The sequence below is a fragment of the Streptomyces sp. NPDC006012 genome (assembly GCF_042871185.1).
Taxonomy (GTDB): Bacteria; Actinomycetota; Actinomycetes; order Streptomycetales; family Streptomycetaceae; genus Streptomyces.
Window position 1 is genome coordinate 1 of the sequence record NZ_JBIAIE010000025.1, and the last position, 109,344, is coordinate 109,344.

The following is a 109,344-nucleotide window of genomic DNA, read 5'->3' on the forward strand; positions in this document are numbered from 1 at the left end:
CCCGGTTACATTCCGAACCCGGAAGCTAAGCCTTACAGCGCCGATGGTACTGCAGGGGGGACCCTGTGGGAGAGTAGGACGCCGCCGAACTAATTGTGAGAGAGACCCCCAATTCTGGTCGTAAGACCTGGAATTGGGGGTCTCTTTTTTGTGTGCCGGAGTGGCGAGGAGGGCCTGAGAGCGGCGAGGACGGACGCCGAAGACGGGTTCCGAATATGGGATGAGTAGGCCGGTGGTCCGGTACTACCGTGGCCTTCATGAGTGTCCAGGTCGGCGATGACTATCTGATCCGGGCCATACGGTCCGATGAATGGGCGACTGTGCGGGCGTTGCGCCTTGAGGCGCTGCGCGATCCCATTGCGCGGCTCGCCTTTCTGGAGACGTACGAGCAGACCGTCGGTCGGCCTGACGTCTTCTGGCAGGAGCGGGCGGCTCAGTCTGCCGAGGGGGCGAGCGGCGCGCGGCAGTTCGTCGCCGTGGCGCCGGACGGGGTGTGGGCCGGCACCCTCACCGTGCTGATGGAAGAGGCCGGCACCACGGACTGGGCCGGAGATGCCGTGGACCGCCTGCAGGGGCATGTCGTCGGGGTGTTCGTGCGGCCTCAGCATCGTGGACGCGGCCTGGTCGAGTCGCTGTTCGCGGTCGGTGTGGACTGGGCGTGGGAGCGCGGAGCCGAACGGGTGCGGCTGTTCGTGCACGAGGACAACGAGCGGGCCCGGGGCGCCTACCGGAAGGCCGGGTTCGTACCCAGCGGGGTCACCACGGAGATGGCCGAGGGCGAAGGGCGGGAGCTGGAGCTGGTCGTCGAGCGTGGGCGAGGGTGACTGGCCGGCTCGGCCTAGACCGGGAGTTCGTGGTGGGGCCAGCGGGCGCGGCCCTGTTCGCGGGAGCGGAGGAGGGCCAGCGTCGGCAGGCCCTGGGCAGTCCCGGTGGCCAGGAGGTCCGGGAGCTGGGGGAGCGGCGCCACGGCCGCGACGTCGTCGAGGACGAGAGTCAGTGGTGGGTCGAGCCGACCGGAGGATGACCGTTCGGCCATGCGCCGGCCGTGCTCGACCACGCTTGAGACGAGGGCCGTCAGGAGCGGCATCGCGCCCGGATCGGTCCTGGGGTCCTCGATGGATTCACCGACCACATAGAGCGTGCCCCCTTCGTTGACGAAGGAATCCAAGGCGAGTGCATCAGTTCTGTTCGGGGTGCACGCCTCGCGGATGTTGACGGTGGAGAGGGCGGCGAGCGCACGGCTCGTCAGTTCCTGGGCCATGTCGCGGCGTTCGGCGTGGGCGGTGAGGGCCGCTTCGAGTTCGCCCGCGGCGCCGGGGGCTGCCTTGGGGTTGGTGCGCAGGATGCGTACCGCGTCCTGGATCTGGGTGCCCTGGGTCCAGCGGTGGACGTGCCGGATGGTGCGGCCGTCGATGGCCGCAGCGTGCAGATAGCTGCGCAGAAGCGTCTCGGCCGCGTCCGCCAGGGCCTGGTCGAGTTTGGCGGCGGGCCTGACGGGGGCGAGCAGGGCGGCGGCCCGTTGCACGGCCGTCTGCTTGTCCTCGCAGCCCGTGGTGGGCGGCCAGTGCAGGCGGGCCGGTGTGTCGCAGCGGTGGGCGGGGTCGTAGAGATGGGTGGGGCCGAGCTTGGCTCTGGCGTCCTTCGTCTCCGACCAGAGGGCCGGGTTGGACGTGACCACGAGAACCGGGCCTTCCGCCTCGCGTACGGTCTGGGCGGCGGTGGCCTGGCGGACCGCGGGTTCGGCGTAGAGCACCGTGCCTTCGGTGCGGGGCTGTTGAAACCCGGTGGTTGCCGTGTTCTCGGCCTCAAGAGGGACTGCGGGTGCGGGGGCGTCCTGGGGGGTCGGTTCGCTGCGGGGTACGGGGACCTCGTGCCGGGTGTCGGGGGCCGGGACGGGCAGTGGTTCCGGTGCCCGTCCCGGCGTGGCGGGCACGGGGGGTGCGGCGGCGGTATGCGTGGTGTGGCGGCGCTGGGCACGGCCCGCCCGCCAGCGGGCCGTGGTGCCGATCACGAAGACGGTGAGGACGAACAGCACCATCAACTGGCCGATGAACAGTCCCCAGAACAGCCCGTACCCGGACAGCTGCTCGGCTGGTGTGCGGGGCCAGGCGGCGGCGAGGTCGCGTGGATGGGCGATGAGCTGCCGCATCGCCAGCGGGGTGCGGGTGAAGCTGACGTCGGCCGGCCAGGAGCCGCGGGCGAACAGGCCCGCCAGGCCCGTGGCCGACCACACCAGCACGGTCATACCGAGGAGGAACGCGAGTATGCCCATCAGCAGGCCGTCGGAGATGCCTCCCTGGCCGTCCCGGCGGCGGTCCGGCTCGTCGCGTCTCATCTCAGTCTCATCTCATGCCACCGTCGATTCGGACGACCCGTCGAGGTCGCCGAGGTGCTGTTCCACGAAGGCCGCCGCCCGCTGCTCCGCCTCCAGTTCGGCGGCGCGCAGCACCTCGTCGTCGGTGAGGTCGCTGGACGACTCGGTCATGGCGCGGTCGGTGAAGACCAGGGGGCGTTCCGTCTCCGTGACCAGGTGTTTGACGACCTGGACGTTGCCGTTGACGTCCCAGACCGCGATGCCCGGGGTGAGGGTCGGGATGATTTCGACGGCCCAGCGGGGCAGGCCGAGGACGCGGCCGGTGGCCCGGGCCTCGTCGGCTTTCTGGGCGTAGATGGTGCGGGTCGAGGCCATCTTCAGGATCGCCGCGGCTTCCTTCGCTGCGGCGCCGTCCACGACGTCGGAGAGGTGGTGGACGACCGCGACGAAGGACAGGCCGAGGCGTCGCCCGAACTTGAGCAGCCGTTGGAAGAGCTGCGCCACGAACGGGCTGTTGATGATGTGCCAGGCCTCCTCGACGAGGAAGATGCGTTTCTTGCGGTCGGGGCGGATCCAGGTGTGCTCCAGCCACACGCCGACGATCGCCATGAGGATCGGCATGGCGATGGAGTTGCGGTCGATGTGGGAGAGGTCGAAGACGATCAGTGGGGCGTCCAGGTCGATGCCGACCGTGGTGGGGCCGTCGAACATGCCGCGCAGGTCGCCGTCGACCAGTCGGTCGATGACCAGGGCCACGTCCAGGCCCCAGGCCCGTACGTCGTCTATGTCGACGTTCATCGCCTCCGCCGACTCCGGTTCGGGGTGGCGGAGCTGTTCCACGATGTCGGACAGGACCGGCTGGCGTTCGACGATCGTCTCGTTGACGTAGGCGTGGGCGACCTTGAGGGCGAAGCCGGAGCGTTCGTCCAGGCCGTGTCCCATCGCGACCTCGATGATCGTGCGGAGCAGGGCGAGCTGGCCGGTCGTGGTGATCGACGGGTCGAGCGGGTTGAGCCGGATACCGTGGTCCAGGGCGGCCATCGGGTCCAGCCGGATCGGCGTTATGCCCAGCTCCTGGGCGATGAGGTTCCATTCGCCGACGCCGTCCTCGCCCTGTGCGTCCAGGACGACGACTTGGCGGTCGCGGAACCGGAGCTGGCGCAGGACGTACGTCTTCTCCAGCGCGGACTTGCCGTTGCCGGACTCGCCGAGGACCAGCCAGTGCGGGGCGGGGAGCTGCTGGCCGTAGAGCTGGAAGGGGTCGTAGATGTAGCCCTTGCCGGAGTACACCTCGCGGCCGATGATGACGCCGGAGTCGCCGAGTCCGGGGGCGGCGGTCGGGAGGTAGACCGCCTGGGCCTGGCCCGTGGACGTGCGCACCGGGAGTCGGGTCGTCTCGACCTTCCCGAACAGGAAGGCCGTGAAGGCGTCCGTGATGACGGACATCGGGTCCCGCATCAGTGCATCAGCCCCTACCTTCGGATTCCGGTGGCGAACGGGAGGGTGTTCACGAAGGCCCGGTGGTGCTCGCGGTCGCACCACTCCAGCTTCAGGTACGACTTGCCGGCCGAGGCCCTTATGGTCCGTTTGTCGCGGGCGAGGGCTTCGGGGGAGCGGGCGGAGACGGTGATGTAGCCGACCAGGTTGACGCCGGCCGCGCCGCTGGCCAGGTCCTCGCCGCGCTGGTCGAGGCGGTTGTGGGCGGCGATGTCGCGCGGGTCGACGGTGCGGTTCATCTTGGCGGCGCGGCTGGCCTCGGCCTCGTCGTTGGTCTTCTCGGTCAGCATCCGCTCGATGGCGATCTCGGTGGGTTCGAGGTCCATGGTGACGGCGACGGTGCGGATGACGTCGGGGGTGTGGACGAGCAGTGGCGCCAGGAAGTTGACGCCGACCGGGGTCATCGGCCACTCCTTGACCCAGGCGGTGGCGTGGCACCAGGGTTCGCGGGTCGCCGATTCGCGGGTCTTGGCCTTGAGGTGGGTGGGCTCCATGGCGTCCAGTTCGGCCGGCCAGGCGTTGCGTTTCGTCATCGCCTGGATGTGGTCGATCGGGTGGTCCGGGTCGTACATGGAGTGGATGAGGGAGGCGAGGCGGCCCTGGCCGAGTGGCTGGCGGACCCGGATGTCGGCCTCTTGGAGCCGGGAGCAGATGTCGGTCAGCTCGCGGGCCATGACGACGGCGAGTCCGGCGTCCCGGTCGAGGCGGCGGCCGGCCTGGGGGCGGGCGGCGCGGGCCATGGCGTGTGCCTCGGCGGCCAGTTCGCGGGAGTAGTGCATGCAGGCGACGAGGTAGGCGCGGTGCTGCTCGCTGCTGGTGGAGACCATGGACTGGAGCTGCTCGTAGGAGCGGGCCAGCCAGGGGAGTGCCTTCTCGTCGCCGCGCTGGGAGACGTCCTTGGCGTGGGCGTCCGGGTCGGCGGGCAGGGTGCGGGCGAGCATCTGCAGCCGGGTGACGAAGCCGTCGCCGTTGGCCACGTGCTTGAGCAGTGTGCCGAAGCGGTCGACGAGGGCTTCCTGGTCCTCTGAGTCGCGCAGTCCGACGCCGGGGCCCTCGATCTCGATGGCGGCGGTGACGGTCTTGCGGTCGGCGTGCAGGAGTACGGCGATCTCGTCGGGCCCGAAGGGTGCGGCGAGCCAGCTGATGCGTCCGATGCCGGGGGGCGGGCCCACCTCGACCTCGCGGCCGTCGAGGCGGGTGCCGGCCTCCATGGCCGCGGAGCGGTAGGCGGTGCCCCGGCGCAGGGAGCGCTTGTAGCTGCGGTTGATCTCGAACCACTTGTAGAAGGTGCGGCGTTTGTACGGCACGTACACGGCCGCGAGCGCGAGCAGGGGGAAGCCCATCAGCAGCACGATCCGCAGGGACAGGACGGGGACCAGGAGTCCGCACATCATGCCCAGGAACGCGCCGAAGATGATGAGCGCGATCTCGCCGGTCTCCCGGTTGCGGCCGATGGCCGCGTTCGGCCGGGCGCGGCCGATGAGATACGTACGGCGGGGCGTGACCGGATGGGACAGGTGGGACTCGGTCGTCAACGCCCTTCACCTCCCGTGCGGTTGTTGCTGTTGCGGGTGTTGCCGGCGTGGGGGGACTTCGCCGGGCTGGGGGAGCGCGGCGCGGGTGCGGCGGAGGGGACAGATCCGCCGCCACCGTTCGGGGTGCGCGTGCTGTGCGCGGCGACTCCGCCGGAGACCGGGTTGGCCGGGCGGGCGGCGGCGCCGGACTGGCCGCCGCCCGCGTTGCTGTCGGCGCGGGCGCTGTGGGTCCTGATGCCCTGGGCGACCAGGTTCGCGGGGGAGCTGATGACGGCGGCGGCCTTGCCCTCGGCGCCTTGCATGATGCGGTTGTTGCGGGAGGCGGCGATCTCGTCGCCGAAGCCGGGGACGAAGCGGTAGATCATCGCGCTGGCGAAGATGGCGAGCAGGATGATGGCGAGTCCGGAGACGACGGCGGAGAACGCGTCCGGGCCGCCGTCCGAGGAGAGGGCGCCGGCCAGGCCGAGCACGATGACGATGACCGGTTTGACGAGGATGACCGCGATCATGACGCCGGCCCAGCGGCGTACGTGGCCCCACAGGTTCTTGTCGACCAGTCCGGCGTAGACGACGGTGCCGAGGAGGGCGCCGACGTAGAGCAGGGCGGCGCGGATGACCAGTTCCAGCCAGAGGATGCCGGCGGCGAGGATGGAGACGAGAGAGACGACGATCAGCATGATCGGGCCGCCGCCGATGTCGTTGCCCTTGTCCAGGGCGCCGGAGAAGGTGCCGAAGAAGGTGTCGGTCTGGTCGCCGGTGGTCTTGGCCAGGACGTCCGTCACGCCGTCGGCGGCCGAGACGATGGTGTAGAGGATCAGCGGGGTGAAGGCGGAGGCCAGCACGGTGAGCCAGAGGAAGCCGACGGCCTCGGACAGGGCGCTGGTGAGCGGGACGCCGCGGACCGCGCGCTTGGCCACGGCCAGGAGCCACAGCAGGAGGGTGAGGATCGTGGACGCGGCGAAGACGACCGCGTACTGCTGGAGGAACTTGGTGTTGGTGAAGTCGACGTTCGCCGTCTCATTCACCGCGTCGCCCAGCTTGTCGATGGTCCAGGAGGCGGCGTCGGCGCAGCCCTTGGCGAGGGAGGCGAGGGGGTCGAGGCTGGAGGTGAGGGGGTTGCTGGAGCCGGATCCGCCGGACTTGTCGCCTTGTTCGCAGTAGTCCTTGGCGGGGCCGCGGATCAGGTCACAGGCGCCGTTCGACGGGCTCGGGTCGGGGCTGGGGGCGGCGACCGCCCGGGCCGACAGCAGCAGCGCGGTGGTCTGTACGGCTCCCAGAACGGCTGTGAGCTTGAGGAAGCGGTGGTTAGCGCGCATACGTGAACCCTCCGTACTCCTCGACCGCCTTCGTCATGTCGTCGGCGGTGGATGCCTTCTGGTCGCGGCCGACCGGGACCGGGCCGTCCTTCTGCTGGAAGTCGGTGACCTTCCAGTCGTCGGCGACCCACTTCAGTTCGTAGGTCGTGGTGTACCAACTCTCGGACACCGGGTTGGTCGAGGCGCCGCCGGACAGGCCGAAGAGGGACGTGTACCAGACTTCGACGGTGGCGGTGTCGGCACCGGACGACGTGACCTTCGTGCCCACCGGGATGATCCGGGAGACGAAGGTCTCGCCGCGTGGGGCGCTGCCGTCCTTGCCGAGGCCGATGTTGGCCAGGAACGACTCATCGGCGTAGGCGCTGTCCAGGCCGGCCTGTCTGCCGGCCGCGATGCCGGGGGCGTAGACGGTGTTGACGATCTCGTGCCGCCGGGCTTTGTCGAACATTTCGGTCGAGCCCAGCGCCACCGCATAGTTGGCCGCCGCGCTCTGTGCTCCCTGTTCGTTGTGGGGGAAGCCCGCGGGGATGCCGGCTGTTTTCGACTGGACCGGGGTGTCGCCTGTCGCCGCGGTCGCGGAGGTGGCCGGTTTGCCGGCGGATTTGTCGGCTGAGTTGTCGGCCGACGAGCCGCCCTTGCCGTCGCCGCGGTTCGCGAAGGCGATGGCGGCGATCAGCAGGACGACGACGCCGACGACCGTGACGAGGCTGCGGGAGGAGGACCGGCCGCCCCGGCGGGCGCCGCTGCCGTAGGGGTCGCGCTCGGGGAGCCGGGTGCGGGTCTGGCCGGTGTCGGCGTAACCGCCGGAGGGATCGTTCTCGTCTCCGGGACTCATACCGCGTACGCCCCCTCGATGTCGTTCAGGAAACCCTTGTTCCGGACCGCGTGGTAATACGACGGTAGCCGTGCCGGCTGCCGTGCGGGCGGGGTGTGGTGAGTCGACATCAGGGGAACGCAACCTCAGCCGGTGGGCACTGCGAGCGGGTGGGGTAGGGGGTACCGGGCACGCCCGGAGCGGACAGAGAGGTGGGGCCGGGGTCGTCCGGTCAGACGGCCATGCCGTACACGATGGTGAACAGGGTGCCGAGTGAGCCGATGATGAAGACTCCCGTCAGGCCGGCGATGATGAGGCCTTTGCCCTGTTCGGCGCTGAAGGTGTCCCGGAGGGCTGTCGCGCCGATGCGCTGCTTGGCTGCGCCCCAGACGGCGATGCCGAGGCAGAGCAGGATGGCGACCGCCATGACCACCTGGATCAACGTCTTCGCCTCGTTGCCCAGGCTGCCGAAGGGGCCCCAGTCCGGAGCGATCCCGCCGATGATGGTGTTGATGTCTCCCTTGTCGGCCGCAAAAAACACGTAAGTCACCGCCCCTGGTGGGTTGTTCCGCTGTCCCCTGCGGTGTGCAGAGGTCAGACCTCATTGTCGCTGACGAAGACGCTGTCGCATGTCGACTTGGCGTCATTGGTTGGCGGGTTCCGTACGTATACCCCGTACGGTCACTCTGTGTATCACGGCAGGTCACGCCGGGCAATGAGGCCTGAGCGGAACCTGTCGTGTGGTTCCCTCGTTGACCCCTCTTACGACCTGGCACGTTTGGTGACGGCTGGTCGGGTGAGACGTCGTCACGATGTTCTCACGCGTGGGGACATGGGAGGGGGCCGGGCGGGACGCGGGCGGGCATGCCGGAGGGCCCCGGCGGATGCCGGGGCCCCGGGGTGCCGCTGGGTTCAGCCGGTGAAGGCCGAGACGCCCTGCGGGGTGCCCACGCCGGTCGGGCCGTCGTACCCGGCCCGGGCGGTGCACAGGTAGCTGGTGGTGCAGGAGCCGTTGCTGCCGCTCGTCACGTCGTTGAGGGCCGAGGTGCCGGCCTTCGCGTACGGGAAGGAGGCGGGGGAACTGCCGCTGGAGGGGGTGCCGGCGAGGGCGTAGACGCCGGCGATGATCGGCGCCGAGGCGCTGGTGCCGCCGAACGTGTACCAGCCGGCGGTGATGCCGTAGGAGTCGTAGACCGAGACGCCGGTCGCCGGGTCGGCCACCGCGGAGACGTCCGAGATCGTGCGCTTGGCGCAGCCGGTGTCGGTCTGCCAGCTCGGTTTGGCGTCGTAGGCGGAGCAGCCGGAGCCGGTGCCCTCGGTACTGCTGGTCTGCCAGACGGTCTCGGTCCAGCCCCGGGTGGTGGAGGACTTCGAGAGGGCGGTGCCGCCGACGGACGTCACGTACCGGGAGGCGGCGGGGTATTCGGCGCCGTAGCCGCTGTCGCCCGCGCTGACGGTGATGGCGACGCCGGGGTGGTTGAAGTACGAGGAGTCGTACGACGTGTCGGCGGCGGATTCGCTGCCGCCGTAGCTGTTCGACACGTACTTCGCGCCCAGGGTGACGGCGCGGTTCACGGCGGTGCCGAGGTTGGCCATGGTCGGGGTGCTGGCCTCGACGAGCAGGATCTTGCAGTTCGGGCAGATGGCGGAGGCCATGTCGAGGTCGAGGGAGATCTCCTCGGCCCAGCCGGCGTCGGCGGACGGGAGCGAGGTCGTCGAGCCGGTCTGGCTGACCTTCTTGAAGCAGCCGTTGGCGGTGGTGCAGGCGGTCAGGCCGTAGTTCGAGCGGTACTTGGCGAGGTCGGCCTCGGCGTTCGGGTCGTCGTACGCGTCGACGATCGCGATGGTCTCGCCCGCGCCGTTGGCGGCGGCGGAGGTCAGGCCGTAGGCCGCCTGGAGGTCGGAGGGGCCGTAGCCGGACGGGGCGGAGGCGTCGACGGCCTGGGGGGTGACGCCGTCCGCCGCTGCCTCGGCCCGCTGGAAGGCGGTGCTGCCGCCGGTGACCCGGAGTGCCTTGCAGGCCATCCGGCCCTTCGCGGGGGTGGCGCAGGCGTTCGTCCAGGTGACCTTCGCCTGCGGTGCGGTGGTCGCGGCGTCGGCGTGGGCGGCGGTGCCTAATCCGGCCAGGACGAGTGCGGCGGTGGCGGCGACCGCGGAGCCCATGCGGTGCCATCTGCCCGGTGCCGCGGCTCTGTTGCCGGGGGTCGTGCGCGGGTGGGTCGTACGCATCGTGCAGCCTCCTGATGCTTCGGTGTGGGGATCGAGCAGGAGCGGTACGTGCGGGTGCGGTGCCGTCGGGTGAGGCGCTGACGGCGGCGGCGGTCCGGTACGACCCTGTCCTTGTTGAGTACGCGACAACAGCGGACGGTCGGAATTCTGACTTCCGCGTTACTGAACCGGGGGTGCGCGTTACTTCCCGATGGCGCCCGGATGGGGCGCGGGTGGTTGCGGCTTTGCGCAACTCACAGGGTGGGTGGGGGAGTTGCGGCGACCGAGGGTCGATCGCCCGTCGTGGGTTCCGGCGTGGCCCGTGCCTCAGGCGGGACTCCAGCGTCGCCTCACCCAGGCGGGTTCCCGGGTCCGCGCCCTCGCGGCCCACCCCGGGTACGCCGCCACCAATCTGCAGAGCCACACGGGGAACCGGTTCGTCCACACGTTCCTGCTGGTCGGCAACCGGTTCTTCGCCCAGGACGACAGGGCCGGCGCCCTCCCGACCCTCTACGCCGCCACCCAGGACCTGCCCGGCGCGAGCTACGTCGGTCCCGGCGGGCTCGCCGAGATGCGGGGAGCGCCGACGCTGGTGGGGCGTTCGAACGCGGCCGGCGATCCGGCCACCGCACAGCGCCTGTGGACGGTGTCGGAGGAGCTGACGGGGGTGGGGTTTCCGCTGCGGGCTGGGGTGTCGGAGGAGTGATCCGGGAGTGATCCGGTGGACGGGTCCGGCGGAGGGAACAGGGGAGTGGGCGGCTCCGGTACGGGGGCGCTGCGTGCGCGTACGGTCCTGAGGCCGGGCCGCGGCCGGGCGGTGAGCGGACGTGGGCCGCGGCTCACAGGAAAAACTGAGCCAAGACAGGTACCGGTTCTCACCTTCGTGGGACAGGGTGGGGCCTGATGAAGCGCGCCCCTGGCACCTCACGCATCTCGGGCACCTCCGGCCCGTCGTCCGTGGCCCTGTTCGGAGCCATGGTGCTGCTTGCTGTCACGTCGGCCTCCGCTGCCGCCGTCGACGCCGGGCCCGGACCCCTCGGCGTGACCGTGACGGCGACCGCGGACGCGGAGCGCGCGCGGGTCGGGGCCCTGTTTCCGGCCGACCGGGTGTCCGGCCTGGCCGGGGGCCATTTCTGCACCGCCGCCGTTGTGCACAGCCCGCAGCGGGACCTGATCGTGACGGCGGCGCACTGTGTGGGCGAGGGCAGGCCCGACCTCGTCTTCGCGCCCGGCTACCGGGACGGCAAGGCGCCGTACGGGCTGTGGAAGGTCGGCAGACGGTACCTGCCGGACCGGTGGGCCCAGGAGCAGGACGAGGACAGCGACGTGGCCTTCGCGGCCGTGGCGCAGCAGGCGGTGGGCGAGGGGAGAGGCAAGGCGGAGGGGGAAGGGAAGGGGACGGGGGAAGGGAAGGGTGCGGGGGAGCGGGTCGAGGATGTCGTGGGGGCGGACCGGCTGGTGACGGGGATGGGGATCGGGGCGACCGCGGTGACCGTCACCGGCTATCCCAATTCCGTCGAGGCGCCGATAAGTTGCTCCAACCGGCCGTCCGCGCAGAGCCGTAACCAGCAGCGCATAGCGTGCCCCGGCTTTACGAGCGGTACGAGCGGCAGCCCCTGGGTCGACGGGGACCACGAGGTCGTCGGCGTCCTCGGCGGGCACGAGGAGGGCGGCTCGACGCCGGACGTCTCCTACAGCGTGGCCCTGGGGACGGAGGTGGCGGAGCTGTACCAGGACGCGGTGCGCGGTCAGTGACGCGGGTCACGGACGCCGTCCCGCGCGGCCCGCGGGCAGCACGGCGCGCTGGTGACCGGTCGGCCGTGCCCCGGACCGGTCGGTCCTGGCGGGGCTTGAGAGTGGGCCAACTGGGGGTATTGGTAGGGGTAGTTCGGTGCACCGCAGGTCGGGGCGGGTGTCGGCCGACAGTGTCTGGTTTGCTGTGACATGACGTCACGGTTGGCGGAAATGGTCATGAACGGCCGCTGTATGGGGGAGTGTTGACCCGTGCGGAAAGTATGGGTGATCGGCGGGGCCGCGGTCGGGCTCGGGCTGAGCTTTGTCATGCTGCTGGTCGTCGGGGTGTACATGGTGGCCGGCAACCTCGCGGGCGGCGTCGGCGCGGGCAGCATCGGGCTGGCCAAGGGCGCCGTGCCCGCCGCCTACCATGCGCTGGTGCAGCGGTGGGGCAACCTGTGCTCCGCCGTCAACCCCGCGCTGCTCGCCGCCCAGCTGTACCAGGAGAGCGGCTGGGACCCGAACGTCGTCAGCGTGGCCGACGCACGCGGTATCGCGCAGTTCATCCCGAGCACCTGGGCCACGCACGGCATCGACGGCAACGGCGACGGCAAGCGCGACATCTGGGATCCGAGCGACGCGATTCCGTCGGCCGCGTCGTACGACTGCGAACTCGCGAAGTACGTCAAGGACGTGCCCGGGAACGTCAGCGACAACATGCTCGCCGCCTACAACGCGGGTGCATACCGGGTCATAGCGGCCGGCGGGGTTCCGGCCATCCGGGAGACCCAGAACTACGTCAAGACGATCCGCACCCTGGAGAAGAGTTTCGCCGCGCCGGTGACCCGGGTCGACCCGTCCCGGCAGGCGGCCGGCGCCATCGCCTACGCGCAGGAGAAGCTCGGCACTCCGTATCTGTGGGGCGGCACCGGCACCGCGGCACAGGGCGGACGGTTCGACTGCTCGGGGCTGACCCAGGCGGCGTACGACAGGGTGGGGATCAAGCTGCCGCGCGTCGCGAACGACCAGTACAACGCCGGTCCGCACCCGGCGCGGGACGAACTGCTCCCGGGCGACCTGGTGTTCTTCTCGAAGGATCCGACCGATTCCCGTGCCATCCACCACGTGGGGATCTACGTGGGCGGCGGTTACATGATCGATGCGCCGAGGACCGGGGCCGTGATCCGGTTCGACCCGATCGACGGGACGGATTATTTCGGCGCCACCAGGGTCACCGCGGATGGCGCGAAAGCACTCCCCACGAACGTGTGAACCGAGCGTGAACCTACCCCCTGAGCTGCGGTGATGAGTCTCTCTTCGATAACGTCTGCGTGATCATTCGGTGGAGTGTGGAACGTATCAACCAGGGCCGTGCGTTCCTGAAGACGTAGTCGGGCGGACCGCGCGTGCGCACATCTACACACCACGGGGGTGGGCAGCGGCGACGCACGTGACGTGCGTCCGCGAGAACGACGAAGGGGCCAGAGCACCATGGCTGTACTTGCCGAATCCGGCTCGAACCCCGACGTCGGCCTGCTCTACGACATCAACGGACTCGCCAAGGACGCGCCCCGGTGGTTCGACCGGATCGTCGAGTTCGTGGGTGAGTACGGGCTGCTGATCGCCATGGTGCTGCTGGTGGTGTGGTGCTGGTGGTCCGTGCGCCGCAGCTCCGGCAGCCAGGACGAGGCCGCCTCGTCGGTCGCCGCCCTGGTGTGGGCGCCGCTCGCGGCCTCTCTCGCGGTCCTGGTGAACGTGCCGATCCGGGGGTTCGTGGAGCGGCCCCGCCCCTTCCTCGATCACCATGGGCTGGACGTCCTGGTCTCCGGCAAGACGGACTACTCGTTCGTGAGCGATCACGCGACGATCACCATGGCGCTCGGGGTCGGGCTGTTCGTGGCCGACCGCAGGTTCGGGATCGCCGGGATCGGGATCGCGCTGCTCGAAGGTTTCAGCAGGATCTACCTGGGGGTGCACTACCCCACCGACGTCGTCGGCGGTTTCGCGCTCGGTACGGCCGTCGTGCTGCTGCTGTCCCCGCCGGCCACAGCCCTGCTCACGCCGGTGACCAAGGCGGTGGCGCGGTCGTTGTGCGCGGGGTGGCTGATCCGGCGCCGCGGGCCGGCGGCCGACCGGGGCGGGGCGGTGGTCCCGGGCGCCCGCAAGCCGGCGCCGTCCGAGGAACGGGACCTCGCGGCCTGACGGACGGGCCGATACGGATACGGCGACTTCGGCGGACGGTGATGGCGGGGACCGCGGTCAGGTGATTGCGGAGCACGTGGCCCCGCAACGCGCAGAGCGCGCCGTCAGGTGACCGCAGCGACCACGGTCGGCTGATCGTGGAGACCACGGTCAGGAGATCGCAGCGACCACGGTCAGGAGATCGTGGTGCGGGTCACCGGGGCCGGAGCCCGGACCGCAGATCCCGCGCCCAGCCGATCACACCGCCTGCGGGTAGCTGAAGAAGCGGTCCGGGTCGTACTGCTTCTTCACCTGGGCCAGCCGGTTCGCGGCATCGCCGTAGTACGCCTTGCGCCAGTCGGTCAGGGTCGGGTCCGTGTAGTTCTGGTAGGCCGCGCCGGAGGCGTACGGCTTCATCGCGTCGTGGGCCCGGTTCAGCCAGGACTGGATCGTGCTGCCCGAGGAGCCCGACGGCCAGGACACGTAGTACTGGGCCAGCATGCGCGAGCGGCGGTGGACGAAGGCTGTCGCGGTGGGGGCGACCCGGTTGACCGCGCCGCCGAGGGCCGTGAAGGCGATGCTGCCCGGGCCGCCGCGCGCGCCCTGGACCTGGTTCAGGAGTGTCTGTATGCCGGCCGAGGAGAGCGAGCGGTCGAAGAAGTCCGAGCGGGCGGCGTACGTGTCGCGGCCCAGGGCGCCCTGCGGGGAGCGGCCGGGGGCGGAGCCGGGCAGATGGCACTGGGCATCGCTGGAGAAGGAGGAGCAGCCCGCGTAGATCTCCATCGCCTGCTCGTAGCCGCGGCGGTGCAGGGACACCCTGGACGCGTCGGCGCCCACCTGGGTGGCGAGGCGGTCCAGGGCGTTCTGGAGTTCGCCGTACGTGCCCAGGGAGAAGGCGGACAGGGACACGGTGAGGGCGCCGTTCGTGGCGCGGTCGAGGTGCAGGGCCGACCAGATCTCGTCGGGCTGGTCGGGGCCCCACTCCTGCCAGGCCCGGAACAGGGCGGCGGCCTTGGACCACGGCCAGGTCAGATAGCCGGAGACGGCCTGGGGCGCGGGGTGGGTGGCGAAGTGCAGTTCGGTGACGACGCCGAAGTTGCCGTTGCCGGCGCCGCGCAGGGCCCAGAAGAGGTCCTTGTTGGTCCGGGCGTCGGCGGTGACCTGCTTGCCGTCGGCCGTGATCAGGGTGGCCGCGGTCAGGCTGTCGCAGGTCAGGCCGTAGGCGCGGGAGACCACTCCGTGGCCGCCGCCGAGGGTCAGGCCGGAGACGCCGACCGTGGGGCACGAACCCGCCGGTATCGTCACCCCCTTGGCGGTCAGGCCGCGGTAGACGTCGATCAGTTTGGCGCCGGCGCCGACGACCGCCTGGCCGCCGCTGACCCGTATCCGGTTCAGTTCGGAGACATCGATGATGAGGCGCCCGTTGCCGGACGACCAGCCCGCGTAGGAGTGGCCGCCGTTGCGTATCGCCACCTTCAGGCCGCGTGCCCTGGCGTAGGCGAGGGACGTCCGGATGTCGTCCGCGTGGGAGACGTAGGCCACCGCGGCGGGCTTCAGCGCGTCGTAGCGGGTGTTGTAGAGGAGGCGGGCCGTGTTCCAGGACGCGTCCCCGGGGCGTATGAGGGGGCCGTCGAGGTCGCGGGCGAAGGCGGTCCAGTCGGCGGGCGGTGTTGCGCTGGTGGTCTTCACCGGGGTGAGGGAGGATGTGGAGCCGAGGGGCGTGGGTGACGCGCTCGTCGTCGAACCGGCTGCCGGGGTCCCGGCACCGGTGCACCCTGCCACCCCTATGGCCGTCGCCACCGCGGCCGCGCTGTGTGAAATGAACGTACGCCGTTCCATGCCCTTGCCCTTCATCGGCTTTCGTGGAACGAGACGGTGTGCCGACTCGCGCAGTTCCACAACCGTCGCAAACGTATGCATGCACGGTACTCGTCCGGTCATGTCCTTGCGTGTGCCACCTTGTACCGATATGGCGTTGGGACCCCGATGTGCCCTCCCCGTAAGCATTCCGTGACCTTACCGGGCTGATGGCAGGGGTTCACCCTCCATTCACTTATGGCCATCGGCGGCTTCACCTGTTCTGCCTAATTTCGGCCGTACCCGGTGCGGAGTGCGGCAAGAGGCGCAAGCGCACCACGACGACCTCGCACGCCGCCGACGGTGGCGGCTCCTCGGAAGGAACTCCCGAAAGTGAAGCTTCAGCGCAAGAACCGGCTGCGCGCCATTTCCCTCGGTGCTGTCGCCGTCTCCGGCGCCCTGGCCCTGACGGCGTGCGGCTCCGACGACACCGCCGGCGGCTCCAGCGGCAACGCGTCCTCCTCGGCATCGGCCAACGCCAGCTCCATCAAGTGTGACGACGCCAAGGGCCAGCTGCTGTCGGACGGCTCGTCGGCGCAGAAGAACGCGATCGACGCCTGGGTCGCCGCGTTCTCGCAGGCGTGCGGCGTGCAGATCAACTACAAGGCGGGCGGCTCCGGCGCCGGTGTCACCTCCTTCAACCAGGGGCAGCTCGCCTTCGCCGGCTCTGACTCCGCGCTGAAGCCCGAAGAGGTCACGGCCTCCAAGAAGGTCTGCTCCGGCGGCCAGGGCATCGACCTGCCGATGGTCGGCGGCCCGATCGCGATCGGCTACAACCTGGACGGCGTGGACAACCTGGTCCTGGACGCCCCGACCATCGCCAAGATCTTCGACGGCAAGATCAAGACGTGGGACGACGCGGCCATCAAGAAGCTGAACCCCAAGGCGAAGCTTCCCAGCCAGAAGATCCAGGCGTTCCACCGCTCGGACGAGTCCGGCACCACCGACAACTTCACCAAGTACCTGAAGGCCGCCGCCCCGGCGGACTGGAAGTACTCCGGTGGCAAGGCGTGGCAGGCCCCGGGTGGCCAGGCCGCCGCCCAGTCCTCGGGTGTGGCCGCCGGTGTCAAGCAGACCCCCGGTTCCATCGGCTACTTCGAGCTGTCCTTCGTCGCCGACGGCATGAAGGCCGTCAGCGTCGACACGGGTGCCAGCGCGCCGGTCACCGCGAGCAGCGAGGCCGCCTCCAAGGCGATCGCCGACGCCAAGGTCGTGGGCACGGGCCAGGACCTGTCGCTCGAACTGAACTACAAGACCAAGGCCGAGGGCGCGTACCCGATCACCCTGGTCACCTACGAGATCGCCTGCGACAAGGGCAACAAGGCGGACTCCCTGCCCGCCACCAAGGCGTTCCTGAACTACATCGCCTCGGAGGACGGCCAGGGCAAGCTCGCGGGCCTCGGCTACGCCCCGATCCCCGCCGAGATCATCTCCAAGGTCCGCACCACCATCGCGGGCCTCAGCTGATCTGAGTGTGCGGCCTGGCCCCGGATCCGCTCCAGGGCCGGGCCGCACCGTCCGGTGCACCGCCGCCATGAGCTGCACAGCGCATACGGCTTCGTCCAGTCGTATCCCGCGTGCGGTTCCGCAGACCGGAGAATCCGATGGACATAGAGACGAAAAACACCACAGACGCCCCTCCCCCCACCCCTCAGCCGGCCTCGGGCGCGCAGCAGCGCGGAGCCCGTGGCGCCACCCGACCCGGTGACCGGATCTTCCTCGGTCTCTCCCGCGGGTCGGGCATCCTGCTGCTGGTGATCATGGCCGCCATCGCGGTCTTCCTCGCCTTCCGGGCGACCCTCGCCATCAGCAAGGACCACGGCAACTTCCTGACCACCTTCGAGTGGAACACCGGGCTCCAGCCGCCGAGCTTCGGCATCGCCGTCCTGGCCTACGGCACGGTGATCTCCTCGATCATCGCCATGCTCCTCGCCGTCCCGGTCGCGGTCGCCATCGCGCTGTTCCTCACCCACTACGCCCCGCGCAGGATGAGGGGCCCGATCGCCTACGTGATCGACCTGCTCGCCGCCGTGCCGTCGATCGTCTACGGCCTGTGGGGCGCGCTGATCCTCGTACCGCACATGAACGGCCTCTTCGGCTGGCTGAACGACTACTTGGGCTGGACCGGCCTCTTCTCCTGGGACGAGGGCGCTCCGCGTTCGATGCTCACGGTCGGCATCCTGCTCGCGATCATGATCCTGCCGATCATCACCAACGTGAGCCGCGAGGTCTTCCGCCAGGTCCCGCAGATGCACGAGGAGGCGGCCCTCGCCCTCGGCGCCACGCGCTGGGAGGTCATCCGCATGGCCGTCATCCCCTTCGGCCGCTCCGGTGTGATCTCCGCCTCGATGCTCGGCCTCGGCCGTGCGCTCGGTGAGACGATCGCCGTCGCGACGGTGCTCTCGCCGGACTTCCTGATCCACGGCAGCCTGCTCAACCCGGGCGGCGGCACCTTCGCCCAGAACATCGCCAGCAAGTTCGGCGAGGCGGACGAGTTCGGCCGTGACGCGCTGATCGCCTCCGGTCTGGTCCTGTTCGTCATCACCCTGCTGGTCAACGGCGCAGCTCGCGTGATCATCGCGCGCCGTGCGGAGTACTCGGGGGCCAACGCATGAGCAACGCAGCCATCGCCGAAAACCGCGCAGGCTCGCTGCGCGGTGCCACCCTGCCGAAGTGGTCGCCGTGGGCGATCGCCGCCGGTTCGATCGTCGTGGCCATCGCCGTCAGCCTGGCCGCCGGCTTCGAGAGCAAGATCCAGTGGGGTCTGCTCTCCGGACTGATCTTCTTGATCGCCACCTACGTCATCGCCATGCGCGTCGAGGGCCGCCGCCAGGCCAAGGACCGCATCGCGACCGGCCTGGTCTGGGTCGCCTTCCTGGTCGCCCTCGTGCCGCTGGTCTCCCTGGTGTGGACGACCATCTCGCGCGGCGTGAAGGTCCTCGACGTCTACTTCCTGAGCCACTCGATGGGCATCGTCGCCGACTCCCAGCCGGGCGGCGGCATCTACCACGCCATCATCGGCAGCCTCGAACAGGTCGGCCTCGCGACGGTCATCGCCGCGCCCGTCGGTGTCCTCACCGCGATCTACCTGGTCGAGTACGGCCGTGGCAAGCTCTCCCGGGCCATCACCTTCTTCGTCGACGTGATGACCGGTATCCCGTCCATCGTGGCGGGCCTGTTCATCCTCAGCCTCATGCTGATCTTCGACATGCAGCCCTTCGGCTTCGCCGGCTCGCTGGCCCTGGCCATCCTGATGATGCCGGTGGTCGTGCGCTCCACCGAGGAGATGCTGAAGCTCGTCCCGAACGAGCTGCGCGAGGCGTCCCTCGCGCTCGGCGTCCCGAAGTGGCGCACCATCCTGAAGGTGGTCCTGCCGACCTCCATCGGCGGCATCACGACCGGCGTCATGCTGGCCATCGCCCGTATCGCGGGTGAGACCGCGCCCGTGCTGCTGCTGGTGTTCGGCAACCGGTTCATCAACAACAACCCGTTCGAGGGTGCGCAGCAGTCGCTGCCGCTGTACATCTACCAGCAGTACGCGCAGAGCGCCGGCGCGAACGCGGCCTACGACCGGGCCTGGGCGGCTTCGCTCACGCTGATCGCCTTCGTGATGATCCTCAACCTCGTGGCCCGCGGCATCGCCCGCTGGAAGGCCCCGAAGTCCGGTCGCTAAGGCGACATCTCCGGCTCCGCCGAGTGGGGCCATACAGCGACCAGATTCCCCCTCGAAAGAAGCAGTGATCTTCATGGCGAAGCGTATCGACGTCAGCGGCCTCAGCGCCTACTACGGCTCGTTCCGGGCCATCGAGGACATCTCGATGACCATCGAGCCCCGCACCGTCACCGCCTTCATCGGTCCCTCCGGCTGCGGCAAGTCCACCTTCCTGCGCACCCTCAACCGGATGCACGAGGTGACGCCGGGCGGCCGGGTCGAGGGCAAGGTCATGCTCGACGACGAGAACCTGTACGGCACCGGGGTCGACCCGGTGGCCGTGCGGCGCGAGGTCGGCATGGTCTTCCAGCGCCCGAACCCGTTCCCGACGATGTCCGTGTACGACAACGTCGCGGCGGGCCTGAAGCTCAACGGCAGCTACAAGAAGAGCGAGCTGAACGACATCGTCGAGAAGTCGCTCAAGGGCGCGAACCTCTGGAACGAGGTGAAGGACCGCCTGAACAAGCCGGGCTCGGGTCTCTCCGGTGGCCAGCAGCAGCGTCTGTGCATCGCCCGCGCCATCGCGGTGGAGCCGAAGGTGCTGCTCATGGACGAGCCCTGCTCGGCCCTCGACCCCATCTCGACCCTCGCGATCGAGGACCTGATCGGTGAGCTGAAGGACCGCTTCACGATCGTCATCGTGACGCACAACATGCAGCAGGCGGCGCGGGTCTCCGACCGTACGGCGTTCTTCAACCTCGCCGCGGTCGGACAGCCGGGCAAGCTGATCGAGATCGACGAGACGGAGCGTATCTTCTCCAACCCGTCGGTGCAGGCGACGGAGGACTACATCTCCGGCCGCTTCGGCTAGGCCGACGCCGGTCACAAACCCCTCGCGGTGCTGCATGGCGGTGCCACCGCGAGGACGAAAAGGGCCCGCCCCCGGCTTCCGGGGGCGGGCCCCTTCGCTGTTCCCGGGCGGTGCCTCCCGGGGTGACGGGTCCTGGCGCCTGGCGGCGCCGGCCGCGTGGGCGGTGCCCCAGGGGCTGCGCCGCGTGGGCCGCGGGGCAAAGGCGGGCAAGGGCTGCGCCGCGTGGGCTGCGGGGGAGGGGCAGGGGCTCCCCTTCGCTGTTCCCGGTGGACTTCGACGTTCCCGGTGGGCGCCTACAGGAAGGCCAGGTCCACGATTCCGAACACCGCCGCCGCGACCAGCGCGGCCGCCGGCATCGTGATGAACCAGCCGAGGACGATGTTCTTGGCGACGCGCCACCGGACCGCGTTGACGCGCTTGGTCGCGCCGACGCCCATGACGGCCGCGGTGATCACATGGGTCGTGGAGATGGGCGCCTTGAACAGGAAGGCCGTGGTGAACATGATCGACGCGCCGGTCGTCTCGGCCGCGAAGCCCTGCGGCGGGTCCAGCTCTATGATCTTGCGGCCCAGGGTGCGCATGATGCGCCAGCCGCCCGCGTAGGTGCCGAGCGACAGCATCAGGGCGGACGCGAGCTGGACCCAGACCGGAATCGGGTCGCCGTAGCTCTGGTGGCCGGAGATCACCAGGGCCATCACCACGACGCCCATGGTCTTCTGGGCGTCCTGGAGGCCGTGGCCGAGCGCCATGCCGGCCGCCGACACGGCCTGCGCTATCCGGAAACCGCGCTTGGCCTTGTGCGGACTGGTCCGGCGGAAGATCCACATGATGGCCGTCATCAGCAGATAGCCGACGAGCAGGCCGACCACCGGTGAGACGAACATCGGGATGATGACCTTGTCGACCACGCCGTCCCAGATCACCGTGGTGCCGCCCGCCAGCGCCGCCCCCACCAGACCGCCGAACAGGGCGTGGGAGGACGAGGACGGCAGCCCCAGGTACCAGGTGACCAGGTTCCACACGATGGCCCCGAGCAGCGCGGCGAAGAGAATGCCCATGCCCGTCGAGCCCCGGGGCGTCTGGATCAGGCCCTCGCTGACGGTCTTGGCGACCCCGCTGCCCAGGAAGGCACCGGCCAGATTCGTCACGGCCGCCATCGCCAGCGCGGCCCGCGGGGTCAGCGCCCGGGTCGAGACCGAGGTGGCGATCGCGTTGGCGGAGTCGTGGAATCCGTTCGTATACGTGAAGAACAGCGCGACCGCGATGGTCACGACCAGGGCAAAGGTGTCCATCGACGCCTCAGGACTCCTTGACGGCGATGGTCTCCACCGTGTTGGCCACGTGCTCGAAGGCGTCCGCCGCCTCTTCCAGCACATCCACGATCTGCTTGAGCTTCAGGACCTCGATCGCGTCGTACTTCCCGTTGAAGAGGTGCGCGAGAAGTCTTCGGTGGATCTGGTCCGCCTGGTTCTCCAGGCGGTTCACCTCGATCCAGTACTCGGTGAGGTTGTCCATGGTGCGCAGGTTCGGCATCGCCTCGGCCGTCAGCTCCGCCGCCCGGGCCAGCACCTCGATCTGCTGCTCGACGCCCTTCGGCAGTTCCTCGACGTTGTAGAGGACGACCAGGTCGACGGCCTCCTCCATGAAGTCCATGATGTCGTCGAGGGACGACGCGAGGGCGTAGATGTCCTCGCGGTCGAAGGGCGTGATGAACGAGGAGTTCAGCTGGTGGAAGATCGCGTGCGTGGCGTCGTCACCGGCGTGTTCCGCGGCCCGCATACGCTCTGCGATCTCCACCCGGGCGGATGTGTCCGCCCCGAGCAGTTCCATCAGGAGTTTCGAGCCCGTGACGATGTTGTCCGCGGATGCGGCGAACATGTCGTAGAAGCTCGTCTCCCTGGGGGTCAGACGAAAACGCACGTGGGTTCCTCAGGATGCAATGGTTGCGGTCAGGCTGATGCTAAGCACATCATCCGGCCACGGCTAGGCCGATCTCAGTGTCGCCCATCAGGCGTGATGATCAGCACGTGGGCACCCGGGGCCCTGTACCCGGCAAAATTCGTTACGATATACCCGTCAGGGGTATTTGTCTGGAGGACGCGATGACGACCACCGAGGCCGGCGCGACGGTGCCCTCCGAGAGCCCGCTCGGGGACGGCGGCGAGCACGCGACGCACCACGGCTACCACAAGCAGAAGGACGAGCACCTCAAGCGGCTGCGCCGGATCGAGGGGCAGATCCGCGGGTTGCAGCGCATGGTCGACGAGGACGTCTACTGCATCGACATACTCACGCAGGTGTCCGCCTCCACCAAGGCCCTGCAGTCCTTCGCGCTTCAGTTGCTGGAGGAGCACCTGCGGCACTGCGTCGCCACGGCGGCCGTCCAGGGCGGCAGCGAGATCGACGCGAAGGTGGAGGAGGCGACGAAGGCGATCGGGCGCCTGCTGCGCACCTGAGCCGGTGTTCCCGGGTGCGGGGCCCGGCCCGGGACCGCCCGGCCGGGGTCCCTCAGAAGGACCCCAGGGTCTCGCGTTCCTCGGCCACCCGCAGGACCTCGTCGATGCTCGCCAGACTGAGCCGGTCCTCGGCGGCCGACGCCGCGATGATCAGGTCGCCGCACAGGTCGATCTCGGCGAGGGCCACGTGGTCCTGAACCGTCGTACCGCCGCCCGGAGCCACCTGCGTCACCTCGTCTCTGCCGTCACCGGCTTCCTAGGGTAGGCAGTGGTCTACCCATCGCGCATGGCACGGACGGGCTAGTTCGCGAGGCCGGGCGGCTGCCGCTAGGACCGGTCTCCGGGCTGGTTCTCCGCGATCCGGCCCGCGTAGATGTCCTGCGGGCGCGGCAGCCGTACGTCGGTGTCGGTGCCGAAGTCGGACAGCAGCGTCGTCGAGGTGACCGCGACGGCCGTTCCCTGCTGTCCGTTGACGAAGCTGAACCGCTGCCGCAGCTTGCGGATCCGGCCCTGGCCGTCGAGGTAGGCGTCGAAGGGGACCTCGGCGGTGGCGAACCCCTTCGCCGCCGCGGCCAGCGCCGCCCGGTTGCCCGCCGAGGCGGCCCGGGCCGCCGCGGCGAGGTCGGCGGTGCCCCGGTAGTGCCGCACCGGGATGCCGTCCACCTCGGTCCGGCCCACGAGCCGCGCCGTGTGCGTGCCGCGCAGCAGTTCGGCGGCGGCGTACGGGTCGGTCGCGCCGCCCGTCACCAGGTTGCCGTCGGAGAGGGTCGCGGTGTCGACCCGCACCCACTTGTCGGCGGGCACCCCGGCGCCCCGGTTCTTCATGTACAGCGCGCCCGGCGCGAGGAGTTCGGTGATCGGCCGGTGCTCGGTGGTCCCCGTCGGGTCCTGCGGCAGCATGACCGTGAGCTGCCCGAGCTGCCGCCGGTAGTCGAAGACGCCGGTGCCGCTGATGGTGACGCGGGTGCCGCCGGTGGCCATCTCCATCGACGTGCCGGCCAGGGAACTGCCCGTGTCGCGCAGGGTGTCGGCGGCGCGGTGCAGGGTGGCCACCGGGTCGGCCGCGCCGTGCGCGTCCTCGGCGGCGGCGCCGCCGACGGCGCACCCCGTGGCACCCGCGCCCGGGGCCACCAGCATGACCATCGCGGCGACCGTGCCGCGCGCCTTCCTGCGCTGTCGCCGATCCATCGCCTGCCTACCCCCGGTACGTCCGTCACGGGCCCCCTGTCGTTCCGGTTAACGACGGGTAGGGGGTGCCGTCACGCGGACCGGCGCGCGGGGAGGAGTGTCCTGGGCAGGGCCGGGCAGGCGAGGCGGGGCAGTTCGCCGGGGTGGGCAGGCAGGCGGTGCGGGCGGTCAGTCCGTCGGGCGCCGGTGGTCGAACTGCTGCACGAGGGTGTCGACGAGGTCCCGGTCGCGGGGCTGGGTGAGGCGGGCGCGGGCCGCGGCGGGGGCCAGCCACAGGATGCGGTCCACTTCCTGGTTCGGCACGAAGCAGCCCGCCGCGGCCTCGGCCGCCCAGTACCGCACCTGTTTCGGACGGCCGCCCGCCAGATAGTGCAGGGTGGGGAGTTCGTCACCAGGGGCGGCGGCATAGCCGGTCTCCTCCGCCACCTCGCGCAACGCGCCGGACAGCGCCTCCTCGCCGCGCTTCAGCTTGCCCTTCGGATGGGACCAGTCGTCGTACTTCGGCCGGTGGACGAGGCAGACCTCCACCTCGCCGTCGATCGGGGAGCGGCGCCACAGGACGCAGCCGGCCGCCTGAACGGTGGTGTCATTCGTGCTGGTCACCGGTTTGTGCCCTCCTGGTCCGGGTGCTCCTGGTCCCTGTGCTCCTTCGGTTTCCGGATCGTTGGCGGCGGCGGCGGTCGGCTCGGCGGGTCAGGGTGCGCTGACCGTCTGCTTCTGCCAGGACTGCTGGAACTCGAACCGCGCGGCCTCCACCTCGTGCCGCTGGTCGGCGTGGAGCACGCCGAGCGCGTACGCCGTCGCGGGTGCGATCCGCGGGGTGCGTGCGGCCTGCGCCGCCGCGCCGGCCGCCTCCGAGGCGTCCCGGTGCCGGTCCAGTGCCCGGCCGGCCGCGAGCAGCCGCGGGTCGGCCGACGGCGTGCCGAGCCCGCCGCCGATCAGCGCCTCGCGGGCGTAGCGGTGCAGCCGCAGCAGCAGCCGTACCTGGTGCCAGGGGCCGTCCTGCGGGTGCGGGGCGGGATCCGGGGACAGCCCGTGCACCAGGGCCTCCGCGTTGTACGGGTGCCCGGCGGTGATCAGGGGCAGCGCGGCGATGGCGTCCATCAGCCGCTCCTCGGCGGCCCCGGCCGGCGGCCGCAGGTCGGCGTCCAGGCCGGCCGGGGTGAGCGGCACCTCGCTGGCCAGTACGGCGACCTTGTCGGCCACCGCGTGGAAGCGGGAGGAGCCGAGCGCCTGGAGGGCCGTGGAGTGGGCCCGGGTCCGGGCCAGGGTGAGCTGGCGGTCGAGCAGCGCGCCCGCCTTGGCCGCGCCGACCGTGAGGTTGCCGCGCTCCTGCGCGGACGGGCCCGGACCGGCGGTGGCACCGGCACCCACCTGCTGGGCCGGGAACGGCGACGAGCCGGACAGCCGGTGCAGCGCGAGCAGCAGCCGCTCCAGACGCGCCTCGTAGGCGTGCTCAAGCCCCAGCGTGCCGGAGAGCCAGGCCAGTTCGGGGCGCATCTCCTCCGACCAGCCGGCGTCGAGGAGCGGGCGGAAGGTGTGCAGGCTGCCGCTGATGCGGCGGGCCGAACGGCGCAGCGCGCGTGCCGCGTCGACGGACTCCTCCGCGCCGCCGGACGTACCGGTCTCCCGGTGCATCCGCAGCGCGCGCAGGAACTCCGTGGCCTGGGCGCGCAGATAGACCGCGAGGGCGTCTCCCGTCACCACCCCGGCCGTGGATTCCGTCGGGTCAAGGTGTTGCTGTGCCACGCCGGCGCCTCCGGGCGTCTATGAGCATCTCCTGGATGTTGCGCAGGGGCTGTCCGTCCGCGTCGGTCGCGTGCCGGGTCCACTCGCCGTCGGGACCCAGATGCCAGGAGGAAGTGGTGTCGGACATGCCGGTTTCGAGCAGCCTGTTGAGGGTCGCCCGGTGGGCCGGGTCGGTGACCCTGACCAGTGCCTCGATCCGGCGGTCGAGGTTGCGGTGCATCATGTCGGCGCTGCCGATCCACACTTCGGGTTCGCCGGCGTTGCCGAAGACGAACACCCGGGAGTGTTCGAGGAAGCGGCCGAGGACGGAACGGACCCGGATGTTCTCCGAGAGACCCGCCACACCCGGCCGGAGCGCGCAGATGCCGCGCACCCAGACGTCCACCGGCACGCCCGCCTGGGACGCGCGGTAGAGGGAGTCGATGACGGCTTCGTCCACCACCGAGTTGACCTTGATGCGGATGAGGGCGGAACGGCCCGCACGGTGGTGCTGGACCTCCTTGTCGATCCGCGATATCAGCCCGTCCCGCAGGGACTTGGGCGCGACCAGCAGCCGGCGGTAGGTCTCGCGGCGTGAGTAGCCGGAGAGCCGGTTGAACAGGTCGGACAGGTCGGCGCCGACCTGCGGGTCCGCGGTCAGCAGTCCCAGGTCCTCGTAGAGCCGGGCCGTCTTGGGGTGGTAGTTGCCCGTGCCGACGTGGCTGTAACGGCGGAGGGTGTCGCCCTCCTGGCGCACCACGAGGGACAGCTTGCAGTGGGTCTTCAGACCGACCAGGCCGTACACGACGTGGCAGCCGGCCTCCTCCAGCTTGCGCGCCCACTTGATGTTGGCGTGCTCGTCGAAGCGGGCCTTGATCTCGACCAGGACGAGGACCTGCTTGCCGGACTCGGCGGCGTCGATGAGCGCGTCGACTATCGGGGAGTCGCCGGAGGTCCGGTACAGGGTCTGCTTGATGGCGAGGACGGCGGGGTCCTCGGCGGCCTGCTGGAGGAATGCCTGCACCGAGGTCGAGAACGAGTCGTACGGGTGGTGCAGCAGAACGTCCCGGCTGCGCAGCGCGGCGAAGATGTCCGGCTCGGAGGCCGATTCGACCTCGGCGAGGTCGCGGTGGGTGCCGGCGACGAACTTGGGGTACTTCAGCTCGGGGCGGTCGAGGCTGTGGATGCGGAAGAGGCCGGTGAGGTCCAGTGGGCCGGGCAGCGGGTAGACCTCGGCCTCGCTGATCTTCAGTTCGCGCACCAGCAGGTCGAGCACCTCGCGGTCGATGGACTCCTCGACCTCCAGCCGCACCGGCGGCCCGAAGCGGCGCCGCATGAGTTCCTTCTCCAGGGCCTGGAGCAGGTTCTCGGCGTCGTCCTCCTCGACCTCCAGGTCCTCGTTGCGGGTCACCCGGAAGGCGTGGTGCTCCAGCACCTCCATGCCCGGGAACAACTCTTCGAGGTGGGCGGCGATGACGTCCTCCAGCGGGACGTACCGGCCGGGAGCGGCCTCCAGGAAGCGGGAGAGCAGCGGCGGCACCTTCACCCGGGCGAAGTGCCGGTGGCCGCTGACCGGGTTGCGCACCACCACGGCCAGGTTCAGGGACAGGCCGGAGATATAGGGGAAGGGGTGGGCCGGGTCGACCGCCAGGGGGGTCAGGACCGGGAAGATCTGGTGCCGGAACAGAGTGAAGAGGCGGGCCTGCTCCTTCTCGGTCAGCTCGCTCCAGCGGACCAGGTGGATGCCCTCCTCCGCGAGGGCGGGTGCGACGTCCTCGTGGTAGCAGGCGGCGTGCCGGGCCATCAGCTCACGGGAGCGGGCCCAGATCATCTCCAGCACTTCGCGGGGCTGGAGGCCGGAGGCGGAGCGGGTGGCGACGCCCGCGGCGATACGGCGTTTCAGTCCGGCGACCCGGACCATGAAGAACTCGTCCAGGTTGCTGGCGAAGATCGCCAGGAAGTTCGCCCGCTCCAGCAGGGGCGTGTTCGGGTCCTCGGCGAGTTCGAGGACCCGCTCGTTGAACGCGAGCCAGCTGCGCTCCCGGTCGAGGAAACGGCCCTGGGGCAACGGGGGCCCGTCCGTCTGCGACTCCTCGTAGGCGTCGAGGTCGGCATCGAGATCGGGTTCCAGGTCCGAGACCGCTGCCGCGGCGACGGGCGAGCGGTGCGCGGCTATGGAGCCCACGGACGGCTGCGGGTGCTGGACCGGTGCCTGGGTGTCTGACTGGCTCATGACCCCATTGTTCCGCGCGACCAGGGAAAAGGGCGCGTCGGAACGTGCGGGGGGTAGTCTCACGGCCCCGTTCCCCGCGGACCTCTCGGGAGGCGGTGAAGGCTCTGGCACGGCGGTCGGCATTGACTGAGGGTCGCAAGTCCGTCTGAATCAATGGTTACGGAGACATGACGTGCGGGATAGCGGGGGGCGGCTCCCCGGCGTCCTGACCGTCCGGTGGAGCGTGTGACGGCGAGGGCGGGCGGGGCCGTACTGCGGACACGGGGCCGACACCGTACCCCGGGTACGGGTGCCGGCCGCCGGGAACCGAGTGCGGGTGTGGCTGCCGGGCGGCTGTCAGGTGCCGGGCCCGAGCACGGGGGTGGCTCTGCTGCGGCCGTGCAGGTGACGGTCCCGTACGTGCCCGCCGCTGCGGCGGAACGTACGGGACCGTCGGTGGGCCGCGGCTCAGGCAGTGCGGCGGCGCAGCACCGCGTAGGCGGCCGTGGTCGCGACGGCGGCCAGGGCCAGCACGAGCGCGCTGGTGGTCAGCTGGAGCGGCCAGTAGTGCGAGACCGGGTGGTACTGGCTGTAGAAGCCGACCGCGCCGAGCTTCTCGGCCGCCGTGCCGCAGTCGGCGGGCGAGAGCGCGTAGCACACGGGCTGGGGGACGTGCCCGCCGTTCGCGGTGACCAGGCCCTGGCCGACCTGGATCGTGGAGTAGTGCTGTCCGTACCCCTGTCCGAGGGCGGTCACCTGGGTGACGGCCGGCCACAGGTGCGGCATCAGCAGCCGCGCCAGGGTCCACACGCCGGCCGTCAGCCCGAGACCGAGCATCAGCGCGGGCAGGGCGCGGCGCACGACCACGCCCGCGAGGGCGCCGGCGGCGAGTCCGGCCAGGGCGAGGGCCACGGTCAGGACACCGTTGGTCTCGAAGGTCCACAGGTCGAACCACGACTTGGCGGAGTCGATACGGCCGCGGCCGGGACCGGGCGCGCGCCGGGTCGGTGCCAAGCACGGTGAGGGAGCCCTCGGTGGCGGTGAGCAGTCCGGCGGTCAGGGACAGCAGGGTGGACTTGCCCGCGCCGTTGGGTCCGACGACGGCGCAGACCCGCCCCGGAGGCAGCCGGAACGCGCAGTCGCGCAGCGCCCAGCCCCCTCGCCGGCCGAAGCGCTTGCCCAGCGCGACCGCCTCTATGGCCGCTGTGGTGTGGGTCGTCATGACGGTGCTCCCTGGAAGTGCTGCTCGGTGCCCGGCCGGCCGGGCCTTTCGCCGTGCGGTGCGGCGGGCTGGTCGGCGGGGTCCTCGGTGTGCCGCTCGGTGTGGTCTTCGGTGTGCGGCTCGGTGGGCCGGGCGGTGCGGTCTGCGGTGTCCTGCTCGGCGGGCCGGCCGACGGCCGGGTCTCCGGTGTGCTGCCTGTCTGCTCCGGCGTGCTGCCCGAAGTGGTCTTCGAGTACGGCGGTGAAGAGTGCGGCGATGTCGTCCCGGTCGAGACCGGCCTGCCGGGCCCGCGCCGCCCACGCCTCCAGCTCGGTGCGCAGGGGGGACTCGGCCGGGGCGGAGCCCAGCGTGCGCCGGACGAAGGTGCCGAGCCCGCGACGCGCCTCGACGAGTCCTTCGCGTTCCAGCTCGCGGTATGCCTTGAGGACCGTGTTGGGGTTGATGGCGGTGGCCTCGACGACCTCACGGGCCGTGGGCAACTGGTCGCCGGGCCGCAGCACGCCCAGCCGGAGGGCCTGCTTGGTCTGCTGGACGATCTGCACGTAGGTGGCCACGCCGCTGTGCCGGGCGGACGGTGCCCAGCGGCGCGGAGCGGAACCTGCTCGGGGAATGGCCGGACGGCCTCGCGGAAAGGGGGCGGTGCCCGGGTTGCCGGTGGATCTGAACCAGGAGTGGGAGCGCCACGTAGTACTGGCATGGCCAAGGACCGGAAACATGGATCAGACTCCACGCGGAGACGACGTGAAGGGACCGTAGGAACCTCAGAGCAGCGACACTTAACCGCAGAGGAGCAGGTGCAGCGGCAGATCGAACAGGCATGGAATTTCCAGCGGCAGGCCATGGCTCAGGAACCGGCTGCCAATTTGGCTCAGGACCCGGTCAATTGGTACGGCCTGGAATCCCAAGGGCAGCAGCCTGCTAGAACCGCAGCGGAGCAGGTGCAGTGGCAGCTCCAACAGGCACAGAATTTCCAGATGCAGGCTCCGGCTCAGAGCCCGGCTTACAGCCAGACGGATTACCTTGCCGCCCAGGCTGAATTTTGGGCAGAAGAGCCCGGCCAGGGGTCGTGGCAGCAGGCGCAGCAGGCTCCGTCCCAGTACCCGCAGACGACGTCAGGATTCGGCATGCAGTCGAATTCACCTGGCGCCTATTTGAACGGAGGATTTTACCAGTCTTCGGTTCGGGGTAGCGTGGTTTCCTCGGTTTCCCCCAGCGGCACGCGATTCCCGCCTTCCCCGATGTCAAGGCACAGCTCGGCGCAGTGGAATGCGCCGCAACCGGCGGTGAGGCAAAGATCCCATAAATAGAAATGACAGAGCCGCCAGGCGTGACGCACCGGTACCCGAAGACACACCGGACGGCTACCCGTACGGGGACGTGCGGGTTTGCGGGTCCTCACACCGTCGTGTGTGTCACGTCTCCGTGCGGTACATCAGGTCGGTCTCGTACGTCGTGAACCCCAGCCGTTCGTAGACCGCCACCGCCGCCGTGTTGTCGGCGTCGACGTACAGCATCGCCGTGGGCAGTCCCTGCGCGGCCAGATGGCGCAGACCGATCGCCGTCAGAGCCCTGCCCAAGCCGCCGCCCTGGGCGCCGGGTGCCACTCCGAGGACGTACACCTCGCCCAACTGCTCCTCCGCGTGCACCTTGGTCCAGTGGAAGCCGGCCAGCTTCCCGGCCCGCTCGGCGAGGAAGAAGCCGGCCGGGTCGAACCAGGGCTCGGCCAGGCGGGCGTCGAGGTCGCGCTGGGTCAGCGAGCCCTGTTCCGGGTGGTGCGCGAAGGCCGCCGCGTTCACCGCGAGCCAGGCCGCGTCGTCCTGCCCCGGGACGAACGTACGCACCGTCACACCCTCCGGCAGCGGTGCCTCGGGCAGTTGCAGCCCGGTCAGCGGCCGGCGCATCTGGCGCAGTTCGCGGAACAGGCTGAGGCCCAGCACCTGGGCGAGGTGCCGGGCGGCGGCGTGCCCGCCGTGCGCCCAGACCCGAAGCCGCTTCCCGGACCCGGCGAGCAGCGCCGAGCCGAGCGCCCGGCCGTGCCCGTGGCCCCGGTGCGAGGGGTGCACCACCAGTTCGGCGGCGGGCGCCTCCACCGGATCGGTGTCCTCCAACTGGGCGTAGCCGACGAGTTCCCCGTCCAGGGTCAGCAGCAGATGCGAGACGCCTCCGCGCGCTCCGCCGCGCAACTGCAGCCGGCCCTGCTCGGACACCGCCTGCTGCCCGTCGATGCGGGCGGCGGCCGCGAGCAGGTCCAGGACGGCCTCGGCCTGGTCCGGGGAGAGCGCGGAATAGGTCTCGATGGAGCGGGAGGGGAAGGCCGGTGTGGCGCCGTCGCTGGTCATGCGTACGAGGGTAAAGGGCGGCCACCGGAAATACAGGGCGGCCACGGGAAAGCGGCGACACGGCCGAACGTAAAGAGGGAGGCAAAGGTAAACCAGGATGTAACCATGAACCCTCTGTCGCGCTACGCGCGTTGACCCTAGGCTGCGGCGCACCGGACCCGCTCGGCACGGTCGAGCCGCAGTCGAGTCGTAGCGGAGTCGTAGTCGAGCCGCAGTCGAACCACAGGGGGGCACATGCCGACCGCATCCCATCCGAGCCGCCGCGGCAGCCGCCGTGCGCGGGCCGTCCTCGCGACCGCCGTAGGTCTCGCCACGGCGGTGGCCCTGGCCGCCGCGCTGCCCGCCCAGGCGCAGGGCGACCGGGGCGGGCACGGCCACCCCGGCGGCCACGGCGGCCCGGGCCGATACCAGGACGTCCAACTCCTCTCCTTCAACGACCTGCACGGCAACCTGGAGCCGCCGTCCGGTTCCTCCGGCCGGGTCACCGAGCAACAGCCGGACGGCACCACGAAGACGGTCGACGCGGGCGGCGTCGAGTACCTGGCCACCCATCTGCGCCAGGCCCGCGCGGGCCACCCGTACTCCGTCACCGCGGCCGGCGGCGACATGGTCGGCGCCTCCCCGCTGATCTCCGGCCTGTTCCACGACGAGCCGACCATCGAGGCGCTCAACGGCCTCGACCTGGACGTCACCTCGGTGGGCAACCACGAGTTCGACGAGGGCCCCGCGGAACTGGCCCGGCTGCAGAACGGCGGCTGCCACCCGACGGACGGCTGCTACGGCAACGAGCAGTTCCAGGGCGCGGACTTCCCCTACCTCGCGGCCAACGTGCTGAACGAGAAGACGGGCAGGCCGATCCTCAAGCCGTACTGGGTCTGGAAGAAGAAGGGGGTCAGGATCGGCTTCATCGGAGTCACCCTGGAGAACACGCCGGGCATCGTCTCCGCGGAGGGCGTCAAGGGCCTCGCGTTCAAGGACGAGGTCGAGACGATCGACAAGTACGCCAGGGAACTCCAGCGCCAGGGCGTCCAGTCGATCGTGGCCCTGGTCCACGAGGGCGGCTTCCCCGCCTCGTCGAGCTACAACTACGACTGCGACGCCCCGGGCGCAGGCGCAGGCATCTCCGGGCCGATCGTCGACATCGCGAAGAACGTCACCCCCGCGGTCGACGCGCTGGTGACCGGCCACACCCACAACGCCTACGTCTGCACGATCGACGACCCGGCGGGCAGGCCGCGGATGGTCACCTCGGCCGCCTCCTACGGCCGCCTGTTCACGGACACCACCCTGACCTACGACCGTCTCACCGGCGACATCGCCCGTACGGCGGTGAAGTCGGCGAACCGCGTGGTCACCCGCACGGTGCCCAGGGCGCCCGACATGACGCGGCTGATCTCGGAGTGGAACACGCTGGCCGCGCCCATCGGCAACCGCGCGATCGGCCACATCTCCGGCGACGTGCCCCCCACCGGCACCGAGTCCCCGATGGGCGACCTGATCGCCGACGCGCAACTCGCCCACGGCCGTGAGCTGGACCCGAAGACCTCGCTCGCGCTGATGAACCCGGGCGGCGTGCGGGCCGGGCTGACGTACGCGGCGTCGGGCGCCGAGGGCGACGGCGTGGTCACCTACGCCGAGGGCTTCACCGTCCAGCCGTTCGCCAACACGGTGAACCTCCAGGACTTCACCGGCGCCCAGCTGATCCAGGTGCTGAAGGAGCAGGTGAGCGGCGCGAACGCGGCGGCGCCGAAGATCCTCCAGCCGTCGGCCGGGCTGACGTACACGCTCGATCTGACCAAGTCGGGCGCGGACCGGGTGGTGACCGACTCGATCCGGCTGAACGGCGCCGCGATCGACCCGGCCGCCACCTACCGGGTCGCGACCAACAGCTTCCTCGCGGGCGGCGGCGACGGCTTCAGCACGCTGGGCCAGGGGACCGGGGACCTGGTGGGCACGGACGATCTGACCGCCCTGGCGGACTATCTGACGGCCAACTCGTCGGCCGGCAGCCCGATCACGCCCCCCGCGGCGGACCGGATCACCATCGTGCGGTGAGCCTCAGGCGGTGGACGGTGACTGGTGAACGGTGAGCAGCCGGTCGGTGTCGGCATCGCTCGGAGGAGTCTTGGCGTGCTCGATGCGGGATGACTTACTTTCGCTCCACCCGCACCGGACAGCCAAGGCAGTGGTCATGATCGGTGTCCGGGTCGATCCCGACGAACCGTAGAGCCATGTCAGCCTCATTCCGGGAGCGGTGTGCTTGAACTTGCACAACTATCGTCTCGTTGCGGCATGAGCCGTCAAGACCGCCTGTGACGAATACACGTGCAAGTTCATGCAAGACCGTTGAGCGGGCCGCGCTCCAGGTCGTTGACTGCTCATCCGATGGAAGCGATGCAGGGGGTTGAACGTGAGCGAAGCGAAGACCTACCCGAGCGATCCGGTGGAACTCCCTTTGCGATGGGGCGTGCGCGGGCGGTGCTCAGGTGTCAGATCACGAAGAACCCGCGTGGGATGACCTTGCGCAACCGGCCTTCCGCCACCAGCACGGCGACAGCGCGGACGGCCGTGGACTGGCTGATGTCGTACTCGGCAGCGATGGCCACCGTGCCGGGGAATCTGTCGCCTGACTTCCACTCGCCCGCGTCAAGGCGTCGGCGCAGGTCGTCGCCCACCTGTGAGGCAAAGGGAATCGAACGATCAAGCTCCATGTAGTCAGAGTGCGGGCTATTCCGCTGGTCCGCTATCGCACTAGTCCACTAGTTAGCCAGTCTCGACAGCGCAACTGAAAACGCCCCCGAGGCGGCCGGGCAAGGGCCGATCCTCAGGGGCTGACCGAACGTGGAGGTTCGGCTGTGCGAAGCGTACTTGGCGTATTCCTGCGCTGGTTCTGTGGTCTGTTGCTTCCCGCCCAAGGCAGTCACCGGGCGGAAGCTGTCGCCTCCGAGCCGGTAGCCGTGCCGTTGGCCGTCCGCCGTACACCCAAGGAATCCGGCCCGCTGAACGGCGCGGAGGTGGCGCTCATCCGCCCCTACCTCGTTGCTTGGGAGCGCGAGGAATAACGGCGTAGGCAGAGGGAACGCCGACGGGCGGCGGTACTCGCGACCATGGGCCAGGACTACGCCGGGGGTGCCGCATGAGCGAGCCGACCCGCTACCAGCAGAAGTCCGTGGAACTGCCGATTGACCCGTGGCTGCTGGAGGGAACGCCAGTCAATGGCTGTGGCGTCTGCATAGCTCTGGCTCGGCAGCGAAAGGAAGCACTGGAGCGGGGGGAGGGCGCAAAGGCGTTCGAGGCGGCAGCGGAAATCCGTCAGCATCCGCATGGCCGCAGGGTCTGACGGTCCCCGCCGCGCCGGCCGTCGCCCTTTCGATCCCGGACCGCCGACGCTGCTGGAGTTCCTTCACTCCCTCTCGGATGTCTGCGGGACATGCGCCGGAAGCCGTGCCGTCTGGTGCCCGGCATGCTGTGGCTTCGCCGGTTGCGCGACATGTTCTTGGTCGTTCCAAGTTGCCTGCCCTGAATGCGCCGATGGCGACCTGGAACCGGCTCAGTGGTGAGACTCCCGTCCCTCCCGTGACTGCGGCGGCGCAGCTTGGTGGGGGGCGGGCGCAGCCCCTTCGGTCGTCTGAGTGCCGGTCGGCGGCCGGAGGTGCGCCCGATGAAAACCGAGCGAAAAGAGTATGGACCGCATGAGCACGAGAAGCACCGTCCGGGCCGCAAGGGCAGTCGTCAAGCGGAACGACAGTCGGACGGTGCAGTCCGGTGAGACCGGACAGGAAGCGCTGAGCGCCCGACACATCATTCGGCACATGTCCGGAGAGGAGAAGGACGAGCTGAAGGAAGTCAGGAAGGGCAGGTGTTGGCGCGCATGACCTCATGCGCTCAGCGACCCAGTGCCCCAAGACCGGCCTCGTTCTCGCGTCTCCCCCCGTGGCGCGCGGACGGGGCCTCCAGTATGCGCCAGCCGGGCAGGCATCCCGCCTCCAAGCCCTCGCGGACCTGGGTAAATGGGTTCCCCGTGCCCCTCGGAGGCACGGTCACATCCCCTCCGGCGGTGGCGTAGGGGCGCCCGGCAGGCGGAGGGTGGCCACCGTGCCGCCGCCCTGCGCCGGGGTCAGGGACACCTCGCCGCCCGCCTGCTGGACCGTGCGGGCCACGATCGACAGGCCGAGGCCGGAACCCGGCAGGGCCCGCGCGCTCTGCGAGCGCCAGAAACGGTCGAAGACGTGCGGCAGTTCCTCGGCGGGGATGCCCGGACCGCGGTCCCGGACGGTGAGCACGCCCCTGTCCAGCGCCACGTCGATCGCGCCGCCCTCCGGACTGAACTTCACCGCGTTGTCGAGGATGTTGACGATCGCCCGCTCCAGCGCGGACGGCTCGGCGCGTACGTACCACGGCGCCAGACCGGCCGTGATGGTCAGCTCGGGGCCGCGCAGCCGGGCGCGGCGCAGCGCCGTGTTCACGGTGTCGTGGAACGCGATCACCTGGACGCGTTCACCGCGCTGGCCCTCCGAGCGGGACAGCTCCTGGAGGTCGCCGATCAGCGACGCCAGTTCGGACATCTGCGCCGTCACGGACGCCATCAGCGCCTTGCGGTCGGCCGGCGGGAGCGGCCGGCCGGTCTCCTCGCTGCGGCTGAGCAGTTCCACGTTCGTACGCAGCGAGGTGAGCGGCGTCCTGAGTTCGTGCCCCGCGTCCGCGATCAGCTGCTGCTGCAACTCGCGGGAGCTGGCCAGCGCGGACGTCATCGAGTTGAACGACCGGGACAGCCGCGCGATCTCGTCGGTGCTGTCCTCGGCCACCGGGATCCGGATGCTCAGGTCCTCGGTCCGGGCGACGTGTTCCACCACCTCGGTGAGCTTGTCGACCGGGCGCAGCCCGGCCCGGGCCACCGCGAGACCCGCGGCGCCGGCCCCGACGACCCCTATCCCCGAGACGAGCAGCAGGACGAGCGCCAGGTCCTTGAGGGTGGCCTCGGTGCCCGCCAGGGAGACGCCCACCATGATCGCCGCGTCGGTGTTGGTCGGGGTGATGGTCACGGGCATGGTCAGCACCCGTACCCGCTTTCCGGCCACGTCCGTGCCGTTGTGGAAGAGGCCCCGGTCGCTGGCCGCGTTCTTGATCAGGTCCTCGTCGGCCGGGGTGACCTTGATCTGGTCCTTCGAGCTCTCGAAGAGGCAGACGGTTCCGTCGGAGGTGACCAGCTGCGAGTAGGTGTTGCGGTAGCCGCTGACGGTGGTCTGCGGCGTCCCCACGCAGTTGCTGAGCGTGTTCCGGATGTCGTCGGGGTGCGGGGGACGGCCGATTAGCATCGCCGTGACGGCCTGCTTCAGGTCGCTGTCGGTCTGCTCGTACAGCTTCCCCTGCACGATGAACCAGCAGGTCACCGAGACGGCCGCGACCCCGAACGCCACCGCCGCCGCCACCAGCAGCGACAGCTGCGAGCGGATCGGCAGGGCCCGGAACCGGCGCAGCAGGCGTTTCACTCGGCCCCGCCCTGGCGCAGTACGTATCCCACGCCGCGGACGGTGTGGACGAGCCGCGGTTCGCCGCCGGCCTCGGTCTTGCGGCGCAGGTACATGACGTACACGTCCAGCGAGTTCGACGACGGCTCGAAGTCGAAGCCCCACACCGCCTTCAGGATCTGCTCACGGGTGAGCACCTGGCGCGGATGGGCCATGAACATCTCCAGCAGTGTGAACTCCGTACGGGTCAGCTCCACCTGCCGGGCACCGCGCGTGACCTCGCGGGTCGCCAGGTCCATGCGCAGGTCGCCGAAGGTGAGGGCTTCGTCGTCCGCCCCGGCGCCCATCACCGCCTCCGCGTACGAGCTGCGCCGCAGCAGCGCCCGGATCCGGGCGAACAGCTCGTCCAGCTCGAACGGCTTGACCAGGTAGTCGTCGGCGCCGGCGTCCAGGCCGGTGACCCGGTCACCGACGGTGTCGCGGGCGGTCAGCATCAGTATCGGTGTGGTGTCGCCGGTGCCGCGGATGCGGCGGGCGGCCGTGAGACCGTCCATGCGGGGCATCTGGACGTCCAGGACGACGAGGTCGGGCCGGTACGCGGTCGCCTTCTGCAGGGCGTCCGCGCCGTCGACCGCGACCTCGGTGTCGTATCCCTCGAAGGCCAGGCTGCGCTGCAGCGCTTCGCGTACGGCGGGCTCGTCGTCGACGATCAGGATGCGCTGCGGGTCACGGTCGCCATCGGCAGAGCTCATCGTCGGTTCCTCGGGGTGCTGTGGGGTGGGGCCGGCTGTCCTTCAGCCTCGCATGTTTCCGGGCCGGCGGGCAGGCACGGGCCACCGTGCCGGGGCGGGGTCAGCCGTGCACGGCGGAGAGCCGCCGCAGCGGGACCTTGTGCCGGTGCGGGCGGGCGGCGGGCAGCCGCAGGCCCATCAGTTCGGGGGTGGCGACCACGGTGGCCGGGGCGGGCGGCCGGGGCGCGTTGAGTTCGTACGCGACCTCAAGGGCCACGGTGGTGCGGGCCGGGCCGGAGTCCGTCGTCGGGTGCGAGACCTGCGCGATCGTCCTGATCATGGCGTGCTCCTTGCTTCTGGTGCTCTCCTGAGCTTCTGGTGCTGTCTTGCGTGTGCTTGCTCTCTTGGCTGTGCTTGCTCTTTTGGCTGTGTCGTGTGCTGGGTCGTCGTGCTTCGCCCCGGCCGGTCTCGCCGGTCTCCGCGTGCTCAGTCGGTGGCGCCGGAGCGCAGCTTGGACAGGTCGGACTTGACGGTGTCGATGGGGATCGCGAAGCCGAGGCCGACGCTGCCCGCGTCCGTCGCCGTGGAGTCGGCGGCCGAGTACATCGCGGAGTTGATGCCGACGACGTTGCCGCCGGCGTCGATCAGCGCGCCGCCGGAGTTGCCCGGGTTGAGGGACGCGTCGGTCTGGAGGGCCTTGTAGGTGGTGGTCGAGGAGCCCGTGTCGCCGTTGAACTGCCGGCCGCCGAACTGGAAGGGCCACTCGCCGCCCCGGCCCTGGCCCGGGCCTTGGCCCGGCCCCTGGTTCTGGTCCGTGGAGACGGTGACGTCACGGTTCAGGGCGGAGACGATGCCGCTGGTGACGGTGCCGGTCAGGCCCTCGGGGGAGCCGATCGCCACCACTGTGTCGCCGACCTGGACCGCGGAGGAGTTGCCGAGGGCGGCGGGCTTCAGCCCGGACGCGCCCTGGAGTTTGATCAGGGCGAGGTCCTTGGAGCTGTCGGTGCCGACGACGTCGGCCGTGTACTCCTTGCCGTCGCTGCTGCGGACCTTGACCGACGAGGCTCCGGCGATGACGTGGTTGTTGGTGACGATCTCGCCGCTTGCGGAGATGACCACGCCGGAGCCGGTGGACGAACCGCCCGGGAGCGACGCGTTCACCTCGACCACGCTCGGGCCGGCCGCGGCCGCGATGGCGGCGACGTCGCCCCGCTTGCCGGCCGGCACCACGTTGGTGGTGGGGCCGCCGGCCGTGGTGGTGTCCTTGCCGGTCAGCTCCTGGAAGGCGTAGGCCGTTCCGCCGCCCACGGCCGCGGCCACGATCGCCACGGCGGCCAGCAGCCCGACGGGGCCGCGGGCGCGCTTCTTGTGCGCGGTGGGTGCGGTGGGCGCGGTGTGCGGGGTGGATCCGTCGCCGTACGAGACGGCCGGGAGAGGGGTGGTTCCGACGCCGTACCCGGCATCACCACTCTGACCGGTGTCGGCGCCGAATGCGACGGTCGGGAGGGGGGTGGTTCCGCCACTGTACCTGGCGTCACCACTCTGACCGGTGTCGGTGTCGAACGCGTTGCCCGGCGTCGCGGTCTGCCCGTCCGGCCGCACCGTGCTGCCCGGCCACACGGTGGTGCCCGGCTCGACGGGGAGCGGCTCGGTGGGCTGAGGGGCCGACGGAGGCGGCCACGCCGGGTTCACCGCGGAGGAGCGGGGGGCGGAGGCGGCAGGCTGCTGCTGGGGGTACGTGCCCTGGGGGGAGTCGTCCGAGGAGTCGTCCTGGGGGTTCTCGTACGCGCCGCTGCGGCGGAAGCTCTCGGTCATGTCTAGAGCTTGTCCCGCGACCATGAGAGCTTCCTGAGTGCTCCCTGAGAAGCCCGGCAGAACCTCGTTCGCCCGATATGAAGGCGGTTCTCCCAGCTCGGCCGCGCCCTCTCAGAAATCTCTCAGAGGCGCCTGAAAAAGCTCATGCGCAGCCGCAGGAGCGGCGCAGCACCAGCCGGGACGGGAAGGTCTTCAACCGCTCCCGGCGCGAGCCCGCCACCCGCAGGCTGTCGTCGAGGACCAGGTCCACGGCGGCCCGCGCCATCGCCGACCGGTCCGAGGCGACCGTCGTCAGCGGCGGGTCGGCCAGCGCCGCTTCCTTGATGTCGTCGAAGCCGGCCACCGCCAGCTCGCCCGGCACGTCCAGGCGCAGCTCGCGCGCGGCCCGCAGCACGCCGATCGCCTGGTCGTCGGTGGAGCAGAAGATCGCGGGCGGCCGGTCGGGGCCGGAGAGGATCTCCAGCGCGATCCGGTAGGCGTCGTAGCGGTTGTACGGCGCCTCGAAGAGGCGGCCCTCGGTCGGGATGCCGGCCTCGTCCAGGGCCCGCCGCCAGCCTTCGACGTGGTCGGAGACCGGGTCGCCGACCGCGGGTGTCTCGGCGGTGCCGCCCATGCAGGCGACGTACTCGTAGCCGTGCTCCAGCAGGTGGCGCACCGCGAGCTGGGCGCCGCCCAGGTCGTCGCAGACGACGGCGACGTCGTCGATCGCCTCGGGCCGCTCGTGCAGCAGCACCACCCGGGCGTCCCAGGCGTCGATCTCGGCGGCGGCGAGGTCGTTGAGCGCGTGGGAGACGAGGATCAGCCCCGAGACCCGCATCCCGAGGAACGCCCGCAGGTAGTGGACCTCGCGCTCGCCGACGTAGTCGGAGTTGCCGACGAGGACCATCTTGCCGCGCTCGGACGCGGCCTGTTCGACCGCGTGGGCCATCTCCCCGAAGAAGGGCTGGCGTGCGTCCGGCACGATCAGACCTATCAGGTCGGTGCGCCGTGAGGCCATGGCCTGGGCGACCCGGTCGGGGCGGTACCCCAGTTCCTTGATCGCCGCGAGGACACGCTCGCGCGTTGCCGGGGCGACCGGCCGGGGTCCGTTGTTGATCACGTAGCTGACCACGGCGGTCGAGGTCCCCGCCAGCCGCGCCACGTCGTCCCGAGTCACCTTGGCCACGCGCGGAGTCTACGCGGAGAGATCCACTCTGGGCAGGGACCGTCGGGCCTCCCTGTGCGGAAGCAATGCCCTCAGGCGCCGCGGCTATGCCTCGGCCCGGACCTCGATCCCGTCGAGGACGGTCGATGCGTCCGCATCCTCCGGCTTTGGCCGGGCCGCCTTGGCCTTGGCCTCGTCCGGGGCGCGCTCGCCCTTCTCAGGTGTAACGAATCGATAACCGACGTTCCGGACGGTTCCGATCAGCGACTCGTGCTCCGGGCCGAGCTTGGCGCGCAGCCGCCGTACGTGCACGTCGACGGTCCGGGTGCCGCCGAAGTAGTCGTAGCCCCAGACCTCCTGGAGCAGCTGGGCCCGGGTGAAGACGCGGCCCGGGTGCTGCGCGAGGTACTTCAGCAGCTCGAACTCCTTGAAGGTCAGGTCGAGGACCCGGCCCTTGAGCTTGGCGGCGTAGGTCGCCTCGTCGACCGACAGGTCGCCGTTGCGGATCTCCATCGGGGAGTCGTCGTTGACGAGTTGCTGGCGGCCCATGGCCAGCCGGAGCCGGGCCTCGACCTCGGCGGGTCCGGCCGTGTCCAGCAGGACGTCGTCGATGCCCCAGTCGGCGGTGACGGCGGCGAGGCCGCCCTCGGTGACGACGAGGACGAGCGGACAGCCGGGCCCGGTGGAGCGCAGCAGCTGGCACAGGCTGCGGACCTGGGGGAGGTCGCGTCGCCCGTCGACCAGGATGACGTCGGCACCGGGGGTGTCGACGAGGGCGGGTCCCTCCGCCGGGGCCACGCGCACGTTGTGCAGCAGCAGGCCGAGAGCGGGGAGCACCTCCGCCGACGGCTGGAGGGCGTTGGTCAGGAGCAGCAGAGAACTCATACGTCTGGTTCCTCCTCGGTCCTTGCGAGGACGTGGGCGGTACGGATCTGCTCTGCGATCCCGGGGGCCCCGTACACCTGCGGTTTCCCGCCTCGTATACAACGCTTCCGAAAGCACAAAAGGACCCGGGGGCGTCGATGCCCGAGTCCTCTGCCAGCAGAATAGCCGACATGAGCAACGGCCCGGCAGGTCATGTGGCGCGATCCACCGTCCGTCCGCACTCCGAAACGAGCAGACGCCCATCTATACGGACGTTTCTGCACACGGTTGACGGCGTTGCGATCGATTCCGTATACAACCCGGGAACGGTCGTATACGACTCCTCGCCGCCACCCTCCCGTGACCTGGTGTTCGTCGTCGCACACGGCTTCACCGGCGACGTGGACCGGCCGCACGTGCGCCGGGTGGCGGCGGCTCTGACCCGCCACGGCGCGGTCGTCACCTTCTCCTTCCGCGGCCACGGGGCGTCCGGCGGCCGGTCCACGGTCGGCGACCGGGAGGTACTGGACCTGGCGGCCGCGGTGGCGTGGGCCCGCGGCTTCGGGCACCCGCGCGTGATCACGGTCGGCTTCTCCATGGGCGGCTCGGTGGTGCTGCGGCACGCGGCGCTGCACCCGGGCGCCGACGCCGTGGTCTCGGTGAGCGCCCCGGCCCGCTGGTACTACCGGGGCACCGCGCCCATGCGCCGCGTGCACTGGCTGGTGACCCGTCCCGCGGGCCGGCTGGTCGGCCGCTACGGCTTCGGCACCCGTATCCACCACCGCGACTGGGACCCGGTCCCGCTGTCCCCGGTGCGGGCGGCGGCCCGGATCGCGCCGACCCCGCTGCTGATCGTGCACGGTGACCAGGACGGCTACTTCCCGCTCGACCACCCCCGGACGCTGGCCGCCGCCGCCGGTGACCACGGCGAACTGTGGCTGGAACCCGGCATGGGCCACGCCGAGCACGCGGCGGACGACACCCTGCTGGCCCGCATCGGGGACTGGGCCACCTCCCGGGCGGGCTAGCCTGGCGTGTCGAGAATGACGCATGGATGTACGCATGGATGACCGGCGTACCGGCATACCGGCGTACGCACGGACTTGAGGACGAGATGGCAAAGGTCACGGTGCGCTATTGGGCCGCCGCGAAGGCCGCGGCCGGGGTCGCCGAGGAGACCTTCGACGCGGGCACCCTCGCGCAGGCGCTGGACGCGGTGCGCGAGCGACACCCCGGCGAACTGACGCGCGTCCTGCAGCGATGCTCGTTCCTCGTCGACGGTGATCCCGTGGGCACCCGCGGGCATGAGACGGTACGGCTGGCCGAGGGCGGCACGGTCGAGGTGCTCCCGCCGTTCGCAGGAGGGTGAGCGATGACCAATCAGCCGTACGACGGCGGGTCCTACGACGGGTACAACCCCTACAGGCAGCCGCCGCCCCAGGGCCACCAATCGCCTCAAGGCCGGCAACAGGCTCCCCATCAGGCGCAGCCGCAGCCTCAGCACCAGCCGCAGGCGTGGCCGGGGCAGCCGGGCCATGGCCAGGCCGGGTACGGCCCCGGCGGGTACGCACAGCCCGGATACGAGCAGCCCGGATCCGGGCAGTCGTATCCGGACCGGCCCTTCCCCGACCAGTCCCTCCCCGACCAGTCCTATCCGGACCAGCCGGGGTACGAACAGTCGGGGTACGACCGCTCCGGGTTCGACGCGCACCAGACCCAGCAGTGGCAGGGGCAGACCTGGGAGACGCAGGTCCATGAGCCGCTCCCGTCGGCGGCGGCCGCCGAGGAGACCGCGTACCTGCCGACGTACGGCCACCCCGTAGGCCCCGCCCCCGCCGCGCCCCAGGCACACCCGGCACCGCAGGCCCAGCAGCCCACCCCGGCCGCGGCTCCGATCCCGGACGCGGCCCCGGACGCCGCGGCCGGTTCCAGGTACGGCCCCGCCACCGTCTCCGGCAACGCCCGCGTCACCGACGCCCAGCGGGCCCGCATGGAGGGCCGCTCCCCGATCATCGAGCCCGGCATGCAGCCCGCGGCGCTCACCGCGCTGCTCGGCCTGCTGATCGCGGGTGCGGCGGCGATCGGCTCGTACGCCCTGGTCGTACCCCTGGTCGTCCTCCAGGCCGTGACCGCGGCGGGCTGGTTCCGGCTGAACGGCATGTGGCCCGCCCGGCAGGGCATCGCCCTCGCCTTCGCCGGGGCGCTCACCGCGGACCTGGCGCTGCTGGCGGCGGGCCGCGAGCACGCGCCCGCGGCCATCCTCGGCCCGCTGGGCGTGTGGGTCCTGCTCGCCCTGGTGCTGCAACTGCGCTCGCACGCCGATCCGGACGAGCGGATGTACGGGCTGATGGCGACGGTCGTCGCCACCGCCCTCTCGGTCGTCGCGACGGGCTACCTGGGCGCCGACCCGCACGCCGTCTCGGTCGGCGCCGTCGCGGTCGCCGTGGCGGTCCTCGCCCGCGCGCTCCCGCTGCCCACCCCGGTCTCCGTGGTCGTCGCGCTGCTCGCCGCGACGGGCGCGGGCATCGCGGTCGGCGGGATGACCGGGCTCGGCGCGAAGGGCGCCCTGGTCGGTCTCGCGGCGGCCGGCTGCGCGCTGGTCGGGCACCGGGCCGCCAGCTACGACTATCCGTCCCGCTTCGTGCACTTCACGGCGGGCGTCGCGCTCCCGCTGTCGGCCGCGGCGCCCGCGGTGTGGGTCCTGGGCCAGGCCCTTGGCTGACCGGCGGGGCCCGGACGATTGCCTACGTCACAGGTGATCGACAAAAATTCGGGGCCCGCCCCACCCGGCGTTACGGTGGCTGCGTCGGTACTGCCTAGGTGGGGGAGCGCATGCGCGCGCTGCGAATACTTCTGATCGTCGTTGTGATCTTCGGTGTGCTGTTCGTGATCGTCGACCGCGTCGCGGTCTACTTCGCGGAGAGCGAGGCGGCCGACAAGTTCAAGACCACCGAGAACCTGTCCGCCACCCCGGACGTGTCCATCAACGGCTTTCCCTTCCTCACCCAGGTGGCCGGCGGCTCGCTGGACGACGTGCAGGTCGGGATCAAGGACTACCAGGCGCCCACCGGCACGAGCGGCCAGACGGTCGTCATCCACGACCTGAAGGCGGACATGAAGGACGTCGGGTTCTCCGGCTCCTTCAGCTCCGCCACCGCGAGGACCGCCGAGGGCACCGCGACCATCTCCTACGACGAGCTGCTGAAGGCCGCCAAGTCCGGCACCGCGCAGGTCGCGCCCGGCGTCACCGCCCGGGTCGTCGGCCTCTCGGACGGCGGCAACGGCAAGATCAAGGTCGAGGTGGAGGCCACCGTCCTCGGCAAGCAGCTGCCCGACCCGGTCGCGGTGCTCAGCACGGTCACCGTCGAGAACGACTCGGTGCAGGTGCACGCCGACTCGGTGCCCAAGTTCGGCAGCGTCGACATCGCCGACGACAGCGTCCGGCAGATCACCGACTTCCAGCAGGCCGTCGACCAGCTGCCCGCCGGTATCAAGCTGGACAAGGTGCAGGCGGCGCCCGACGGAGTCGAGATCACTGTGCGGGGTTCGAACGTCAAGCTGGCCGGGTAGGACGGGACACGCGCCGCGAGACGGCCGGCTCCGGTGCGGCCGGAGGACGTCCGGAGACAGTCCGACAGACGAGACGAGCGCGTCCGAACCTCAGATGCCCCGCGTGCCGCGCACGGTCCCGTGCCCGGCCGCGGCCGTTCGGGTGGTCACGTGATCCCGTATGGCGGACGATCGCATCTCAGCATGCGGTATGCCGGTGACATGCCCGGCTCTCCGTCCTTACGATCGAGGTCATGCAGTGCCAGACAAGCGTCCCCCAGTCCCGGGGGCAGGCGGACCTCACGAAGCGGCGGGCAGTAGACCTGTGCCGCGTGGCCGCCATGCTCTGTCGCCTTTTCTGATCGGAAGCCCCGCTTCCGCGTTCTCCATCCGCCCTGATCAGGGCATCCGTGCGCGCTCCCCGAGGAGCCCGCGCCACACGCACTCGCACGCCCGCCGTAACTGCCCCGGAGGAGAGACAGCATGAGCCGCAGCGACGTCCTGGTCGATGCCGACTGGTTGCAGGAACACCTGGACGACGCGGACATCGTCGTCGTCGAGGTCGACGAGGACACGACCGCGTACGAGAAGAACCACATCAGGAACGCGGTCCGGATCGACTGGACGAAGGACCTCCAGGACCCGGTCCGGCGTGACTTCATCGACCAGACCGGTTTCGAGAAGCTGCTGTCGAAGAAGGGCATCGCCAACAACACGCTGGTGATCCTCTACGGCGGCAACAACAACTGGTTCGCGTCGTACGCCTACTGGTACTTCAAGCTCTACGGCCACGAGAACGTCAAGCTCCTCGACGGTGGGCGCAAGAAGTGGGAGCTGGACGCCCGCGAGCTGGTCGACGGCTCCGAGGTGCCCGAGCGCGCCGCGACCGACTACCGGGCCAAGGCCCAGGACACGTCCATCCGTGCGTTCCGCGACGACGTGGTGGCGGCCATCGGCTCGTACAACCTGGTCGACGTCCGTTCCCCCGACGAGTTCTCCGGCAAGCTGCTCGCCCCGGCGCACCTGCCGCAGGAGCAGTCGCAGCGTCCCGGCCACGTGCCGTCCGCCCGGAACATCCCGTGGTCGAAGAACGCCAACGACGACGGCACCTTCAAGTCGGACGACGAGCTGACGGAGCTGTACGCCGCGGAGGACGTGGACCTGGCCAAGGACACGATCGCCTACTGCCGTATCGGTGAGCGTTCCGCGCTGACCTGGTTCGTGCTGCACGAGCTGCTGGGCGTGCAGAACGTCAAGAACTACGACGGTTCCTGGACCGAGTACGGCTCCCTGGTCGGCGTGCCGATCGAACTCGGCTCCGGCAAGTGAGCGACCCGACCGCCCGTTCAGCAACCCCTGACCTCTGAATCTCTGACCTCTGACCTCTGGAGAAGCAGCATGTGTGGAGCGAAGGCCGGCGGCCCGGACGCCTCGACGATCAAGCCCGGTGAGACCACGATCCAGGGCCAGGTGACCCGCGACGGCGAGCCGGTCACGGGCTACGTCCGGCTCCTGGACTCGACCGGCGAGTTCACCGCGGAGGTCCCGACCTCCGCCACCGGGCAGTTCCGCTTCTACGCGGCCGAGGGCACCTGGACCGTCCGCGCCCTCGTGCCCGGAGCCACCGCCGACCGCACGGTGGTCGCCCAGCACGGCGGTCTCGCGGAGGTCGCGATCGCGGTCTGAGCAGGCAGCGCGACGCGGCAGCGTCACGGTGCAGCCATGGAGTAGCTCTACGGAGTGGTGCCACGGAGCAGCAGTACGGAACGGCCGGAGGGCCGCGCCCACGGTCGGACGCCTGGGGCGCGGCCCTCCGGCCGTTGCGGACCTACTCTGTTGTTATGTACGCACGGCGGCGTCACCTGTACTTCGCCATGATGGGCGTCTGCATCGCGCTTTTCGTCCTGGCCTGGGCGGTCGTACGCATCTGGTCGGTGCCCGCGGCCGTCGCCATGTGCGTGGTGGCCATGGTCATCCCGCCGGTCGCGGCGATGGTCGCCAACCGGCGGGGTCCCGGGGACCGCTGGTGGGACGATCCCTCGGGCGACGCGCAGTCCGACGAGTGGTGGGACGAACTGGACGGCAAGAAGCGGCACTAGCCTCCCGGTCTCGCCCCTGACCGCGACCCCGACCCCCGACCCGGACCCAGTAGATCTCAGTAGATCTCAGTAGACGAGAGCCTGGGTCTCGTCGCCCAGCGCCTCCTGCACGAAGACCTGCGCGCCCGCGATCCGTACGCCCTCGATGACGTCCTTCTCGGAGATCTCGCGGCGGGCGGCGCACTGGGTGCACACGGTCACCCGGCCGGCGGCGAGCACCGACTCCAGCAGATCGGGCAGCGGGGCGGCGTGCGGCAGCTCGAACTCCGCGGCCCGGCCCGGCAGCGCGAACCACGAGGACTCGCCCGTCAGCCACAGGGAGACCTCGACCCCGCTGGCCACGGCCACGGCCGCGACCGTGAACGCCTGTGAGCAGCGCTCGGGGGCATCGGCCCCTGCCGTCACCTTGATCACGAGCTTTTTTGCCATGCCCGAATCGTAATCAACTTCCTTACAACGCTGCGTGATTCCCGTGGGTCTTCTGTGCGCGCGATGTGGAAGACGCGCTTCACGTTCTGTTGGGGGATGCCATGGAAGGTCCGGAAAGACCGGACGAGGCGGCATCGGCCGCCGAAGCGGTCGAGTCGACCGCACCCAGCCTGCCCGGGACGCCCGGGCTGCCCGATCCGGCAGGTCCGGCAGGTCCTGTCGGGCCCACTGCTCCTGTCGGTCCGGCCGATGCTGTCGGGCCTGCTGCTCCTGTCGGTCCGGCTGATGCTGTCGGGCCTGCTGCTCCTGCCGGCTTGCCCGGCCCGGCCCGCCCGCGGCGGCGCGGCCGTACGGCCGCGTTGATCGCGGCCGCCGCCGTGCTCGGCGTCGTCGCCGGCACCTGCACCGGCTATCTCATCCAGGCGGACCGCAAGCCCACCAGGCTGCCCTCGCTCTCCCAGCCCGTGGTCAAGCAGGCCAAGGGCGAGGTCGAACCGCTGTCGGCGGCGCAGGACCGCCGGGTCAAGACCGACGGCGACCTGCGCAAACTGCTGCTCTCGCGGCCCGCGGGGACGAACGACGGATTCCTGGAGGGGGTCGACGACGGCTGGCTGGACCAGGCCGCGTACTCAAACTGGTACACGTATCCGGCCGGTCAGTTCGAATACCTCACAGAAAATCAGTTCCGTCGCGCGGTCGGTACGTCATGGCGGGTGGGGGACACGTACGAGGTCGAGATCGTCCTCGCCCAGTACCGCCAGGACCACGACCTGGCGGCGTCCGACGCGACCCACGAAGACCGCTACTGGGCCGAGAAGAAGGCCGGCACCCACAGCTGGCCGGTGCCCGGTACCGGCTACGGGCAGGTGTACGTGCACGACAAGCCCTACCGGGAGTCGGGCTATGTCCCGGTGTACTCGGCCGAGGCGCACGCCTGGCGAGGCGACATCTCCGTGGAGATCTTCGTCTACGACGCCAAGCCGGTCTCCAAGAAGATGATCATGGACTTGGCCGAGCGGCAGATGAGGAAGCTGTGAGCGAGAAGCCTGAGATTCCCGAGGGATCCGAGGGTTCTGAGGTCTCCGAGGTCTCTGAGGCCATTGAGCCGACCATGGCCGCTGCGACCTCCGTGATTCCCGAGGCCCCTGCGACCTCGGCAACCCCCGAGAAGCCCGCAAGCTCTGAGAACCCCGAGAAGCCTGAGAAGCCCGCCCGCAAGATCCGTCCCCGCCGTATCGCCGCCATCGCCGCGTCCGCGCTTCTGGCCTGCGCCCTGATCGGCGGTGTCGGCTACACCACTGTGACCGTGCAGGACGCCGACCGTGATCCCGGCAAGCCCACGTGGACGTTCCCGCCGAGGGGCGCCGACGACGCGAAGGAGAGCGGGAAGGACGACCAGAAGAAGGACCACGAGGGCAAGAAATCCGCGTCCGGGCTGAGCGGCATGTTCGTGCCCTTCAGCTCCTACGGCTTCACCATGGGGCCGGACCTCGGGAAATTCGGCGTGGACGCGGAGTTCAACGGCGCGCAGGCCACCGAACTTCGCAAGCAGTCCCTGAAGGAACTGCCGAGTTCCTCGCGCCGGGAGCTGGAGAAGCTGATCGACGAGCAGCACATCCAGGGCATGGCGATGCGCAGCTACCTCGTCCCGGCGGGGTCCTTCTCCAACGACGGGTCCGTCACGCTCTCCGTCACGTTGCTGCGGCTGAAGGACAGCGGCTCCGTACGGCGGATGGTGTCGAACCTCACCAGGTTCATCGACACCGGGGACCTCTTCCGCAAGGGCCCGGAGGTCAAGGGGCACAAGGGCACCCGCTGCTATCTGACGCCCAAGGGCGAAAAGGACGAGCTGGGTACGGCGTTCTGCGCCGGGTACGTGGGAGACGTGCTGGTCACCGTGGCCGCGGACGGACCGGAACCGATCGGAGCGGGCGTCCCCACGAAGTTCTTCACCGAGCAACTCGACCGCATCGACAATCCGGGAATGGCCGTATGACCGAGCAGCCGCAGTCGCAGCCGGCGGACGCCGCAGAGACATCCCTCGTCCCCGATGGCCCCCCGGCAGACCAGTCGGACTCCGCCGGGACCGCCCCCGCACAGTCCGAACCCGCCGGGACCGTCCTGGCACAGGCCGCCTCCGATGGCGCCGCCCCCGTCCCCGGGGAGGCGTCCCCGAGTGCCCCGCCCAAGGACCGCCGCGTCCTGCGTGCCGTCCTGCGCTGGACCGCCGTCGTCGCGGTCTTCGCGGTGGTGGGGACGGGAACGGCGTACGGGATCAGCCGCATGGAACGCACGGACGTACCCGGCCTCGCCACCGAGCAGGACGGGCGCTGGCCGTACCCGGAGATCAGCGACGCCCCGCTGCCGCCCGGCAAGCCGGGTCCGCTCGACCCCGCCAACAAGACCGGCACCCACTACGCGGACCTGCGCAAGCTGCTGCTGCCCGCGCCCGGGGGAGCGAAGGCCGACAAGGCGCTGCGCGGTGCGGACGGCTGGCTGGCGACGAAGGACTTCCTGACGATCTTCGGGACGCGCGAGGACCGGACCAAGGCCGGGCAACGGCTCACCGACTACGGGCTGCGGCACATCGCGGCCCGCGGCTGGACCACCGGGGACGGCACCCGCACCAGCATCTACCTGCTCCAGTTCGACACGGCTCCGGTGGCCGAGGAAGTACTCAGGGACGTCACCGAGTTCGACGCTCCCGTGTACGCCGCCCGGGGCGCCGCCGAGACCATGTACGACGAGGGTTTCCCGTCCGACGCCGACGTCAGCGGGGTCACCCGCCTCGCCTACGACGAGGCGAAGCCGTACGGTGCGGCGCAGGTACGGCAGGCGTATCTGGGCGAGGGAGACATCGTCGGCGTGGTGGTGCAGTCCCGCCCGGGTCGCGCCGCGGCCATTCCGTTCCAGCAGACGGTGGCGCTCCAGAGCCAGCTCCTGGACTGAGGAGTCGCGCCCCGGCGCCCCCTTTCGATGAACTCCTGCGCAGCGTGCGACCGCTGAACCACTCTCCGTATCCGAACGACATCCGGGGGGCGCGATGCCAACGAGGCGAGTGATCACGGGGCGCAGCCAGGAACCGAGGAAGCGGTTCGCGGAGGAGTTGCGGTCACTCCGCACGGCCAGCGGGGAGAGCCTGCGGGACCTGGGCAAGGTGGTCGGCTGGGACCCGTCGGACGGCGGTGAGTGCCTTGAGGTCTCCGACGACCTCCTGGCCGGAGCCGACTGGCGTCGGAGCAGCTACAGCAACCCGGACGGTGGCCAGTGCGTAGAGATCGCCGACCACCTCCCCCTGGTCCCCGTCCGGGACAGCAAGGACCCCGCGCGGGGAACCCTCGTCTTCGCGACAGCCGTATGGGCGGCCTTCGTGGAAGGTGTCAAGAAGGGCTGACGTAAGCTGGGGCCCCGGCTCTGTACGTCCACTTCCGCTCAAGGGGCACCCGTGGAGATCGTCTTCGAAACCTTGCTGGTCCTGGTCTGCGTCGGCGTTCTCGCCTTCGCCGGGCTGGCCGTGAAGAAGCTGTACCAGGGCCAGCGCTGAGCCCGTACCAGAACCGATCCAGGAACCACTGCTCATGATCGAGATTCCGTCGGACCTGCACAAGGACCTCGTCCCCCTGGCCTTCCTGCTCGGCAGCTGGGCCGGGGCGGGCGTGCATGACTTCCCCGGTTCGCAGAAGTGCAATTTCGGCCAGGAGGTCACCTTCGGCCATGACGGCCGGGACTTTCTGGAGTACCACTCCCACACCTGGGTGCTGGACAAGGACGGCAACAAGGTCCGCCCGCTGGAGTCGGAGTCCGGCTTCTGGCGGATCGACGCCGACCGCAAGGTCAAGGTCACGCTGGTCCGCGACGACGGCGTCGTTGAGGTCTGGTACGGCGAGCTGGCCGACCGGAAGCCGCAGATCGACCTGGCCACCGACGCGGTCCTGCGGTCCTCCGGCGCCCCTGCGTACACCGGCGGCAAGCGCCTGTACGGCTATGTGAACAGCGACCTCATGTGGGTCGGCGAGAAGCAGACCCCGGAGGTCGAGCTGCGCCCCTACCTGTCCGCCCACCTGAAGAAGGTCGTCACCCCGGAAGAGGTCGAACGCTGGGCGAAGGCCCTGCCGGACGACATGCCGGACGACGGCATCGCCTTCTTCAAGTAGGTTCCGTTCTTCAACCGAGTCTTGGTCACCCGTTCCACACGATGGTGCAGATGTAGATGCACTCGTGCCGGGGGACAGCGAGAAACTGGATGAATCCCCGGCCGGCGAAGATGGGGAAGTTCCGCAGCCCACCGGGCTTCCCCTCCGGTCGGCTGCCGGCTGTTTCAGCATCAGGGCCGAGCGTGGCCAGTTCCGTGGCGATCCGCTCCACTTCCGCCACCACACCGACCGGGAGTCCTGCGGTCAGGTACTCCTCACTCGGGTTGTAGTCCCACTTCCAGTCGCTCACAGACCTGCCTCCACCTCGGCCGCGGCCTGGATGGACCGGATCTCCGCGATGGCTTCCGTCGGGTCCTCCGCACCTGCGCTGATCACCTCCTCCAGGTGACGCAATCGCGCTGCGCGGGAAGGGTGGCGCTGGACGGCGACGAAGACACCCCAGGTATGGACGAAGGTGCGCAGGGGGGCGAGGGACTGGGCCTGCTGGGCGTTGGTCGTCGCCTCGACGAGGTCCTGCACGAATGCGGGCACGCGGCTCGGTGTCAGCCTCTCCACCGCGGTGCGCAGCGCCTCGGGTGTGAGGGCGGGCATCGGGATCAGGGGCTCAAGGCGCGATTCCGGATACTGAGCGGTCATGGGACTTCCTCCGCATCGAAGGCCGGTGCTGGGGTCGACAGTACCGATCGAGACGCTCGCGCGTCCGAGTACCGCGGTTCCCTCACCGGCGGCCCCGCAAGACGTTGTCCTGTCGTCCGGAGCATGACCGGTCCGGGCCGCCCTAGACTGGACCCGTGGTGAGCACCGACTGGAAGAGTGACCTCAGACAGCGCGGCTACCGGCTGACGCCGCAGCGGCAACTCGTGCTCGAAGCCGTGGATTCCCTTGAGCACGCGACGCCCGACGACATCCTGGTGGAAGTGCGCAAGACGGCGTCCGGAGTCAACATCTCCACCGTCTACCGCACGCTGGAGCTGCTTGAGGAGCTGGGCCTCGTCTCGCACGCCCACCTCGGCCACGGCGCCCCCACCTACCACCTGGCCGACCGGCACCACCACATACACCTGGTGTGCCGGGACTGCCAGAACGTCATCGAGGCGGACGTGTCGGTCGCCGCCGAGTTCACCGCCAAGCTGCGCGCGAACTTCGGCTTCGACACGGACATGAAGCACTTCGCGATCTACGGCCGTTGCCGCGACTGCTCCCTCAAGTGCTCGACCACCGAGACGTAGGCTTGTCCGCATGAAGAGTCCCCTGCTGTCCCTGCCCGGCGCCGTCCCCGCCGAGGGTGTGGACGAAGGTGTCGCCGCCCACTACGGCGACCTGTTCCGCGAACAGCGTGCCCTTGCCGACGGCACCGGATTCGTCGACCTCTCGCACCGCGGCGTGCTGACCGTCTCCGGTCCGGACCGGCTGAGCTGGCTGCACCTCCTGGTCACCCAGCACGTCAGCGAGCTGCCCGTGGGCGAGGCCACCGAGGCGCTGATCCTGTCCGCGCACGGCCACATCGAACACGCCCTGTACCTGGTGGACGACGGCCGGACGGTCTGGGCCCACGTGGAGCCGGGTACCCAGGAGGCGCTGATCGCGTACCTGGAGTCGATGAAGTTCTTCTACCAGGTCGAGGTCGCCGACCGGACCGCCGACTTCGCCGTGGTCCACCTGCCCGCGGGTTCGATCACCGAGGTCCCCGACGGCGTCGTCGTGCGCGAGACGGCGTACGGCCGTGATCTCTTCCTGCCTCGGGCCGACCTGGAGACGTACGCCGAGAAGGCCGGCATGCCCGCTGGGATCCTCGCCCACGAGGCGCTGCGGGTCGAGCGGCACCGCCCCCGCCTCGGCTTCGAGACCGACCACCGCACCATCCCGCACGAGCTGGGCTGGATCGGTTCCGCGGTCCACCTCCAGAAGGGCTGCTACCGCGGCCAGGAAACCGTCGCCCGGGTGCAGAACCTGGGCAAGCCCCCGCGCCGCCTGGTCTTCCTGCACCTCGACGGCAGCGAGGTGCACCTGCCGCCGCCCGGGACCGAGATCCGGCTCGCGGACGAGGACCCCGACGGCCGCAAGATCGGCTTCATCACGACGTCGGCACGCCACCACGAACTGGGCCCGGTCGCCCTCGCCCTGGTCAAGCGGAACGTGCCGGCGGACGCGCGGCTGATGGCCGGGGACACGGCGGCGGCCCAGGAGACCGTCGTCGAGCCGTAGCCCCGGGGCCAGGCGCGCGGGGTGCGGGCAGCGCCCCGGAAGGGGCGCGGGAAACTGCGCGCCCAGCCACGACGGCGCCGCGGGCAAACGCGGCACATCGGCACGTTGGTACAGCGGCTCATACCGCCCAGGACCGGCCGGCCCTGGGCGGCTCGCTCACATCTCCAGCAGGACGGTGAAGGGGCCGTCGTTCGTCAGCGAGACCCGCATCTGCGCGCCGAACCGGCCCGTCGCCACCGTCGCGCCCAGGGCACGGAGCCGGGCGACCACCTCGTCGACCAGCGGTTCGGCGACATCGCCGGGTGCGGCCGCGTTCCAGGTGGGCCGGCGTCCCTTGCGCGCGTCGCCGTACAGGGTGAACTGGCTGATGACCAGCAGCGGGGCGTCGACGTCGCTGCACGACCGCTCGTCCTGCAGCATGCGCAGGGTCCAGAGCTTGCGGGCGAGCTGGGCCGCCTTCTCCTTGGTGTCCTCGTGGGTGACCCCGACCAGGACGCACAGTCCCTCGCCGTCGATCGCCCCGACCGTCTCCCCGTCCACGACGACGCTCGCGCCGTCCACCCTCTGCACCACTGCACGCATGCCGACCATGATGCCGGGTGCCCGGGACCGGTTCGCAGCAGGCCGGGGAAGCCCACGAGAGGGCGGATTTTTCCTCCTTACCCCCCCATCTGGGGCTGTTCGGGGGCACTCGGCCGCATAGCTGCCACTTGGGGTGGCACGATGCTCCCGTACGCCGGTCGAGGGGACGGGTAGAGACACATGAGCACACCGAGTATCGAGCAGCCGCCCGGTGCGATCACGGCCGCCCTCGCGGGCGGGCAGGAGACGCACCGGCCGCCCGTGCAGCGCACCGACAGCCCGACGCTGCACGCCGGTCCACCCGGGGAAGACCTGATCCGGCTGAGCCTGCCCGAGCTGCGCACCTTGCGCAGGGACGCGCAGCGCGACGAGGCGGACCTCAGTTACGTACGGCGGCTGCTCCAGGGGCGGATCGACATCCTGCGCGCCGAGCTGGCCCGGCGCGGTACGGCGTCCGTGGTGGACGCCGAGGACGCCGCCGTGGTCGACCGGCTGCCGGAGATCCTCATCGACGCCCCGGCCCGGCACCGCTCGTCGGCCCGCCATGTCACGGTGGGGACGCCGCACGGCGAGGAGTACCGGCGGGCCGCCGCCGACATGCTCGCCGAGGTCGAGCTGTCCGACCTCCAGGCCCGCACGGACCAGGAACTCCGTACGGCGCTGTGCCGCCTCGTCCGCTACGAGCGGCAGGCCAGCCGACGCCGCCACCACCTCCAGCGCACGGCGGACGACTGCAGCGCGGAGATCGCCCGCCGCTACCGCGAGGGCGAGGCCCAGGTGGACGACCTTCTTCTGTGACGGAAGCGACGTAGTCGAGGTGGCCGGGGATAGTCGAGGCGGCCGGGGGCGGTCCCGGAGCGCCGAACCGAGCCGGGTCGGGCGGGCGGCGGGCAAATTCCCGCGACAGGGCAACGCCCCGCACCTACCGTGACCCCATGACCGATGTCCGCCCTGTCACCGAGTCCGAGCTGCCCGACTGGCACCGCGCCCTGAACACCGGCTTCCTCAACCCGCCCACCCCGACGCCGGAACAGCTGCAGGCCCGCCGCCCCCAGTTCGTACCCGGCCGCCTGCTCGGCGCCTTCGACGGTGACCGCTGTGTGGCGACGTATCGCTCCTTCGCCCAGGAGATCACCGCGGTGGGCGGGGCCGTCCTGCCCTCGGACGGCATCTCCAACGTGACGGTCTCCCCCACGCACCGCCGCCGCGGCCTGCTGACCCGCATGATGAGCCAGGACCTCACGGCGGCGAAGGACCGCGGGGACGTCGTCGCCACGCTCATCGCCGCCGAGTACCCGATCTACGGCCGCTACGGCTTCGGTCCCGCCACCTGGGCCACCGAGTGGACCGTCGACGTACCCCGGGCCGGTCTCGACCCCCGCTGGTCGGGCCCGGCGGACGGCGGCCGGATCGACCTGGTGGACGGGGCGGAGGTCCGCAAGACCGGTCCGGAGCTGCACGACCGGGTGCGCCGCGGCCAGGCCGGCGCGGTCACCCGCGCCGACCTGTGGTGGCAGCTGAGCACGGGTGCCGTGCGCTCCGGGAAGGAGTGGACCGAGCCGTTCTTCGCCGCCTACCGCGCCGCCTCCGGCGAACTGGAGGGCCTGGTCTCGTACCGGGCGGACGACATCTGGCAGGCCAAGCAGCCGCAGAACACCGCCGACGTGAGCTGGCTGCTCGCCTCGACTCCGGCGGCCGAGCGCGCCCTGTGGCACTACCTGTGCTCGATCGACTGGATCACCACGGTCAAGAGCGACTGGCGCGGGCCGGACGACCTGCTCCCGCTGCTGCTGCCGGACCCCCGTGCCGCCCGGATCACCACCCAGGCGGACTGGCTGTGGGTGCGGATCCTGGACGTCGTACGGGCGCTGGAGGCGCGGACGTACGACACCGCCGGCACGCTGGTGCTGGAGGTCGTCGACGGGCAGGGCCTGGCCGGCGGCCGGTTCCGGCTGGATGCCTCGCCGGAGGGCGCGAGCTGCACACCGACCGGTGAGAGCGCGGAACTCGTCCTGGGCATCTCCGAACTGGCCACCCTGTGGCTCGGTGACGAGTCGGCCACGCGGCTCGCGGCGCTGGGCCGGATCGAGGACGTACGAGAGGGCGCCGCCCAGCTGGCCGACGCCCTGCTGCACACGCCCAGGCGACCGTGGTGCCCGGACATCTTCTGACGCTCCTTCCTCCCGGCCGGCCGTGCGGAACCGCCGGATCGCCGGACCGTGAACTGCTGAACTGCTGAACTGCTGAACCGGTGGATCATCCGTAGCGAGCTTGTTCAGTTGTGACTGTGCGGTACGGCTGCTGAGCCGCGGCTGTTGAGTTGTGGCTGTGCGGTCGTGCTGTTCGGTTGTGGCTGTGCGGATGTGACTGTTCGGTTGTCGATATTCGGTTGTGGCTGTGCTCCGGCGGCGGCTCGACACACGGTCGAGTCGGACCGACCAGGCTCCCGGCTCCCCTCCGGAAGGGAACCCAGTCGGCCAACCACCGGGAAGTTTGACCATGTTGCATAAGTTGGCTACCAACTTCACTGTACTTATCTCCGCTTGGAAGCGGCTCATAACCACCTTCCCGTGAACTGCCGGAAGATGGCGGGAAGTTGTAGGGTTTCTGTGTGGACCCGGAACACGCCCCCGCCACTGGGCGGAAGAGGTCACAGCGGCCACAGAAGTCACACCACCAGGTGGCCGACGAGCTGCGCGCCCGGATCAGGTCCGGCGTGCTCCGCCCCGGTGAGCGCATGCCCACGCAGGCCAGACTCGCCGACGAGTTCGGCGTGGAGCGCGGCACCGTGCGCCAGGCGTTGCGCATCCTGCAATCGGAGCATCTGCTCACCAACGTTTCCAAGGGCTCGCCGGCCAATGTCGCCCCCGACCTGGGCCTCGTTCCGGCCCTGGCCGGTCCGGCGGCCCCTCCGCAGCCCACCATGGTGGCCCTCGCGTCCCGGGTGGCCGCCGCCTTCGCGGCTCCGCATGTCGAGATAGACGCACTGTGTCTCACCTCGGTTTCGCTCACGCTCGCGATCGGCGAACCGTTGCGGCAGATCCATGCCGGCCGATGGAAACCGGCCAAGATCGACGTCCGTGTCCTGCTGCCCAGCCGTGACATCGACCTGGCCTTCCCGGTCCCGGTTCAGGCATCGGCCGCGGGCCTGCTGCACCGCCGCTGGCTGTCGCAGCGCAATGCGCAGGGCCAGGTGCTGCAACACAACCTGCTGGCCCTGCGCGCCACGCACGGCATCGACGTGCATGTCTCCTTCCGGGCTCTGCCGTTCACCCCGCCGGTGAAGCTGTACCTGCTCAACGGCGCCGAGGCGCTGTTCGCCTACTACACGCTGTCCCGGCGGGAGCGGGAGATCGAGCACGAGCGACTGGCGATGTACGACTCCGACGGCACCCGCTCGGTGCTGTTCGGCTTCGAGCAGGGGGCCGGGGCGCGCGACACGACGTTCGTCGAGCAGTCACATCTGTGGTTCAACGCGCTGTGGGAGACGATCAGTTCGGAGTTGCAGCTGACGTCATAGGGCGGGACCGGCCACCAGCACGGCGAGCAGCACGGCCCCGGCCGAGCTGACCGCCGGGTTGTCGGCCTTGACGCCTATGGTGAGGAGCAGCAGGCCGACCAGTCCGACGGCCCCGTACTTCCACTGCACGAACTGTTCGAAGCCGACGACGAAGACGGCGGAGATGAGGGCGAGGGCAGGCATGGTGATTCCCCCTTCAGGCTGCCAGGAAGCAAAAAGTCCGCCAACTTGGGAAAGTTGGCAACCAACTTCGCTTATGTTGTCCCCACTTGGCTACTATCCATAAACAACTTCTCTGCAACTCCCCATAGATGGGTGGAAGTTGTACCGTTTGGTCGTGACCCAGGAGAGCGCGGCAGTGAACGACAGCAAGAGGCTCACCCCCCAGGAGATCGCCGACGCCCTGCGGGAGCGGATCCGTGCCGGAGAACTCAGGGCGGGGGACCGCCTGCCCACGCAGGCCGAACTCGCCGAGGAGTTCGGTGTGGAACGCGGCACCGTGCGCCAGGCGCTGCGCGTGCTCCAGGAAAACGGCCTGCTCATCGGCGTCAGCAAGGGCAGCCCGCCGCGCGTCGCCGGACCGGCGCCCGCGGTCGACGAGCCCCAGCCGACCATGGTCGGACTGAGCCCCCGGCTGGCGGAGGCGTTCTCGGTGCCCTGGGTCCGCGTCGACGCGGTCTGCCTCACCGCCGAGACCTTGATGCTGGCGATGAGCGACCCCCTCCGCCAGATCCACGAGGGCCGCATCCGCCCGCAGACGCTCGACGTCCGCATTCTGCTGCCGTCCCGGGACATCAACCTCGCCTTCCCGGTCCCGGTCGAGGGCCGTGGCGCGGACGATCCGGTCCACGAACGCTGGCTGGCGATGCGCAACGCCCAGGGCCAGGTGCTGAAGTACAACCTCCAGGCGCTGCGCTCCACGCACGATGTCGACGTACGCGTCACGTTCCGGGCACTGCCGTTCACCCCGCCGGTGAAGCTGTACCTGCTCAACGGCGCGGAGGCGCTGATCGGCTACTACATGGTCACCCGCCGCGAGGAGTCCACGGACGGCGGCACCCTGGAGATGTACGACACGCTGGGCTCCCAGTCCCTCCTCTTCTCCTTCGAGAAGCGGGCCGGGCAGCGGGACGCCGCGTTCGTGGAGCAATCGCAGAAGTGGTTCGACGCACTCTGGGAAACCATCACATCGGACCTGACACTCTCTTAGTGACTTCTGATTCGACGCAGACAGAACCGGTGACAGCCGAGACCGAAGGCGACCACCTGAGCGACACCCGGGACGAGACCGAAGACGACCACCCGGCCGACATCCGGGACGAGACCGAGGCGCTCCGGGCGCTGATCGCGCGCGCACGCGTCGTGCTCTTTGACTTCGACGGACCGATCTGCCGCCTGTTCGCCGGGCACACGGCGGAGCACGTGGCGGTGGACGTCGTGGACTGGCTGGCAGGGCGGGGACTGCACGGCCTGCTCACGGAGCCCGAACGGCAGTCCCCGGACCCGCAGGTCGTGCTGCGCGCCGTGGACCGCAGGCACCCCGGCAGCGACCTGGTCGCCGAACTGGAGGAGCGGCTGACCCAGGAGGAACTGCGGGCCACGGCCACGGCGATGCCCACCGCGTACGCCGACCCGCTGATCCGCACCTGGACGGCCGTGGGCTCCCGGCTCGCCGTCGCCACCAACAACTCCCCGCGGGTGGTGCGCGCGTACCTGCACGGCCGCGGCCTCACCTCCTGCTTCACCCCGCACATCTACGGCCGTACGCACGACCTCCAGCACCTGAAGCCGGACCCGCACTGCCTCAACCGCGCCCTGAACGCGATGGGCGCGGCACCGTCGTCGTCCCTGATGATCGGCGACACCCCCACGGACCTGATCGCCGCGAACCGCGCCGGGGTCCCGTTCCTGGGCTACGCGCGTAACCACAGCAAGGAAAAGCTGCTGCGGGACGCCGGCGCCACGGCCGTCGTGGACTCGCTGTCGACGGTCCTGGACATGGTCCGCGCTCAGACCTGAACCGTCGGCGGGACGGCGGCAACGGCGGTGACCGGCCCGAGCGCCGACCGAGTGGGCTGAGCGGGCCGCACCGCAGGCCGGGGGGCCGAAATCCGGACGCGGGTGGAGACGTCGTGGCACAAGCGTGCGTTCCGTAGCCGTCCAGTGGGATCCGATTCGACGACGGGACGGCGTCTGCCACGATGCATGCGGGAGCGGGAGTAACGTGCTCCCACTTCTGTACCCTGCGGAAGGGTCCTGGGCGAGAGAAACAGGCAATGCCACCCGATTCAGCTTCCACTGCCCGGCTGCATGCGGCCGAGGCGAGCGGTGACGAGAGTGTGGTCGAGGGCCCGCTCCACGGATATCACCACGAAACTTATGTATTTCCGCTTCCCGGCGTACAGGGGAGCGAGCGGTCGGGGCGGTGGAAATGCCGGGAACCGCGTGCCGGTCTCCTCTGGTTCGACCGGCGCTGCTTCGTCTCGGAGGAACAACTGCTGACGGCCCTGGACGGCCGGATCACCGGAGTTCCGGACATCATCCAGGTCAGCGGGCTGGGCCTCCAGCGGTTCATCGAAGGACGGACCCTCGGAGCCGTCTGCACCTCCGGCACCCGAGTTCCCGACGTCTTCTTCCGGCAGATCGTCACCCTGTTCCGGCAACTGGTCGGCACGGCACCGGAGAATGTCACGGCCGAGCGCCGCTGCAGGCCGGCCGACCGTCCGGAGGACGGAGACACCGACGGCTTTCTGGAGCGGCTCGTCCATTTCACCGAACAATCCGTGTACCGGCGCAATCTGGAGCGGTTCGAGGGTCTTTTCGGGGATCTGGGGGTGACAGCGGAATCGTTCCAGTACCTCCGGAAGCATGTGTCCGGGCTGCGCCGGCGCCCTTTCTGCCTGCTCCATGCCGATCTGCATCGGGAGAATTTCATCGTCGACGGCGAACAGCGGCTGTGGACGATCGACTGGGAACTGGCGATGGTCGGGGATCCGCTCTACGACCTCGCCACCCATCTGCACCTGATGCGCTACCCGGTCCGGCAGTCGCGCACCATGACGGAGCAGTGGTGCGCGACTGCCGAGGCCGTCCGCCCCGGCAGCTCGAACGGCTGGCGGCACGACCTGGGTCTTCTCGTCGACTACAAGAAGGCCCAGTCCGTGTTCACCGATGTGATCCGTACGGCGCTGTCCCTGGACATCGGCCCGGACGCCGACTGGCGGCACCTCGTGCCCGCGGCACTGCGCCTGCGCAGGATCCTGGCGGACGCTGCCGTGCCGTTGGGTCTGGACTCGGTCCCGGGACCGCTGCGGATCGCGGCGGCGCTCATGCGCTGGTGCCAGGGGAACGGGACCGCGGCCCCGGAGGCGTCGCTCTGAGCCGCAGCGGCGTCATGAGTCGGAGTGGCGTTGTCAGTCCGAGCTGTGTTGTGAGTCCGAGCCGTGCTGTGAGTCCGAGCGATGCTGTGGGCTGTCGTCGGCCGGGGCGTCGAGGAGGGGGAGCAGTTGTTCCTCCTCGTAGGACAGGTGGGCTTCCAGTTCCTCCGTGAGCCGTATCACCTCGGTCCGTGCGGCGGCGGGGTCCTGGGTCGAGAGCGCCTGGCGGAGGGCCTCGACCGTCTCGGCGATCCGCTCGTGCTCGCGGCCCAGCCGCTCCAGCGTCGCGGCGAATTCCGGGTGCCGGGCGGCGAGGTGCGGGAACAGGGCGATGTCCTCGCCCCGGTGGTGGTTGTGCAGGCCCTGGCAGAGGGCCAGGCAGTTGATCCGGAGCTGCGCGCCCAGCACGGACCCGTTCCGGTTGTCGAGTTCCGCCCGGATCAGGGCGAGTTCACGCCGGAAGACGTCGTGGATCAGCCGGATCGCCTCGCCGGGCGAACCGGCGTTCACGTCGGGCGGGCCCGCCTTGGCGACCTCGTGCAGTGCGACGACCGGAATCACCCGGTCCGTCCTGGCCTGGTACGCCGCCCAGCCCGGGTCGGCCTCCACCGCCCGCGCGAACGCCTCGTCACGCTCCGCGTCCTGGAGGACGACCGCATCCGCCTCGTACGTGAACACGCCGCTCTCGACGGTCACCCTGGGGTGCGCGAGGAGGTTGCGGTACCAGTCCGGATGGCGTGGTGAGCCGCCCGCCGAGGCGATGACCAGGACCCGGCCGTCACCGTCCGGGAGGTAGCCGACGGGGGTGGTGTGGCGGGCGCCGGTGCGGGCGCCCGTGGTGGTCAGCAGGAGCAGCCGGGCGCCTTCGAAGGGGCCGCTCAGGCGGCCGTGGTGGGCGCGGAACTCATCGATGATCTTTTGGTTGAAATCCAGGGGCACGTCGTTTTCTCTCTTCTTTCTCCGCGATCGAACAGTGTGGTTGCAGAGAAAGAAGTGGGAGGGCCCCTTGCCCTCCCCCGAGCCCCGTCGGCCAGGGGGACCTGCGGCCTCACTCAGAGGCCGGGCACCCAACTCGCTCACGGCCCATGGCCGACCCGGCAGTCATGCCCGGGACGCTACCTTGCCCCGTGCGCCCGACGCCACCACCTTTCCGCCCGCCCACCCGGGCGCACCGCTGCCGCCGCGCGCGGCCCCTGGCCGGCCGTACTCCTGACCATCCGTAATCACTCGCTATCCGTCCGTGGCCAGTTCCCCGCCGGGTCCGTCCGGCCGGTGGGAGCCCGTGGGCGCCCGTGGGTGCCGGTGGGAGCCCGTGGGTGCCGGTGGGAGCCGGTGGAAAAGACCTCGGCGCGGCGATCGTGTTCGGGTGCGGTGGGCGTGGCCTGGCGGGTCGTGTGAACCTGGAGGGGCTTTCACTCGTTGGAAAGATGAGAGGTTTCTGCCTCATCACAACCTGACCCTCGGCAATGCCGGTGGAAGTCGGACTGCAGACGTCGGACTGCAGACGTCGGACTGCAGGGCCGGCCTGTCGGTCATCCAATCTCCTGGCAATCGGTGGCAGGAGAATTCATAGCTGAAAGTTTGAGCACATGTCGGATGAGAATCGTGTGATGGAATTCCTTGAGCGAGTGGTCGCTGACAACGCGGCTGCCTTCGCGGGAGTTTCGACGTCGCTGGGCGTCCGCCTCGGACTGTACGAGGCGATGGCCGGGGCGGGGGCGCTCACCTCGGACGAACTGGCCGAGAAGACAGGACTCGTCGAGCGGTACGTCCGGGAGTGGCTGGCGGCGCAGGTCGCGGGTGCCTACGTACTCCACGACGCCGAGACGAACACGTACGTCCTGCCGGACGAGCACGCGGCCGTACTGGCCGATTCCTCTCTGCCGACGTACGTCGGTGGCGGCTTCACCATGCTGGGGGCCCTCTACAGCGCCGAAGAGGCGCTGGCTGGCGCCTACCGGAACGGTGGCGGAGTGAACTGGCAGGATTACGGTCCGGAACTGGCACAGGGCGTCGCTGACTTCTTCAAGCCTGGCTATGAGGCAGTTCTCGTTCAGGAATGGCTGCCCGCCATGGAGGGCGTGGAGGCCAAACTCCGGCGAGGCGCCTCGGTCGCCGACGTGGGATGCGGCTTCGGTCACTCGACGGTGCTGATGGCCAAGGCGTTTCCGCAGTCCCGCTTTCACGGCTTCGACTTCCACGAGCCCTCCGTGGAAGCGGCCCGAAAACTGGCCGAGGAAGCGGGCGTCGGTGATCGCGTGACCTTCGAGGTCGCCGCCGCGCACGATTTCCCCGGTGGCGGCTACGACCTCGTCACGTTCTTCGACTGCCTCCATGATCTCGGTGATCCCGGTGCGGCGCTCCGGCACACGGAAAGGACCCTCGCGCAGGACGGAAGCTGTCTTGTCGTCGAGCCGAACGCGTCGGCCGAGCCCGGGGAGAACATCAACCCGATCGGCCGCTCCTTCGCCTCCACCTCGGCGGTGCTCTGCCTGCCGGCGGCCATGGCGCAGAACGGCCCGCACGCGCTCGGTAACCATCCTGGTCAGGACGCGCTCGCGACGATCGCCGACGAGGCGGGTCTGCACAACTGGCGGCTCGCCGTCGAGACCCTCACCAACCGCATCTACGACGTCAGGCGGTAGCACCGGACGCCTCGGCAACGGACGGATCGCGGGCGGCATCCAGGTCACCGTGCCGCCTGCGAACGTCCTCGACCGTTCGCCGTTCACCACCGTTGCCGCCTGTGCCTGGTTCGCGTGGCGGGTGGGCCTCAGCTCTTGACGGCCTCCGCGATCCGCAGGGCGGCCTGGGCGGGTGTGAGGTGCGTGGTGTCGATGACCTCGGCCTCGTCGTGCAGCCACCTGCGGGCCGCCTCGGCGTAGGGCTCAAGATGGCGGAGGCGGAACGCGGACGGGCCGAGCACGGTGTCCCCCTCGATGCGCTCGCGGAGGGTGTCCTGCTCGGCGTGGAGCACGAAGTGCCGTACCGGGATGGAATGGCCGGCGAGGCCCGCGCTGATCTCGCGCCAGTACCGCTCGACCAGGACGGTCATGGGCACCACCAGGGTGCCGCCGGCGTAGTCGAGTACGTGGCGGGCCGTCTCGACCACGAGCGGCCGCCACGGCGGCCAGTCCTGGAAGTTGCCCGTCCAGGGCAGCCCCGGCTTGATGTCCATGAGCGTCTCACCGACCTTCTCGGCGTCGAACACCCGCGAATCCGGGATCAGCTCCTGCACGAGCGGACTGGTCGTGGTCTTGCCCGCTCCGTGAGTGCCGTTGAGCCATACGATCATGCCCCCCGACGCTAGCGCGCTGCGGGCCGTGGGGACAGGCACGGCGGAAGTCCGGTACGGCTCCGGCGTTCCCCTCCGTACCTCGCGCCAGGACAAAAGCGCAGGCCGGCGGATGGGGCAGTGGGGCGAAGACCAGGGGACTCGGGACCACCATGCGGCGCAGCGTCCGCCGGCTCCCACTTCGGCAGCCCGTTCGCGAACGGCAAAGCCCGGTAGTGCGCGGCCATTTCGTCGGGTTGTGGCGGACGGACCTGAATCACCATGCCGGGCATTGCACCCGCCACCCCACCGCCCGGCAACCGAATATCTCCGCGCGACCGCGGCCCCGCCGACGATGGATCTTCGGCGATGGATCTTCCGGTGGGCAGAAGATCCGCAGTGCAGCCCTGCTGAGTTCACCCTCGCAGGTTCGGCGGTGCCAGATCCTTGCAGTAGCGGACTTCGGGGACCGCGGTGTCGTTGACCGACCAGTCCGACGAGCGGCCGTCCAGTACGAAGCCGCCCCGCTCGTAGAAGTGGCGTGCCCTTGTGTTGGCGGCGATCACCCACAGCACGAGCCGGTGGAACGAGCGCTCCCGGGCAGCGGCCAGCGTCTGCTGCATCAGCGCTTTCCCGACGCCGGTGCCGAGGCGGTCAGGGGCCGCGTAGAGTGCGAGCAGTTCACCGTCCTGGGGTCTGCGGTCCTTTTCCTTGGAGGGGCCGAGTGCCGCCCAGCCGACCACAACGCCGGCCTCCTCGGCGACGAGGTTCAGGACACCACCGGAGCTGCGTGTGAACAAGTCGCGTCGCATGCGGGCGTCCTCCGCCACCGTGAGTGCGTCGAGGTAGTCCTGCGGCACCATGCCCGGGTAGGCGGCCTGCCAGCCTTTCACTCGTACCGCAGAAACGTCGCAGATGTCTTCTTCCTGCATGGGGCGCACCCGTATCATGCGCCGAGTGTATCGAGGCATGAAAGGTGCGCCCTTGGCTTTTCCCTTTCCCGGGCAGCTGGTTCACGGCGAGCTGCGGATGATGATTTCCCACCAGGAGGAAAGTTCCGCTCCCAGGGGAAGGGCGCGGCTCTCGGGTGAATTGGTGGTGCTTCGCCACGTGGTCACCGCCTGCACCGCGCATCCGGCGATGACCGCCCCGCGTACCTCTCGGCCCGGCTCGGCCACGGGGAAGTTCTTCGGCCAGGCCGACAGGTAAGGCTGCACCAGCCGGGACTGTGCGTACGCCGTGAAGGACCCACCGCGTACGTGCAACAGCGAGGCGAGGTTCATGAACGGGGCCCCGGGTACCGGAGTTCTCGTGCGGATACCTGCAAATCCGTTTTTGCCGGGGTGCGCTGTGTGGCAATTCAATGAGCCATTGACGATGCTGCCGGGAAGCCGACTGCGGCCGAGTGCGTCAAAGGTGGCTTTATGCACAAGTATTGAAGTCAGTTGTTCACGGGCTGGGAGGCACCCAGATCTACGGCCTGGTTATGTTCACGAGTTTTTGACGTCACTGGGGTACTTGCGCGGGTAGCAGCGGGGTGCTCCTGCTGAAAGGGCCCTGGCCGATGCCGAGGTACACGTGATGGTGTGCGCCCTCGGCGGGCTACGGCACCGAATCTGACGGTCGCGACGGCACGTATCAGGTGGTCGCGGCAATTGCTCGGGTGACGGCCGTGATCGCCGGGGTGGGGCGGCCGGGCAGTCGTGCCACGAGAACCCGGCGGATCTCGGGAGGTGCGCCTTCGACGTGCAGCAGGCTCACCCCGGGCGGCAGCACCGGCGAGAGCCGCGAGGGCACCGTTGTCACCCCGAAGCCACCGGCGACCAGCTGAAGCTTGGTCAGCCAGTCGCGTGCGCAGTGGACGATGTCCGGCCGTCCGGGCAGGCCGGGCCAGACGCCGAGCAGTGGCTCGGCGTTCGACGCCGGGGCGGCGATCCACGGGGCGTCGACCAGTTCGTCGACGTGCACCGCGGTGCGGCCGGCGAACTCTCCGGTCGAAGGCACCGCCACGACCAGTTCGGTGTCCGCAATGGTCTCGACGTGCAGGCGCGGCGACTCGCCGTCCAAAGGCCGGTGGGGCGGGCGGGACGTCAGCACGGCGATGTCGATCGAGCCCGCGCGCAGTGCGCGGATCAGGGAGGGCGTGGTGCCCTCGGTAGTCGTGACCGTGATCTGCGGGTCGGTCGCCGCGAGGCGGGTGAGTGAGAGAGGCAGGATGGCCGCGCCCGCGCTCAGGAACAGCCCGAGCCGCACCAGTTCGGTACGCGAAACGGTGCCGGTGAGGTCGCGCTCGGCCGCCGTCAGACAGTCCAGGATCGTGCGAGCGTGCCGCAACAGAGTCAGACCCGCGGGGGTGAGCCGCACTCCGTCGGGGCGGCGTTCGAACAGGGCTGTGCCCGCGCTTCGTTCGAGGGAGGCGGCCTGGCGTGAGACCGCCGACTGGGTGTAGCCGAGCCGGGTGGCTGCTGCGGTGAAGCTGCCGGACTCGGCGATCTGCCGCAGGACCCGTAGGCCCGCGCTGGAGATGTCCATGCGGTGTACGCATACCACATATGCCTGATCGTCGCTTCCCGCATGCCCGCCGGGTTCCTAGTGTCGATCCCGACGAACACGGACGAACACGGAGGTCATCACGTGCGAGCAGCAGTTCTGACGCAGTTCGGTGCGCCGCTCACGGTGCGGGAGGTTCCCGACCCCGAGGCCGGCGGCGGCGAGGTGGTGGTCGAGGTCCTCGCCGCCAGCGTGGCGCCCTACGCGGCCGAGGTCTTCAGCGGCGAGCGGAACTACCCCCTGGTCCCTCCCGTCGTTCCTGGGATCGGCGGCGTGGGACGGGTCGTCCACGTGGGCCCGGACGCCACCCGGCTGCGCCCCGGCGACCTGGTGTGGTGCGACTCGACGGTGCGCTCGCGGGACGACGCCCTGACGCCTGACATCACGCTCCAGGGCTGGAGCTCCCGCGGCGAGGGCGGCGCGCGCCTCGCCCGGTACCTGCACGACGGATCGTTCGCCGAGCTCATGCGGATCCCGACGGAGAACGTCTTCCCGCTCCCCGCAGCGGCGGGGGACGACCCGGCCCGCTGGGCCGCGCTCGGCGTGCACGTCATCCCTTATGGCGGGCTGCTGGCCGGCGGGCTCGCAGCCGGTGAGGCGCTGCTCGTCAGCGGGGCCACCGGCAACCTCGGCAGCAGTGCGGTCGCGGTCGCGCTCGCCATGGGGGCGGGCCGTGTGGTCGCCCCGGGCCGCAACCAGGCCGCGCTCGACCTCCTCGCCGACCGGTTCGGTCCGCGGCTGCGCCCGGTCCCGCTCACCGGGGACGAGGCCGGCGACCGCGCGGCGATGTCCGCGGCGGCCGACGGCCCGATCGACATGGTGATCGACCTGCTCCCGCCGAGCGCACCCAGCTCGGCAGCGCGCCTGGCAGCCATGACCGTGCGCGAATACGGCCGCGTCGTCCTCATGGGCGGCGTCGGCATGCTCGGTGGCGACGACCTCGCACTCCCGTACCCATGGATCATGCGCAACTCGATCACCGTGCGAGGCCAGTGGATGTACCCGCGCACAGCGAACGCCGGCATCATCCGGCTCCTCGCCTCGGGCTCCTTGGACCTCGCCCCCGAACGGGTCCGGTCGTTCGGCCTCGACGCCGTCAACGACGCCGTCACGTACGCCGCCGCGCATGGTGGCCCGTTCGACCGCACCACCCTCACCCCACCGGCTCGCTGACAGGACCGACTGATCCACACATGTCAGCGCCACGCCCGCCGCCCTCACGAGGCCGCCGTGCTGCTGCTATTTCTCGTGAACGGCCACGAGCCTCAAGATCACCTGCGGTCACCGGCGAGAGGATCGCCCGCGACAGGGATCCTGACCCCGAAACGAGCGCCCCCGACGCCCACCCGGACCTGACCTGTCCCGGGCTCGGCCCGATCGCAGGTGTCCCCGTGCGCATAGCCGGGCTTTTCGGCGGCGGCCTGCACAGCACCACGCCGGACGGCTGGACCCTGGACGTCGTCAGCCCCGAGTGGCCGCACGACCGCGTCGTCCTCTCCACCGACGGCGGGTCCCGCGAAGGGCCGGCGGGAGGGACGTGGTGGCACGTCTTCCACTCCGAGTACTCAGAACTCCGCGCGGCCGGATTCTCGCCCTCCGGCCTGACCCTCGCAGTCGCCACCAGCAGCGACCTCACTCTCTGGACCCGGCCCGAACTCCACGTCGACGACTGAACATCGCGGACCCGGTGGGGCTGTCGAGGCTCATGGGCTGAGCCTTCTGACCAGTGGTGGCCGGGCAGGCAGGCCGCTGGCGGTGTGCATCTCCCCCTTCTCCGCGCAACTGCCGGCGACGGTGTCGGCGAAGATCCGGGCGAGCGGAGGAAGGGCGTCCCAGCGGCGTACGGCCCAACCGACCGGGAGCGGTGGCAGGTCGGGGATGGGGACAAGACGGAGGAGGCCGGCGTTGCCGGGTACCGGCCAGTCAGGAAGAGCCGGAACGACGGCGTGGCCGAGGCCGAGTTCGGCCAGCAGGACGGCGGTGTCCCAGTCGGCCACGCTGGTGTCGGAGTTGCTTCGGATGCCCAGTTCGGCGAAGGCCGTGTCGAGGCGGGCACCCGAGGTGGAGTTCTGTGGCAGCCGGATGAGGCTGATGCCGGCGAGGTCGGCCACGTCGATACGAGCCCGGTCTGCGAAGGGATCGTCGGCGCGGACGGCCAGCACCCAGGGCAGTTCGACGACGGTGCGCTGCTCGATGCCGCGCACCGGGCTGCCGATGGTGACCCAGGCGAGGTCCAGGTTGTCGGCGACAAGGGCGTCGAAGCAACTCCGGCTGGACGTCTCGGTCTGGAACTCCAGGTTCGTCTTCGGGTAGCGCCGCCGGAAGGCGACGATGGCCTCGGACATGAAGTGTCGTACGGTCGTTCCGCCCGTGGTCACGCGCACAGAGCCGCTGTTGCCGCTGACCAGGTCGCCGAGACGGCGCAGGGCAAGATCCAGACCGGCGATGCCGTCGGCGGCGGCGTCCCACAGGACACGCCCTGCGTGGGTGGGCACGACACCTCTCGCTTGGCGTTCCAGGAGACTCACTCCGGTCTCTCGTTCCAGCCGTTTCACATGCTGGCTCACCGCGGACTGTGTGCAGGCCAGCTCCCGGGCGACGGCACTGAGGCTGCCGGCCCGGCACACGGCCACGAAGACGCGTAGGTCGTCCAAAGTCATAACCCCAAGCCATAGCTTGGGGTTTTCGAGAAATCCATAGGATTGACTGGGGTTGCTGCTTTTCGCGATGATCGGCACAGGGCCCTGGGCGGCAACCCGTCCGGTGCTTTCGCGGGGTCCGGACCCCGGGCGGAGGCGCGGACGGGTGCCGACCCGAGCAACGGAAGGTCACCGCGACAGGGCCGGGGCCGGGACGTCCGTGTCCCGGGCCGAACGCTGTGAGGCCGAGAGGCTGTTCAGCAGGCCCCTCCCGCTCCCCGCCCGCGGGGTGGGTCAGTTCTGCGCGTGGCCGAGCCAGCGGGTCGCCGCCTGCTCGAACGCCTTGAGGTCAGGGGCCTGGTCGTCCGCCCACGCCACGATGCCGTCCGGGCGGATGAACAGGGCGGTGAATCCGAGGTCGTTGCGCGCCGGTCCGGCCGCGTACCGGATCCGGTCCGCCCAGCCCCTTGCCGCGTTCTGCAGCGCGTGGTCGTGGCTGAAGTCGAGGACAACGGCCTGTCCCTGGCGCAGCAGTTCGCCGAGGCGGGTTCCGTCCTGGAAGCGGAAGTCGGGGGTGGTGCGGCCGACGAGGGGCTGCTCGCTGTCCAGGTCGTAGCGGTTGCACAGGCCCGATGTCTGCCGGTACACGTGGGTCACCCCGTCCGGGGTGCTCATCAGGTCGAGGACCAGCTTGCGCAGGGCGGGGGCGCTGGGGCCCGGCTTCATGGTCGCGACCTGGGCGCGTGACCAGTCGAGGACGGCGGCGCCAACGGGGTGGCGCTCGTCGGTGTAGGTGCCGAGCAGGCCCTCGGGCGCGGTGCCGTGCACGGTGGCGGCGAGCTTCCGGCCGAGGTTGACGGCGTCGCCGATGCCGAGGTTGAGGCCCTGGCCGCCGAGCGGGGAATGGATGTGCGCGGCGTCACCGGCGAGGAGGACGCGGCCCTTGCGGTAGCTGGAGACCTGCATGGCACGGTCGGTGAAGCTGGAGGCCTCGGCTGATCTCCACGCCGAGCGTGGCGGCCCGCTGGGCCATCACCGTCGCGACGGCTTCCAGACTCGTCATGAACCCTTCCATCGGGGGGCTGGGCAGTCGGTACGGCAGGCCGGACGCGCACGGGCCGCAAGCCATCAGGCTGCCCAACGAGGGGGAGTCGACCAAGCATCCGTACTCCCTGTCACGAACATCGCCTTCCACAAGGCGCGTTGGCCGCAATCAGGCACTCCTGCCCGGGAAAGGAACAAGGTCAGGGCTGCGCCATCCGGAATTCGAGATACCGGCTGAAGGCTTCGTGGCTGTCGGGGGTGAAGCGCCACTCCAGCAGGGCCGAGCCTAGCTCCGGCTCGGTCAGCCAGCCATGCCAGGCGACCTCATCGGGATCAGGGGTCACGGCGTCCGGCACCACAGCTTCGTGCACGCCGAGCCAGTGAGGGCTCAAGCCGCTGCGGTTGATGAACGTGAACAGCAGGCGCGGCAGCGCACGAATACCCAGCTCTTCGGCCAGCTCCCGCGCGGCGGCCTGTTCATAGGACTCGCCGACATGCACGGCGCCACCGACCGCGACCTCGTAGAGCCCGGGGAAGCGCGACAGCTGCTCGGACCGCCGGTGGACGAGGAGCCGCCCACGCTCATCACGACACACCGTCACGGCGACCCGGTGCAGCCAACCCTCCCGGATGGCCTGTCGGCGGCTGACCACCATCCCCAGCACACGACCTTGATCGTCGACACGCTCCACCAGTTCATCCACGACGCACACCCTGGCAGAGCCCACCGACAACGCCGCTTCCCGGCGACCCGCAGAGGCCGACCCGAGAGCACCTGCACCAGGGGACCGGAGGCGGATGACGACAGATGTCCCGCAAACAGGGCACCTGTCGTGCTCGGCCTCAACCGGCCGCGGCCATGGCGCGACACACTTTTGCAAGCGGGTGCTTGCAATTGTTAGCGGGGGTGGGGCATGGTGGAGGCATGGCATCGCTCAACGTCGGCAATCTCGGTGACTACCTGCGCGAGCAGCGCCGTAACGCGCGGCTCTCGCTCCGGCAGCTCGCCGATGCCGCCGGTGTGTCCAATCCGTACCTGAGTCAGATCGAGCGTGGGCTGCGCAAGCCGAGCGCGGAGGTGTTGCAGCAGGTCGCCAAGGCCCTGCGGATCTCCGCGGAGACGCTGTACGTCCGCGCCGGAATCCTCGACGCCGAACGGGACCGGGACGAGGTCGAGACGCGGGCCGTCATCCTCGCCGATCCCACCCTCGACGAACGGCAGAAGCAGGTGCTGCTGCAGATCTACGAGTCCTTCCGCAAGGAGAACGGATTCCGGGGCGACGGCGGCGGGGCCGATGGCGGCGAGGACGCCGGTCAGGGTACGGAGGACGCGCAGGCGGACGCCGCCGGGCGCGACGGACGGCACGAGCAGGACGACAAGGCCGTGCGTGACCCCAGTACGGACGACGGCAGTGACGCCGACCCGCGACGGTCGGCCGGTTGAGCCGGACCAGGGCACCGGCCGCCCCGCCGCGGGACAACACAACACTCAGCCGAATGTGAATCCGGGAGAACCATCACCATGGCCATCACCGACGATCTGCGCAAGACCCTCAGTGACCCGACCCCGCTCTACTTCGCCGCAGGCACCGCCGACCTGGCCCTTCAGCAGGCCAAGAAGGTGCCCGGTCTGGTGGAGCAGCTGCGCGCGGAGGCTCCGGCCCGTTTCGACGCCGTGCGCAACACCGACCCGAAGGCCGTGCAGGAGAAGGCCGCCGCGCGGGCCAAGGAGGCGCAGGAGACCCTGCAGACCAAGGCCAGGGAGGCACAGGAGAGCTTCCAGACCAAGGTCAACGACTTCTTCGACACCCTCGACGGCGACTTGAAGAAGCTCGGCAGCACGATCGACTCCGACCTGAAGAAGCTCGGCGAGTCCGCCCAGGACCTGGCCCTGCGCAGTGTCGGTGTCGCCGCCGAGTACGCCGTCAAGGCCCGGGAGACCTACGAGAAGGTCGCCGAGCACGGTGAGCAGGCCGTGCGGACCTGGCGTGGCGAGGCCGCCGAGGACATCGAGGACCTGGCCGTCGCCGTCGAGCCGAAGGCGCAGCCGGTCGTGGTCAAGGCGCAGCCGAAGCCGGTCAGGACGGAGCCGAAGCCGGTACGGACCGAGCCGAAGTCGGTCAGGACGGAGCCGAAGCCGGTCAGCACCGAGCCGAAGCCCGTCAGGACGGAGCCGAAGCAGGCCGAGGTCCGGACCGTGCCCGCGCCGGCCAAGAAGCCCGCGGCGAAGAAGGAACCTGCCGCCCGTAAGACTGCCGTCAAGAAGACGACGCCTCCGGCCAAGTAAGGGGCGTTCCCCGCTCGGGCCGGGCACCCTTGGGGTGTCCGGCCCGTTGTACGGGTACGGTTGCCGCGTAGGAGACGGGGAGAGGACGGGCGGTGGCGACATGCTGATGCTGGGCTTCGCGGGTTTTCTGGGACTGCTGAAGATCGTCCTGATGGCCCTCGCCGCGTTCGGGCTGTTCGACGCGGCGTTCCGCCGCGAGGACGCCTTCCGCGCGGCCGACAAGCAGAACAAGGTGTTCTGGCTGATCATCCTGGCCATCGCGCTGGTGGTGAGTTATCTGTTCTCGATCCTCTCGTTCCTGCCGATCATCGGCGTGATCGCGAGCATCGTCTACATCGTGGACGTACGTCCCGCGCTCAAGCAGGTCTCGGGCGGCGGCGGCAGCGGCTGGGGCCGCCGACGTGGCGGAAGCAGCAGCGACGGGCCGTACGGGCCGTACAACGGGGGCCGCTGAGTCATGCGGTGCCTTTGAGTCACACGGTGCCGGCGGGCTGCGCTGAGTGCGGCCCGCCGCGGGCCGCCTCATGGCGGTCATGGTGGGCGGGCGGCCTGTCGCGGGCGGCGGAGAGCCGCTCCCGGCCGCAGGCGGCCGAGGGCAGCCGGGGCACGGGCGGCGGAGAGCCGGGGTGCGGGTGGTAGCGAGCTGGGGCGACGGGGTTTCGCGGGTGACGGGAAGCTGATGTCGGGGGTGTGCGGCGGCGCCCCGGACGGTCGCGCTACGGCACCCGGTCCAGCAGGACCACCGCGACGTCGTCCGTCAGTTCCCCTCCGTTGAGTTTGCGGACCTCGTGGACCGCGGCCCGCAGCAGTTCCTCGCCGCGCAGTCCCTCGGTGAGCTGGCGGCGGACCATCTGCACCATCCCGTCCTCGCCCAGGCGCTCCCCGCCCTTGCCGACACGGCCCTCGATCAGGCCGTCGGTGTAGAGCATCAGGCTCCACTCGCTGCCCAGCTCCACCTGCATACGCGGCCAGCGGGCGCCGGGGAGCAGACCGAGCGCCGGGCCGTTCTCGTCGTACGGGAGCAGCTGGGCCGGGCGGTCCGGGCCGGCGAGCAGCGGGGCCGGGTGGCCGGCCAGGCACAGGCCCGCCCAGTGGCCGTCCGGGGAGATGTCCACCGTGCAGAGGGTCGCGAAGATCTCCTCGTCAGAGCGTTCGTGCTCCAGCACCTGCTGGAGCGTGCCGAGCAGTTCGTCGCCGCACAGACCGGCGAGCGTCAGCGCCCGCCACGCGATCCGCAGCTCCACGCCGAGCGCGGCCTCGTCGGGGCCGTGCCCGCAGACGTCGCCGATCATGGCGTGCACGGTGCCGTCGGGCGTGCGCACGGTGTCGTAGAAGTCACCGCCGAGCAGCGCGCGCGAGCGGCCGGGCCGGTAACGGGCCGCGAAACGCAGCGACGAGCCCTCCAGCAGGGGTGTCGGCAGCAGGCCGCGTTCCAGACGCCGGTTCTCCTGCGCGCGTACGCGGCCCTCGGCCAGCCGCCGCTCGGCCGACTCGGAGCGCTTGCGTTCCACCGCGTACCGGATGGCCCGGCTCAGCAGGCGCCCGTCCAGCTCGTCCCGGAAGAGGTAGTCCTGCGCGCCCACGCGCACCGCTTCGGTGCCGCGCTCGGCGTCGCCGGACGTGGTCAGCGCGAGAACGGCGTGCCGGGGAGCCAGTTCGAGGACGTGTTTGAGCACGGCCAACTCGTCGTCGCCGTCCCTGGGCCGGCCGGGGGCCGGAAGCGCGAGGTCCAGCAGGATGCACTGGACGTCGTCGGTGAGCAGCCGTCCCGCCTCGGTGAGGTTGCGGGCGGTGCGGACGCGGATCGGCTTGCCCGTCGGGTCCAGCAGTTCGGGCACGATCGGTGAGCCGGCCGGATCGTCCTCGATCAGCAGCAGGGTGAGAGAGGGGCCGGCCGTGACCTGGGTGCCGGCCTCCTTCGGAGTGGCCGCTTCCGTTTGGTTGGCCGCTTCCGTGAGGTGGCCGCCGACTGCCGACGCGGCCTGCGCCTGACCACTCTCCACGGCCGGAATGGCTCGCTGCCGCGGTACGGGTACGGGCATCGTGTTGGGTTCCTCCCCTCCCCCCGAGGGCATGGCGGGGCGAGGGACCTCGACCCACCCGACGGGGACCATAGCGGTACTGGCCGCCACAACGGAATGGTGTGAGCCACGTCGCTTCGCCTCAGGCCATTGGCATATGCCGTCTGCTGTACGGCAGTTGGATCCGGCGGCGGTACGCCCGGAATGACAAAACTCACGTCCCATGGGAGTTTGGTCGAACCGGGCACGCCCTGAATCACATGACCTGTGCCATGGCTTGCGTCATGAGTTGTTTCATGTCATGCGTCGCCACCTGCGGTTCTTTAGTGCAATCTGTGAAATAGGTTGCCTAATGTCAGGATTGGTGAAGCCGGGTATTCAGGGTGTCCCCGTGCTCACACCCGCACCCGCGTTCCCGGTCGCGTTCCCGTTCCCGTTCCCGGTCGCGTTCCCGGTCGCGTTCCCGTTCCCGTTCCCGTTCCCGCTCCCGCTCCCGCTCCCGCTCACGCGTCCGGACGTACCACGCCAAGGATCGGCATCGAGCCCGCCCCCGCGATCGTCACCGTCCGGCCGGGGCGGGGGGCGTGGATGATCGCGCCGTCGCCCGCGTATATCCCGACGTGACTGGCGTCGTCGAAATAGATGATCAGGTCGCCGGGGCGCATGTCCTCGGCGTCCACGTGCTTGAGCTGTTTCCACTGCTCCTGCGAGGTGCGCGGGATGGGCCGGCCGGCCGTCGCCCATGCCTGGGAGGTCAGGCCCGAGCAGTCGAACGTGTTCGGGCCCTCCGCGCCCCACACGTACGGCTTGCCGATCTGGGCCGTGGCGAACGCGACGGCCTTCTTGCCCCGGGCGGACGACTTGCCGCCGATCTCCTTGAGGATCCCGGTGTCGAGCCAGGCGGTCTGCGCCTTGTACGCCGCCTCCCGCTCCAGCTCGGCCAGCCGCTCCTTCTCCTTCTTCGCCAGCCGTGACTCCAGCTTCTCGGCGGCCGCGATCTGCTGCTTGATCTTCTTCTGCGCGGCGGCCTTCACCTTGCGGCCCTCCTCCAGTTTCTGCCACTGGGCGGAGGCGTCCCGCGCGTACTGCTCCAAGTCCTGCTGGGTGCGGGTCATTTCGCCGATCAGGCCCTTGGTCGCTCGCTGACCCTGGAGCACCTGTCCCGCGCCGTTCAGGAACTGCTGCGGGTCGTCGCTCAGCATCAGTTGGGCCGCGGGCGGCAGTCCTCCGGTGCGGTACTGCTCGCGGGCCGCGGCGCCCGCGCGGTCCTTCAAGTCGTCCAGCTCGCGCTGCCCCCGGACGATCTTCCGGGCCAACTCGACGATCTCGGCGGACTGCTGCTTCGCCTTCTCCTCGGCCGCGTTGTAGGCGTCGGTGGCGACGGCCGCGTCGTGGTAGAGCCTGTCGAGCTTCTTGCGGACGGCTTCCAGGTCCTTGCCGGGTGGCGGGGCGGGGGACGTCCTGGGGGGCGGTGTCGGTTCGGGACTCGCGAACGCCGTCCCGGGCGCTGTCAGTACGGTCACCGCGCAGACGACGGTCACCGCCGCTGTGACCAGGCCGCGCTTGCCTGTTCTCATACCCCAGCCCCCAAATTGATGCACCGTCAGTAACTTGTGCGCTTGGGGGATCGTGCCATGGAGCGGCGTAAAGCGACAGAGGTGGTACTAGGTGGTAGTTGGCGGGCCCTCCCCCTCTTTCCCACCTGATCGCAACGATCTCCCCGCCTTTGTGACGAACGACTCGCGTAGATCGTTCCCCGCGTCGTGTCCTGTCCGTGTCCGTGTCCGTGCCCATGTCCGTGCCCATGTCCGTGCCCATGTCCGTGGGCCGAGTGCGCGAAGTGCACCGGGCTGACGGCCTGCCACCCGTGTCCGTGCCCGTGCCCGTGCGTGTGCCCGCGCTCAGCGCAGCGGCGCCAACGCCCGCCACGCCAGCGTCACTTCCCCCTGCCGCCAGCGCGCCGCCGAGTCCGTCACCGGCCAGTCGGCCGTCAGGTCCCGTACCGCACGGATCCAGCGCTGCCGGGCGCCGTAGGAGGCGTAGGGCGCGGCGGCCGCCCAGGCGCGGTCGAAGTCGCGCAGGAAGGCGTGCACCGGTTCGCCGGGCACATTGCGGTGGATGAGGGCCTTCGGGAGGCGTTCGGCGAGGTCGGACGGGCGTTGCAGGGAGCCGAGCCGGGTGGCGAAGGTGACCGTCCGCGGGCCCTCGGGGCCGAGCGCCACCCACACGTGGCGGCGCCCGATCTCGTCGCAGGTGCCCTCGACGAGCAGGCCGCCGCGGGAGCCGGCGTCCGCCGGGGCGAGCCGTGCGCACAGCCGCGTCCAGACCTCGGCGACCTCGGCCTCGTCGTACTGGCGCAGCACGTTGGCGGCGCGGATGAGGTGCGGGCGCCGGGGCACCGGGACCTCGAAGCCGCCGTGCCGGAACCGCAGCCCGTCGCGTTCGTACGGCTTGGCCGCGGCGACCCGGTCCGGTTCGATCTCGATGCCGACCACGTGCGTGCGGGGTGCGACGGTGCGCAGCCGGCCGAGCAGTTCGACGGCCGTCCAGGGCGCGGCCCCGTACCCGAGGTCGACGGCCGTCGGGTCGGCGGCCCGCCGCAGTTCGGCGCCGTGCGTGGCGGCGATCCAGCGGTCCATGCGGCGCAGCCGGTTGGGGTTGGTGGTCCCGCGCGTCACCGTTCCCACGATGGGGGTGCCCCGAGGATGGGGGAGGGCGGCTGCGCGGGTCGTCATGCGTACGAGGGTATGCGCGCCGGTGCGGACCCCAGGCCCGCCGGTGTCGCGGGCGGCGCGGACCCCGGGCCCACCCGGTACCTCTCCCCATGGGCCCCCATGGGCATGGCCCCGTATCCCCACGCGCATGGCTCCGTACCCGAGGCCCCTTCCGACCCCTACGCACTCCCCTCTCGAACGGTTGAGCGATCATCGGTAATGATTCGGTAAACCAGCATGTTCAGGAAATGGAGCGGCTCCCTCGGCTGTTGCACTCGCTTGGAGGGCGGACCGCGTTCTCCCATGCGCTTGCCCGCCAGGAGGAGGATCGCCACGTGAGCCAGTACGTCGGCAGGCTCGGGCGGCGCTCACCGGCCGCGCCCCCGCTCCTGAGACTGCACCGCAGGCCCCGACGGGTCGCCATGCTCTCCGTGCACACCTCCCCGCTCCACCAGCCGGGCACCGGCGACGCCGGCGGCATGAACGTCTACATCGTGGAGCTGGCGCAGCGCCTCGCCGCGATCAACATCGAGGTCGAGATATTCACCCGGGCCACCGAGAGCGGCCTGTCGCCGACGGTGCAGCTCGCCCCCGGCGTGCTCGTCCGCCACATCGACGCGGGCCCCTACGAGGGTCTGGCCAAGGAAGACCTGCCGGCCCAGATGTGCGCCTTCACGCACGGGGTGATGCAGGCATGGGCGGGCCACCGCCCCGGCTACTACGACCTGGTCCACTCGCACTACTGGCTCTCCGGCCAGGTCGGCTGGCTGGCCGCCCAGCGCTGGGGCGTGCCCCTCGTGCACGCCATGCACACCATGGCCAAGGTCAAGAACGCCAGCCTGGCCGAGGGCGACACCCCCGAACCCGCCGCCCGCGTCATCGGCGAGTCCCAGATCGTGGCCGCCTCCGACCGGCTGATCGCGAACACCGCCGGGGAGGCGGGCGAGCTGGTACGGCACTACACCGCCGACCCGACGAAGGTCGCCGTGGTCCATCCGGGCGTCAACCTGGAGCGCTTCCTGCCGGCCGACGGCCGGGCCGCCGCCCGGGCCCGCCTGGGCCTGCCGCAGGACGCCCTGATCCCGCTGTTCGCGGGCCGCATACAGCCCCTGAAAGCGCCCGACGTGCTGCTGCGCGCCGTGGCCGTCCTGCTCGACGAGTGTCCCCGGCTGCGCTCGCGGATCGTCGTACCGGTGGTCGGCGGCCCCAGCGGCAGCGGCCTCGACAAGCCCGAGGGGCTGCAGAAACTGGCCGCCCGGCTCGGCGTCGCCGATGTCGTACGGTTCCGCCCGCCGGTGGGCCAGGACCGGCTGGCGGACTGGTTCCGGGCCGCCTCCGTGCTGGTCATGCCGTCCTACAGCGAGTCCTTCGGCCTGGTGGCGATAGAGGCGCAGGCGGCCGGTACGCCCGTGCTCGCGGCCGCGGTCGGCGGGCTCCCGGTGGCGGTGCACGACGGCGTGACCGGCTTCCTGGTCCCCGGCCACGACCCGGCCGACTACGCGCGCGTGCTGCGCCGTTTCGCCGAGAACCCGGAGCTGTCGGCCCGGATGGGCGCAGCCGCGGCCCGGCATGCGCAGTCCTTCGGCTGGGACACGGCCGCCGCCGCCACCGCCGACGCGTACATGGCCGCGGCCCAGGCCCACCGCCGTCGCGTACGCTCCCCCCATGGGTGAGGCTTCACAGCAGCAGCAACGTGCGGCGCAGGTCATCGAAGGCGCGCTCAAGGACGCGGAGCTGGAGTGGGAGAGCCCGGAGCCCGGCGGGTACGTGGTCCGACTGCCCGGCACCCGCAAGCTCTCGACGACGGTCTCCCTGATCGTGGGCCGCCACTCCCTCTCGCTGAACGCGTTCGTGATCCGCCACCCCGACGAGAACGAGGCGGCCGTCCACCGCTGGCTCCTGGAGCGCAACCTCAAGCTGTACGGCGTGAGTTACGCTGTCGATCCGCTCGGCGACGTCTACGTCACCGCCCGGCTGCCGCTGCCCTCCGTCACCGCCGAGGAGACGGACCGGCTGCTCGGCCAGGTCCTGGAGGCCGCGGACGGCGGTTTCAACACCCTCCTGGAACTCGGTTTCGCGTCGGCGATCCGCAAGGAGTACGCCTGGCGCATGGCGCGCGGCGAATCGACCCGGAACCTGGACGCGTTCAGTCACCTGACCCAGCGTCCGGCGGACTGACGGCGCCACCCTTTCCCGCTTCTCACCACTTTCCTTCCCGCTTCCCCACCACCTTCCTTTCTGCTTCCCTACTTCCCTTTCTGCTTGCCTTGGGCTTCCCCCGCCGGGGTCCCGGCCCCCGCGGGCACCCAGTTGCACGGCATCAACGTCGAGGGACCGTCCTCGTACAACGTCTGGTCGCGCGGCGACATGCGCATGGGCACCTTCGACAGCCACCGCAGGCTGCCCTTCGCCGACGTGCGCACCGACATCACCGTGAACAACAACGGCCGGCACGGCGGCGACGCCATCGCGGGCCCGCTGTTCGGCGCCCGCTTCACCCACTGGAACATCCGCGTCACCAACGGCCGCGCCGGCCTCATGAAGATCGACGGCCTGGCCCCGTACTCCGCCACCGTCGGCCTCGGCACCGTCACCGAGTCCGACCGGATCGACGTCCCCGACTTCACCGGAGACCTGCACTCCCGGCTGGAGCTGTACGGCACCACGGACGCCGTCCGCCCGCGCAACCTGTACGACGCTCAGCGCGCGCTCGGCCGGTAGCGCCCCGGGGTACGTCCACCAGCCGCAAGCTCCTCAAGGGCGCGCACCCGCACCCGTGAGCCGCGCCGGGCCCGGGCCCGGTCGCCGCCCCGGTCAGGCCGCGCGGACCCCGGGCTCCTGGCCGGCGGGGGCGGGCGCGGGCGGCGTGGGCCGCTCGGGCGGCAGGCGCCGCATCAGCAGCCCGTACCCGAGCGCCGCCACCGTACCCACGACGGCGCACATCGCCCACAGCCACCGGGCGCCGAAACGGTCGATGACCAGGCCGGACATCAAGGGGGCGACCAGCGCGGCGACGGACCAGGACAGGGTGTACATGCCCTGGTAGCGACCGCGCCCGTGCACCGGCGAGAGCCGCACCACCAGGCCCGTCTGGGTGGGCGCGTTCACGATCTCGGCGAGCGTCCACACGCACACGGTGAGCGCGAACACGCCGACCGAACCGGCGAACGCGGTGAGCCCGAAGCCGTACCCGGTCACCAGCGAGGAGACCACGAGGAGCCACCTCGGGTCCCGGTGCTCGATGAACCGGGTCACGGGGATCTGCAGGGCGACGATCAGCGCGCCGTTGACGGCGATCGCCATGCCGTAGTCGGCGGGCGAGAACCCGGCCGCCCCCATCGCCACCGGCAGCCCGACCGAGCCCTGCTGGAAGACGACCGCGACGAGGAAGGACAGCCCGACCACGGCCATGAACCGCCCGTCGCGCAGCACGCTCCGCAGACTCACGCCGTCCCCGGCGGCCGGCACGGCGTCCTTGCCGTCCGCGCCGTCCGCGGCCCGGTCCGGCCGCGACTCGGGCAGCTTGACGAAGATGACGACCGCGCAGAGAGCCGTCATGCCCCCCTCGATCAGGAAGCCGGCCAGGTAGCTGACCTCGGCGATGAAGCCCGCCGCCATGGAGGAGACGGCGAAGCCGAGGTTGACCGCCCAGTAGTTCAATGAGAACGCCCTTACCCGGTCCTCGGGCCGGACGATGTCCGCCATCATCGCCTGCACCGCGGGCCGCGAGGCGGTGGCGGCCATACCGACGAGGAAGGCGACGGCGGCGATGGCGACGGGATGGTGCATGAACCCGAGCAGCGCCACCGAGCCGGCGGTGGCCGACTGGGCGATCAGCAGCGTCGGCCGCCGCCCCAGCCGGTCGGTCATCACGCCCCCGCCGAGCGCCGAGACGACCCCGCCCAGCCCGTGCAGCGAGGCGACGAGGCCCGCGTAGGCCGCGCTGTACCCCTGGTTCACGGTCAGATAGAGCGCCATGTAGGTGGCGACGAAGCTGCCGAGCCGGTTGACGAGGGTGCTGGTCCACAGCCACCAGAAGGCGCGCGGCAGCCCGGAGACGGACTCCCGGGCGGCACGTCTGAACGATGCGACGGACATGGACGGCCCCCCCCGGATGCCGGCACTTCGTGTAAGTACCCCAAGCACTGCGCATAACTTACGAGGCGACGTCCGGTGGCGGCCACTCGATTAGCAGATGCCGTCAACCGTCCGGCTTCCGGGCGCTTCGGCGACCGTTCGAATGCGTCGATTACGCTCTGGGGCATGGCCGACGCACCGTACAAGCTGATCCTGCTCCGTCACGGCGAGAGCGAGTGGAACGCGAAGAACCTGTTCACCGGCTGGGTGGACGTCAACCTCAACGAGAAGGGCGAGAAGGAGGCGGTCCGCGGCGGCGAGCTGCTGAAGGACGCCGACCTTCTTCCCGACGTGGTCCACACCTCCCTCCAGAAGCGCGCGATCCGCACCGCGCAGCTCGCACTGGAGGCCGCCGACCGCCACTGGATCCCGGTCCACCGCTCCTGGCGCCTGAACGAGCGCCACTACGGCGCCCTCCAGGGCAAGGACAAGGCCGCCACCCTCGCCGAGTTCGGCGAGGAGCAGTTCATGCTGTGGCGCCGCTCGTACGACACCCCGCCGCCCCCGCTGGCGGACGGCACGGAGTTCTCCCAGTCGGACGACCCCCGCTACGCCTCCATCCCGCCGGAGCTGCGCCCGCGCACGGAGTGCCTGAAGGACGTCGTCGTCCGCATGCTCCCCTACTGGTACGACGGCATCGTCCCCGACCTGCTGGCCGGCCGCACGGTCCTGGTCGCCGCCCACGGCAACAGCCTGCGCGCTCTGGTCAAGCACCTCGACGGCATCTCGGACGAGGACATCGCGGGCCTGAACATCCCCACGGGCATCCCCCTGGCCTACGAACTCGACGCCGACTTCAAGCCCCTCAACCCGGGCGGCACGTACCTCGACCCGGAGGCAGCGGCGGCGGCCATCGAGGCGGTCAAGAATCAGGGGAAGAAGAAGTAACGCGACACTAGCAAGCCCCCGACCTGCTGTTTCTTGGCAGGGCGGGGGCTTTTTGGTGGGGCTGGGCCGTCTCTGGGCCGCCAGGTGCTTCGGCTGGTCGTCAGATGCGTCGGCGCGAGCGGCGGATGCGGATGTCGAAGACGATCAACAGCGCCACGGGGTCGGCGATTTCGGCGGGAACGTCGGTCCAGAGGGCGTACCCCGCCACCGCCACTCCCAGCAGTGAGAACGGCAGATCTCGAGGCCAGACGTCGATGGTCAATCCGAATCGTGGCATGCTTGTGTTCTCCATCGCCTTGAGGAGCCGATCGCAGGTTTTCCGAGCATGGATGGAGATGGGGCCGTCTCCGGTGCAACGGGGGCGGCCTTTCCAATCCGTGAAGAGAACTTAACCACGGATCATCTGGCGCTCCAAATTCGTGACATGCCCCGACGGGGTATCGATCGATAATCGCGTGGCCAGTCGGTTGAGGTGCTCTTTCGGAGCTTTCGGGGTTCTATCCAGACCTTTCAGGTGAAGGCGTCTTGCTTTCGCATTGCTTGTCGCATTGCTTGTCGCATTGCATTCACCTTGCCTATCGCCTTGCCTATCGCATTGCCTATCGCATTGCCTATCGCATTGCTTGTCGGATGGCGGCCACAGCCTTGCGGGTGCGCTCCTGACTCGACGGCATGAGGTGCGCGTACACGCGGAGCGTCAAGCCTGGGTCCGAGTGGCCCAGGTACTCGGCCAGGGCCTTGATGTTCTCCCCGGCGTCCAGGAGCACCGAGGCGTAGAAGTGTCGGAGAGCGTGCATGCCGTTCTCGCGCGACTCCACGTACGACCCGCCCGGCTCTCGCTCGGGGATCACACCGGCCGAGGCCAGTGCCCGCTTCCATACCTCCTCGTTGAGCGACGTACGCCAGACGTGCCCACCCCGAGGCCCGGTGAAGATCAGTTGCTTGGTCACCGGAGGTCCATCGGCCACCTTCCACGGCAAGGTGATCTCGACCGGCGGGTACTGCTTCATGTGCGCCCGGAGTGCGTCGGCGACCGGACCAGGCAGCGGAACGCCCCGCAGCTTGCCCCTCCTGGGCGGAGCGAACACGGCTTTGCTTCGGCTCAGTTTGAGCTGCTGGACCACATGCAGCGTCTCTGACTCGAAGTCGACCGTGTCACGGCTACGCCAAGGATCTCGCCCTGTCGCAAGCCGCAGGCAACTCGGGGAACTCAGCGACGTCTATGGCTTCCTGGAGGAAGTACGGCTCCGTCCGGGCATGTGGGTACGCCACCAGTCCTTGCAGCACCTCGACTCCATGCTCACCGGCTACCGAGTTGCCCTCGGGGCGGCTCGCTCCGCTCCCCGCGCGCGGCCGGGCCCCCGGCCGGGCCTGCGCTCCTGTCTCCGTCCGGCTCCAGCCCCGGCCGGCGCCCGTGCCGCGCGCACAGCAGTCAGCCGCCTGAAGCCGAAGAAGTGGGTACGTCGCAGCTGGGGCGGTCGACTCCGGGAGCGGCCCAATGCTGAGGTGGTGGGTATCAGTTCCACAGCCGCTCAACCACGGCACGAAGCCTCCCGCGCCTGGCGAGTGCTCGAACGTCAGCACACAGAAGCGTGCGTCGCCACAACCAGGCATGGTGACGGGTCCTTCCTGCGATGTCACCACTGCACGCAGCTGCTACCGCGCCAACCACCGGGATGCCCACGATCATCAATAGCATCGGCAGGATGCCGCCCTCCATGCTGACCACGACCTCGCCGAGGAAGAGCGTCCCGGCAACAACTCCCGCCAGAAGCCCGCGAAGCAGCCAGTGAGAGGTCAGCCAGCCGGGCGCAACCGTCAATGTCGCGCCGAGCAGCAGACCCAGCACCGCACCCACGAACTGGCTGCCGCCAACGAGGATCACTCCGGAGACGAGAGTCGAAGGCACGTCGTGCCAGTGCCCCAGCATCAACGCAGCCATCACGCCAGCCGTCCACACGGCGCCCCAGCCCAGCGCGCAGACCCATCCGACAACCAGGCCGAACCGCAGACCGCGCATCACTACGCCACGCTTCACCGATCCCCCCTCGCGCCGCAGCTTACGTCCGCAGACGCAAGCGCTCGCAGCAGGGTGCGGCCACTGCGCCACAAGCGCACCAGATAGAGCGGGGAACAACGGGCTCACGTGAAAGCGCCCAATGCCTCGCCGCCACGGTTCCGCCGTCGCGAGTTGCTCTCACCGACGTGACCGGGCAACGTGGCTGGGGTCCGGTGGTGGGCGCCCTGACACGCGCGCGCCTGCTTGGTCGACGCACCCGCCATCGTGGCTAACTGTCGTCGGCTGAGGGACAGAACTCCAAGACCGAGTTCCTGCCAGGTTCTCCGAAGCGAACAGGTCTTGCCATTCGCGTGCCAGATCCTGCGGGGAACCACGGGGATGAAGTTTCCCCGTGGTCTGGGACCTGGGTGACGTGTGCTGCTCAGACAAGGGAGACGGCGACCAGGGCGACGGCGGAGCCGCCGAAGACCACGGTGTTGCGCAGGTAGGTCTGGGCGCGCACCCAGCGGGGGAAAGCGGCCTCGGCGGCCTGGAGGAAGGGGGCGACCTCGACGCGGGCCAGTTCCGGGTCGCCCTTGCGGCGGAAGGCGGCCTCCACGGACTTCACCGCGGTGAGGTTGCTGTAGACGATCGCCGCATTCATCAACAGGACCAGTGCGGAGAAGATCCAGGTCAGCAGCTGGGCCAGATCGGAGCCGGCGAAGTTCAGGGCGGCGGTGACGGCCATCACCGCGGCGACGGCCGCCGGAGCCGCGGTCTCGTGGCCGCCGGCGTCGAACCGGAGCTTGTTCTCCTCCAGCACCTCCGGACGGACGGTCTGGCGGCGGAGTTCGGCCACGGCGGCGGCCTTTGCGGCGGGACCGAAGCGGTGCCGGACCACCGGGATGCTGACGAAGGCGGCGGCGACGAGCAACTGCATGATGGCGGCGAGGGCGTTCATGGGACTCTCCTTCGACTTGAACTAAGTTCAACCGGCTGTCGAGAAGGACGGTAGACCGCTACTTGAGCGCTGTGCAAGTCCCTGCTTGAACTTTGTGCAAGAGGCTGCGTACCGTGAGGTCATGCCCCGCGACACGCTTACCCGTGACCAGATCGTCCGCACTGCCATCGAGCTCCTGGACGCCGACGGCCTCGAAGGTCTGAACATGCGCGCCCTGGGCAAACGGCTCGACTCCGCCGCCACGGCCGTGTACTGGCATGTGAAGAACAAGGACAATCTCGTTCTGCTCGCCACCGACCAGGTGTGGGGCGAGCTCAAGCTGCCCGATCTGGACGCGGTCGACTGTCGCACCGCGGCCTCCGCCATGGCCACGGACCTGTACGGGATGTTCGTCCGGCACCCCTGGCTGGTGCAGGTCTTCGCCGCACACGTCGTCTACGGCGAGGGCAAGGCCCGCCACGACGACCACAGCCTGGCCGTCTATGAGGCCGCCGGCTTCACCGGCGCCCAGGCCGACCAGGCCGCGGCCACGGTCTTCACCTACGTCCTCGGCAACGCGGCCGGCATCGCCGCGACCGCCTCGCTCACCCGCAAGCTCAACGAGGACGGCACCCCTGCCGCAGAACAGTTCCACGAGGCCATGGCCAAGGCGCGGGACATCGCCCTGCGGTACCCGCGCCTGCGCGCCCGGCTGGAGACCCAGGCGGCGGCCGAATACGCGGCCGCCCCTGACGAGACCTTCGAGTTCGGCCTCCACGCCCTGCTCGACGGCCTGGCGCCCCGGGGACAGCGGAAGTAGCCCGGAGCACGACCAAGCCCCCCGCCTGCGGAAGCGAATGCTCCGCCGGAAGGGGGCTTTGCGTCGTGCTGGTTACGTCGTTCGTACGGGACGGGAGCGAACCGCGGCCCGGTCCGTTCAGCCCTTCTGAACCGGCGGGCAGTAGCCGGTGTCCTCGCCGATGGAGTTGATCTCGGCGTTGGAGCGGGAGTCTCCGGCGTAGTCGAGCTGGTTGGTGCACTTCGCGGGCTGGGGGCTGCCGGTCGGGGTGCCGTCCGCCGACTCCGGCGCCGGGCAGTCGCCGGTGTCCTGGCCGATGGAGTTGATCTCGGCGTTGGACCGGGGGTCATCGGCGTAGTCGAGCTGGTTGGTGCACTTCGCGGGCTCGCCCTCCGGCGTGCTGTCCGTGGACGGCGCGCTGTCGGCTTCCGGCGTCGGGCAGGTGCCGGTCTGCTCGCCGATGGAGTTGATTTCGGCGTTGGGCCTCGGGTCTCCCGCGTAGTCGAGCTGGTCCGTGCACTTCGTCCCGGACTCGTTGGCAGAGCCCGACGTCGTGCCGGTGGAGCCCTGGCCGCTCTTGTCGGTGGACTTGCCCGGCTGCGCGGTGCTCGTGGCGACGGACGAACCGGTGGCGGACGACGAGGCGGTGACTCCGCTGCCGTTGCATGCCGTGAGCGACAGGCTGGCGGCGATGGCGGCAAGGGCGAGCACCGAGATCTTCCGACCACGCATGGTTATCTCCTCTGTAAGGCTTCCTGCTCCGGGCTTTCCGACCGTTGTGATGGCCCGATGGTCAGGTGAGTTTGGAGGAAGGGAGCGTTAAGACACGCTCGTTACATGCGTTACAGCACTGAGGGATCCTGTCGTGCGGTGCGGACATCTCGTACGTCACCGGGTCGGCGGAGTTCGCGGATGAGCGATACCGCTGCGAACAGGACGCTCCCTCGTGCGGCAGCTCGCGGTGCGGAGCCTCGCGGTGCGGAAACTCTCCATGCGGAAGCTCTACGTGCGGAAGGCAGAGCGGCATGCGGGCGGCGGGAAGCGGCAAGCGGCAAGCGGGAAGCGGTAAGCGGAACCGAGAAGCGGGCGGCGGCGGGCGGGTCCCGACGTGCGGTCCCGTCGTGCGGAAGGGCCCCGGTGGCATGTCTCACCGAGGCCCTTCGCGCTGACGGCGACCGAACGACGCTCCGCTGCGGCCGGTCGGCCGCGGGGTGCGACGGCGGCTGCCGTCAGCCGCACTGGCAGGGGTTGCCCGACTGGCAGCCGCAGCCGCAGCCCGAGCCGCAACCGCACGCGCCGAAAAGCGGGAGGTTCCTGATCTCGGCGGGCTGGTCGGTCTCGCGCTCCTGAGTGGGATCGGGCGTGGTGCTGGGCGATTCGGCCATGGGTACCTCCTGGGGGCCTGGCGGCTGGAGCGTCGTGCCTTTGCCCATTCCATGCCCGTTTCCTCGGGCGCATCAACGGCGCACGGAGGCGCCCGTGTGCCCTGGGCGGAAACGTCCGAGCGCCCCGCCGGGCACGGGCCCGGCCCCGGGGGTCAGGGGCCCTCGACCCCCGTCACCGGCTGGATCTCCGCCTGCAACTCGTCCGCGTGCTCGCCCGTCACGAGGAACACCACCCGCTTGGCGACGGCCACCGCGTGGTCGGCGTACCGCTCGTAGTAGCGGCCCAGCAGGGTGACGTCCACGGCGGTCTCTATGCCGTGCTTCCAGCGGTCGTCCATCAGGTGCTGGAAGAGGGTGCGGTGCAGGAGGTCCATGTCGTCGTCGTCCTGCTCCAGCTGGAGCGCCAGGTCGATGTCCTTGGTGACGATGACCTCGGCCGCCTTCGCCATCAGCCGCTGCGCGAGCTGGCCCATCTCCAGGATCGTGGCGTGCAGGTCCTGCGGGATCGCGCGCGCCGGGAAGCGCAGCCGGGTGAGCTTGGCCACGTGCTGGGCCAGGTCGCCGGAGCGCTCCAGGTCGGCGGACATGCGCAGCGACGTGACGACGACCCGGAGGTCGGTGGCCACCGGCTGCTGCCGGGCCAGCAGCGCTATGGCCCGCGCTTCGAGGTCGTGGTGGAGTTCGTCGACCTTCTGGTCGGCCTCGATCACGTTCTCGGCCAGCTTCAGGTCGGAGTCGAGGATCGCCGTCGTGGCGCGTCCGATAGCCGACCCGACGAGCCGGGCCATCTCGACCAGTCCGTCTACGATCGAGTCAAGTTCCTCGTGGTACGCGTCCCGCATCAGGGGCTCCCTCTCCTACGTATCCTTCGGGTCCGGGCCGGGGCCCGTCGTGAAACCGGTCATGGAACCGGTCAGGAAACCGGTCATGAAAACCAGCGGTGCCGAACCCCACGTTCCCACGTTCCGGCCTGTACCCGTCGCTTTCTTCCACCCCAAATGAACCAATACTGGCTCCAAGGTGAACTCTGGGCGACGAGTGTCGGAGGTCGCACTCCGACGGCTGTGGTCATGTCGTACCCCATGCCTAACCTGGGTGCATGGACGTGAACGCGGCGGTCGCCGCAGCAGCAGCGATCGCCGGGGTGCTCACCGGCGTGATCGCCATGCTGGCGTTCCGCTGGAGCGAACGGGAGCAGAAGCGCCCGACACGGACCTCGCTGCACACGGACCCGGTGCTTCCGCCGGGCGTGGACACCGTCCTGTCCGTGCTCCGCTCCTCCGCCGTCGTCCTCGACGAGGCGGACGCCGTCGTCAAGGCCAGCTCGGCGGCGTACGCCCTGGGCCTGGTGCGCGGCGGCAAGCTGTCCATCGAACCCATGCGCCAGATGGCCCGCGACACCCGGCGCGACGGTGAGATACGCCAGGTCGAACTGGATCTTCCGCGGCGCGGCAGCGGCCGGGGCGAGGCCCTGGCCGTCTCCGCCCGGGTGGCCCCGCTCGGGTCGCGGCTGGTGCTGCTGCTCGTCGAGGACCTCACCGAGGCCCGCCGCATCGAGGCGGTACGGCGCGACTTCGTCGCCAACGTCAGCCATGAGCTGAAGACCCCGGTCGGCGCGCTCTCCCTGCTGTCGGAGGCCGTCATGGACGCCTCGGACGACCCGGAGGCCGTGCAGCGCTTCGCGGGCCGCATGCAGATCGAGGCGACGCGGCTGACCAACCTGGTGCAGGAGCTGATCGACCTGTCCCGGGTGCAGAACGACGACCCGCTGGAGGACGCCGAGCCGGTCCGGGTCGACGAACTGGTCGCCGAGGCCATCGACCGCTGCCGCCACCAGGCCGGCACCAAGCAGATCACCATGGCCGCGGGCGGCACCGCCGACCTGCACGTCTGGGGGAATCGAGGGCAGCTCGCCGCCGCCCTCGGCAACCTCGTCGAGAACGCCGTCAACTACTCCCCGGCCCGCACCCGCGTGGGCATAGCCGCCCGCCGGATCAGCGGATCGGGCGGCGACATGATCGAACTCGCCGTGACCGACCAGGGCATCGGCATCTCCGACAAGGACAAGGAGCGCATCTTCGAGCGCTTCTACCGCGTCGACCCGGCCCGCTCCCGGGCCACCGGTGGTACCGGCCTGGGTCTCGCGATCGTCAAGCACGTGGTCGCCTCGCACGGCGGGGAGGTCACGGTGTGGAGCGCCGAAGGCCAGGGCTCCACGTTCACTCTGAGGCTGCCGGAGGCGGGCGTCGCCCGCGACCGTGCTCTGCTCCACCCCGACCTCGACGAAGAGGACGGGCAGTCCCCAACCCCCGACCCGACCGCGTACGAAACGCTTTCCGCCCCGGAGGTCCTTCCGTGACCCGAGTGCTCGTCGTCGAGGACGAGGAGTCCTTCTCCGACGCCCTGTCGTACATGCTCCGCAAGGAGGGCTTCGAGGTCGCCGTCGCGGCCACCGGCCCCGACGGACTCGACGAGTTCGAGCGCAACGGCGCCGATCTCGTCCTCCTCGACCTGATGCTGCCGGGCCTGCCCGGCACGGAGGTCTGCCGCCAGCTGCGCGGCCGCTCCAACGTCCCGGTGATCATGGTGACCGCCAAGGACAGTGAGATCGACAAAGTTGTCGGGCTGGAAATAGGAGCCGATGACTACGTCACCAAGCCGTTCTCCTCGCGTGAGCTGGTCGCCCGGATCCGCGCCGTGCTGCGCCGCCGCGGTGAGCCGGAGGAGGTCACTCCGGCGGCCCTGGAGGCCGGCCCGGTCCGGATGGACGTCGACCGCCACGTGGTCACCGTCTCGGGCTCCAAGGTCGACCTGCCGCTCAAGGAGTTCGACCTGCTGGAGATGCTGCTGCGCAACGCCGGGCGGGTGCTGACCCGGATGCAGCTCATCGACCGGGTCTGGGGCGCCGACTACGTGGGCGACACCAAGACCCTGGACGTCCACGTCAAGCGGCTGCGCGCCAAGATCGAACCCGACCCGGGGGCGCCGCGCTACCTGGTGACGGTCCGCGGCCTGGGCTACAAGTTCGAGCCGTAAACCGCGAGCAGTAAACCGCGAGGCGTGGACCGCGGTGCACCGCGCCGGAACGCGAGCCGTGCACCGCGCCGGACCGTGATGGCTCACGTCGAGCCGTGGTGAACCACGCCGATCCGTGAGCCGTACCGGATGCATCCGATGTACGTGATGCACCTGACGCACCTGCCGCACACGCGGCGAAGGGCGGCGCCCCGAGTGGCGCCGCCCTTCGCCGTACGGCGTTTCGCCGTGCCGCGTCCGCTCAGTTGGCGGACGGCGTGACCGACCCGGAGGTCGGGTTCTTCGGGGTGGCGTCGCCCGACGCGGTCTCCCCGGCCGTGGCCGACGGGGCGGTGGAGTGCTTGTCGTCGGACGGCTTGCCGGTGCTGCTCGCGGTGGCACCCGCGGCCGGCGACGCCGTGGCCGACGGCGACGGGATCGTGCTCGGGCCCCACGAGGCGAAGTAGCGCTCGGCGGGCACGACGAGGGCGCGCAGGCTCACATCACCGGTCTTGCTGAAGGTGAAGGTGACCTTCTGGGCGTTGCCGTCCAGGATCGCTTCGCGGCTGCTGGGCAGCACGGCGGAGGCGTTGCCCTTACCGCCGAGGATCAGCGAGCCGTGCGCCGGAATGGTCAGCGACTGGCCCTTGGCCGGGGTGAGCTGGGCGCTCTTGTTGAGGCCGGCGACGGCGATCGACTGGAGGGTCTGGTCGGTGGCGCCGTTGTTGAAGAGGGTCGCGGCGACCACCGCCGGGCCCGTGGACTGCAGGTCGGGCTGGGTCACGACGATCGCGTTCTGCACCTTGATGTCGCCGACCTTCACCCCCGCGTTGTCCGGCCTGATCTCCAGGGTCTGCGAGTTGTTGCCGGCGCCGCAGGCGGTGAGCAGGGCGATCGGGAACACGATGGCGGAGGCGGCGAGGGCGCCGCGTCGAAGGCTGCTGCTCACGGCGGCGGCAACTCCTTGAACGCAGGGAGGGCGACTCCCTGATAAAGCCGCCCTAAGTATTTGTCAGCGCGCCCAGGTTACCGAGCCGTTCCGTCGCGCCCGCACCCGACCCTCCCCAAGCGGTCCCGCGTCCCTCCCACAGGGTGTGTCACAGCGCCGTACAAGTGACCCGTGAGTCACTTTCGCTCGGTACTCGTCCGGCATTCACATAACCGGCCGCGCAAATTTTCCGTGAAGGAATGCAGGAGTACTCCGGATATAGATCACGTACCCCTCCGCCGGGCACCTGTGATCAATTCTGGATTCGTCTCGTACCGGGTCGAGAGGCCGAACGGAGTAGCGGAAGTCGCACGCCCGGAACCGGACAAATGGGTATGTTCATCCACTTGGAGGGGCGTCCTGGGGCGTGTGACGTACGCGTTTCGCATTGCCCGCAGAGGTGCTCCGACCTGCGAATACCTGCTTCCGATGGCCCCGTGAAGCACGTCCCTGTCGCAGTTGTCAAGCCCCGAGATATGCCCTGACCTGCGAAAACGCCATTCAGAAGACGCCGTATCCGTGTTACCCTGGATAGCCACGGAAGGGGTACCTGTCACATGACGTTCAAGGTTGGCGACACCGTGGTCTATCCCCATCACGGGGCCGCGCTGATCGAGGCCATCGAAACTCGTCAGATCAAAGGCGTGGACAAGACCTACTTGGTGCTGAAGGTCGCCCAGGGTGACCTGACGGTGCGTGTGCCAGCGGACAATGCTGAGTTCGTGGGTGTGCGTGATGTGGTCGGTCAGGACGGGCTGGACCGGGTCTTCGAGGTGCTGCGCGCGCCGTATGCCGAGGAGCCCACGAACTGGTCGCGTCGATACAAGGCAAATCTGGAGAAGCTCGCCTCCGGCGATGTCATCAAGGTCGCGGAAGTCGTGCGCGACCTGTGGCGTCGCGAGCGCGAGCGCGGACTGTCCGCCGGTGAGAAGCGCATGCTCGCCAAGGCCCGCCAGATCCTGGTGAGCGAGCTGGCTCTCGCGGAGAACACCAACGAGGACAAGGCTGAAACCCTGCTCGACGAGGTCCTCGCGTCCTGACCCCAGGCAGGCGACGCCCGCCCAGTTCAGCACGGTGAATGCCGCGGTGCCCGATGACGGTCTCCCGTCGCCGGGCGCTGCGGCATGTCCGTCCCCGGATGCGGATTTCCCACGGAGCGGACGGGGCATCCGAGATCGGTGCGGACGTCCCGGGATGTCCCTGAATGGGATGTCCCTGAATGCCGCGAACCCACCGCACGATGCGGACCCGCCGTACGACTCTGAGCCCCGAGCTGCGACTCGGAACCCCCGAGCTGCGACTCCGGACCCCGAGCGGAAATCCCCCCGGCAACCCCGGGAAAAGCCCCGACACACACCCCCGGGAACCCCGGATACTTGATGTGCCGGGCCCGGGCAGCAGGCTCGACCGGTGTCACGGAAGGGTCCGGTCAAGGCGTCGCGCCCGGCACTCGTCCAGGCCATACCCACGTAGGCCGAGCACACAAACCTGACAGGAACCGATGTCTGACGTTTCGCGTCCTTCCCCCGCGCCGTCCCCGGTCGCCGCGGTGATTCCGGCCGCCGGCAAGGGCGTACGCCTCGGCCCCGGCGCTCCCAAGGCGCTCCGCACGCTGAACGGCACCCCCATGCTCATCCACGCGGCCCGCGCGCTCGCGGCATCCCGCGCCGTCTCCCTCGTGGTCGTGGTGGCCCCGCCGGACGGCGCCGCCGAGGTCAAGTCGCTGCTCGACGCGCACGGCCTGCCCGGCGGCGGCATCCCCGGCGGCAGCGGGGAGAGGACGGACTTCCTGGTCGTCCCCGGCGGGGACTCCCGCCAGGAGTCCGTACGGCTCGGGCTCGACGCCCTGCCGCCCGAGTACGGCGTGGTCCTCGTGCACGACGCGGCCCGCCCGCTGGTGCCGGTGGACACCGTGGACGCGGTGATCGAGGCGGTACGGGACGGAGCCCACGCCGTCGTGCCCGCGCTGCCCCTCGCCGACACCGTCAAGGAGGTCGAGCCCGCCGCCGAGCCGGGAGCGCCCGAGCCGGTGGTGGCCACGCCCGCGCGGGCCCGGCTGCGGGCGGTGCAGACGCCGCAGGGCTTCGACCGCCGGACGCTGGTACGGGCCCACGAGACCGTCACCGGCGAGGTGACCGACGACGCGAGCATGGTGGAGCAGCTCGGCGAGCGGGTCGTCGTGGTTCCCGGCCACGAGGAGGCGTTCAAGGTCACCCGCCCGCTGGACCTGGTGCTCGCCGAGGCGGTCCTCGCCCGCAGGAGGCTCAACGATGGCTTCTGACCATGACCCGACGGTTTCCGGGCCGGCGGTGCCGCTGCCCCAGGTCGGCATCGGCACCGACATCCACGCCTTCGAGGAGGGCCGCGAGCTGTGGTGCGCGGGCCTGAAGTGGGAGGGCGAGGGCCCGGGGCTGGCCGGCCACTCCGACGCGGACGTCGTCGCCCACGCCGCGTGCAACGCGCTGTTCTCCGCCGCCGGCCTCGGTGACCTGGGGCAGCACTTCGGCACCGGGCGCCCCGAGTGGTCCGGCGCCTCCGGGGTCACCCTGCTGACCGAGGCGGCCCGTATCGTGCGCGCCGCCGGTTTCCGCATCGGCAATGTCGCGGTGCAGGTCGTCGGGGCCCGCCCCAAGATCGGCAAGCGCCGCGACGAGGCCCAGAAGATCCTCTCGGACGCGACCGGGGCCCCGGTCACGGTCTCCGGTGCGACCACCGACGGCCTGGGCTTCCCGGGCCGGGACGAGGGACTGATGGCCATCGCCACGGCCCTGGTCGCGCGGGTGGACTGAGGGCGTGCCAGGGCGCGGGCGGAGTCGTCGCGGATGACCGCCTGCCGGTGGGCGTCCGCACCCCGGCGGACGTCCCCGCACCGGCGGGTTCCGGCCCGCGCGTCCGGCTCCGCGCGGGCGGCCCGGCGGCGCTCGTCCGCTCCCCGCCGGCCGGTCCGGGACGAGGTCACGAATGCATGCCCTTTGGGCGGAACGGGCGCGAGGCACTGGCCCGCGCCCACTACCCTGGAGTGGTGACCATTCGCCTGTACGACACCAGCGCTCGGCAGATCCGTGACTTCACCCCGCTCAAGCCGGGTTGTGTCTCGATCTACCTGTGCGGCGCCACCGTGCAGGCCGCACCCCACATCGGGCACATCCGCTCGAACCTCAACTTCGACATCATGCGCCGCTGGTTCCGGTACCGCGGCTACGAGGTGACGTTCGTCAGGAACGTCACCGACATCGACGACAAGATCATCGCCAAGGCGCACGACCAGGGCCGGCCCTGGTGGGCGATCGGGTACGAGAACGAGCGCGCCTTCAACGACGGCTATGACGCCCTCGGATGCCTCCCGCCGACCTACGAGCCGCGCGCCACCGGCCACGTGCCCGAGATGGTCGAGATGATGCAGCGCCTCATCGAGCGCGGGCACGCCTACGCGGCGGACGGCAACGTCTACTTCGACGTACGGTCCTTCCCGCAGTACCTGGAGCTGTCCCGGCAGGAGTTGGACAACCTCCAGCAGCCGGCCGGCACGGGCGAGACCGGCAAGCGGGACGCGCGGGACTTCGCCATGTGGAAGGCCGCCAAGCCCGGCGAGCCGACCTGGCCGACGCCGTGGGGGCCCGGGCGTCCGGGCTGGCACCTGGAGTGCTCCGCCATGGCGCACAAGTACCTGGGCAGTGCCTTCGACATCCACGGCGGCGGGCTCGACCTGATCTTCCCGCACCACGAGAACGAGATCGCCCAGGCCAAGGCGTACGGCGACGACTTCGCCCAGTACTGGGTGCACAACGCCTGGGTGACCATGGCCGGCGAGAAGATGGCCAAGTCGCTCGGCAACTCGGTGCTCGTCTCCGAGATGGTCAGGCAGTGGCGGCCGATCGTGCTGCGCTACTACCTCGGCACCCCGCACTACCGCTCGATGATCGAGTACAGCGAGGAGTCGCTGCGCGAGGCCGAGTCGGCGTTCGCGCGGATCGAGGGCTTCGTGCAGCGGGTGGTCGAGAAGGCCGGGGGAGTCGTCGAGCCCGCGGCCGAGGTGCCGCCCGCCTTCGCCGAGGCGATGGACGACGACTTCGGCGTCCCGCAGGCACTCGCGGTCGTGCACACCACCGTCCGGCAGGGCAACTCCGCCCTCGCCGCCGATGACAAGGAGGCGGCCGTGGCCCGGCTCGCCGAGGTGCGGGCCATGCTCGGCGTCCTCGGCCTCGACCCGCTGGGCGCACACTGGGCCGGCGAGGGCGGCGACCGCGGCGAGGATCTGCACGGCGTGGTCGACAGCCTCGTACGGCTCGTCCTCGACCAGCGCGAGTCCGCCCGCGCCCGCAAGGACTGGGCCACCGCGGACGCCATCCGCGACCAGCTGAACCAGACCGGCCTGGTCATCGAGGACAGCCCGCAGGGCCCGCGCTGGAGCCTCGCTCCACGCTGAGGTCCGCCCGGCGTCCCGGGACCGGTGACGGAGCCGCCCCGGGGCCCGGTCGGTGCCTGCCCGCCCCGGGCGGGCACACTGCACCAGACAAACAGGCAACCAGACAGACAGACGTACATACACACATTCGTGCGACGCTTTACACGTACGACGCTTCAACAGACGGGTAGTGGGTCATGGCCGCGAACAACCGCCGCATGTCCGGCAAGAAGGGCGCGCAGGTCGGCAGTGGCGGCCAGCGGCGCCGGGGCCTGGAGGGCAAGGGGCCGACCCCGGCCGCTGAGATGCGCAAGGGGCACGCCAAGCAGCGCGCCGCCGCGGCGAAGTCCCGGCGCGCGCAGGGCCGTCCGCAGCAGCGCCGGGGCGGCGGCAGGACCTCGTCCGAACTGGTCGTCGGCCGCAACCCGGTCGTCGAGGCGCTGCGCGAGGGCGTGCCCGCCACCACCCTCTACGTCCAGCAGTTCATCGACAACGACGAGCGGGTCCGCGAGGCGCTGCAACTCGCCGCCGAGCGCGGCGGCATCAACCTCATGGAGGCCCCGCGGCCCGAGCTGGACCGGATGACGAACGGCCTCAACCACCAGGGCCTGGTCCTCCAGGTCCCGCCGTACGAGTACGCGCATCCGGAGGACCTGGCCCAGGCCGCGTACGACGAGGGCGAGGACCCGCTGATCGTCGCCCTCGACGGGGTGACCGACCCGCGCAACCTCGGTGCCGTCGTCCGCTCCGTCTCCGCCTTCGGCGGGCACGGCGTCGTGGTTCCCGAGCGCCGCGCGGCCGGCATGACCGCGGGAGCCTGGAAGACGTCCGCCGGTACGGCCGCCCGTACGCCCGTCGCCCGCGCCACCAACCTGACCCGCGCCCTGGAGGCGTACAAGAAGGCCGGGATGGTGGTCGTCGGTCTCGCCGCCGACGGGGACGTCGAGCTGGGCGACCTGGCGGCCCTGGAGAGCCCGGTCGTGATCGTCGTCGGCAGCGAGGGCAAGGGCCTGTCCCGGCTGGTCGGCGATACCTGTGACTTCCGGGTCCGGATCCCGATGCCGGGCGGCGCCGAGTCGCTGAACGCGGGTGTGGCGGCCGGCATCGTGCTGTACGAGACGGCTCGCCGCCGGGCCTGAACGCTCGTGCGTCAGTCCACCCACACGGGTTAATTCCGGTGCCATTCCGTCGTCCTGGACAAGCTTGACGCGGTCCGGACAGATCCGACGGGTCGTGACAGTGTCCAAACCCGATGTCACTCGGTTAGATGAGTGTGGACACCAGAACACCCCGCACACCCACGGGGGACCGCTCGTCGGGATTCGACGACGCTCCCGCGCTGAGCATGGTGAAGGTGCCGAGCGATCCGGCGCAGGTCATCGTCAATCACGCGAGCTTCCGCGTGCAGCTGGGCGCATCGACACGGCGTAGCCAATCCCCGCGTCCGGCGGGGCAGTTGGGCGCCCAGGATCCCGCCCGCGGCCCGGCCGCGCCGCGGCGCCGCCCTGTCGTCTGGAGCGGCCGGCTGGCCCCCGACGACACCGGCGGCCACCGGCTGCTCCAGGCGGTGCGGGGCGGCAGCGTCCGGCACGCCGACGAGCCGTCCTTCGACGCCGGAGCGGCCACCCAGGTCATCCCGCGGATCGACACCGACTACCCCGGCCACACCGGTTACGACGGCCACACCGGTCACGACGGTTACGGGGGCTTCGACCCGACCCGGACCGCGGAGACGCCGGTCGTCGGCCACCAGCGCACGTCGCCCGGCGCCGGCGAGACCAGACTCCTGCCGCACATGCGGACCGTTGGCAGTGCCTACGACGAACCCGGCTACGCCGACGCGGAGTTCGACGAGTTCGAGGACTTCGACGAGCCGGCCGGCACCGGCGGCGAGGCCGCGGGCAAGCGCTACGGCGACGACCCGGCACGGCACGCCTACTACCCGGGCCGCCGGATGAACCTCGGCGTCGTGCTGCTCCCGCTGCGCGTCTTCCTCGGCTTCATCTCCGTCTACGCCGGCATGGGCAAGCTCTGCGACCCCGTCTACTTCGACGGCGGCAAGCGCGGCTCGATGGTGAAGTGGCTCAACACCCTGCACCCCTGGGACGTCGCCGAGCCGCTGCGCCAGTTCGCCCTCCAGCACCCGGTCGGCTCCGGGCTCGTCATCGCCTTCCTCCAGGTCGTCGTGGGCGTCCTCACGATCCTGGGCTGCTGGCAGCGGGTCGCCGCGGTGGTCGGCGCCGGGCTCTCGGCCGCGCTCATCGTCACCGTCAGCTGGAAGACCGTACCCGCCTACGACGCGCCCGACATCATCTACCTGGCTGCCTGGTCGCCGCTGGTCATCGCCGGTGCGCCCGTCTACTCGGTCGACGGAAGGCTGGCCGGCCGGGCCTGGCGCATCCTCGGGCCCCGCTCCGACATCTGGGAGCTGCGCCGCCACGTGCTGCGCCGGGGCGCCCTCGTCACCGTCGTCACCGTGGGGCTCACCCTGCTCGTCGGCTCCCTGCTCGGCGGGGCCGTGCGCGACTCCAGCCGGGTGGTCGTGCCCGGACCGGGCGAGGCACCGCGCAACAACGTGCCCGGTGCGCCGCTGCCCGACGAGGGACCCGGCCGACGGCAGTCGGCCAGCCCGTCGGCGTCCAGCGCGCCGAGCGGCGGTGCCACGGCGGGTGCCGGACCGTCCGGTGCGGCGACGACCCCGGGTGCGGCCCGTTCCTCCGGCGCCGCCGTGGGCGGTGCGCCGAGCCAGACCCAGGGCATCGTGGGCCGGCCGCCGGCACAGCCGCACTCCCCGGTCGGCCAGGCCCCCGCCACCACCGCGGGCCCCACCGCCGGCGGTACGCAGACCGGTGGCTCGGGCGGTTCGACCGGCGGGTCGGGCGGTACGGGCAGCACGGCCGGCTCGGGCAGCTCGGACGGCGGCGGCTCGTCCGGCTCGGGCCAGTCCGGCGGCGGACACCTGGTGGGCGGCCTGTTGGGCTGACATCCGCCCGTCGCGCCTGTCACGGGCGTACGACAGAGGCGTACGCGACACGGCCGTACGACATGGACGTACGACACGGGCGTACGACAGGGGTCCGGCACCTTCAGTGGTGCCGGACCCCTTTGACGTGCTGTGCGCGCTCCGGTGGCGGGATGACCCGGTGGCGGGACGATCTGCCGGACGACTGCCGGGCGACGACAGACGGCAGACGACCGACCACTGACGGACGACGGCCGCCGGGCTGACCGCCCGGCACTGACCACCGGGCAATGACCGGCGGACGATGGCTCTGCTGGACGACGATCCGGCCGCCCCCGCTCGTCGAACCGCCGCGGGGACCGGCCGGTGGATGATCCGTGCTCGCCGTCAGTGGCGGCCCAGCGCCTTGAGTTCCTTCGCCGCCTCCGTCAGGTCCTTCGCGGTGTCGATGGCACGCCAGTACGCGCCGTGCGGGATCGGGTAGCCGGCCAGGCGGTGTTCGCGGGCCAGATGCGGGAACGTGGTGCGCTCGTGGTCGCCGCGCTCGGGCAGCAGTCCGGAGAACTCCGCCGAGAAGACGTAGACACCCGCGTTGATCTCGAAGGTCGACGGCGGGGCCTCGATGAAGTCGGTGACATGGCCGAAGCCGTCCGTCTGGACGGCGCCCCAGGGGATGCGCGGCCGGGCCAGGGCCAGGGTGGCGACGGCGTCGCGCTCGGTGTGGAAGTCCGCCATCTCGCGCAGCGAGAAACGGGTCCAGATGTCGCCGTTGGTGGCGTACCAGGACCGGTCCGGGTGGGGGAGGTGGGCCGCGGCGTACTTCAGTCCGCCGCCGCGGCCGAGCGGTTCGCTCTCCACGACGGTGTTGACCCGCACCGGCAGGTCCGCCGTGTCCAGCCACTTCTCCAGGACCTCGGCGAGGTGGCCGCAGGAGACCACCACGTCCGTGACGCCCTCCTCGGCGAGCCAGGTGAGCTGGTGGCCGATGATCGGGGTGCCCGTGCCGGGGATCTCGACCATCGGCTTGGGCCGGTCGTCGGTGTACGGGCGCAGCCGGGAACCCTGGCCACCGGCCAGGATGACGGCTTGAGTGGGGCGCGACACGGCGTTCGGATCGGTCATGCCCGAACTGTACGTGGCGTGCCCCACCGGGATGGCCGGTCGCAACGGGCTTCTTGGACGGCCGTTACCGACTTCCCAACGTCCGCTTGTCCGGGCATGGCCGGACGGTGACGAGCGTCCGGCCATGCCCGTCGAGCGACGGCTGCCGAGGCGCTGCCGCTCGGCGGGCGGCCGGTGCCGCGGCTCAGCTGTGTGCGGTCAGCACGCCGGAGGCGAAGGAGGTGTCGCAGACGGGGCGCGCGTACGACTGTGCGCGCGAGGCGCCGTAGATGCGGACGGCCGCCTGGCCGAGGGCGCGGGCGATGGAGGTGCAGTGCTTGGCCAGTGACGGGCGGCCGTTGACGGCCTGCTGGAGGTGGGTGAGGACCGCGCCCGGGTTCTTCTCCTGCAGTTCGGCCATCAACCGGTCGCGCAGTACGTCCTGCGGCGTGCGCGGGACGGCCCGCACGGAGCCGCTCGCGGAGGTGACGTCCGACGCGGTGAGCACCGAGTTCGCGGGGTTCCCCGACCAGTTGACTCGGGTGACCGCGAGGGTCCCGGAAAGCACCAGGACGACGGGCAGGACTAGGGCGAGGGTGCGGCCGATGCGCCGGGCGGGGCCCCGGTGACCGCGTCGCGTCTGTTGGGTGGTGGAGTGCTTCACGCGTGTGAGAGTAGCGCCCAGTGATGATTTGGCGACATTTGGTCACCGGTTCGGGGGACGGGGAAGTGGCTTTTTCCGGGTGGGGTGTTGACGCACACTGCTCGAAATGCGGGTGTTTAGTGTGGTATTTGTCCACAGCGAGAAGGGCCCCGCGGCAACCCGCGGGGCCCTTCTTCGTCAACCTGGGTGAATTGCCGGGGATTATTCCGGCGGCTGCCGTCAGTCGGAGAGACGCTCACCGGTGGAGGTCGAGAACACGTGGGTCTCGCCCGGCCGCGGCACGACGTGCACCGTCGAGCCCTTCTCCGGGACGGAGCGGCTGTTGACGCGCACGACGAGGTCCCTGCGGTCGCTGCCGACCTCGACGGTGCCGTAGATGTAGCCGTCGGCGCCGGTCTCCTCGACCACGTTCACCGAGACCGCGAGGCCCGCCGGGGCGTCCGCGCTGTCCTTGGCCAGGGACGCGCTGGCGCCACCGTTGTGCTCGACGACGTCGAAGTGCTCGGGGCGGACGCCGACCGTGACCGTCTTGTCACCCTTGTCGGCAGCGGCCTTCAGCGCCTCGCGGTTGACCGGGACCACGCTGTTGCCGAACTTCACGCCGCCGTCGGTGATCGGCACCTCGACCAGGTTCATGGCGGGGGAGCCGATGAAGCCCGCGACGAACAGGTTGGCCGGGCGGTCGTACATGTTCCGCGGCGAGTCGACCTGCTGGAGCAGACCGTCCTTGAGCACGGCCACGCGGTCGCCCATCGTCATGGCCTCGACCTGGTCGTGGGTGACGTAGACGGTGGTGATGCCCAGACGGCGCTGGAGGGACGCGATCTGCGTACGGGTGGAGACGCGGAGCTTGGCGTCGAGGTTCGACAGCGGCTCGTCCATGAGGAACACCTGGGGCTCACGCACGATGGCACGGCCCATGGCGACACGCTGGCGCTGACCGCCGGAGAGCGCCTTCGGCTTGCGGTCCAGGTACTCGGTGAGGTCGAGGATCTTCGCAGCCTCTTCGACCTTCTTGCGGATCTCCGCCTTGTTGACGCCGGCGATCTTGAGCGCGAAGCCCATGTTGTCGGCGACCGTCATGTGCGGGTAGAGCGCGTAGTTCTGGAACACCATGGCGATGTCCCGGTCCTTCGGCGGCAGGTGGGTGACGTCGCGGTCACCGATGCGGATGGCGCCGCCGTTGACGTCCTCCAGGCCGGCGAGCATGCGCAGGGAGGTGGACTTGCCGCAGCCGGACGGACCGACCAGAACGAGGAATTCGCCGTCCTCGATCGCGATCTCCAGCGAGTCGACGGCGGGCTTCTCGGACCCCGGGTAGATCCGGGTCGCTTTGTCGAACGTGACAGTGGCCATGGCGCGTAGGCCCCCTTCTACCGGCAGGAACGTGCCGGACGATCCGAGTAGGAAGGTGGATGGTGTAGTCCACCGGAGTGAACTGAGTCAGGACGGTACCTGGCGTTTCCCTGATCTGTCAGTACCTGCGGGACTGTGAACTTCGCGGAAATTTTCGACAGGGCGCCTCAGGAAGGTGGGTACACTGCTCTGGCGCGCATGCGTACGCCTCCTTAGCTCAGCTGGTCAGAGCGCCGCTCTTGTAAAGCGAAGGTCGTCGGTTCGAATCCGACAGGGGGCTCCACGTGTGACCAGCGTCATTACCCCGGCGATCATGGATCGCGGAGGCATCGGCGGCAGGTCCGGGCGGCAGCCGCGCTCACCGGCATCCGCGGCCTGGACGAATCGGCGCAGCGAGGCTGCGGGTCCTGCGGCCCGTGACTTCGGCGCGACGAGAAGGGCCGCCCTCGCAGGTGCGGGATCTTCGGGTTCTGAGGCCGTCTGGATCCGGTGCGACGTAGTTCGTACCCTGCAGGCATGGAGTGGGGGACTCTCTCAGTTGCCGCAGTAGGTGCGCTGTTCGGGATCGGGGCGACGGTCATCACCGATTCCCTCCGCTCGCGGCGGGAGAGGGAGCAGCGGTGGGCCGATGCGAAGCGGCTCGTATACGTGCGTTTTCTGACGGCATTGGCCCAGGCGCACAGCCGTATGGTGATGGCGTCCGCGCGGGGAGCAGCCGGAGAAGCGCGACGTCACGCGGTTCATGACGCCTTTCACAACGACCCGCAGCACTCCGAGGCCAAGTCCGTGCTCAGGGAGCTGGGACTGGTCGCTCCTGATCACGTCTACCGGGTCGCGCTGCCGCTGTACGAGCAACTGCGGTTGCTCCGCGACGTGCTTGCCTCGGAAGAGGTGGCCTTGGAGACCCCCGAGTACCGGCAGGTCGTGGTTCCGTTTTTCCAGACGATGGAGACGCTTCAGCGGCTCATGCGGGACGATTTACAGCCCTCGACCGGGTGGGGGAGGCGGTCGAGCGGGGTCCGGACGCCTGCTCCTGGCACAGCCGGCCGTTGAAATGGTTTGGTCTGTGTTCCGTCTTCGTTCCGTCGTGTGGGCTTACGAGAAGGGGCCCGCACCCCTGGCGGGCCCCTTGGGGTGTTTCCGCGGGCTGTGGCGGGTCCGACCTGTCATGGATCCGGATCCCAGGTGGACGCGCCCTGAGTGTTCAGCCCGCTACGCAGGTGCTTCCGGAGGCGGGGTTGAGGAATGCCGTCGCGTTGTGACATTCCTGAAGCCGTCCCGTAAAGGGTCCACGAGTTGGTGAGGGGCGGTTTCTCCTGTCGGGACCGAAGATTATTCACGAAGATTATTTACGGGAACTCGAACCTCCATCCACCTCCCGGACCGGCACGCCGAAGAAGACGGCTTCTCCGCGGTCAGGACCGGCCCAGCAACACCGATCCGAAAAGCAGAAACGCCCGTAGTGCACGGATGCGCCCGGAGCCGCGCCCAGCGCGGATTCAGCGATGTGTTCAGCCGGCGATCCGCTGCGGATCGAGCACCACGGGCAGCTCCGCGAGTCCGCGGAACGCCGGGAAGGGCACGGTCAGCCAGCGTGCCTCGTGCGGGGGCACGGCCAGCGTGATCTCGGGGTACCGGCGGAACAGCGTGGTGAGCGCGATGTGCATCTCCAGGCGGGCCAGCGGCGCTCCGACGCAGTAGTGGGGTCCGTGTCCGAACGCCAGGTGGGGCTGGGCTCCGGTCCGCGTGACGTCGAGCCGGTCGGGTTCGGCGTACGCCTCGGGGTCGCGGCCCGTGGACGTGAGGGCGATCTGGACGAGGGCGCCCTTGGGGATCATCACACCGCGCATCGGGATGTCCTCGGTGGCGTGGCGGAAAGTGGAGCTCTCCACCGATCCCTCGTACCGCAGCAGTTCCTCGATGGCCGGCTTCAGGGACTCGGGGCTCGCGAGGGCCGCCTGGCGCTGGTCCGGCTTCGAGAGCAGGTGGTACACGGCATTGCCGATGAGGTACGCGGTGGTCTTGTGGCCGGCGAAGAACAGCACCCACGCCGTCGAGACCAGCTCGTGGTCCGTCAGCGCGCCGTCCTGGTCCTGGGCCGCGATGAGCGCGCTCATCAGGTCGTCGCCGGGCGTGCTGCGCTTGCGCGCCACGAGGTCGACCAGGAGGTCGCGCAGCTTCCCCTCGGCCTCCTCCAGCGCCTTCTTCGCCTCCGGGCCGAATCCGGTCTTGGCCACGGTCACCGCCCACTGGTGGGCGCGTTCGCGCTCGTTCTCCGGCACGCCGAGGAGTTCGCAGATGACCTGGAGCGGCAGCGGGAACGCGAAGTTGGGGAGCAGGTCGACGGACGCGTCGGTCGGGCAGCGCTCCAGCAGTTCCTCGGTGACCTGCTGGATGCGGGGGCGCAGCGACTCCACCCGGCGCGGTGTGAAGGCGCCCTGCACGATCCGCCGGAGCCGGGTGTGCTTGGGCGGGTCGGAGAACAGCATGTTGTCGTCGAGCGCGATGGAGGAGTCGCCGAAGATGCGCTGGTACGCGTCGAGGGCGCCGTACATGTCCTTGCTCAGCCGCGGGTCGGCCAGCGCGGCGCGCGCGTCGTCGTAACGGGTGATCAGGTAGGTCTGCACGCCGTGCGGCGGCTGGAGCGGGCACACCGGGGCGGTCTCCCTCAACTCCGCGTACACGGGGTGCGGGTTGGCGCGGAAGTCGGGGGTGCACCGGGAGGCGGCGGCCGCGGGGTCCGCGGATCCGGGTTCGGTCTGCAGGGGGGTTCGCGTCATGGCCTCGACGGTTCCCGGCGGGTGCCCGCCAGCAAACGTCCTTAGGCCGTCCGGGGCGGCGCGGGAGAGCGGCGTCGCGATCGGCGGAACAGAAGGTGCGGGGCCCGTGGAGCGGGCGAAGAGTTGATGCCGGTTGGACACCCCGAACCGCCCGTTCCTGCGGTCCCGGGGCGTTCGGCTTCGGACTACATCGGACTACAGACGATGGCGACAGACGATTGGGGATCAGTCGATGAGCAGACGAGCCGTGGAATCCGTACCGGTTCTGGTGGTGGGCGGCTCCTTGGTGGGCCTGTCCACGTCAGTGTTTCTCGGTCGCCTCGGCGTGGAGCACCTTCTCGTCGAGCGTCATGCCGCGACGTCCACCCACCCGCGCGGCCGTGGGAACAACCTGCGCACCATGGAGCTGTTCAGGACCGCGGGCGTCGAGCAGGACATCCGCGCCGCGGCGGGCGCCCTGGGGGGCAACGACGGCGTTCTCCAGGTGAGCACGCTCTCCGGCGGTGACCGCCGGTGGATCGTCAAGGCGATCGACACGGGGCCGTCCCTGTCGCAGATCACCTCGGCCGGCTGGTGCCTGTGCAGTCAGAACGATCTTGAGCCGGTCCTGCTGCGCCACGCCCGCTCCCTCGGCGGCGACATCCGCTTCCACACCGAACTGGTCTCCTTCACCCAGGACGCCGAAGGGGTGCACGCGGAGGTACGGGACCGGGACAGCGGCGAGACGCGCATCGTGCACGCCCAGTACCTGGTGGCCGCCGACGGGCCGCGCAGCCCGGTGCGCGAGCGGCTCGGCATCACCCAGACGGGACCGGGCCCGCTGTTCCACAACGTGAGCATCACGTTCCGCAGCAAGAAGCTGCAGGACGTCGTCGGCGACCGGCACTTCGTCGTCTGCTACGTCACCGACCCGGCCGGCGAGGGCGCCCTGCTGCCGGTGGACAACCGTGAGCGGTGGGTCTTCCACGCCCCCTGGGCCCCGGAACGCGGCGAGACGCTGGACGACTTCACCGACGAGCGCATCGTCGCCCACATCCGCGCCGCGGCGGGCGTCCCCGACCTCGACGTCGAGGTCACCGGCAAGGCGCCCTGGCACGCGGCGGACCGGGTGGCCGACAGCTACGGCGAGAGCCGGGTCTTCCTGGCCGGTGACTCGGCGCATGAGATGCCCCCCACCGGGGCCTTCGGCTCCAACACCGGTATCCAGGACGCCCACAACCTCGCCTGGAAGCTCGCGGCCGTCCTGCGCGGCTGGGCCGGAGCGGGGCTGCTCGACACGTATCAGACGGAACGCCGGCCGGTCGCGCTCGCGACCACCGCCCGCGCCCTGTTCCAGGCGGGCGAGGAAGAACACCCGGGCTACACCCCCCAGAAGCGCAAGGACGATCCGGCCGACGCGCTGACGGTGGCCCTGTGCTACCGCTACCCGTCGGGCGCCGTCGTCGGCGCCGACCCGGACGCCGCGATCGTGCCCGCCGAGTTCGAGCTGGGCGGCGCTCCCGGGAGCCGGGCCCCCCACCTGTGGGTGACCACCCGGGACGGCCGCCGGATCTCCACCCTGGACCTCTGCGAACGGTCCTTCGTCGTCCTCACCGGTTCAGAAGGCGAGGCATGGCGCACCGCGGCCCGCGGCGTCACCGCACGCCTGGGCATTCCGGTGGAGGGCTACGTCGTCGGCGCGGGGCAGGACCTGGTCCCCCAGGACGGGGCCGCCTGGGCCGCGCTGCACGGCACGGCGGAGTCCGGTGCCGTCCTGGTCCGCCCCGACGGCTTCGTGGCCTGGCGGTCGCCCAGGCTCGTACCGGACCCGGAACGGGCTCTCACGGACACGCTGATGACGGTGCTGCGCCGCGAGACGGCACCGAACGCCACGGCTGAGCCGCGTCGGACGACCGCGACGCAGGAGCCACTGGCGACGACATCCGACGGGCGCCTCTGAGCGCCTCCCCTTGAACCCCGCTTCGGAACGAAGGAAGAACCCGCTGTGATATCAACTGCTCCGGCCGACGACGACGCCCGTACCTCCCGCGTGGACGTCCACCACCACTTCACCGCGCCCGCCTGGCTCGACTGGGCCGAGACGCAGGGCCTGGTCCGGCGTGAGCGGCTGCCCTGGTGGACGCGCTGGGACCTCGACTCCGCGCTCGCCCTCATGGACCGTACGGGGATCCGCACCACCGTCATGACCGTGGCCATGCTCGGCCGCATCCAGGAGCGCGGCAAACGCGAGGAGAGCGCACGGGTCGCGCTGGACGCGGCGGCGGAAGTCACCGCGAGCCACCCCACCCGCTTCACCTTCTTCACGCCGGTCTTCCTCGACGACCTGGATCTGTCGAGCTGGTCGCTGAAGTACGGTCTCGACGACCTCGGCGCCGTCGGGGTGAGCACCCGCACCAGCGCGGGCGGTGTCTATCTCGGCGACCCCTCCCACGACCGCCTCCTCGGCGAGCTGAACGACCGCGGCGCGGTCATCAGCACGCACCCGATGGACGTACCCTCGGGCAGCGCCGACGGGGCGGGCGTGCCGGGCCTGCCGCCGTTCATGTGTGACTTCCTCATGGACACGACCCGCGCGGCGATCAACCTCATCCTCAACGGCACCCTGGACCGCTACCCCGACCTCACCTTCGTGCTGCCGCACGGCGGCGGCTTCCTCCCCTACATGGCCACCCGCCTGGAGCTCCTCAGCGACCATCTCACGCCCGAGATCGAACCGTCCCGGATACGCGACTACCTGCACCGCTTCTACTACGACACCGCGGGCCCCATGTCCCCGTGCTCGACCCCCACCCTCATGGCCACGGTCGACCCCGGCCGGATCCTCTACGGCACCGACTGGCCGCCCACCTCCGCCCACGTCGTCTCCGACGTCGCGGCACCGGCCCTGGACAACGACCCGGCCATCACCGGCCACCAGCTCCGAGGCATCAACCGGGACAACGCGCTGCGTCTGATACCGGCGCTCGCCCGGGACCGGGCCGGTCGGGCCTGAGCCGGCGCGGGGGTATGTGTCACGTGGGCCTGCGGGCGTGGTGGACGAGCCGGCGGACCGCTGCCGCGAGCGCGAGGCCGGTGCCCTCGGCAGGTGGGCGTCCGTGCGGTCGAGGCGTACGGCACTCCCGCGGGTTCCCGGCTGCGCTCGGACACGGGGCACCCCTGACGGTGCTCCTTGGCGGGCAGGCGTGGTCTGCCGGGCTTCTAGTGTTTCTTCTTCTTGGGTTGGTGGTGCCGGGCCGGGCGCGGCGGCGGCCGGTGTGCGGGATCCGGGTATGTGGTGGTCGGCTGAGGAGGTGCTGTCCAGCCGGGCGGGAATGGCTGGTACTGCATGGCGGCGGCGCCGGGGCCTGCCGGGACGGGGTAGGTATGGCCGTCGGTCCATGACGGCATGGTGCCGGTTGGCAGGCTGCTGCCGACATGCGACGGGCCGGGCTCGCCGTTGTAGTACACCGTGTTCCAGTCGCCTGTGACCGGGTACTCGCTCACAGGCTGCTGGAAGGAGAGGTGGAGCGGCATCCCCTGCGGGAGTACGGGCAGGGTTTCCGCCGGCTCGAAGCCGGAAACCGGCATTGCTCCTGTCGGCATCGATACCGACTGTTCCGGATACCAGTTCTGGTTCTGCCAGTCCCATACCTGCGCGTCGGTATGGATGGCGGGGTGTGCCGGCCAGGTGTGTGCCGCTGTCGTGGGCGGTGAGCAGGCAGGGGCGGGTACCGGGGGTTGCTGTGAGGGCGGCAGAGCTGACACGCCAGAAATTGCCGCCTTTTTTCGATTGCCTTCCCGCTTCACCCTCTTCGGGTCGACGTGGTAACCGCCGCCCTTGCGTGGCAGCAGCGGAATCCCTGCATCCCTCAGTACCTTCTCCTCCGCGGGACTCGCCCGTTTATCAGGTTTGAGGAGGTCCTGCAGTCGCAGCCGGATCTTCTGTTCCCACTTGGGCACGCCTTTCTTGCGGAGCTCCGGCAGAATGCCGTGCTCGACCAGGGCAGGGAATCCTGGTGCCAGGCCGTACAACTTCGCGATGTCGAAGGCGCGTTCGGCTCCGGCCTGTGCAGAGTCTTCATCAGCCTCCCGCTCCACCTGCGGGTCGATGTGGTAACCGCCGTCTACGCGTGGCAGCAGCGGAATCCCTGCATCCCTCAGTACCTTCTCCTCCGCGGGACTCGCCCGGTATTCAGGCTTGAGGAGGTTGTACATCCGCTGCCGAGCCTGCCGTTCGTCCTCGGGTGAGCCTTTCCTACGCTTTTTCGGTAGTTGGCCGTGTTGGACCAGAGGGGGAGCGCCGTTCTGTGAGGTGTACAGGGCCCTGATTCTGGCTGCGGAGGGGTCGTCGGTTTC

104 protein-coding genes, 1 tRNA gene, 1 rRNA gene and 9 pseudogenes are annotated in these 109,344 nt (G+C 70.2%); 58 read left to right on the forward strand and 57 right to left on the reverse strand.

All coding sequences use genetic code 11. The annotated features are described in order from the left end of the window. Both rrf and ACFYPJ_RS30970 read left to right on the forward strand, forming a co-directional pair. Positions 1–90 (forward strand): 5S ribosomal RNA (rrf, locus tag ACFYPJ_RS30965); the annotation flags it as partial. Between the two features lie 167 nt (positions 91–257). Further along, complete coding sequence (locus ACFYPJ_RS30970) at positions 258–824, forward strand: GNAT family N-acetyltransferase (RefSeq protein WP_389024339.1); 567 nt, start codon at positions 258–260, stop codon at positions 822–824. Positions 825–838: 14 nt separating this feature from the next. Here ACFYPJ_RS30970 and ACFYPJ_RS30975 read toward each other — a convergent pair whose 3' ends face one another. The 7 genes from ACFYPJ_RS30975 to ACFYPJ_RS31005 form a co-directional block, all read right to left on the reverse strand. Continuing rightward, entirely contained in the window at positions 839–2,335 is a 1,497-nt protein-coding gene (locus tag ACFYPJ_RS30975; RefSeq protein WP_389024342.1) for a type VI secretion protein, read from the reverse strand. A 12-nt stretch (positions 2,336–2,347) separates the two neighbouring features. Beyond that, positions 2,348–3,772 (reverse strand): ATP-binding protein, encoded by a 1,425-nt coding sequence (locus tag ACFYPJ_RS30980; protein ID WP_389024345.1) that lies wholly within the window; start codon positions 3,770–3,772, stop codon positions 2,348–2,350. A 14-nt stretch (positions 3,773–3,786) separates the two neighbouring features. Further along, complete coding sequence (locus ACFYPJ_RS30985; protein WP_389024348.1) at positions 3,787–5,346, reverse strand: SCO6880 family protein; 1,560 nt, start codon at positions 5,344–5,346, stop codon at positions 3,787–3,789. Continuing rightward, positions 5,343–6,662, reverse strand: coding sequence for a hypothetical protein (locus tag ACFYPJ_RS30990; RefSeq protein ID WP_389024351.1), 1,320 nt, complete (start codon positions 6,660–6,662; stop codon positions 5,343–5,345). Before ACFYPJ_RS30990 ends, ACFYPJ_RS30985 begins: the two co-directional genes overlap by 4 nt. After that, a complete protein-coding gene (locus ACFYPJ_RS30995; RefSeq protein WP_389024354.1) occupies positions 6,652–7,497 on the reverse strand; it encodes a hypothetical protein in 846 nt (281 codons plus the stop codon). The genes ACFYPJ_RS30990 and ACFYPJ_RS30995 overlap by 11 nt, the downstream gene beginning before the upstream one ends. A 211-nt stretch (positions 7,498–7,708) precedes the next feature. Next, complete coding sequence (locus tag ACFYPJ_RS31000) at positions 7,709–8,017, reverse strand: hypothetical protein (RefSeq protein ID WP_389024601.1); 309 nt, start codon at positions 8,015–8,017, stop codon at positions 7,709–7,711. Between the two features lie 371 nt (positions 8,018–8,388). Then, the gene (locus tag ACFYPJ_RS31005; protein WP_389024356.1) at positions 8,389–9,705 is read right to left on the reverse strand and encodes a peptidase S8; all 1,317 of its coding nucleotides are present in this window, start codon (positions 9,703–9,705) and stop codon (positions 8,389–8,391) included. Between the two features lie 316 nt (positions 9,706–10,021). On the opposite strand from ACFYPJ_RS31005, the pseudogene ACFYPJ_RS31010 reads away from it, so the two are divergent. The 4 genes and pseudogenes from ACFYPJ_RS31010 to ACFYPJ_RS31025 form a co-directional block, all read left to right on the forward strand. After that, positions 10,022–10,390 (forward strand): annotated as a pseudogene (locus ACFYPJ_RS31010) (oxidoreductase); the annotation flags it as partial. 197 nt (positions 10,391–10,587) lie between these two features. Beyond that, complete coding sequence (locus tag ACFYPJ_RS31015; protein ID WP_389024359.1) at positions 10,588–11,439, forward strand: trypsin-like serine peptidase; 852 nt, start codon at positions 10,588–10,590, stop codon at positions 11,437–11,439. A gap of 306 nt (positions 11,440–11,745) precedes the next feature. Continuing rightward, on the forward strand, positions 11,746–12,690 hold the full coding sequence (locus ACFYPJ_RS31020) for an NlpC/P60 family protein (protein WP_389024603.1): 945 nt from the start codon (positions 11,746–11,748) through the stop codon (positions 12,688–12,690). Between the two features lie 219 nt (positions 12,691–12,909). Beyond that, a complete protein-coding gene (locus ACFYPJ_RS31025; protein ID WP_389024362.1) occupies positions 12,910–13,620 on the forward strand; it encodes a phosphatase PAP2 family protein in 711 nt (236 codons plus the stop codon). A gap of 237 nt (positions 13,621–13,857) precedes the next feature. On the opposite strand, the gene ACFYPJ_RS31030 is transcribed toward ACFYPJ_RS31025, so the two are convergent. Then, positions 13,858–15,438 carry an FAD-binding oxidoreductase gene (locus ACFYPJ_RS31030; RefSeq protein ID WP_389024605.1) on the reverse strand — a complete coding sequence of 527 codons (1,581 nt, stop codon included), beginning with the start codon at positions 15,436–15,438 and terminating at the stop codon, positions 13,858–13,860. Positions 15,439–15,789: 351 nt separating this feature from the next. Between ACFYPJ_RS31030 and pstS the strand changes: the two genes are divergently transcribed. The 4 genes from pstS (at position 15,790) to pstB (ending at position 19,979) form a co-directional block, all read left to right on the forward strand. After that, positions 15,790–16,923, forward strand: coding sequence for a phosphate ABC transporter substrate-binding protein PstS (pstS, locus tag ACFYPJ_RS31035; RefSeq protein WP_389024365.1), 1,134 nt, complete (start codon positions 15,790–15,792; stop codon positions 16,921–16,923). Between the two features lie 137 nt (positions 16,924–17,060). Then, positions 17,061–18,071 carry a phosphate ABC transporter permease subunit PstC gene (pstC, locus tag ACFYPJ_RS31040; RefSeq protein ID WP_389024366.1) on the forward strand — a complete coding sequence of 337 codons (1,011 nt, stop codon included), beginning with the start codon at positions 17,061–17,063 and terminating at the stop codon, positions 18,069–18,071. Continuing rightward, positions 18,068–19,129 (forward strand): phosphate ABC transporter permease PstA, encoded by a 1,062-nt coding sequence (gene pstA / locus ACFYPJ_RS31045; RefSeq protein ID WP_389024369.1) that lies wholly within the window; start codon positions 18,068–18,070, stop codon positions 19,127–19,129. The genes pstC and pstA overlap by 4 nt, the downstream gene beginning before the upstream one ends. A gap of 73 nt (positions 19,130–19,202) precedes the next feature. Then, entirely contained in the window at positions 19,203–19,979 is a 777-nt protein-coding gene (pstB, locus tag ACFYPJ_RS31050; RefSeq protein ID WP_389024372.1) for a phosphate ABC transporter ATP-binding protein PstB, read from the forward strand. 293 nt (positions 19,980–20,272) lie between these two features. On the opposite strand, the gene ACFYPJ_RS31055 is transcribed toward pstB, so the two are convergent. Together ACFYPJ_RS31055 and ACFYPJ_RS31060 are read right to left on the reverse strand one after the other, a co-directional pair. Further along, the gene (locus ACFYPJ_RS31055; RefSeq protein WP_389024375.1) at positions 20,273–21,271 is read right to left on the reverse strand and encodes an anion permease; all 999 of its coding nucleotides are present in this window, start codon (positions 21,269–21,271) and stop codon (positions 20,273–20,275) included. A gap of 7 nt (positions 21,272–21,278) precedes the next feature. Then, positions 21,279–21,899, reverse strand: coding sequence for a DUF47 domain-containing protein (locus ACFYPJ_RS31060; RefSeq protein ID WP_389024378.1), 621 nt, complete (start codon positions 21,897–21,899; stop codon positions 21,279–21,281). A gap of 182 nt (positions 21,900–22,081) precedes the next feature. On the opposite strand from ACFYPJ_RS31060, the gene ACFYPJ_RS31065 reads away from it, so the two are divergent. Then, on the forward strand, positions 22,082–22,435 hold the full coding sequence (locus ACFYPJ_RS31065; RefSeq protein ID WP_389024381.1) for a metal-sensitive transcriptional regulator: 354 nt from the start codon (positions 22,082–22,084) through the stop codon (positions 22,433–22,435). Between the two features lie 52 nt (positions 22,436–22,487). On the opposite strand, the gene ACFYPJ_RS31070 is transcribed toward ACFYPJ_RS31065, so the two are convergent. From ACFYPJ_RS31070 to ACFYPJ_RS31105, 8 genes and pseudogenes are all read right to left on the reverse strand, one after another. After that, positions 22,488–22,667, reverse strand: coding sequence for a hypothetical protein (locus ACFYPJ_RS31070; protein WP_389024383.1), 180 nt, complete (start codon positions 22,665–22,667; stop codon positions 22,488–22,490). A 95-nt stretch (positions 22,668–22,762) separates the two neighbouring features. Beyond that, positions 22,763–23,623 carry a hypothetical protein gene (locus ACFYPJ_RS31075; protein WP_389024386.1) on the reverse strand — a complete coding sequence of 287 codons (861 nt, stop codon included), beginning with the start codon at positions 23,621–23,623 and terminating at the stop codon, positions 22,763–22,765. A gap of 168 nt (positions 23,624–23,791) precedes the next feature. After that, positions 23,792–24,226: an NUDIX hydrolase gene (locus tag ACFYPJ_RS31080; protein ID WP_389024388.1), complete on the reverse strand. Its 435-nt coding sequence runs from the start codon at positions 24,224–24,226 to the stop codon at positions 23,792–23,794. A gap of 90 nt (positions 24,227–24,316) precedes the next feature. Beyond that, entirely contained in the window at positions 24,317–25,372 is a 1,056-nt protein-coding gene (locus ACFYPJ_RS31085) for a CHAD domain-containing protein (RefSeq protein ID WP_389024390.1), read from the reverse strand. Beyond that, a complete protein-coding gene (locus ACFYPJ_RS31090; RefSeq protein ID WP_389024393.1) occupies positions 25,353–27,584 on the reverse strand; it encodes an RNA degradosome polyphosphate kinase in 2,232 nt (743 codons plus the stop codon). Before ACFYPJ_RS31090 ends, ACFYPJ_RS31085 begins: the two co-directional genes overlap by 20 nt. Positions 27,585–28,031: 447 nt before the next feature. Continuing rightward, positions 28,032–28,577 carry a hypothetical protein gene (locus tag ACFYPJ_RS31095; RefSeq protein ID WP_389024396.1) on the reverse strand — a complete coding sequence of 182 codons (546 nt, stop codon included), beginning with the start codon at positions 28,575–28,577 and terminating at the stop codon, positions 28,032–28,034. After that, positions 28,546–28,785: pseudogene (locus ACFYPJ_RS31100) on the reverse strand (ATP-binding cassette domain-containing protein); the annotation flags it as partial. The pseudogene ACFYPJ_RS31100 and the gene ACFYPJ_RS31095, both read right to left, overlap by 32 nt. A gap of 218 nt (positions 28,786–29,003) precedes the next feature. Then, a pseudogene (locus ACFYPJ_RS31105) lies at positions 29,004–29,396 on the reverse strand (GntR family transcriptional regulator); the annotation flags it as partial. A gap of 183 nt (positions 29,397–29,579) precedes the next feature. On the opposite strand from ACFYPJ_RS31105, the gene ACFYPJ_RS31110 reads away from it, so the two are divergent. Next, complete coding sequence (locus tag ACFYPJ_RS31110) at positions 29,580–30,092, forward strand: hypothetical protein (protein WP_389024399.1); 513 nt, start codon at positions 29,580–29,582, stop codon at positions 30,090–30,092. 105 nt (positions 30,093–30,197) lie between these two features. On the opposite strand, the gene mshD is transcribed toward ACFYPJ_RS31110, so the two are convergent. Next, the gene (gene mshD, locus ACFYPJ_RS31115; protein ID WP_389024402.1) at positions 30,198–31,124 is read right to left on the reverse strand and encodes a mycothiol synthase; all 927 of its coding nucleotides are present in this window, start codon (positions 31,122–31,124) and stop codon (positions 30,198–30,200) included. Between the two features lie 234 nt (positions 31,125–31,358). On the opposite strand from mshD, the gene ACFYPJ_RS31120 reads away from it, so the two are divergent. Next, entirely contained in the window at positions 31,359–33,179 is a 1,821-nt protein-coding gene (locus ACFYPJ_RS31120; RefSeq protein WP_389024405.1) for a bifunctional metallophosphatase/5'-nucleotidase, read from the forward strand. Between the two features lie 6 nt (positions 33,180–33,185). On the opposite strand, the pseudogene ACFYPJ_RS31125 reads toward ACFYPJ_RS31120, so the two are convergent. Continuing rightward, positions 33,186–33,317: pseudogene (locus ACFYPJ_RS31125) on the reverse strand (helix-turn-helix domain-containing protein); the annotation flags it as partial. 296 nt (positions 33,318–33,613) lie between these two features. Beyond that, the gene (locus ACFYPJ_RS31130; RefSeq protein ID WP_389024407.1) at positions 33,614–33,835 is read right to left on the reverse strand and encodes a GntR family transcriptional regulator; all 222 of its coding nucleotides are present in this window, start codon (positions 33,833–33,835) and stop codon (positions 33,614–33,616) included. A 425-nt stretch (positions 33,836–34,260) separates the two neighbouring features. On the opposite strand from ACFYPJ_RS31130, the gene ACFYPJ_RS31135 reads away from it, so the two are divergent. Beyond that, positions 34,261–34,464, forward strand: a complete 204-nt coding sequence (locus ACFYPJ_RS31135) for a hypothetical protein (RefSeq protein WP_389024410.1) — start codon at positions 34,261–34,263, stop codon at positions 34,462–34,464. Between the two features lie 700 nt (positions 34,465–35,164). Here ACFYPJ_RS31135 and ACFYPJ_RS31140 read toward each other — a convergent pair. The 6 genes from ACFYPJ_RS31140 to ACFYPJ_RS31165 all read right to left on the reverse strand — a co-directional run bounded on the left by ACFYPJ_RS31140 (position 35,165) and on the right by ACFYPJ_RS31165 (position 41,167). Next, positions 35,165–36,613, reverse strand: coding sequence for a sensor histidine kinase (locus ACFYPJ_RS31140; protein ID WP_389024413.1), 1,449 nt, complete (start codon positions 36,611–36,613; stop codon positions 35,165–35,167). Further along, a complete protein-coding gene (locus tag ACFYPJ_RS31145; protein WP_389024416.1) occupies positions 36,610–37,344 on the reverse strand; it encodes a response regulator transcription factor in 735 nt (244 codons plus the stop codon). Before ACFYPJ_RS31145 ends, ACFYPJ_RS31140 begins: the two co-directional genes overlap by 4 nt. 100 nt (positions 37,345–37,444) lie before the next feature. Further along, a complete protein-coding gene (locus tag ACFYPJ_RS31150; RefSeq protein ID WP_389024419.1) occupies positions 37,445–37,663 on the reverse strand; it encodes a hypothetical protein in 219 nt (72 codons plus the stop codon). Positions 37,664–37,809: 146 nt separating this feature from the next. Next, positions 37,810–39,138, reverse strand: coding sequence for a trypsin-like peptidase domain-containing protein (locus ACFYPJ_RS31155; RefSeq protein WP_389024422.1), 1,329 nt, complete (start codon positions 39,136–39,138; stop codon positions 37,810–37,812). Between the two features lie 142 nt (positions 39,139–39,280). Then, a complete protein-coding gene (locus ACFYPJ_RS31160; protein WP_389024425.1) occupies positions 39,281–40,303 on the reverse strand; it encodes a LacI family DNA-binding transcriptional regulator in 1,023 nt (340 codons plus the stop codon). A gap of 84 nt (positions 40,304–40,387) precedes the next feature. Then, complete coding sequence (locus tag ACFYPJ_RS31165; RefSeq protein WP_389024428.1) at positions 40,388–41,167, reverse strand: winged-helix domain-containing protein; 780 nt, start codon at positions 41,165–41,167, stop codon at positions 40,388–40,390. A gap of 170 nt (positions 41,168–41,337) precedes the next feature. Between ACFYPJ_RS31165 and ACFYPJ_RS31170 the strand changes: the two genes are divergently transcribed. The 8 genes from ACFYPJ_RS31170 to ACFYPJ_RS31205 all read left to right on the forward strand — a co-directional run bounded on the left by ACFYPJ_RS31170 (position 41,338) and on the right by ACFYPJ_RS31205 (position 46,794). Beyond that, entirely contained in the window at positions 41,338–42,174 is an 837-nt protein-coding gene (locus ACFYPJ_RS31170) for an alpha/beta hydrolase (RefSeq protein ID WP_389024431.1), read from the forward strand. Positions 42,175–42,260: 86 nt separating this feature from the next. Continuing rightward, entirely contained in the window at positions 42,261–42,515 is a 255-nt protein-coding gene (locus ACFYPJ_RS31175) for a MoaD/ThiS family protein (protein WP_389024607.1), read from the forward strand. A 3-nt stretch (positions 42,516–42,518) separates the two neighbouring features. After that, positions 42,519–43,868 (forward strand): hypothetical protein, encoded by a 1,350-nt coding sequence (locus ACFYPJ_RS31180; RefSeq protein ID WP_389024433.1) that lies wholly within the window; start codon positions 42,519–42,521, stop codon positions 43,866–43,868. Positions 43,869–43,978: 110 nt separating this feature from the next. Beyond that, positions 43,979–44,716, forward strand: coding sequence for a DUF2993 domain-containing protein (locus tag ACFYPJ_RS31185; protein ID WP_389024436.1), 738 nt, complete (start codon positions 43,979–43,981; stop codon positions 44,714–44,716). A gap of 233 nt (positions 44,717–44,949) precedes the next feature. Continuing rightward, entirely contained in the window at positions 44,950–45,057 is a 108-nt protein-coding gene (locus ACFYPJ_RS31190) for a putative leader peptide (RefSeq protein ID WP_389024439.1), read from the forward strand. Between the two features lie 121 nt (positions 45,058–45,178). After that, positions 45,179–46,024, forward strand: a complete 846-nt coding sequence (locus tag ACFYPJ_RS31195) for a sulfurtransferase (protein ID WP_389024442.1) — start codon at positions 45,179–45,181, stop codon at positions 46,022–46,024. A gap of 69 nt (positions 46,025–46,093) precedes the next feature. Then, the gene (locus ACFYPJ_RS31200) at positions 46,094–46,381 is read left to right on the forward strand and encodes a DUF1416 domain-containing protein (protein WP_359068775.1); all 288 of its coding nucleotides are present in this window, start codon (positions 46,094–46,096) and stop codon (positions 46,379–46,381) included. Between the two features lie 155 nt (positions 46,382–46,536). After that, entirely contained in the window at positions 46,537–46,794 is a 258-nt protein-coding gene (locus tag ACFYPJ_RS31205; RefSeq protein ID WP_376533526.1) for a DUF3099 domain-containing protein, read from the forward strand. A 66-nt stretch (positions 46,795–46,860) separates the two neighbouring features. On the opposite strand, the gene ACFYPJ_RS31210 is transcribed toward ACFYPJ_RS31205, so the two are convergent. Beyond that, positions 46,861–47,223, reverse strand: coding sequence for a DsrE family protein (locus tag ACFYPJ_RS31210; RefSeq protein ID WP_389024445.1), 363 nt, complete (start codon positions 47,221–47,223; stop codon positions 46,861–46,863). A 314-nt stretch (positions 47,224–47,537) separates the two neighbouring features. Between ACFYPJ_RS31210 and ACFYPJ_RS31215 the strand changes: the two genes are divergently transcribed. The 5 genes from ACFYPJ_RS31215 to ACFYPJ_RS31235 all read left to right on the forward strand — a co-directional run bounded on the left by ACFYPJ_RS31215 (position 47,538) and on the right by ACFYPJ_RS31235 (position 51,377). After that, positions 47,538–48,260 carry a hypothetical protein gene (locus ACFYPJ_RS31215; RefSeq protein ID WP_389024448.1) on the forward strand — a complete coding sequence of 241 codons (723 nt, stop codon included), beginning with the start codon at positions 47,538–47,540 and terminating at the stop codon, positions 48,258–48,260. 74 nt (positions 48,261–48,334) lie between these two features. Further along, positions 48,335–49,219 (forward strand): hypothetical protein, encoded by an 885-nt coding sequence (locus ACFYPJ_RS31220; RefSeq protein WP_389024451.1) that lies wholly within the window; start codon positions 48,335–48,337, stop codon positions 49,217–49,219. Further along, positions 49,216–50,172 (forward strand): hypothetical protein, encoded by a 957-nt coding sequence (locus ACFYPJ_RS31225; protein WP_389024454.1) that lies wholly within the window; start codon positions 49,216–49,218, stop codon positions 50,170–50,172. The genes ACFYPJ_RS31220 and ACFYPJ_RS31225 overlap by 4 nt, the downstream gene beginning before the upstream one ends. A 190-nt stretch (positions 50,173–50,362) precedes the next feature. Next, on the forward strand, positions 50,363–50,617 hold the full coding sequence (locus tag ACFYPJ_RS31230; RefSeq protein ID WP_389024609.1) for a DUF397 domain-containing protein: 255 nt from the start codon (positions 50,363–50,365) through the stop codon (positions 50,615–50,617). Positions 50,618–50,801: 184 nt separating this feature from the next. Then, the gene (locus ACFYPJ_RS31235) at positions 50,802–51,377 is read left to right on the forward strand and encodes an FABP family protein (RefSeq protein WP_389024457.1); all 576 of its coding nucleotides are present in this window, start codon (positions 50,802–50,804) and stop codon (positions 51,375–51,377) included. Between the two features lie 25 nt (positions 51,378–51,402). Here the strand turns inward: ACFYPJ_RS31235 and ACFYPJ_RS31240 are convergent, their stop codons facing one another. Continuing rightward, on the reverse strand, positions 51,403–51,666 hold the full coding sequence (locus ACFYPJ_RS31240) for a hypothetical protein (RefSeq protein ID WP_389024459.1): 264 nt from the start codon (positions 51,664–51,666) through the stop codon (positions 51,403–51,405). Then, the gene (locus tag ACFYPJ_RS31245) at positions 51,663–52,013 is read right to left on the reverse strand and encodes a DUF6247 family protein (RefSeq protein WP_389024462.1); all 351 of its coding nucleotides are present in this window, start codon (positions 52,011–52,013) and stop codon (positions 51,663–51,665) included. Before ACFYPJ_RS31245 ends, ACFYPJ_RS31240 begins: the two co-directional genes overlap by 4 nt. Before the next feature lie 155 nt (positions 52,014–52,168). On the opposite strand from ACFYPJ_RS31245, the gene ACFYPJ_RS31250 reads away from it, so the two are divergent. After that, entirely contained in the window at positions 52,169–52,606 is a 438-nt protein-coding gene (locus tag ACFYPJ_RS31250; protein ID WP_389024465.1) for a Fur family transcriptional regulator, read from the forward strand. Positions 52,607–52,616: 10 nt separating this feature from the next. Continuing rightward, positions 52,617–53,582, forward strand: coding sequence for a YgfZ/GcvT domain-containing protein (locus ACFYPJ_RS31255; protein ID WP_389024468.1), 966 nt, complete (start codon positions 52,617–52,619; stop codon positions 53,580–53,582). A gap of 156 nt (positions 53,583–53,738) precedes the next feature. Here the strand turns inward: ACFYPJ_RS31255 and dtd are convergent, their stop codons facing one another. Then, a complete protein-coding gene (gene dtd, locus ACFYPJ_RS31260) occupies positions 53,739–54,164 on the reverse strand; it encodes a D-aminoacyl-tRNA deacylase (protein ID WP_389024472.1) in 426 nt (141 codons plus the stop codon). Positions 54,165–54,344: 180 nt separating this feature from the next. Here dtd and ACFYPJ_RS31265 point away from each other — a divergent pair, with 180 nt between their 5' ends. The 3 genes from ACFYPJ_RS31265 (at position 54,345) to ACFYPJ_RS31275 (ending at position 57,684) form a co-directional block, all read left to right on the forward strand. Beyond that, complete coding sequence (locus ACFYPJ_RS31265) at positions 54,345–54,962, forward strand: aerial mycelium formation protein (protein WP_389024475.1); 618 nt, start codon at positions 54,345–54,347, stop codon at positions 54,960–54,962. 137 nt (positions 54,963–55,099) lie between these two features. After that, complete coding sequence (locus ACFYPJ_RS31270) at positions 55,100–56,335, forward strand: GNAT family N-acetyltransferase (protein ID WP_389024478.1); 1,236 nt, start codon at positions 55,100–55,102, stop codon at positions 56,333–56,335. A gap of 440 nt (positions 56,336–56,775) precedes the next feature. Further along, positions 56,776–57,684, forward strand: coding sequence for a winged helix-turn-helix domain-containing protein (locus ACFYPJ_RS31275; protein WP_389024481.1), 909 nt, complete (start codon positions 56,776–56,778; stop codon positions 57,682–57,684). Here ACFYPJ_RS31275 and ACFYPJ_RS31280 read toward each other — a convergent pair. Next, positions 57,679–57,867, reverse strand: coding sequence for a hypothetical protein (locus tag ACFYPJ_RS31280; protein WP_376533541.1), 189 nt, complete (start codon positions 57,865–57,867; stop codon positions 57,679–57,681). The two genes, ACFYPJ_RS31275 and ACFYPJ_RS31280, sit on opposite strands and share 6 nt — an antisense overlap. A 148-nt stretch (positions 57,868–58,015) precedes the next feature. Here ACFYPJ_RS31280 and ACFYPJ_RS31285 point away from each other — a divergent pair, with 148 nt between their 5' ends. The 3 genes from ACFYPJ_RS31285 (at position 58,016) to ACFYPJ_RS31295 (ending at position 61,064) form a co-directional block, all read left to right on the forward strand. Continuing rightward, positions 58,016–58,894, forward strand: coding sequence for a GntR family transcriptional regulator (locus tag ACFYPJ_RS31285; RefSeq protein ID WP_389024485.1), 879 nt, complete (start codon positions 58,016–58,018; stop codon positions 58,892–58,894). Further along, a complete protein-coding gene (locus ACFYPJ_RS31290; RefSeq protein WP_389024487.1) occupies positions 58,843–59,703 on the forward strand; it encodes an HAD family hydrolase in 861 nt (286 codons plus the stop codon). The genes ACFYPJ_RS31285 and ACFYPJ_RS31290 overlap by 52 nt, the downstream gene beginning before the upstream one ends. Positions 59,704–59,960: 257 nt before the next feature. Continuing rightward, positions 59,961–61,064: a phosphotransferase gene (locus ACFYPJ_RS31295; RefSeq protein ID WP_389024490.1), complete on the forward strand. Its 1,104-nt coding sequence runs from the start codon at positions 59,961–59,963 to the stop codon at positions 61,062–61,064. A gap of 33 nt (positions 61,065–61,097) precedes the next feature. On the opposite strand, the gene ACFYPJ_RS31300 is transcribed toward ACFYPJ_RS31295, so the two are convergent. Then, positions 61,098–62,000, reverse strand: coding sequence for a nitroreductase/quinone reductase family protein (locus ACFYPJ_RS31300; RefSeq protein WP_389024493.1), 903 nt, complete (start codon positions 61,998–62,000; stop codon positions 61,098–61,100). 671 nt (positions 62,001–62,671) lie between these two features. Here ACFYPJ_RS31300 and ACFYPJ_RS31305 point away from each other — a divergent pair. Beyond that, positions 62,672–63,706, forward strand: a complete 1,035-nt coding sequence (locus ACFYPJ_RS31305) for a class I SAM-dependent methyltransferase (protein ID WP_389024495.1) — start codon at positions 62,672–62,674, stop codon at positions 63,704–63,706. Positions 63,707–63,834: 128 nt separating this feature from the next. On the opposite strand, the gene ACFYPJ_RS31310 is transcribed toward ACFYPJ_RS31305, so the two are convergent. The 4 genes from ACFYPJ_RS31310 to ACFYPJ_RS31325 form a co-directional block, all read right to left on the reverse strand. Continuing rightward, on the reverse strand, positions 63,835–64,356 hold the full coding sequence (locus ACFYPJ_RS31310; RefSeq protein ID WP_389024498.1) for an ATP-binding protein: 522 nt from the start codon (positions 64,354–64,356) through the stop codon (positions 63,835–63,837). Between the two features lie 395 nt (positions 64,357–64,751). Further along, positions 64,752–65,285, reverse strand: a complete 534-nt coding sequence (locus ACFYPJ_RS31315; RefSeq protein WP_389024501.1) for a GNAT family N-acetyltransferase — start codon at positions 65,283–65,285, stop codon at positions 64,752–64,754. 63 nt (positions 65,286–65,348) lie between these two features. Further along, a complete protein-coding gene (locus tag ACFYPJ_RS31320; RefSeq protein WP_389024505.1) occupies positions 65,349–65,618 on the reverse strand; it encodes a hypothetical protein in 270 nt (89 codons plus the stop codon). Between the two features lie 355 nt (positions 65,619–65,973). Then, positions 65,974–66,867, reverse strand: coding sequence for a LysR family transcriptional regulator (locus tag ACFYPJ_RS31325; protein WP_389024508.1), 894 nt, complete (start codon positions 66,865–66,867; stop codon positions 65,974–65,976). Between the two features lie 102 nt (positions 66,868–66,969). Here ACFYPJ_RS31325 and ACFYPJ_RS31330 point away from each other — a divergent pair, with 102 nt between their 5' ends. After that, a complete protein-coding gene (locus ACFYPJ_RS31330; RefSeq protein WP_389024510.1) occupies positions 66,970–68,058 on the forward strand; it encodes an alcohol dehydrogenase catalytic domain-containing protein in 1,089 nt (362 codons plus the stop codon). A 104-nt stretch (positions 68,059–68,162) separates the two neighbouring features. Further along, positions 68,163–68,558 (forward strand): annotated as a pseudogene (locus ACFYPJ_RS31335) (hypothetical protein); the annotation flags it as partial. Between the two features lie 30 nt (positions 68,559–68,588). Here ACFYPJ_RS31335 and ACFYPJ_RS31340 read toward each other — a convergent pair. The 3 genes and pseudogenes from ACFYPJ_RS31340 to ACFYPJ_RS31350 all read right to left on the reverse strand — a co-directional run bounded on the left by ACFYPJ_RS31340 (position 68,589) and on the right by ACFYPJ_RS31350 (position 71,272). Next, on the reverse strand, positions 68,589–69,545 hold the full coding sequence (locus ACFYPJ_RS31340) for a LysR family transcriptional regulator (RefSeq protein ID WP_389024513.1): 957 nt from the start codon (positions 69,543–69,545) through the stop codon (positions 68,589–68,591). A 273-nt stretch (positions 69,546–69,818) separates the two neighbouring features. Continuing rightward, positions 69,819–70,517 (reverse strand): annotated as a pseudogene (locus tag ACFYPJ_RS31345) (FAD-dependent monooxygenase); the annotation flags it as partial. 251 nt (positions 70,518–70,768) lie between these two features. Next, a complete protein-coding gene (locus ACFYPJ_RS31350) occupies positions 70,769–71,272 on the reverse strand; it encodes an NUDIX hydrolase (RefSeq protein ID WP_389024515.1) in 504 nt (167 codons plus the stop codon). A 221-nt stretch (positions 71,273–71,493) separates the two neighbouring features. On the opposite strand from ACFYPJ_RS31350, the gene ACFYPJ_RS31355 reads away from it, so the two are divergent. From ACFYPJ_RS31355 to ACFYPJ_RS31365, 3 genes are all read left to right on the forward strand, one after another. Continuing rightward, a complete protein-coding gene (locus tag ACFYPJ_RS31355) occupies positions 71,494–72,012 on the forward strand; it encodes a helix-turn-helix domain-containing protein (protein ID WP_389024518.1) in 519 nt (172 codons plus the stop codon). A gap of 78 nt (positions 72,013–72,090) precedes the next feature. Then, the gene (locus tag ACFYPJ_RS31360) at positions 72,091–72,855 is read left to right on the forward strand and encodes a hypothetical protein (RefSeq protein ID WP_389024521.1); all 765 of its coding nucleotides are present in this window, start codon (positions 72,091–72,093) and stop codon (positions 72,853–72,855) included. Between the two features lie 100 nt (positions 72,856–72,955). After that, positions 72,956–73,309, forward strand: a complete 354-nt coding sequence (locus tag ACFYPJ_RS31365) for a DUF2516 family protein (protein WP_389024523.1) — start codon at positions 72,956–72,958, stop codon at positions 73,307–73,309. Positions 73,310–73,571: 262 nt separating this feature from the next. Here the strand turns inward: ACFYPJ_RS31365 and ACFYPJ_RS31370 are convergent, their stop codons facing one another. The 3 genes from ACFYPJ_RS31370 to ACFYPJ_RS31380 form a co-directional block, all read right to left on the reverse strand. Continuing rightward, positions 73,572–74,897, reverse strand: a complete 1,326-nt coding sequence (locus ACFYPJ_RS31370) for a PP2C family protein-serine/threonine phosphatase (RefSeq protein ID WP_389024526.1) — start codon at positions 74,895–74,897, stop codon at positions 73,572–73,574. Between the two features lie 482 nt (positions 74,898–75,379). Beyond that, positions 75,380–76,453, reverse strand: a complete 1,074-nt coding sequence (locus tag ACFYPJ_RS31375; RefSeq protein WP_389024529.1) for an NlpC/P60 family protein — start codon at positions 76,451–76,453, stop codon at positions 75,380–75,382. Between the two features lie 324 nt (positions 76,454–76,777). Beyond that, complete coding sequence (locus ACFYPJ_RS31380; protein WP_389024532.1) at positions 76,778–77,611, reverse strand: class I SAM-dependent methyltransferase; 834 nt, start codon at positions 77,609–77,611, stop codon at positions 76,778–76,780. Between the two features lie 314 nt (positions 77,612–77,925). On the opposite strand from ACFYPJ_RS31380, the gene mshA reads away from it, so the two are divergent. The 3 genes and pseudogenes from mshA to ACFYPJ_RS31395 all read left to right on the forward strand — a co-directional run. Next, a complete protein-coding gene (gene mshA, locus ACFYPJ_RS31385; protein ID WP_389024535.1) occupies positions 77,926–79,263 on the forward strand; it encodes a D-inositol-3-phosphate glycosyltransferase in 1,338 nt (445 codons plus the stop codon). Then, positions 79,256–79,768, forward strand: coding sequence for a YbjN domain-containing protein (locus ACFYPJ_RS31390; protein WP_389024537.1), 513 nt, complete (start codon positions 79,256–79,258; stop codon positions 79,766–79,768). The genes mshA and ACFYPJ_RS31390 overlap by 8 nt, the downstream gene beginning before the upstream one ends. A gap of 108 nt (positions 79,769–79,876) precedes the next feature. Further along, positions 79,877–80,311: pseudogene (locus ACFYPJ_RS31395) on the forward strand (hypothetical protein); the annotation flags it as partial. A 93-nt stretch (positions 80,312–80,404) separates the two neighbouring features. Here the strand turns inward: ACFYPJ_RS31395 and ACFYPJ_RS31400 are convergent. Continuing rightward, entirely contained in the window at positions 80,405–81,688 is a 1,284-nt protein-coding gene (locus ACFYPJ_RS31400; RefSeq protein ID WP_389024540.1) for an MDR family MFS transporter, read from the reverse strand. A gap of 165 nt (positions 81,689–81,853) precedes the next feature. On the opposite strand from ACFYPJ_RS31400, the gene ACFYPJ_RS31405 reads away from it, so the two are divergent. Then, positions 81,854–82,615 (forward strand): phosphoglyceromutase, encoded by a 762-nt coding sequence (locus tag ACFYPJ_RS31405; protein ID WP_389024543.1) that lies wholly within the window; start codon positions 81,854–81,856, stop codon positions 82,613–82,615. A gap of 100 nt (positions 82,616–82,715) precedes the next feature. Here the strand turns inward: ACFYPJ_RS31405 and ACFYPJ_RS31410 are convergent, their stop codons facing one another. From ACFYPJ_RS31410 to ACFYPJ_RS31425, 4 genes and pseudogenes are all read right to left on the reverse strand, one after another. Beyond that, complete coding sequence (locus ACFYPJ_RS31410) at positions 82,716–82,892, reverse strand: hypothetical protein (RefSeq protein WP_389024546.1); 177 nt, start codon at positions 82,890–82,892, stop codon at positions 82,716–82,718. A gap of 334 nt (positions 82,893–83,226) precedes the next feature. Then, positions 83,227–83,810 (reverse strand): annotated as a pseudogene (locus ACFYPJ_RS31415) (tyrosine-type recombinase/integrase); the annotation flags it as partial. Positions 83,811–84,131: 321 nt separating this feature from the next. Further along, positions 84,132–84,653, reverse strand: coding sequence for a hypothetical protein (locus tag ACFYPJ_RS31420; protein WP_389024549.1), 522 nt, complete (start codon positions 84,651–84,653; stop codon positions 84,132–84,134). 403 nt (positions 84,654–85,056) lie between these two features. After that, positions 85,057–85,575: a hypothetical protein gene (locus ACFYPJ_RS31425; RefSeq protein ID WP_389024552.1), complete on the reverse strand. Its 519-nt coding sequence runs from the start codon at positions 85,573–85,575 to the stop codon at positions 85,057–85,059. Between the two features lie 121 nt (positions 85,576–85,696). Between ACFYPJ_RS31425 and ACFYPJ_RS31430 the strand changes: the two genes are divergently transcribed. Beyond that, a complete protein-coding gene (locus ACFYPJ_RS31430) occupies positions 85,697–86,374 on the forward strand; it encodes a TetR/AcrR family transcriptional regulator C-terminal domain-containing protein (protein WP_389024555.1) in 678 nt (225 codons plus the stop codon). Positions 86,375–86,491: 117 nt separating this feature from the next. Here the strand turns inward: ACFYPJ_RS31430 and ACFYPJ_RS31435 are convergent, their stop codons facing one another. From ACFYPJ_RS31435 to phoU, 3 genes are all read right to left on the reverse strand, one after another. Beyond that, positions 86,492–87,085 (reverse strand): hypothetical protein, encoded by a 594-nt coding sequence (locus ACFYPJ_RS31435; protein ID WP_389024558.1) that lies wholly within the window; start codon positions 87,083–87,085, stop codon positions 86,492–86,494. Between the two features lie 497 nt (positions 87,086–87,582). Then, entirely contained in the window at positions 87,583–87,738 is a 156-nt protein-coding gene (locus tag ACFYPJ_RS31440; protein WP_389024561.1) for a hypothetical protein, read from the reverse strand. A gap of 152 nt (positions 87,739–87,890) precedes the next feature. After that, positions 87,891–88,580, reverse strand: coding sequence for a phosphate signaling complex protein PhoU (gene phoU / locus ACFYPJ_RS31445; RefSeq protein WP_389024564.1), 690 nt, complete (start codon positions 88,578–88,580; stop codon positions 87,891–87,893). 257 nt (positions 88,581–88,837) lie between these two features. On the opposite strand from phoU, the gene ACFYPJ_RS31450 reads away from it, so the two are divergent. Both ACFYPJ_RS31450 and ACFYPJ_RS31455 read left to right on the forward strand, forming a co-directional pair. Further along, entirely contained in the window at positions 88,838–90,097 is a 1,260-nt protein-coding gene (locus ACFYPJ_RS31450) for a sensor histidine kinase (RefSeq protein WP_389024566.1), read from the forward strand. Then, a complete protein-coding gene (locus ACFYPJ_RS31455) occupies positions 90,094–90,774 on the forward strand; it encodes a response regulator transcription factor (RefSeq protein WP_010358452.1) in 681 nt (226 codons plus the stop codon). Before ACFYPJ_RS31450 ends, ACFYPJ_RS31455 begins: the two co-directional genes overlap by 4 nt. A gap of 241 nt (positions 90,775–91,015) precedes the next feature. On the opposite strand, the gene ACFYPJ_RS31460 is transcribed toward ACFYPJ_RS31455, so the two are convergent. Next, positions 91,016–91,702: a DUF461 domain-containing protein gene (locus ACFYPJ_RS31460; protein WP_389024569.1), complete on the reverse strand. Its 687-nt coding sequence runs from the start codon at positions 91,700–91,702 to the stop codon at positions 91,016–91,018. Between the two features lie 596 nt (positions 91,703–92,298). Between ACFYPJ_RS31460 and ACFYPJ_RS31465 the strand changes: the two genes are divergently transcribed. The 6 genes from ACFYPJ_RS31465 to ACFYPJ_RS31490 all read left to right on the forward strand — a co-directional run bounded on the left by ACFYPJ_RS31465 (position 92,299) and on the right by ACFYPJ_RS31490 (position 99,129). Further along, complete coding sequence (locus ACFYPJ_RS31465; RefSeq protein WP_010472787.1) at positions 92,299–92,781, forward strand: CarD family transcriptional regulator; 483 nt, start codon at positions 92,299–92,301, stop codon at positions 92,779–92,781. A 461-nt stretch (positions 92,782–93,242) separates the two neighbouring features. Then, positions 93,243–94,022, forward strand: coding sequence for a 2-C-methyl-D-erythritol 4-phosphate cytidylyltransferase (ispD, locus tag ACFYPJ_RS31470; RefSeq protein ID WP_389024572.1), 780 nt, complete (start codon positions 93,243–93,245; stop codon positions 94,020–94,022). Continuing rightward, a complete protein-coding gene (gene ispF, locus ACFYPJ_RS31475; protein WP_389024575.1) occupies positions 94,012–94,530 on the forward strand; it encodes a 2-C-methyl-D-erythritol 2,4-cyclodiphosphate synthase in 519 nt (172 codons plus the stop codon). The genes ispD and ispF overlap by 11 nt, the downstream gene beginning before the upstream one ends. Before the next feature lie 233 nt (positions 94,531–94,763). After that, entirely contained in the window at positions 94,764–96,167 is a 1,404-nt protein-coding gene (gene cysS / locus ACFYPJ_RS31480) for a cysteine--tRNA ligase (protein ID WP_389024578.1), read from the forward strand. Positions 96,168–96,343: 176 nt separating this feature from the next. Then, positions 96,344–97,285 carry a 23S rRNA (guanosine(2251)-2'-O)-methyltransferase RlmB gene (gene rlmB / locus ACFYPJ_RS31485; protein WP_389024580.1) on the forward strand — a complete coding sequence of 314 codons (942 nt, stop codon included), beginning with the start codon at positions 96,344–96,346 and terminating at the stop codon, positions 97,283–97,285. 128 nt (positions 97,286–97,413) lie between these two features. Continuing rightward, positions 97,414–99,129, forward strand: a complete 1,716-nt coding sequence (locus ACFYPJ_RS31490) for a DoxX family membrane protein (RefSeq protein ID WP_389024583.1) — start codon at positions 97,414–97,416, stop codon at positions 99,127–99,129. A gap of 366 nt (positions 99,130–99,495) precedes the next feature. Here ACFYPJ_RS31490 and ACFYPJ_RS31495 read toward each other — a convergent pair whose 3' ends face one another. From ACFYPJ_RS31495 to ACFYPJ_RS31505, 3 genes are all read right to left on the reverse strand, one after another. Then, positions 99,496–100,230, reverse strand: coding sequence for an NDP-sugar synthase (locus ACFYPJ_RS31495; RefSeq protein WP_389024585.1), 735 nt, complete (start codon positions 100,228–100,230; stop codon positions 99,496–99,498). A 184-nt stretch (positions 100,231–100,414) separates the two neighbouring features. Then, on the reverse strand, positions 100,415–100,873 hold the full coding sequence (locus tag ACFYPJ_RS31500; protein WP_389024588.1) for a hypothetical protein: 459 nt from the start codon (positions 100,871–100,873) through the stop codon (positions 100,415–100,417). Between the two features lie 219 nt (positions 100,874–101,092). Next, entirely contained in the window at positions 101,093–102,229 is a 1,137-nt protein-coding gene (locus ACFYPJ_RS31505; RefSeq protein WP_389024590.1) for an ABC transporter ATP-binding protein, read from the reverse strand. Positions 102,230–102,435: 206 nt separating this feature from the next. On the opposite strand from ACFYPJ_RS31505, the gene ACFYPJ_RS31510 reads away from it, so the two are divergent. Both ACFYPJ_RS31510 and ACFYPJ_RS31515 read left to right on the forward strand, forming a co-directional pair. Then, positions 102,436–102,512 (forward strand) — tRNA-Thr (locus ACFYPJ_RS31510). Between the two features lie 233 nt (positions 102,513–102,745). Continuing rightward, the gene (locus ACFYPJ_RS31515; RefSeq protein ID WP_389024593.1) at positions 102,746–103,282 is read left to right on the forward strand and encodes a hypothetical protein; all 537 of its coding nucleotides are present in this window, start codon (positions 102,746–102,748) and stop codon (positions 103,280–103,282) included. A 458-nt stretch (positions 103,283–103,740) separates the two neighbouring features. On the opposite strand, the gene ACFYPJ_RS31520 is transcribed toward ACFYPJ_RS31515, so the two are convergent. Continuing rightward, positions 103,741–105,009 carry a cytochrome P450 gene (locus ACFYPJ_RS31520; protein WP_389024595.1) on the reverse strand — a complete coding sequence of 423 codons (1,269 nt, stop codon included), beginning with the start codon at positions 105,007–105,009 and terminating at the stop codon, positions 103,741–103,743. Between the two features lie 232 nt (positions 105,010–105,241). Here ACFYPJ_RS31520 and ACFYPJ_RS31525 point away from each other — a divergent pair, with 232 nt between their 5' ends. Together ACFYPJ_RS31525 and ACFYPJ_RS31530 are read left to right on the forward strand one after the other, a co-directional pair. Beyond that, positions 105,242–106,948, forward strand: coding sequence for an FAD-dependent oxidoreductase (locus ACFYPJ_RS31525; RefSeq protein ID WP_389024597.1), 1,707 nt, complete (start codon positions 105,242–105,244; stop codon positions 106,946–106,948). Between the two features lie 45 nt (positions 106,949–106,993). Continuing rightward, positions 106,994–108,001 (forward strand): amidohydrolase family protein, encoded by a 1,008-nt coding sequence (locus ACFYPJ_RS31530; RefSeq protein WP_389024599.1) that lies wholly within the window; start codon positions 106,994–106,996, stop codon positions 107,999–108,001. A gap of 206 nt (positions 108,002–108,207) precedes the next feature. Here the strand turns inward: ACFYPJ_RS31530 and ACFYPJ_RS31535 are convergent. After that, positions 108,208–109,344: pseudogene (locus tag ACFYPJ_RS31535) on the reverse strand (hypothetical protein); the annotation flags it as partial.

Bases quoted from the DNA above. Each gene is read 5' to 3' on its own strand.
- ACFYPJ_RS31055 (WP_389024375.1), bottom strand. From the start codon at position 21,271: ATGGACACCTTTGCCCTGGTCGTGACCATCGCGGTCGCGCTGTTCTTC.
- ACFYPJ_RS31520 (WP_389024595.1), bottom strand. From the start codon at position 105,009: ATGACGCGAACCCCCCTGCAGACCGAACCCGGATCCGCGGACCCCGCG.
- ACFYPJ_RS31065 (WP_389024381.1), top strand. From the start codon at position 22,082: ATGACGACCACCGAGGCCGGCGCGACGGTGCCCTCCGAGAGCCCGCTC.
- ACFYPJ_RS31340 (WP_389024513.1), bottom strand. From the start codon at position 69,545: ATGACTTTGGACGACCTACGCGTCTTCGTGGCCGTGTGCCGGGCCGGC.
- phoU (WP_389024564.1), bottom strand. From the start codon at position 88,580: ATGCGGGACGCGTACCACGAGGAACTTGACTCGATCGTAGACGGACTG.
- pstC (WP_389024366.1), top strand. From the start codon at position 17,061: ATGGACATAGAGACGAAAAACACCACAGACGCCCCTCCCCCCACCCCT.
- ACFYPJ_RS31150 (WP_389024419.1), bottom strand. From the start codon at position 37,663: ATGATCAGGACGATCGCGCAGGTCTCGCACCCGACGACGGACTCCGGC.
- ACFYPJ_RS31165 (WP_389024428.1), bottom strand. From the start codon at position 41,167: ATGAGTTCTCTGCTGCTCCTGACCAACGCCCTCCAGCCGTCGGCGGAG.
- ACFYPJ_RS31075 (WP_389024386.1), bottom strand. From the start codon at position 23,623: ATGGATCGGCGACAGCGCAGGAAGGCGCGCGGCACGGTCGCCGCGATG.
- ACFYPJ_RS31025 (WP_389024362.1), top strand. From the start codon at position 12,910: ATGGCTGTACTTGCCGAATCCGGCTCGAACCCCGACGTCGGCCTGCTC.
- ACFYPJ_RS31365 (WP_389024523.1), top strand. From the start codon at position 72,956: ATGCTGATGCTGGGCTTCGCGGGTTTTCTGGGACTGCTGAAGATCGTC.
- ACFYPJ_RS31325 (WP_389024508.1), bottom strand. From the start codon at position 66,867: ATGGACATCTCCAGCGCGGGCCTACGGGTCCTGCGGCAGATCGCCGAG.
- ACFYPJ_RS31005 (WP_389024356.1), bottom strand. From the start codon at position 9,705: ATGCGTACGACCCACCCGCGCACGACCCCCGGCAACAGAGCCGCGGCA.
- ACFYPJ_RS31320 (WP_389024505.1), bottom strand. From the start codon at position 65,618: ATGAACCTCGCCTCGCTGTTGCACGTACGCGGTGGGTCCTTCACGGCG.
- ACFYPJ_RS31430 (WP_389024555.1), top strand. From the start codon at position 85,697: ATGCCCCGCGACACGCTTACCCGTGACCAGATCGTCCGCACTGCCATC.
- ACFYPJ_RS31210 (WP_389024445.1), bottom strand. From the start codon at position 47,223: ATGGCAAAAAAGCTCGTGATCAAGGTGACGGCAGGGGCCGATGCCCCC.
- ACFYPJ_RS31295 (WP_389024490.1), top strand. From the start codon at position 59,961: ATGCCACCCGATTCAGCTTCCACTGCCCGGCTGCATGCGGCCGAGGCG.
- ACFYPJ_RS31170 (WP_389024431.1), top strand. From the start codon at position 41,338: ATGAGCAACGGCCCGGCAGGTCATGTGGCGCGATCCACCGTCCGTCCG.
- ACFYPJ_RS31450 (WP_389024566.1), top strand. From the start codon at position 88,838: ATGGACGTGAACGCGGCGGTCGCCGCAGCAGCAGCGATCGCCGGGGTG.
- ACFYPJ_RS31515 (WP_389024593.1), top strand. From the start codon at position 102,746: ATGGAGTGGGGGACTCTCTCAGTTGCCGCAGTAGGTGCGCTGTTCGGG.
- ACFYPJ_RS31525 (WP_389024597.1), top strand. From the start codon at position 105,242: ATGAGCAGACGAGCCGTGGAATCCGTACCGGTTCTGGTGGTGGGCGGC.
- ACFYPJ_RS31245 (WP_389024462.1), bottom strand. From the start codon at position 52,013: ATGACCGCTCAGTATCCGGAATCGCGCCTTGAGCCCCTGATCCCGATG.
- ACFYPJ_RS31390 (WP_389024537.1), top strand. From the start codon at position 79,256: ATGGGTGAGGCTTCACAGCAGCAGCAACGTGCGGCGCAGGTCATCGAA.
- ACFYPJ_RS30975 (WP_389024342.1), bottom strand. From the start codon at position 2,335: ATGAGACGCGACGAGCCGGACCGCCGCCGGGACGGCCAGGGAGGCATC.
- ACFYPJ_RS31405 (WP_389024543.1), top strand. From the start codon at position 81,854: ATGGCCGACGCACCGTACAAGCTGATCCTGCTCCGTCACGGCGAGAGC.
- ACFYPJ_RS31090 (WP_389024393.1), bottom strand. From the start codon at position 27,584: ATGAGCCAGTCAGACACCCAGGCACCGGTCCAGCACCCGCAGCCGTCC.
- ACFYPJ_RS31020 (WP_389024603.1), top strand. From the start codon at position 11,746: ATGCTGCTGGTCGTCGGGGTGTACATGGTGGCCGGCAACCTCGCGGGC.
- ACFYPJ_RS31435 (WP_389024558.1), bottom strand. From the start codon at position 87,085: ATGCGTGGTCGGAAGATCTCGGTGCTCGCCCTTGCCGCCATCGCCGCC.
- ACFYPJ_RS31490 (WP_389024583.1), top strand. From the start codon at position 97,414: ATGAGTGTGGACACCAGAACACCCCGCACACCCACGGGGGACCGCTCG.
- ACFYPJ_RS31220 (WP_389024451.1), top strand. From the start codon at position 48,335: ATGGCCGCTGCGACCTCCGTGATTCCCGAGGCCCCTGCGACCTCGGCA.
- ACFYPJ_RS31400 (WP_389024540.1), bottom strand. From the start codon at position 81,688: ATGTCCGTCGCATCGTTCAGACGTGCCGCCCGGGAGTCCGTCTCCGGG.
- rlmB (WP_389024580.1), top strand. From the start codon at position 96,344: ATGGCCGCGAACAACCGCCGCATGTCCGGCAAGAAGGGCGCGCAGGTC.
- ACFYPJ_RS31495 (WP_389024585.1), bottom strand. From the start codon at position 100,230: ATGACCGATCCGAACGCCGTGTCGCGCCCCACTCAAGCCGTCATCCTG.
- ACFYPJ_RS31465 (WP_010472787.1), top strand. From the start codon at position 92,299: ATGACGTTCAAGGTTGGCGACACCGTGGTCTATCCCCATCACGGGGCC.
- ACFYPJ_RS31355 (WP_389024518.1), top strand. From the start codon at position 71,494: ATGGCATCGCTCAACGTCGGCAATCTCGGTGACTACCTGCGCGAGCAG.
- ACFYPJ_RS31120 (WP_389024405.1), top strand. From the start codon at position 31,359: ATGCCGACCGCATCCCATCCGAGCCGCCGCGGCAGCCGCCGTGCGCGG.
- ACFYPJ_RS31265 (WP_389024475.1), top strand. From the start codon at position 54,345: ATGAGCACACCGAGTATCGAGCAGCCGCCCGGTGCGATCACGGCCGCC.
- ispD (WP_389024572.1), top strand. From the start codon at position 93,243: ATGTCTGACGTTTCGCGTCCTTCCCCCGCGCCGTCCCCGGTCGCCGCG.
- ACFYPJ_RS31225 (WP_389024454.1), top strand. From the start codon at position 49,216: ATGACCGAGCAGCCGCAGTCGCAGCCGGCGGACGCCGCAGAGACATCC.
- ACFYPJ_RS30970 (WP_389024339.1), top strand. From the start codon at position 258: ATGAGTGTCCAGGTCGGCGATGACTATCTGATCCGGGCCATACGGTCC.
- ACFYPJ_RS31375 (WP_389024529.1), bottom strand. From the start codon at position 76,453: ATGAGAACAGGCAAGCGCGGCCTGGTCACAGCGGCGGTGACCGTCGTC.
- ACFYPJ_RS31185 (WP_389024436.1), top strand. From the start codon at position 43,979: ATGCGCGCGCTGCGAATACTTCTGATCGTCGTTGTGATCTTCGGTGTG.
- mshD (WP_389024402.1), bottom strand. From the start codon at position 31,124: ATGACCAGCGACGGCGCCACACCGGCCTTCCCCTCCCGCTCCATCGAG.
- ACFYPJ_RS31270 (WP_389024478.1), top strand. From the start codon at position 55,100: ATGACCGATGTCCGCCCTGTCACCGAGTCCGAGCTGCCCGACTGGCAC.
- ACFYPJ_RS31155 (WP_389024422.1), bottom strand. From the start codon at position 39,138: ATGACCGAGAGCTTCCGCCGCAGCGGCGCGTACGAGAACCCCCAGGAC.
- ACFYPJ_RS31175 (WP_389024607.1), top strand. From the start codon at position 42,261: ATGGCAAAGGTCACGGTGCGCTATTGGGCCGCCGCGAAGGCCGCGGCC.
- ACFYPJ_RS31360 (WP_389024521.1), top strand. From the start codon at position 72,091: ATGGCCATCACCGACGATCTGCGCAAGACCCTCAGTGACCCGACCCCG.
- ACFYPJ_RS31305 (WP_389024495.1), top strand. From the start codon at position 62,672: ATGGAATTCCTTGAGCGAGTGGTCGCTGACAACGCGGCTGCCTTCGCG.
- ACFYPJ_RS30980 (WP_389024345.1), bottom strand. From the start codon at position 3,772: ATGCGGGACCCGATGTCCGTCATCACGGACGCCTTCACGGCCTTCCTG.
- ACFYPJ_RS31200 (WP_359068775.1), top strand. From the start codon at position 46,094: ATGTGTGGAGCGAAGGCCGGCGGCCCGGACGCCTCGACGATCAAGCCC.
- ACFYPJ_RS31440 (WP_389024561.1), bottom strand. From the start codon at position 87,738: ATGGCCGAATCGCCCAGCACCACGCCCGATCCCACTCAGGAGCGCGAG.
- ACFYPJ_RS31145 (WP_389024416.1), bottom strand. From the start codon at position 37,344: ATGAGCTCTGCCGATGGCGACCGTGACCCGCAGCGCATCCTGATCGTC.
- pstA (WP_389024369.1), top strand. From the start codon at position 18,068: ATGAGCAACGCAGCCATCGCCGAAAACCGCGCAGGCTCGCTGCGCGGT.
- ACFYPJ_RS31130 (WP_389024407.1), bottom strand. From the start codon at position 33,835: ATGGAGCTTGATCGTTCGATTCCCTTTGCCTCACAGGTGGGCGACGAC.
- dtd (WP_389024472.1), bottom strand. From the start codon at position 54,164: ATGCGTGCAGTGGTGCAGAGGGTGGACGGCGCGAGCGTCGTCGTGGAC.
- ACFYPJ_RS31015 (WP_389024359.1), top strand. From the start codon at position 10,588: ATGAAGCGCGCCCCTGGCACCTCACGCATCTCGGGCACCTCCGGCCCG.
- ACFYPJ_RS31425 (WP_389024552.1), bottom strand. From the start codon at position 85,575: ATGAACGCCCTCGCCGCCATCATGCAGTTGCTCGTCGCCGCCGCCTTC.
- ACFYPJ_RS31380 (WP_389024532.1), bottom strand. From the start codon at position 77,611: ATGACGACCCGCGCAGCCGCCCTCCCCCATCCTCGGGGCACCCCCATC.
- ACFYPJ_RS31255 (WP_389024468.1), top strand. From the start codon at position 52,617: ATGAAGAGTCCCCTGCTGTCCCTGCCCGGCGCCGTCCCCGCCGAGGGT.
- ACFYPJ_RS31235 (WP_389024457.1), top strand. From the start codon at position 50,802: ATGATCGAGATTCCGTCGGACCTGCACAAGGACCTCGTCCCCCTGGCC.
- ACFYPJ_RS31190 (WP_389024439.1), top strand. From the start codon at position 44,950: ATGCAGTGCCAGACAAGCGTCCCCCAGTCCCGGGGGCAGGCGGACCTC.
- ACFYPJ_RS31410 (WP_389024546.1), bottom strand. From the start codon at position 82,892: ATGCCACGATTCGGATTGACCATCGACGTCTGGCCTCGAGATCTGCCG.
- ACFYPJ_RS31315 (WP_389024501.1), bottom strand. From the start codon at position 65,285: ATGATACGGGTGCGCCCCATGCAGGAAGAAGACATCTGCGACGTTTCT.
- ACFYPJ_RS31180 (WP_389024433.1), top strand. From the start codon at position 42,519: ATGACCAATCAGCCGTACGACGGCGGGTCCTACGACGGGTACAACCCC.
- ACFYPJ_RS30990 (WP_389024351.1), bottom strand. From the start codon at position 6,662: ATGCGCGCTAACCACCGCTTCCTCAAGCTCACAGCCGTTCTGGGAGCC.
- ACFYPJ_RS31505 (WP_389024590.1), bottom strand. From the start codon at position 102,229: ATGGCCACTGTCACGTTCGACAAAGCGACCCGGATCTACCCGGGGTCC.
- ACFYPJ_RS31205 (WP_376533526.1), top strand. From the start codon at position 46,537: ATGTACGCACGGCGGCGTCACCTGTACTTCGCCATGATGGGCGTCTGC.
- ispF (WP_389024575.1), top strand. From the start codon at position 94,012: ATGGCTTCTGACCATGACCCGACGGTTTCCGGGCCGGCGGTGCCGCTG.
- ACFYPJ_RS31310 (WP_389024498.1), bottom strand. From the start codon at position 64,356: ATGATCGTATGGCTCAACGGCACTCACGGAGCGGGCAAGACCACGACC.
- ACFYPJ_RS31195 (WP_389024442.1), top strand. From the start codon at position 45,179: ATGAGCCGCAGCGACGTCCTGGTCGATGCCGACTGGTTGCAGGAACAC.
- ACFYPJ_RS31135 (WP_389024410.1), top strand. From the start codon at position 34,261: ATGAGCGAGCCGACCCGCTACCAGCAGAAGTCCGTGGAACTGCCGATT.
- ACFYPJ_RS31280 (WP_376533541.1), bottom strand. From the start codon at position 57,867: ATGCCTGCCCTCGCCCTCATCTCCGCCGTCTTCGTCGTCGGCTTCGAA.
- ACFYPJ_RS31030 (WP_389024605.1), bottom strand. From the start codon at position 15,438: ATGGAACGGCGTACGTTCATTTCACACAGCGCGGCCGCGGTGGCGACG.
- pstB (WP_389024372.1), top strand. From the start codon at position 19,203: ATGGCGAAGCGTATCGACGTCAGCGGCCTCAGCGCCTACTACGGCTCG.
- ACFYPJ_RS31370 (WP_389024526.1), bottom strand. From the start codon at position 74,897: ATGCCCGTACCCGTACCGCGGCAGCGAGCCATTCCGGCCGTGGAGAGT.
- ACFYPJ_RS30995 (WP_389024354.1), bottom strand. From the start codon at position 7,497: ATGAGTCCCGGAGACGAGAACGATCCCTCCGGCGGTTACGCCGACACC.